We start from the raw sequence: 113,244 nt of genomic DNA on the forward strand, positions 1-113,244 counted from the left end.
AACTCAGGAGACGGCTCGGGCGGGCGGATCTGCGGGCGGTGCCCGAGACCCGGCGGGCCCTGCGTGAGCTGCTGCGGCACTGGGGCGGCCCGGGCCGCTCGGAGATAGCGGAGCTGCTCACCAGCGAGCTCGTCACCAACGCGCTCGTCCACACCGACGACGGCGCCGTCCTGACCGCCACGGTCGGACCACGCGCGCTCCGGGTGGAGGTGCGGGACTTCGTCGGCCGGCTGCCCCGGCCGCGGGCGCCCGATCCGGAGGAGAGCACCAACGGCAGGGGCCTGGTCCTCGTGCAGTCCCTCGCCGACGACTGGGGCGTGCTGCCCTGCGAGGGCGAGGCGGGCAAGTCGGTCTGGTTCGAACTGGACGCCGAGGCCGCCTGAGGCGCCGGAACCCCGGCGCTTCACCCACTGGCCGAACTGCTGCTCCAGGTCCTAGCCGAACTGCTGCTCCAGGTCCTTCAGCTTGCGCTCCAGGGAGTCCAGGCGCGGCAGGGCCTGCGTGTCGTCCTCCGCGGTGAGGTCGACGGTGACCTGGTCAGCTCCGCCCCGCACGGGCTGCAGGGAGGGACGCCGGCTTACGGGCAGTTGCTCCGGGGTGGGTATGGCAGGCTCCGCGGTGGCCCGCTCGGAGCCGCGCTCCACCTGCTGCACCTCGACCTCGACCGGCCGGCCGCCGCGGCCGGGGAAGCCCCGGTGGCCGTGGCCCCGGCTGATCGCCTTCAGCTGGGCCCGCTCGCGGCGCTCCTGCTCGCGGCGGCGCTGCTTGGCCTCCTCCTTCTGGCGCCGGTCGTCGCGCACCTCCTCGACCGCCTCGTCGAGGCTGCGCACGCCCTCCAGGAGCATCAGCGACCAGGCGCGGTACGTCTCCCGGGGCGCGCGCAGCCAGCGGACCATGCGGATCTGCGGCAGCGGACGCGGCACCAGGCCCTGTTCGCGCAGGGCGGCGCGGCGGGTCTGCTTCAGGGCGCGGTCGAACAGCACCGCCGCCGACAGGGACATGCCCGCGAAGAAGTGCGGGGCTCCCGCGTGGCCGATGCCGCGGGGCGCGTGCACCCAGTTGAACCAGGCCGCCGCGCACGCGAACGCCCACACGAGGATGCGCGAGCCGAGCGCCGCGTCACCGTGGCTGGCCTCGCGCACCGCGAGCACGGAGCAGAACATCGCCGCCCCGTCGAGGCCGAACGGGACCAGGTACTGCCAGCCGCCGCTCAGGCCGAGGTTCTGCTCACCGAAGCCGACCAGACCGTGGAAGGAGAGCGCCGCGGCGACCGCGGCGCAGCAGAAGAGCAGGACGTACGAGACGCTGCCGTAGACGGCCTCCTTGCGTCTGCGGCGCTCCTCCGCGCGCTCCCACGAGTCGTCCGCGCCCGCGTCCTTCCCCGAGGATCGCTTGCCGCGCGCGAGCACCGCCACCGCCGCCAGCATGCCCAGGAGCAGCACGGCGCCCGGAAGCAGCCAGTTCAGCGATATGTCGGTCAGTCTCATCAGGGGTCCCTCGCGTTGGGATGGGGCGTAACGCCCGCCATGGTGGCCCAAACCCGATGGCCCTCAGGGGGTTTCGGGGCAAGAGGACGCCAAGGGGGTGCGAGGGGGATGCCGGGGACGGCCTTCGGCTCGAACTACCGTGTGAGGAGTGGTGGTTGGGTTCGAATGAGGTCGCCTGTGCGGGCGGCTGCGGGGAGGCTCCCGCGGTGCCCGCTCAAACCGCCGCGGCGAGCAGCTTGCTGACGCGGTCGGTGTCGCAGGTGCGCGGGCAGGTGGCGCAGGTGTCCTCGGGGCGCAGGGTGTAGAACATGCAGCAGCTCGCCCGGTCCCGGGTGTGCAGCGGTTCGCCGTTCGGCCCCTTCAGCTCGCGGAACGCCGCGGTGCCGACGTACGGCTTGGTCGCGCCCGGCAGCAGCAGCTCCAGCTCCTCTCGGGCCCGCTCCTGGTCGCCGAGCAGATGTGCGACGTACCACAGGCTCTCGACGACCTCGTCGGTCGCCATGCCCCACAGGGCGCGTCCGCGGCGTCGCATACGCGGTCCGAAGCCCGCCAGTACCGGTTCCAGGTGCTCGGCGACGGCCGACCGCACCTCGGCGCGCAGCGCCTCCTCGTCGGCGACCACATGGGCGCCGGGCAGCTCGGCGGCGGGGTCGCCGGGCAGGCAGGCGAAGCCGGTGGGGCGCGCGGCCAGCCGGCCGAGCGGGAACCCGTCGGCGGTGCGGTTGTAGGCGACGTGAGCGGCCGGGTAGCGGGGCACCCGGCGGTGCAGGAACCACGGCACGGTGATCAGCAGACAGGCCGGCCACGCGTACCGGTGCAGTCCGAAGCTCGCCACCACGTCCGGCCGGGCCCGCTGCCCGTAGTCCCGCAGCACCTGGGCGTCGTCCCAGGCGAGGAACGCCTCCAGCCCTGCCCCGCCCGCCGCGAGCGCGTCGGCCGCGAACCAGCCGCCGCCGCCCGGCAGGTCGTCGCCCGCGCCCAGTTCGGTGACGCCCAGCCCCGGAAGGACCTCTGACAGGCGCGCGTAGGCGTCCGCGACGGCCGAGCGGGTGACAGGCATGCGGGACCACCGATCCACGTCAGGACAACGGGCTTGCTTGAGGTAAGCCTTACCTTACCCGTGATCCTCGGAATGTGAACTGTGCGGGCCGGTGCCCTTAGGGTGCTTGACGGACAAGCGACAACCCGCCGTAATGGCCCCAAGTACCGACACGTCCCGTAGGAGGACCCGTGAAGCCGAGCACGCAGGGCTCCGCCGGGGCGGGGATCGGACGTATCCGGACCGACGCATCGGTCCGGATCCCGGCCCAGCCCGGCGCCGCTCGGGACCGGGACGACCGGGACCGGGACGGCGGCGGCGCGGGGCCCGTCGGGGACGCGCGCGGCGAGCACACGCACGGCGAACCGCCCCTGCCCCGCCCGCGCCCCCTCGTGCGGCGCTCCTCCGTGCGCGGGCAGGTCCTCGACGCCCTGCGCGCCGCGCTGGCGTCCGGCGAACTGCGCCCCGGCGAGGTCTACTCCGGCCCGGCGCTCGGCGAGCGGTTCGGGGTCTCGGCCACGCCCGTGCGGGAGGCCATGCAGCAGCTGGCCCTCGAGGGCGCCGTCGAGGTCGTCCCCAACCGCGGCTTCCGCGTCGTCGAGCGAGGCGCCCGGGAACTCGCCGAGCTCGCCGAAGTGCGCGCCCTCATCGAGGTCCCGGTCATGCTGCGCCTGGCCCGTACGGTGCCCGCCGAACGGTGGGCGGAGCTGCGCCCCCTCGCCGAGGCCACCGTCCGGGCCGCGTCCGCCGGCTGCCCGGCCACCTACGCCGAGGCCGACCGCGCCTTCCACCGCGCCGTGCTCGCGCTGGCCGGCAACGACCAGCTCGTCCGGATCGCCGGCGACCTGCACCGCCGCGCCCAGTGGCCGCCGGCCGGCGCCCCCGCGGTACGGGGGCGGGCCGACCTGGTCGCCGACGCGCACGAGCACACGGCCCTGCTGGACGCGCTGATCGCCGGTGACCTGGACGTGGTGCGGACCCTGGTGGGGGAGCACTTCACCGGCGCCGGGTGAGCGGCGCCGGCGGGCGGGCAGGGACGACGGCGCGCCTTACCTGGGGTCTTGCAGAAAGCCCCGGTGTTCACGCCGGGGATGGATGCTTCTCAAGGCTGCTCTGACGTGCACCTTGGAGCGCACGTTTCTGCTGCTCGATGTACTGGCGGATGGTCGCCAACGGTGCTCCGCCGCACGATGCGGAGACGTATGAGGGCGACCACAGGTGCTCGTGCGTGATGGCACGGTGGGTCCGGCCGGTGAACTCTCCCCCAGCCTTCGGCCGGGAGGTGCCCCCAGCCGTATCCGGCGGACAGAGACGCCCTTGAGGCTGTTGACCAGCTTGGAGACGGCGACCTTGGGCGGGTAGTGCACGAGGAGGTGGACGTGATCGCGTTCGCCGTTGAACTCCTCCAGCTCCGTCGAAGTACTCGCAGACCTTGCGCCTGATCTCTTCGCAGCACCGAGTGGGCATGTGTCGCCGGAACAGCACATCACTGCCCACTTTCTGTAGTCGTTCACTCCCTGTGTGTGACCGTCGTGTCGTAGGTTCCTGCTCATGCAGCTCCGCTACAACTACCGGGCCTACCCGGACGCCACCCAGCGCCGTGCGCTGGCGAGGGCGTTCGGATGCGCGCGGGTGGTGTGGAACGACTGCCTGCGCGACCGGAAGGAAGCGCACGCGGCGGGGCTGCCGTATGTGAAGTCGGCCGAGCTGTCCCGGCTTCGCATCACCCAGGCCAAGCGCACCGAGGAGCGTGCCTGGCTCGCCGACGTGTCGGCGGTCGTCCTGCAGCAGTCCCTGCGGGACCTGGACACCGCCTACAAGAACTTCTTCGACTCGGTCAAGGGCAAGCGGCCCGGCCGGAAGGTCGGCCCTCCCCGGTACAAGTCGAAGAAGGACACCCGGCAGTCGATCCGCCTGAACGTCAACGCCTTCTCCTTGACCGGCGATGGCACGGTGTACGTGGCCAAGGTCGGCAACCTCAAAGTCACGTGGTCGCGCCGACTTCCCACAGCCCCGACCTCTCTGACCGTCACCAAGGACAGCTGTGGCCGGTACTTCGTCAGCTTCGTCGTGGACACCGAGCCGGACGTCCTCCCCGAGGTGGCAGCGGAGTCCGGGATCGACCTCGGCCTGTCCGCCTTCGCCGTCCTGTCCGACGGCACGAAGATCGACAGCTCCCGCTTCCTGCGCCGGGCCGAGAAGAAGCTCAAGCGTCTTCAGCGGGAGCTGTCCCGCAAGCAGAAGGGGTCGAAGAACCGGGCCAAGGCCCGGATCAAGGTCGCACGCCAGCACGCCAAGGTCGCCGACCGGCGTCGGGACTGGCACCACAAGGCATCCACACAGATCATCCGCGACAGCCAAGCGGTGTTCGTGGAAGACCTCGCGGTGTCCGCCCTCGGCCGCACCCGGCTCGCCAAGTCCGTGCACGACGCGGGATGGTCCGCGTTCGTCGGCATGCTGGAGTACAAGGCGGTCAAACACGGCCGTACCTTCGCCAAGGTGGACCGGGCCTTCCCGTCCTCCCAGGTCTGCTCGGCCTGCGGATTCCGGGACGGCCCCAAGCCTCTGCACGTCCGTGAGTGGACGTGCGGGGCCTGTGGCACGGTGCACGACCGCGACCACAACGCAGCCCGCAACGTCCTGGTCGAAGGACGCCGCATCGTCGCCGCCGGACGGGCGGAGACGCCAAACGCCTGTGGGCGCCGGTAAGACGGGCACCCGTGCCCGCACAGCGCGGTGAAGCAGGAAGCCCCCGGAAGGGTCGGACGACCCAGGCCGCAATCCCTGGACTCCAGGCCAGGGAGCACGTCAAGACACCTCCTGCCGCTCCGGGCGGCTCGCCGGCACCTTCTTCCCCGTGGCCCGGCCCTTGCGGCGCCCGGCACCGGACTCGGGGCCGCGACCGTGCAGCTCGATGGCCAGCGGAGAGGCGGTGAACACCGACGAGTACGTGCCGACGCCCACGCCGATCAGCAGCGCGAGGGCGAAGTCGGTGAGCGAGTCGTCGGCGAGGACGGCCAGGGACGCGAGGATGAGCACCGCGCCCATGCCCGTGTTGACCGTGCGCGGCAGCGTCTGCAGGATCGCCTGGTTGGTGAGCCGGTCGAACGGCTTCTTGCGGTCCCGTCCGACCAGCTCCCGGATGCGGTCGAAGAGGACGACGGAGTCGTTGACCGAGTAGCCGATCACGGTCAGCAGCGCGGCCAGGAACACCCCGTCGATCGGCTTGCCCAGCCAGGCGAACACGCCGACCAGGATGATCACGTCGTGGGCGAGCGCGCTGACCGCCGCGGTGCCGAACAGCCACCGGAAACGTGCGGCGAGGTACAGCAGCTGGGCGCCGAGGGCCAGACCGAGGGCGATCAGGGCGTCCCGTCGCAGCTCCGCGCCGAGACTCGGGCCGATCAGCTCGTCGCGGACCTTCTCCGTGTCGCCGCCCAGCTCGCCGACGGTCCGCGTGACGGTCGCCGCCTCGGCGTCGGTCAGCTCCTCGGTGCGCACCGTGAGGTCGCCGTCGCCGGAGGACTGGACGACGGCGCGCGGGAAGCCCGCCTCGGCGAGGGCGTCGCGGGCCCGGTCGGGGTCGACCTCGGTGGCCGTGGAGTACTCGATGAGCCGTCCGCCGGTGAACTCGATGCCGAAGTCGAGGCCCCGGGCCACGATGCCGGAGCCGGCCGCCACGAGGACGACGGCGGAGGCGGCCAGCCAGCGGCGCGGCCTGCGCATCAGGAACGGGTCGCGGCGCAGCAGGGCGTCCCGGACCGGGCCGGTGGTCGAGATGCCGGTGATGTGGGGGCGGCGGAAGACCGACGGGCGGCTCGCGGCGAACTCGGCGAGCACCCGGGTGATCACCAGGGCGCTGACCATGGAGGCGAGCACACCGATGCCCAGGGTGACGCCGAAGCCCTTGACGGGGCCGGATGCCAGGAAGAACAGCAGGGCGGCGGCGATCAGCGTGGTGATGTTGGAGTCGGCGATCGCGCTGAAGGCGCTGCGGAAACCGGCGGTCAGGGCCGAGCGCGTGCTGGGGCGGCTGCGGGCGGCCTGTTCCTCGCGGGCGCGTTCGAAGACGAGGACGTTGGCGTCCACCGCCATGCCGATGGCCAGGACGAAGCCGGCCAGGCCGGGCAGGGTCAGGGTCGCGCCGACAGCGGCCAGGGCGGCGTAGGAGATCAGGCCGTAGCAGAGCAGGGCCACGGTCGCGAGGGCGCCCATGAGCCGGTAGACGACGATGATGAAGAGCGCGGTGAGCGCGGTGCCGATGACGGCGGCCCGGGCGCCGGCCGAGATGGCCTCGTCGCCCAGGGTGGCGCCGATGGTGCGCTGCTCGATGGTCTCCACCGGTACGGGCAGGGCGCCGCCCTTGACGAGCAGGGCCAGCTCGCGGGCCTCGGCGTCGTCGAAGGACCCGGTGATCTGGGTGGAGCCGCCGGTGATGCCCGCTCCGCAGGCGACGGAGGGGTCGACCTGCGGCGAGGAGATGATCTTGTCGTCGAGCACGATGGCGACCCGGCGCTTCGGATCACCGGCCGGATGGCAGGCGGCTTCGCCGGTCACCTTGGCCCAGCGGTCGCTGCCCGCGTCCTTGAAGTCGACGGTGACGTGCCAGCCGGCTCCGCCCTGCTGGTCGAAGCGGGCGTCGGCGCCCTTGACGTCCTGGCCGGTGAGGGTCGGGGCCTGGAGACGCAGGGACTGTCCGGACTCGTCCGGCAGGACGCGCTCCCCGTCCGTCTTGTCGCCCTTGACGCCCGGTTCCTCGGCCGCGCCGAGGACCGAGTGGACGGTGAGCTGGGCGGTGCGGCCCAGCACGTCGGCGGCCTTCTCGGGGTCCTGCACGCCCGGCAGTTCGACGACGACGCGGTTCTCGCCGGAGCGGACGATGGTCGGCTCGGCGACACCGAGCGCGTCGATGCGGCCGCGCAGTACCTCCACGGTGCGGTCGGTGGCCTCCCGGTCGGCCTTGGTGGTGGCGGTGGACTTGGTCTCCAGCACGATCTGGGTGCCGCCGCGCAGGTCCAGCCCGAGACGGACCGGCATGGTCAGGGCGATGGCCACGGCCGCGGCCAGCACGGCGAGGGCGAGGAGCGCGCGGCCCCTCAGGGAGTGGGAACGGTTACGAGGACGGGGACGTGGGCGTTTCAACACGGGCCTCCGGCGGGCACGCCGCGGCAGCGGCTCAGCGCGGCCGCGACGGAAGAAGGAAGGGTGAGTGAACGGGTGTCTCAGGTGCCGGAGGAGGCCGGAGGTGCCCGCCCGCGGTCGTGGCCCGTGCGGCCGGGGGAGAGGCGCAGGGTGCCGGGCGGTGCCATGGTCCGCGTGTGCGTGGCGGGGACGGCGCCCGTGAAGTGCGTGGTGGTGGCGAGGCGGTCCGGGGGCGCCGGACGCTCACCGACGTGGTCGTGCCGGGACCTGGCCTGCGTGGCGCAGGGGGCGGCACAGACGTCGTCGGCGTGGTACCCGGTGTCCGGATGCGGGACGGTCGTCGCCGCGGGCGCCGGGAGCGGGCCGGGCAGGGCGCCGCCCGCGCCGGACGCGGGCCCCGCCGGGACCAGGGTCAGCAGGACGGCCAGCAGCGCGACGAGGGGCGCCGCGAACCGGTGACTCCAGGCGGGCGCGGACGCGGGGGCGGTGCGACCTGCGGGGCGCATGGCACCGTCCCCTTTCGACAGCGTGGTGGGCGAGGCGGGAGCCCGGGGCCCGGGCCGGGGAGTGGGCGGCCGGAGCCCCGGGCGGTCGGGGTGCGCGGGGCTCAGGGCTCGATGAGGCCGGCGCGGATGGCGTAGCGGGTCAGTTCCAGTCGGTCGCGCAGGCCGAGCTTCTGCAGCAGGTTCGCCCGGTGCCGCTGGACGGTCTTGATGCTGATGAAGAGCAGCTCGGCGATCTCCTTCGAGGAGTGGCCCTCCGCCACGAGCTTGAGGACCTCCTCCTCGCGGGGCGTGAGGATGTGGTCGGCGGACTCCTCGCCGTGCCGGACCCGGTCGAGGTAGTTGCGGATGAGGGCGGTGACCGCGCCGGGGTAGAGGAAGGGCTCGTCGCGCATCGCGGCCCGGCAGGCGGCGACCAGATCGCGGTCGGCGACGGACTTCAGGACGTATCCGCAGGCCCCCGACTTCAGCGCCTGGAACAGGTACTGCTCGTTGTCGTGCATCGTCAGCATCAGGATGCGCAGACCCGGTTTCAGCGCGGCCAGCTCGCGGGCGGCCTGGAGGCCGGTCAGCCGGGGCATCGCGATGTCCAGCACCGCGAGGTCGGCGGGGTGGGCCCGCGCCATGTCGATGGCCTCCGCGCCGTCCCCGGCCTCGGCGACCACCTCCAGATCCGGTTCCCGGTCGAGGATGAGCCGCACCCCGCGGCGTACCAGGGCGTGGTCGTCGGCGAGCAGGATGCGGATCTTCGACGGACCGGACGCGGTCCCCGGCGTCGTGGCGTGGTGGGCCGGGCCGGACGGGGACGAGTCGGGCAGGGACGGGTCGGACATGGTCAGGGCTGCTTCCTGGGGACGGGTGCGGTGAGCCGGATGCGGGTGCCGGCGCCGGGCGCCGAGGTGATGTCGAGGGTCGCCCCGATGAGCAGGGCGCGTTCGCGCATGCCGCGGATCCCGGCGCCCTCGCACGCCGCCTCGATGCCGCGGCCGTCGTCGGCGATGGTGAGCGACACCGCACCGTCGGCGCGGGCCAGGCTCACCTCCAGCCGCTCGGCGTCCGCGTGCCGGGCGGCGTTCGTCAGGCTCTCCTGGGCGACGCGGTAGAGGACCAGCTCGGTCTCGGGGTCCAGCGCGGGCAGGTCGGTGTCGAAACGGCGCACCATCCGCAGCCCGGTGTGGGTGGCGAAGTCGTTGGTGAGCGAGGACAGCGCGCTGATCAGGCCGAGGTCGTCCAGCACGCCGGGCCGCAGCCTGCGCACCAGGCGGCGGACCTCGTCCAGGCTCTCCCGGGTGATCTCCTGCGCCTGCTGCAGCTCGTGGCGCATCGGCTCGTCGGCGTCGTCCGCGGCCCGCCCGAGGACCAGCAGGATCGCGGTCATGCTCTGCCCGACCTCGTCGTGCAGTTCCTGGGCGATACGGCGCCGCTCCGCCTCCTGGGCGAGCAGGACGCGGGCGGTGCTCGTGGCGCGCTCGTGTTCCAGCCGGTCGAGCATGGCGTTGAAGGTCCGGATCAGCTCGGGCACCTCGCCGCCGCCGGACACCGGGAGCCGTTGGCCGGGGCGCAGCAGGTCGACGGTGGTCATCAGCTTCGTCAGCCGGTCCAGCGGCGCCAGGCCCCAGCGCAGCAGGGTGCCGTTGGCCACCAGCATGACGCCGAGGCCGCCGACCAGGATGACCGCCTCGGTCAGCAGGACCGGAACGGAGACGGTCACCGGAGCCCACAGCAGCAGTGCCGTGGCGAAGCCCAGCACCACCGCGTTGAGCCCGAAGATCCGCCAGAACAGGGACACCGGGGGGTACGCCTCCTTCTGCGACGTATGGGTCTGTACGCCTCTACTGTCGGTCATCGCGCACCCCGGGCAGGGAGCCGCGGCCCAGGCCTGTCGGACAGGCCCTTGATCGCGACCGAGCCGACTGCCCAGCCTGCCCGTCCCGCGGCGCCGGGTCGATGGGGGCCGACCCCCATTTCCGTCGGGCGGCATACCCATACGGCCCACCCGGGACGACGCGCAGTGGATGCCCGGCCCCCGGGCAAATGGGGCCTGCGCCCGATGGGAAAGCGTGATCGGCCCGGCCAGGGTGGAGGCACACAACACTTCGGACACTGCACGACTCCGGACACCGCACGACTTCGGACAGCGCACCACTTCGGACACTGCAGGAAGGGACCCACCGTGTCGCTCGACGCCTCCCGCATCGAACCCCGCCCCGAGCGGCTGACCGCCCACGAGGCACGCCAGCGCCTCGAACATGCGCGGGGCACCCGCATGACCCAGCTGCAGGCCCTCGACGAGAGCGCCCAGACGGAGGACGACCAGCTGGTGTCCGCGCAGAAGGCGGCCATCGAGCGGGTGCTCAAGGAGATCGACGAGGCCTTCGCGCGCGTCGACGCCGGCACCTACGGCACCTGCCAGGGCTGCAGCAAGCCCGTCCCGGGGGAGCGCCTGGAAATCCTTCCCTACACGCGGTACTGCGTCGCCTGCCAGCGCCGCGCCGCCGCCTGAGCACCGTCCAGCCCGTCTTCCTCTCCCGCCCTGCCCAAGGGGTGAAGTGGTGAACCAACAGATCATCGGTGACCGCGCGGCCACGCCCGACACGCGTCTGTCGCCCGAGGACCTCGCCGTGCTCCGGGACAGCCTCGACGAGCAGCGGCTGTTCCGCGAGGAGCAGCTGCGGCAGATCGCGACCCCGTCCCGCACCGACGAACCGAGCCGGCGGCGGTCCGCCGCGCAGACCGAGGTCCGCGTCACACTCGCGGCCTCCGCGCGGATGGTCCTCGCCGACGTCGAAGCGGCCCTCGCCCGCATGGCCGAGGGCCGCTACGGAACGTGTCATCTGTGCCGGCGCCACATCGACCGCGAGCGCCTGATGATCGTGCCGCAGGCCCGCTACTGCGCTCGCTGCCAGCAGGTGCGGGAGGCGGGACGATGACCGTGGCCCGCCGGCCCCGGACCGGCCTCGTCCGGCACCGGCCCTGGCCCCTGTGCCGGCAGTGCAGCGGCGTCGCCCTCGACATGGGCAGCGCCCGCACCCGTGCGTGGGTCGCCGGCCGGGGCATGGTCCTCGACGTTCCGACCGTGACGTTCCCCGGTGCCGGCGCGGTGTACCCCATCCAGCGGGGCTCCATCGTCGACACCCAGGGGACGGCCCGGATGCTCGACCGGCTGCTCGGCCACCGCCTGCCCCGTTTCGCCCGTCCCCTGGTCGTGGTGACCGCGCCGGTGCTGGACGGGTTCGCCTACCGGAACGAGGCCCGTACGGCCGTGGAGGTGCTGCGCCCGCGCAGTGTGCTGACCGTCCCCAGCGCGCGGGCCGTGGCGCTCGCGGCGGGCGCCGACCTGTCCCGGCCGCTGCTCGTGATCGACATCGGGGCGCATCTCACCGAGGTGGTGCTCCTGGTGGACGGCGCCGTCTTCGACGCCCGCCGCACCGCGCTGGGCACGCGGGACATCGACGACGCCACCCCGGCCACGGGGATCGGCGACGCGGTGGCCGACATGATCACCTCGATGCTGCGGCAGGACCGTACGTCCCTCACCGTCGACGCGCTGGGCAGGGGCCCGCTGCTGGCCGGCGGGGGCGCGCTGCGTCCGGAGATCACCTGCCACCTCGCCGGCAGGCTGCACGCGCCCCTGCGGGCGGTGCCGGCCCCGCACACGGCCGCCGTCCGCGGCGCCGCGAAGCTCCTGCAGGCCGCGCACACCCACCCGTCGACCGCGGGCACGGACCCACCGGAGCGGTCCTCCCGCTGACGCCGGGACCGCCCGCCCGCCCGACGGCGCCGGACTCCCCACCCCGTCCCGACGCCGCACCCGGTACGGCCCCACCGGGGCGCCCGCGCGGCGCCGTCCGCGTCACGACCGGCCGGCGCGCTCGTGTGCAGCGGGGGCTTCGGCCCGGGCCATGCGGCACCACACCGCCCGGCCCGGCACCGGGCCTCGCCCCGCCCTCGACGTACTGCCCCACCACGTCCCCCACGTATGTCCCGCCCCGTCCCTGCCCGTACGCGGCGGCGGGCACGCACTCCACTCCCGTGGGCCGGATCCTGGAAGGAGGAACACCGTGGCCGATGACGTGCCGCGAGCACAGCCACCGCCCCCCGAACCCGACCCCGACGCGGAACCCGGTCCCGGAACGGGGCACCCCCACCGCCCGTTCTGGCGTTGGCGGCGCAACCCCCTGCGGCGCCGTACCGACCGGCTGCACGCGTGGGTCGTCCTCGCCCTCCTGCTCGCCGTGCCGACGGCGGCCGTCGCGGCGATGTTCGCGGTCGGCGACGCCGCGTACCACCACTACCGGAGCACCGCCGAGCAGGAGGCCCGGACCCGGGACCACCGCCCCGCGGTCCTCGTCCACGACGCCCCGCGCCACCCGGAACCCGGCTCGGACGAGGCGAAGAAGACCCGTTACCCGGTCGAGGTCCGCTTCACCGGCCGGGACGGGGCGCCCCGGACCGGGAAGACCGACGTCGAGCCGGGGCTGCCGGCCGACAGCACCGTCCTGGTCTGGATCGACTCGGCCGGAGAGATCACCGGGCCGCCGCTGACCGCGGAGCAGATCCGCAGCCGCACGATGGGCTGGGCGGTCCTCGCCTTCCTGGGCGTCGTCCTCGCGGGCCTCGCGGCCCACGGGGTCACCGGGTTCGTGCTGCACCGGCGCAATCTCGCCCAGTGGGACGCGGCCTGGGCCAACACCGCCCCGCGCTGGAGCAGATTCCCGTGACGGCGGCCGGGCCGCGGGCCGTCACGCCGTAGCCGCGCCCGCCGCCGGCGGTGCCAGCTGCCGGGCCAGCCACGTCGGCACCCCGCCGAGCAGCCGGAACAGCCGCCGCGCCTCCTCCCGCAGCCGGGACGCCTCCGGCTCCGCCTCCGCGTCCGCGAGCGACGCCAGCGCCGGTGCCGTACCGACGAGGTATCCCAGCTCCTCGCGGATGCGCAGCGACTCGGCGAAGCCGTGCCGCGCCTCGGCCAGCTCCCCCTCCCGCAGGGCGAGCCCGGCCAGATGCCGCCAGGTGAAGGACTGGAGCAGTGGGTCGGCGTGCGCGGTCGCCCCCGCGTGGGCGCGCCGGTAGGCCGCGCGGGCGGCCTGCGGCGACCGGGCCAGGTTCTCCGCGAGCAGCCCGCGCCGGAAGTCCAGCAGCGCCCGCCCCTTGGCGCCCGGCGCGATCAGCGCCGCCGCCCGGCCCAGCGCGGCCCGCGCCTCGTCGGACCGGTCGCGCACCCCGTGCACGGTGGCGGCGTAGGCGAGCTGCCCGCGTTCACAGGCGGCGGCCCCGCGCTCGTCGTCGCTGTGGGCCAGCGCCTCGGCGGTGCGCAGCGCGTCCTCGGCGTCCGCCCAGCCCTGCTCGGTGTACAGACACCGCTCCACCAGCAGCGCGGTCCGCTGCAGGGCGGTCGCCGCGGTCACCGGCTCCAGCAGGGCCGCCGCGTCCGCCCAGCAGGCGCGCGAACGCAACCGCCATACGGCGGTCTGGAGCGGATCGTCACCCTCGGTCGTTCCCCAACCAGAACCAGCCATGGCGGAATGCGCCACGTTGCCCTCCCCTTAGCACGCCATCGAGCTCTCGAGTGGTGGGCGCATCTCAGCACGGATCCGGCGGCCCGGCCAAGAGGATGGGTGAAAAATTTCACAAAGTCGTGGGACTTCCCGGCCCCGAGGTTTGGGACCGGACCCGCGGCTCAGCTCATCCGCAGGGCCAGGAAGAAGTCGAGCTTGTCCTCAAGACGCGACAGGTCACGGCCCGTCAGCTGCTCGATCCGCCCGACGCGGTAACGCAACGTGTTGACGTGCAGGTGGAGCCGGGTCGCGCAGCGCGTCCAGGAGCCGTCGCAGTCGAGGAAGGCCTCCAGCGTCGGGATCAGCTCGGCGCGGTGGCGGCGGTCGTAGTCCCGCAGCGGGTCCAGCAGCCGGGCCGTGAAGGCGCGGCGTACGTCGTCGGGCACGAAGGGCAGGAGCAGGACGTGCGAGGCCAGTTCCTGGTGGCCGGCCGCGCAGACCCGGCCGGGGCGGGCGGCGGCCACGCGCCGTGCGTGCCGGGCCTCCTCCAGCGCGCCGCGCAGTCCCTCCGCCGAGTGCACGGCCGCGCTGACGCCGAGGGTGACCCGCCCGTCGCCGTCGAGCCCGGCCGACAGCGGCTCCCGTACGGACTCCAGCAGCGCCTCCGCGAGGATGCCGGCCTCGGAACCGTCGTGCTCGGTGGAGACCGCGGGCAGCGGTACGAGGGCGACGGCCTCGTCGCCGGTGTGCGCCACCGCGATGCGGTCGGCGTGCTCGGGGCCCGTGGCGAGCGGGTCGACGAGGATCTCCTCCAGCAGGGTCTGGGCGACCGGGCCGGTCTCCGTCCCGTCGTCCTCCCACTCGACGCGGGCGACCACGACCTGCCAGTGCGGGGCCGCGCCGAGACCCGGCAGCAGCACCGGCGCCGCGACCCGCAGCCGGGCCGCGATCTCGGCGGGCGCGGCACCCGTCTGCACCAGTTCCAGCACCTCCTGCGCGAGCCGCCGCCGCACCGTGCGCGCCGCGTCCCGGCGGTCCCGCTCGACCGCGATCAACTGCGTGACCCCGTACAGGAGGTCGAGCCGTTCCTCGGCCCAGTCCCCGGCGTCCGCCTCCACGGCCAGCAGCCAGTCGGACAGCACCGTCTCGCGCACGTCCCGGGAGGGCTGCGGCAGACGTCCCGCGCCGGCCACCGCCGGGCGGGGCCCGGAGCCGCGTACCGGGAAGAGGCTGTACGTCGTGGAGCCCAGGGGCAGCCGGTGCGGTGCGCGGCGGCCCGCGCGGGTGGCGGCGAGATGCTCCGCCGCCAGCTTGGCGCACACCTCGGCGGGCAGCGCGGGGCCCGCGGTCTTCGGGCCGGCGACCGGGCGCCCGGTCGGGGACAGCACCCAGGCCCGCAGGTCCAGGTCGGAGCCGAGCAGGTCCAGGACCACGTCGGGGCCGCCGCCCGCCGGGCCGGAGGTCATCATCCGGCGGTGCCGGTCCACCACGGCCGCGAGGTCCCCGGCCCGCTCGCCGGACACCTGCCGGACCACGTGCTCGGTGACGGTCGCGAAGGCCACCGACTCGTTCACCGCGAACAGCGGCAGCCGGTGCCGCGCACACGCCTGTATCAGGTCCTCCGGCACGCTCCCCAGCTCCGCCTCACCGGCGGCGAGGGCGGCCACCTGTGCCTGGACGAGGATCCGGACGAAAGGCTCGGAATCGGTGGCGTCCCGGCGCCAGGCCAGGCCGGTGAGCACCAGCTCGCCGCCCGAGAGATAGCGGCTGGGGTCCCGCAGGTCCGTGGTCATCACGCCCCGGACGGACCGGTCCAGCTCGTCCTCGCCGCCGAGCAGCTTGAGGCCCAGCGCGTCGGTGTCCAGCAGTGCGCGCAGCCGCATTCTCGTCGCCGCCGTTCTTTGTCTCGAAGTGTTCCAGGTCACGCGGCTGTGTCGCCCGTTTCCGGAGGAAAAGAAGGGGGTTACTGAGGACCTCCTTTCATACGAATCTACAAGATGCCTGCCCTGGCCAGCCAACTCCTTCATGGTTTCTGCGACTGACCCTGGTGGAGCAGCGGGCGGTGTACTGAGCCCAATCCACGTGAACAGCACATGAACGAGCCGGGCCCGCCGCCGACGGATTGGCTCAAACCCGCACCCCGACACCCCCGAGACGGAGAAGAGAGCCGGCCATGGACTTCCTTCGCCCCGCCAGCTGGGAGGAGGCGCTCGCCGCGAAGGCCGAGCACCCCACCGCTGTGCCGATTGCGGGTGGCACCGACGTGATGGTCGAGATCAACTTCGACCACCGCCGGCCCGACTTCCTCATGGACCTGAACCGCATCGGCGACCTCGCCGAGTGGGAGGTCGGCGAGGACTCCGTACGGCTCGGCGCCTCCGTGCCCTACACGAGGATCATGGAGAACCTGCGGACCGAGCTGCCGGGTCTCGCCCTCGCCTCCCACACGGTCGCCTCCCCGCAGATCCGTAACCGCGGCGGCGTGGGCGGGAACCTCGGCACCGCATCCCCGGCCGGCGACGCCCACCCGGCGCTGCTCGCCGCCGGCGCGGAGGTCGAGGCCGAGTCGGTGCGCGGCACCCGCCGCATCCCGATCGACGCCTTCTACACCGGCGTCAAGCGCAACGCGCTCGCGCCCGACGAGCTGATCCGCGCCGTGCACATCAAGAAGGCCGACGGCCCGCAGCAGTTCTCGAAGGTCGGCACCCGCAACGCCATGGTCATCGCCGTGTGCGCGTTCGGCCTCGCCCTGCACCCGCAGACCCGCACGGTCCGCACCGGCATCGGCTCGGCGGCGCCCACCCCCGTCCGCGCCCGGGCCGCCGAGGAGTTCCTGAACGCGGCGCTCGACGAGGGCGGCTTCTGGACCAACGGAAAGATCATCAACCCGTCGGTCGTCAAGCAGTTCGCGCAGCTGTGCTCCGCCGCCTGCAACCCGATCGACGACGTCCGGGGCACCGCGAGCTACCGCCGCCACGCGGTCGGCGTCATGGCCCGCCGGACGCTCACCTGGACCTGGGAGTCGTACCGCGGCGCCCGCCACACCACGGAGGGAGCGGCGTAATGCGCGTCAATTTCACCGTCAACGGACGTCCGCAGGAAGCCGACGACGTGTGGGAGGGCGAGTCCCTGCTGTACGTGCTGCGCGAGCGGATGGGTCTGCCCGGCTCCAAGAACGCCTGCGAGCAGGGCGAGTGCGGCTCCTGCACGGTCCGCCTGGACGGTGTCCCGGTGTGCGCCTGCCTGGTCGCGGCCGGCCAGGCGCAGGGCCGGGAGGTCGTCACGGTCGAGGGCCTGGCGGAGTTCGCCAAGGAGCGCTCCTGCGGTACGGGCGCCTGCGGCACCGACGGCACCCCGCTCGACGAGGCCCGGCGGTGGCAGGCCCGGGGCACCGACTCGCAGACCGGCGAGGGCATCGAGCTCGCCCCGATCCAGCAGGCGTTCATCGACGCCGGCGCCGTGCAGTGCGGCTTCTGCACGCCGGGTCTGCTGGTCGCCGCCGACGAGATGCTGGAGCGCAACCCGAACCCGACCGATGCGGACATCCGCGAGGCGCTGTCGGGCAACCTGTGCCGCTGCACGGGCTACGAGAAGATCATGGACGCGGTGCGCCTCGCGGCCGCCCGCCAGTCCGAGGGGGTCTGAGCATGGCTGCCAACGGCGCACCCACCAAGCTCACCCAGGGGTCCCGGACCAGGGGCGGCATCGGCGAGTCCACGCTCCGCCCGGACGGCACCCTCAAGGTCACCGGCGAGTTCGCGTACTCGTCCGACATGTGGCACGAGGACATGCTCTGGGGCCAGATCCTGCGCTCCCCGGTCGCGCACGCCGAGATCGCCTCGATCGACACGGGCGAGGCCCTCGCGACGCCGGGCGTGTACGCCGTCATGACCTATGACGACCTGCCGACCGAGGTGCGCACCTACGGCCTGGAGATCCAGGACACCCCGGTCCTCGCCCACGGCAAGGTCCGCCACCACGGCGAGCCGGTCGCGATCGTCGCCGCCGACCACCCGGAGACCGCGCGCCGCGCCGCCGCCAAGATCAAGGTGGAGTACAAGGAGCTGCCCGTCATCACCGACGAGGCCTCCGCCACCGCCCCCGACGCGATCCTCGTCCACGAGAACCGCACGGACCACCACATCGGCCACGTCCCGCACCCCAACATCGTGCACCGCCAGCCGATCGTCCGCGGCGACACCGACGAGGCCGCCGGGCGCGCGGACGTGATCGTCAAGGGCGACTACTACTTCGGCATGCAGGACCAGGCCTTCCTGGGCCCCGAGTCCGGCCTGGCGGTGCCGTCCGAGGACGGCGGCGTCGACCTGTACATCGCCACCCAGTGGCTCCACTCCGACCTGCGCCAGATCGCGCCCGTGCTCGGCCTGCCCGAGGACAAGGTGCGGATGACGCTGTCCGGCGTCGGCGGGGCGTTCGGCGGGCGCGAGGACCTGTCGATGCAGATCCACGCCTGTCTGCTGGCCCTGCGCACCGGCAAACCCGTCAAGATCGTCTACAACCGCTTCGAGTCCTTCTTCGGCCACGTCCACCGCCACCCGGCCCGGCTGCACTACGAGCACGGCGCCACCAAGGACGGCAAACTCACGCACATGAAGTGCCGGATCGTCCTGGACGGCGGCGCCTACGCCTCCGCCTCCCCGGCGGTCGTCGGCAACGCCTCCTCGCTGTCGGTCGGCCCGTACGCGGTCGACGACGTGGACATCGAGGCCATCGCCCTCTACTCCAACAACCCGCCCTGCGGCGCCATGCGCGGCTTCGGCGCGGTCCAGGCCTGCTTCGCCTACGAGGCGCAGATGGACAAGGTGGCGGCGGAACTCGGCATGGACCCGGTGGAGTTCCGCCGGATCAACGCCATGGAGCAGGGCACCCTCATGCCCACCGGCCAGCCGGTCGACTCCCCGGCGCCGGTCGCCGAACTCCTGCGCCGCGTCAAGGCGATGCCGATGCCACCGGAGCGCCAGTGGGAGTCCAGCGAGGGCGCCGACGTACGCCAGCTGCCCGGCGGCCTCTCCAACACCACGCACGGCGAGGGCGTCGTACGGGGCGTCGGCTACGCGGTCGGCATCAAGAACGTCGGCTTCTCCGAGGGCTTCGACGACTACTCCACGGCGCGCGTCCACATGGAGGTCGTCGGCGGTGAGCCGGTCGTCACCGTGCACACCGCCATGGCGGAGGTCGGCCAGGGCGGCGTCACCGTCCACGCGCAGATCGCCCGCACCGAGCTGGGCGTCGCGCAGGTGACCATCCAGCCGGCGGACACCCGGGTGGGCTCGGCCGGCTCCACCTCGGCCTCCCGGCAGACGTACGTCACCGGCGGCGCCGTGAAGCACGCCTGCGAGCTGGTCCGCGAGAAGGTCCTGGAGATCGGGCGCCGCAAGTTCGGCTCCCACCACCCGGCCTGGGCGACGGCCGAGCTGCTCCTGGAGGGCGGCAAGGTCGTCACCGACGGCGGCGAGGTCCTGACCGACCTCGTGGACGTCCTGGAGGACGAGGTGGTCGAGGTCGAGGAGGAGTGGCGGCACCGGCCGACCGAGCCCTTCGACCTGCGCACCGGCCAGGGCAACGGCCACGTCCAGTACTCCTTCGCCGCGCACCGCGCCGTCGTCGAGGTCGACACCGAGCTCGGCCTGGTCAAGGTCGTCGAACTGGCCTGCGCGCAGGACGTCGGCAAGGCGCTCAACCCGCTCTCCGTCATCGGGCAGATCCAGGGCGGCACCACCCAGGGACTGGGCATCGCCGTCATGGAGGAGATCGTCGTCGACCCGAAGACGGCGAAGGTCAGGAACCCCTCCTTCACGGACTACCTGCTCCCCACCATCCTCGACACGCCGACCATCCCGGTCGACGTGCTCGAACTCGCCGACGACCACGCGCCGTACGGGCTGCGCGGCATCGGCGAGGCCCCCACCCTGTCGTCGACACCGGCGGTCCTCGCGGCCATCCGGAACGCGACCGGGCTGGCGCTCGACCGCACGCCGGTACGACCGGAACACCTCACCGGCACGGCGTGAATGACCCTCCGGGCGGCGCACGGAACGTCACACACTCCGCGTCGCCCGGAGTACAGACCGGGTCCCGTCCGCTCGCGGGCCTCGAAGTACCACCCACATGCGTTCGTCTCGGGCCGTCCCCCGGGTCGTGCACGTCCCAAATCCCCGCAACCGCCCCAGCGGACCGCGCGGGTGCCCCTTTGAACCTTGGGAGACGGCCCCATGACCCAGCAGTCAGTGGAGCCCAAGACCACCGCCGAGGACGCGGGCGCGGGTTCCCGCGTCCCGTCCGGACGGTCTTGGCTCGACCGGTACTTTCACATATCCCACCGGGGATCCACGGTCGCGCGTGAGGTGCGCGGCGGCATCACCACCTTCATGGCGATGGCGTACATCGTCCTGCTCAACCCGATCCTGCTCGGCGGCGAGGACGTCGCGGGCAACACCCTCAGCCAGAAGGCCGTGATCACCGCGACGGCGCTCGCCGCGGCGGTCACCACGCTCCTGATGGGCTTCATCGGCAAGGTGCCGCTCGCCCTGGCGGCCGGACTCTCGGTGTCCGGGGTGCTCGCCGGTCAGGTCGTCCCCCAGATGACCTGGGGGCAGGCCATGGCCATGTGCGTGATGTACGGCGTGGTCATCATGCTGCTCGTGGTCACCGGGCTGCGCGAGATGATCATGAATGCGATCCCGCTCGCGCTCAAGCACGGCATCACCATGGGCATCGGCCTGTTCATCGCCATCATCGGCTTCGTGAAGGGCGGTTTCGTCCACGCCGGCAAGGCGACTCCGCTCCAGCTCGGTCCCGTCGGTGAACTGGCGGGCTGGCCCGTCCTGCTCTTCGCGGGCACCCTCCTCCTGATCTTCATGCTCCAGGCGCGCAACACCCCCGGCGCGATCCTGATCGGCATCGTCTCCGGCACCATCGTCGCCGCCCTGCTCAATGCCACCGGTGTCATCGACCCCAAGCAGTGGGCCAACGGCGCTCCCGAGCTGCACGGCAGCGCGGTCTCCATGCCCGACTTCTCGCTCTTCGGCGAAGTGGAGTTCAGCGGCTGGGGCGACGTGGGCGCGATGACGGTCGGCATGATCGTCTTCACGCTGGTGCTGGCCGGGTTCTTCGACGCGATGGCCACCATCATCGGCGTGGGCACCGAGGCGAAGCTCGCCGACGACAAGGGCCGGATGCCGGGCCTGTCGAAGGCGCTGTTCATCGACGGCGCCGGCGGTGCCATCGGCGGGGTGGCGGGCGGCTCCGGCCAGACCGTCTTCGTCGAGTCCGCGACCGGCGTCGGCGAGGGCGCCCGCACCGGGCTCGCCTCGGTCGTCACCGGTCTGTTCTTCGCGGCCTGCCTCTTCTTCACGCCGATCACCGCGATCGTGCCGCAGGAGGTCGCCTCCGCCGCTCTGGTCGTCATCGGCGCGATGATGATGATGAACGCCCGGCACGTGGACTGGGCCGACCGCGCCACCGCGATCCCGGTCTTCCTGACCGTCGTCCTGATGCCGTTCACGTACACCATCACCACCGGTGTCGCCGCCGGTGTCATCTCCTACGTCGCCATCAAGGTCGCCCAGGGCAAGGCTCGGGAGATCGGCGCGTTCATGTGGGGCCTGACGGTGATCTTCATCGTCTACTTCGCCCTCAACCCGATCGAGAGCTGGCTGGGCGTGCACTAGCCGCTGCCGAGGGAACCCTTTCCCTGACACCGCTTCGCAAGGAGACCGACAGATGCTGGACATCGCCGAAGAGCTGCACCGGTGGGTCGAGCAGGGACGTGACTTCGCCGTGGCCACCGTCGTGGCCGTCGGCGGCAGCGCGCCCCGCCGGCCCGGTGCCGCCCTCGCGGTGGACGCCGGGGGCACGGCGATCGGCTCGGTGTCCGGCGGCTGTGTGGAGGGGGCCGTGTACGAGCTGTGCCGGCAGGCGCTCGAGGACGGCGAAACCGTCCTGGAGCGCTTCGGCTACAGCGACGAGGACGCCTTCGCCGTGGGTCTGACCTGCGGCGGCGTCATCGACATCCTCGTCACACCGGTACGGGCGGACGACCCCGTCCGTCCGGTGATCGCCGTCGCGCTCGACGCCGCCGCGCGGGGTGGGCCGGCGGCGGTGGCGCGGATCGTGAGCGGCCCGGCGGAACTGACCGGACGCGCGCTCGTCGTCCGCCCGGACGGCTCCTCCACCGGCGGCTTCGGCGCCCACCCCGAGCTGGACCGCACGGTGGCCGCCGAGGCGGGTGCCTTCCTGGACGCCGGCCGCACCGGCACCCTCGAGATCGGAGAGCAGGGCTCGCGCTGCGGAGCACCGCTCACGGTGCTGGTGGAGTCCTCGGTCCCGCCACCCCGGATGATCGTGTTCGGCGCGATCGACTTCGCGTCGGCGCTGGTGCGCGTCGGCAAGTTCCTCGGCTACCACGTCACGGTGTGCGACGCGCGCCCCGTCTTCGCGACAAAGGCCCGCTTCCCGGAGGCGGACGAGATCGTCGTCGAGTGGCCGCACGAGTACCTGGCGCGGACCGCCGTGGACGCCCGCACGGTGCTGTGCGTCCTGACCCACGACGCCAAGTTCGACGTACCGCTCCTCGAGCTCGCCCTGCGCCTGCCGGTCGCCTACGTCGGCGCGATGGGCTCGCGCCGCACCCACCTGGACCGCAACGCACGCCTGCGCGCGGTCGGCGTGAGCGACCTGGAGCTGAGCCGCCTCAGGTCCCCCATCGGCCTGGACCTCGGCGCCCGCACACCGGAGGAGACGGCCCTGTCCATCGCCGCAGAGATCGTCGCGGCCCGCCGCGGCGGCACGGGCGCCTCCCTGACCGGCGCCCACACCCCGATCCACCACGACGGCCCGTCGTCCCCGACCGGGCGCATCGGGTCGGTGGCCTGAGCCGGGCCTGGTGGCCCGAGTCGGGCCCGATGGTCCGCATGGCTCGGTGGCTTGAGCCGGGCCCGGTGGTCCGAACCCGGCCCGGTGGTCCGAGTCGCGCCTCAGTCCTGGCCGAACCCCTTCCTGAGCAGGGACACGTCCGCGACCACCGGCCGGTGGTCGGAGGCCACGGCCTCCTCCGGGACAGCGGCGCCGCGCACCCGCACGCCCTTGCCCACCGCCACGTAGTCGATCCGCTTCACGGGTGCCGTGGCCGGGAAGGTGCCGCCGGTACCCGTTCCGGCGTCGCGCAACTCCGTCCACAGCGGTTGGAGTTCGGGTGCCGAGGGCTCGGCGTTGAAGTCGCCGAGCAGTACCTGTCGCGCCCCCGGGTGGGCCGCCCGCTCCTGGGCCATGATCCGCCGGGTGTCGGCGACCTGCGCGACCCGCACCGCCGGGTCCGCGCGGTAGTCGAGGTGGGTCACGAACACCTGCACCGGCACTCCGCGCACCTTGAGCGTCACCTCGCCGAATCCCGGCGCGGGTTGCGGCACGGGATTCTGGTCCTGCGTGGACAGGCGCGTGATCTCGTGGTTCGTCGCGGAGCGGATCGGGAAGCGGGAGAGCACCGCCACGCCGTACTCGCGCCGCGGGCTTCCCGCCTGGGCGGGGTCGAGGCTGTAGATCGGCGCGAACGACACCCGCATCCCGAGCCGCCGTGCCAACTCCTCGGCGACGTCGAGCCCCTGACTGCGGGAGCCCCAGTGCACGTCGACCTCCTGGAGGCCGATCACATCCGCGTCGAGGGCGCGCAGCGCGGCGGCCTGCCGGTCGAGGTCGAAGACGCCGTCCGATCCCGTTCCGGCGTGGATGTTGTAGGTGGCGATGCGCAGCGGGACCGGGTGTCCCTGGCCGGCGGACGCGGGCGGTGCCGCCAGGGCCAGGCTCAACACCGCACCGGCGACGGACAGTTGCATGAGGGTGCGCGCTCTGACAGACATGGCGGCACGGTACGCGGGAAACGCCGGCCGCGAGGCGTTCGACGCGAACCCGTTCGCGACACGTACGTCTTCCGCAACCGGTGGTTCAGGGACGCCGCAGGAGCCGGTTGACCGCACGGCCGAAGACGTACCGCCCCGCGCCGCCCAGGACGCCGTCGAAGAGGGACGGGAGGAGACGGACCCTCAGTTCCTCGCGCCACACGACGTGGGCGCGGCCGCCGGGGCCGGGGCGGACCTCGACCTCGGCCCAGCCCGCGACCAGCCGGCCGCGCTTCTCCAGCCGGCACCGGCCCGGGGTGCCGTCCTGCGGCGGCTGCCAGACGGTCACCTCCATCCGGTCGTCGAAGGAGAGCGGGCCGGCGCCCGTGCGGGCCACGATCACCGTGCCCCGGCGCGTGGGCCCGGGCGTGACGACGGTGACCCGGGTCAGCGGGACGGCGTCACCGTGCCGCTCCCACGCGGTGAGCCGTCGCCAGGCCTCGTCCGGGGGGAGCGGGGCGGTGCGTTCGAGCGAGAAGGTGGCCACGGAGTGATCTTAGGGACCCAACGGAGTGATCTCGGGGAACTAGCGGTAGACCTTGCCCGGCTCGGCCTTCCCGGGGGCCAGCAGCTGGGGCACCGTGACGAAGACGTAGCCCCGCGCCTTGAGCGCGTCGATGATGCCCGGCACGGCGGGCACGGTGCCGTCGTAGATGTCGTGCAGCAGGATGATGCCGTCCCGGGACGACTGGTCCAGGACGCGTTCGGTGATCAGGTCGGAGTCGTTGGTCTTGTAGTCCTTGGCGGTCACGCTCCACAGCACCTCCGCCAGCCCCAGCTCGCGGCTGATCTCGTGCACCGTGTCGTCGGTGCGCCCCTGCGGCGGGCGCATCAGGGTGGGGCGCCGGCCGGTCAGGCGCTCTATCTCCTTGTTCGGGCGCTCCAGTTCCTCACGTATCTCGTCCGGCTCGGCGTCCGTGAGGATCTTGTGCGTCCACGTGTGGCTGGCCACCTCGTGGCCCTCGTCGGCCATGCGTCTGACCAGCTCGGGATAGGTGTCGATGTGCCGTTTGCCGAGCAGGAAGAAGGTCGCCGGGACCTGCCTCTCCTTGAGTATGTCGAGCAGCCGGGCGGAGTTCTCGCTCGGTCCGGCGTCGAAGGTCAGCGCGATGCACTTGGCGCGGCGGCAGTCGACGGTGCCGAACGCGGCCGCCCGGGCCTGGGCGCCGGCCGCGCCCCGGACGGAGCTGGGCGAGGTCGTCTCGAGCTTCGTGCAGCCGCTCAGTGCCAGTGTCAGCGAGGCGGCCGCCGCAAGAATCGCGGCTCCACGCAACCTGGTCCCCGTTTTTGTCATCTTCCTGGTCAGCGAAGGCATGCGAGGACTATACATAGCGCGTATAGACGAGGTTTATAGTGCCCCCGCGGCGTCTCGGTCGAGGCTCTCTCGTATACGCGTTCGAGGTAGTGGGGGCCGCCACCGGGTTACTCAGCCGACACGCAAGTGACGGTGAGAGTGAGGAGAGACCCGTGAGCGAGAGCCTCCTGGGCGGCAGTCCCGTGAGCGGGCGCGTCTGGCGCCGGGCCCTGGTGACCGGCGGCGCCGGTTTCGTGGGATCCCACCTGTGCGGCCGGCTGCTCGACGCCGGCACCGACGTCGTCTGCCTCGACAACCTGGCCACCGGCTCCCGCGCCAACGTGGCCGAGCTCGAGCGGCACCGCGGCTTCCGGTTCGTCCGGGCCGACGCCACCGACCCGGCGGCCCTGCGCGGCCTGCCCGGCCGGTTCGACCTGGTGCTGCACTTCGCCTGCCCGGCCTCGCCCGCCGACTACCTCCGGCTGCCTCTGGAGACGCTCGACGTCGGCAGCACCGGCACCCGGAACGCCCTGGAACGGGCCCGAGCCGACGGCGCCCGCTTCCTGCTCGCCTCCACCTCCGAGGTCTACGGCGACCCGCTGGAGCACCCGCAGCGCGAGACGTACTGGGGCAACGTCAACCCGATCGGCCCGCGCAGCGTCTACGACGAGTCCAAGCGCTTCGCCGAGGCCCTGGTCACCGCCCACCGCCAGGTGCACGGCACCGACACCGCCATCGTCCGCATCTTCAACACCTACGGCCCGCGCATGCGCACCGGCGACGGCCGCGCCGTGCCCACCTTCATCGCGCAGGCGCTGGACGGCATGCCGCTCACCGTCGCCGGCGACGGCGGCCAGACGCGGTCCCTGTGCTACGTCGACGACACCGTCACCGGCGTTCTCGCCCTCGCCGCGTCCGGCGAGAGCGGCCCGATGAACATCGGCGGCTCCGACGAGATCACCATGCTGGAACTGGCCCGCCGCGTCGTGGAGCTCACTGGCTCCGGCTCCCGCATCCGCTTCGTCGACCGTCCCGTCGACGACCCCGGCCGCCGCAAACCCGACACCACCCTCGCCCGGGAACGGCTCGGCTGGCAGCCGCGGGTGGGCTGGAGCGAAGGGCTGGAGCGGACCATCGGCTGGTTCGCCCACTCCGTCGCGGCGTAAGGGGTCGCATAGTCACATAGTGTGACATGTCAACTCTTGTCCGGAAGTGAGCTGTCTCCAAGTGTTTGAGGCAGCTTCCCCGCGGCACCCGCGAGCCGAGAGAGGAGCACGCCCCATGCGCATCCTTGGTATCAACGCCCTGTTCCACGACCCGGCCGCCGCACTTGTCGTCGACGGCCGGACCGTTGCGGCAGCTGAGGAAGAACGCTTCAGCCGCCGCAAGCACGGCAAGCGCCCGGTGCCCTTCTCCGCGTGGGAGGTGCCGGAGCTGTCGGCGCGATGGTGCCTGGAGTACGCCGGGATACGACCGGGGGAACTGGACGCCGTCGCGTACTCCTTCGACCCCCGGCTCGCCCGGCCCGCCCGCGACATGGGCCTGGACGACCCCTGGGACCCCCTGCGGCTCGAGTACGCCCGCCGGGCGCCCGAGTTCCTCGCCGAGGCGCTGCCCGGACTCGACCCCGACCAGGTCGTCTTCGTCCCGCACCACGTGGCGCACGCCGCCTCCGCCGGACCGGCCTCACCTCACCCCGACAACGACGTGCTCGTCCTCGACGGACGCGGCGAGTGCGCCTCCCACCTGGCCGGCCGCTACCGCGACGGCAAGCTCGACGTCCTCGCCACGCAGGCGCTCCCGCACTCGCTCGGCCTGGTCTACGAGGAACTGACCGAGCACCTGGGCTTCCTGCGCAGCAGCGACGAGTACAAGGTGATGGCCCTCGCTTCCTACGGCACCCCCCGCCACCTCGACCGGCTGCGCGCGCACGTCCACGCCACCGGCGACGGCGGCTTCCGCGCCCACGGCGTCAACTGGGCGGCCCTCGCCCCGGCCCGCGCCAAGGGCGAGGACTGGACGCAGGACCACGCCGACCTCGCCGCGAGCACCCAGGCCGTGCTGGAGGAACTGCTCCTCGACCTCGTCCACTGGCTGCACCGCGAGGCCGGCGGAGAGGCCCTGACCATGGCGGGCGGCGTCGCGCTGAACTGCGTCGCCAACTCGAGGATCGCCGCGCGCGGCCCGTACCGGCACGTGTGGGTGCAGCCCGCCGCCGGTGACGCGGGCACGGCCCTCGGCGGCGCCCTGCACCTCGCCGCGCAGGAGGCCCCTCCCGAGCCCATGCCCGGCGCCGACCTCGGCCGCGGCTGGAGCGACGCGGAGATCCGCGCCTGGCTGGAGACGGCCGCGATCCCCTACGAGGAACCGGACGACATCGCCGAGACGGTCGCCGAGGAACTGGCCCGGGACGGCATCGTCGCCTGGTTCCAGGGCCGCAGCGAGTTCGGGCCGCGCGCCCTCGGCCACCGCTCCCTGATGGCCCACCCGGGCCGCGCGGAGAACCTGGAGCGGCTCAACCACGTCAAGGGTCGCGAGGAGTTCCGCCCCGTCGCCCCGATGGTGCTCGCCGACCGCGCCGCCGACCTCTTCACCGGGCCGGTCCCCAGCCCGTACATGCTCTTCGTGCACGACGTGGCCCCCGCCTGGCGCGACCGCATCCCGGCCGTCGTCCACGTCGACGGCACCGCCCGCATCCAGACCGTCGAGGAGCGCCGCGAGCCGCTCGTCGCGCGGATGCTGGCCGCCTTCGAACGGCGTACGGGACTGCCGGTCGTCGTCAACACCAGCCTCAACACCGCCGGCCGGCCCATGGTCGACGATCCGCGCGACGCGCTGGAGTGCTTCGGCTCGGCGCCCGTGGACCTGCTGGCCATCGGCCCCTTCGCGGTGCGCCGGGGGAGGGCGTTCGGATGAGCGGCGCCCCCGCGACCGGCGCTCCCCGGACGGGCTACGCCGTCGTCGTCCCCACGCTCGTGCGCGACACACTGGCCGACTGCCTGGCCGCGCTGGCCGCCGCGACCGGGCCCGGCCCCGACGAGATCGTCCTCGTCGACGACCGGCCCGAATCCGACGCCGACCCCGGCGCGCTGGAACATCCGCTGACCGTCCTCGGCGACCTGCGCGAGCGCACCGTGGTGCTGCGCAGCGGGGGGCGCGGACCCGCCGCCGCGCGCAACACCGGTATCCGCGCGGTCACTTCGCCGTGGACCGCCTTCCTCGACGACGACGTCCAGGTCGGCCCGCACTGGTGCGACCAGCTGCTCCAGGACCTCGCCGAGGCGGCGCCCGACACCGGCGCGGTGCAGGGCGTGATCGCCGTGCCGCTGCCCGGCGAGCGCCGCCCCACCGACTGGGAGCGCGGCACCGCGGGGCTCGCGCGGGCCCAGTGGATCACCGCCGACATGGCCTACCGCACGGATGTGCTCAAGGCGGTCCACGGCTTCGACGAACGCTTCACCCGCGCCTTCCGCGAGGACGCCGACCTCGCACTGCGCGTCCTCGACGCGGGCTGGCGCATCCGGCGGGGCCGGCGCACCACCCGCCACCCCGTACGCCCCGCCTCCCGCTGGGTGTCCCTGAAGCAGCAGCGCGGCAATGCCGACGACGCGCTGATGCGGCACCTGCACGGCCCCGACTGGTGGGCGAAGGCGGTGGCGCCCAAGGGCCGGATCCGGCGGCACGCGGTGATCACCGCCGCCGGTGCCGCGGCGCTCGCCCTCGCGGTGGCCGGACGGCCCCGGGCCGCCGCGGTCGCCGGGGCCGGCTGGGCCGCGGGCACCGCCGAGTTCGCCTGGGCGCGGATCGCGCCGGGGCCGCGGACCCGGGACGAGGTCACGACCATGCTGGTCACCAGCGCGCTCATCCCGCCCGCCGCGACCTGGCACCGGCTGAGCGGACTGTGGCGGCACCGGGGTGCCCCCGCCTGGCGGGAGGTGGCCGCATGAGTCCCGTCAAGGCCGTGCTCTTCGACCGCGACGGCACCCTCGTCCACGACGTCCCCTACAACGGCGACCCCGAGCGGGTCCGGCCGGTCGGGGGCGCCCGCGAGGCGGTGGCGCTGCTGCGCGCGCACGGCATCCGCGTCGGCGTCGTCACCAACCAGTCCGGCGTCGCCCGCGGCCTGATCACCGACGCCGAGGTGCGCCGCGTCAACCGGCGGATCGACGACCTCATCGGCCCCTTCGACGTCTGGGCGGTCTGCCCGCACGGCCCCGACGACGGCTGCCACTGCCGCAAGCCGCAGCCCGGCCTGGTGCTCTGGGCCGCCGGCCGCCTCTGCACCGCCCCCGCCGACTGCGTCGTCATCGGCGACATCGGCGCCGACACGGAGGCCGCCGAACGGGCGGGCGCCCACGGCATCCTCGTCCCCAACGCCCGTACCCGCCCGCAGGAAACGGCCACCGCGCCCCACGTCGCCCCGGACCTCCTGACCGCCGTACGCACCCTCCTCGACGACGAGCACCCCGTGGGGGCGGCGTTCCCCACCGGCACGGACACGGGCGCGCCCCCCGCGGCAGCCGCCACGAGCGAGCCGCTGTCCACCCCGAACGCGGGCGGGCCCACGCCCGGCACCGCAGGTGCCCCCGCCGCCACGACGGCGGGCACCCCCACCCCCGCGCCCGGAGATGCCTCCGCCGCGCCGGCCCCGAGTCCCCCCGGACGCGCCGCCGCGACGGGTCGGGAGCGGGCGCATCCGACCCCGCCGGACGCGCGCGACTCGGCCGCCGCCGATGGCCGGGGCCGTCCCGCTGCCGCGCCCGGAGGGGCCCCGAGTGGCCCGGGACGTGCCGCCGTCACCGGCCGGGAGCGGGCCCGTCCGACCCCGACGGAGGCGCGCGGCTTCGCCGCCGATGGTGATCAGGGTGCTCCTGACCCCGAGGCGGCCCCGGCGGGTTCCGTCGTCGGCTCTCGTGGGAGGCAGCGATGAAGGCGCTCGTCAGTCGGCTCGACAGCTTCGGCGACGTACTGCTCGCCGGGCCCGCCGTGCGGGCCGTGGCCGCGCGGGCCGATCACGTCACGCTGCTCTGCGGATCGCGCGGCGCGCCCGCCGCCCGGCTGCTGCCCGGCGTGGACGAGGTGCTGGTCTGGGACGCGCCCTGGGGCGGGTTCCGGCCGCCCGACGTCAGCCGGGCCGACATCGACGCGCTGGTGGACCGGATCGACGCCGACACCGCGCTGATCCTCACCTCCTTCCACCAGTCCCCGCTGCCCACCGCCCTGGTGCTGCGCCTCGCCGGCGTCCGGCACATCGCCGCGGACAGCGTGGACTACCCCGGCTCCCTGCTCGACCTGCGCCACCGGCGCGCCCCGCACGCCCACGAGGCCGAGGCCGCGCTCGACCTCGCCGAGGCGGCCGGGTTCCCCCGGACCGACGACGGACGGCTCCGCGTGCACCCCCCGCCCCCCACCGACGCCCTCACCGGACCCGGCCCCTACGTCGTACTCCACCCCGGCGCCAGCGTCCCCGCCCGCGCCTGGAGCCCCGAACGCAGCGCCGAGGCCGTGCGCGAACTGGCCGCCGCCGGGCACCGCGTACTGGTCACCGGCGGCCCCGACGAGCGCGACCTCACCGCGTACGTCGCAGGCCGGTACGGCACCGACCTGGGTGGCCGCACCGAGGCCCCCGAACTGTCCGGCGTCCTCGCGGGCGCCCGCGTCGTCGTCACCGGCAACACCGCGCCCGCCCACCTCGCCGCGGCCGTCGGCACCCCGATCGTGTCCCTGTTCGCCCCGGTCGTACCCGCCGAGCGCTGGCGGCCGTACGGCGTCCCCTACCTCCTGCTCGGCGACCAGGACGCGCCCTGCGCCGGCACCAGGGCCCGGGACTGCCCCGTCCCCGGCCATCCCTGCCTCAACACCGTCACCGCCACCGACGTGGCCGCCGCCGTCGAGAAGCTCATGGGGGAGACGACATGAGGATCCTCATCTGGCACGTGCACGGGTCGTGGACCACGGCCTTCGTGCAGGGACCGCACACCTGCCTCGTCCCCGTCACCCCGGACCGCGGCCCCGACGGCCTCGGCCGCGCCCGCACCTGGGACTGGCCCGACTCGGTCGTCGAAGTGCCCCCGGAGCGGCTGCGGGACGAGGACGTCGACGTCGTGATCCTCCAACGCCCGCACGAACTCGACCTGGTCGACCGGTGGCTCGGCCGCCGTCCCCCGCTGGTGTACCTGGAGCACAACGCCCCCGACGGCGACGTGCCCCACACCCGCCACCCCGCCGCCGGCATCCCCGGCGTCACCCTCGTCCACGTCACCCACTTCAACCGGCTGATGTGGGACGCCGGACCGACGCCCACGACCGTCATCGAGCACGGCATCGTCGACCCCGGCCACCGCTGGACCGGCGAGCTGGACCGGGCGGCCGTCGTCGTCAACGAGCCGATCCGGCGCGGACGTACGACCGGCACCGACCTGCTGCCGGAATTCGCCCGCGCCGCCCCGCTCGACGTGTTCGGCATGCGCACCGAGGGCCTCGCCGAGCACATCGGCGTCGACCCCGCCCGCTGCCGCACCCAGGACGTCCCCCAGAGCGCCCTGCACACCGAGCTGGCCCGCCGCCGCGTCTACGTCCACCCCGTGCGCTGGACCTCCCTGGGCCTGTCCCTGCTGGAGGCCATGCACCTCGGCATGCCCGTGGTCGCGCTCGCCACCACCGAGGTGACCGAGGCCGTGCCCCCGGGCGCCGGAGTGGTCTCCAACCGCATCGACGTACTGACCGACGCCGTACGCGACTTCCTCACCGACCCGCTGCACGCGCGGACCGTCGGCGACGGGGCCCGTGCGGCGGCCCTGACCCGTTACGGGCTGTCCCGCTTCCTGGACGACTGGGAGCGGCTGCTGAAGGAGGTGACCCGATGAGGATCGCCATGGTGTCCGAGCACGCGAGCCCCCTCGCCGCGCTCGGCGGCGTCGACGCCGGTGGACAGAACGTCTACGTGGCCCGCCTCACCGAGGAGTTGGCGGGGCGCGGCCACCACGTCACGGTCTACACCCGCCGGGACGCCCTCGACCTGCCCGACCGGGTGCCGCTGCCCGGCGGGGCGGTCGTCGAGCACGTGCCGGCCGGGCCACCCCGGCCCGTCCCCAAGGACGAACTCTTCCCGTACATGCCCGCCTTCGGCGCCCACCTGGCCCGCGCCTGGGCCCGGGAGCGGCCCGACGTCGTGCACGCCCACTTCTGGATGTCCGGGATGGCCTCGCAGATCGGCGCGGGGCCGCACGGCATCCCCCTCGTGCAGACCTTCCACGCCCTCGGCACCGTCAAGCGGCGCCACCAGGGCCTGCGGGACACCAGCCCGTACGAGCGCATCGGCATCGAACGGCAGCTCGGCCGCGCCTGCGAACGGGTCCTGGCCACCTGCACCGACGAGGTCGTCGAACTCGGCGACATGGGCGTCCCGCCCCGGCAGGTGTCCGTGGTGCCCTGCGGCGTGGACACCGAGCACTTCCACCCCGCCGCCGACACCGGCCGCACCCCCGAGCGGCACCGGCCGCACCGGCTGCTCGCGTGCGGGCGGCTCGTCCCCCGCAAGGGCTACGACCAGGCCGTCCGCGCCCTCGCCCACGTCCCCGACGCCGAACTCCTCGTCGCGGGCGGTCCGCCGGCCGGCGACCTGGACGCCGACCCCGAGGCCCGGCGCCTGACCGGGATCGCCCACCGCGTCGGCGTCGCCGACCGGGTCCGGCTGCTCGGCGCGGTCGACCCGGACGACATGCCCGCCCTGCTCCGCAGCGCCGACCTGGTGCTGTGCACGCCGGTCTACGAGCCGTTCGGCATCGTGCCCCTGGAGGCGATGGCGTGCGGTGTCCCCGTCCTCGCCACCGACGTCGGCGGTCACCGCGACTCCGTGGCCGACGGCATCACCGGCCGCCTGGTCCCCCCGCAGGACCCCGGGGCCATCGCGGACGCCGTCCGCGAACTCCTCGCCGACGAACGGCTGCGCCGCCAGTACGGCAGGAACGGCCGCGAACGCGTCCTGCGGTACTACACCTGGGCGCGCGTCGCCGACGGCGCGGAACAGGTCTACCGCCTGACCCTCGCCGACCACGAACTGGCGAAGGAGGTGGCGTGATGACCGTGCACCCGCCCGTCGTCGGGCACTGCGACGAACTCCAGGACGCGCTGCACGCCTTCCGCGCCTCCGCGCACATCACCCAGCGCTGGGGCGACCGGCTCGCGACCGTCCTGAGCGGCGGCGGCCGGCTGCTCGCCGCGGGCAACGGGGGCAGCGCCGCGCAGGCCCAGCACCTGACCGCCGAACTCGTCGGCCGCTACCGCGACGACCGGCCGCCGTTCTCCGCCATCGCCCTGCACGCCGACACGTCCTCCACGACCGCCATCGCCAACGACTACGGCGTCGACGAGGTCTTCGCCCGCCAGGTGCGCGCCCACGGCCGCGAGGGCGACATCCTGATGCTGCTGTCCACCAGCGGCGCCAGCGCCAACCTGCTCTCCGCGGCGGACGCCGCGCGGGCCGCCGGGGTACGGGTGTGGGCGCTCACCGGCTGCGCCCCCAACCCCCTCATGGCGGGCAGCGACGAGTCCCTGTGCGTGGAGGCCCCCTCGACGGCCACCGTCCAGGAGATCCACCTGGTCGCCGTGCACATGATCTGCGCGGCCTTCGACGCGGCTCTGGACCCGGGGGTACGGGGCGGAGGTGCAGGCGCGCATGGCTGACAGGACCCCCCTGGTCGTGGTCGGCGACGCCCTGCTGGACCGCGACCTCACCGGCTCCGCCGACCGGCTGGCCCCCGACGCCCCCGTGCCGGTCGTGTCGGAGTGCGCCGAGCGCGTACGCCCGGGCGGCGCCGCGCTCGCCGCGTACCTCGCCGCCCGCGACGGCCGCGAGGTCACGCTGGTCACGGGCGCGGGCGACGACCCGGCGAGCGAGGCCCTGCGCGAACTGCTCGCCCCCTGGCTGACGTTGATCCCGCTCCCGCTCACCGGAGCACTGCCCGAGAAGACCCGCGTCCTGGCGCAGGGCCGTCCCGTCGTCCGCCTCGACCGGGGCGGCGGCCGCGCCCGCGAGGCCACGGACGAGGCCCGCGACGCGCTGCGCTCCGCCCGGGCCGTCCTGGTCTCCGACTACGGCCGCGGCGCGGCGGACGCCCTGCGCGACGTGCTGGCCGCGCGCCCGCCGCTGGTCTGGGACCCGCACCCGCGCGGGGGCCCGCCGGTCCCCGGCACCCGGCTGGTGACCCCGGCCGAGAAGGAGGCGCACGGCTTCGCGCCGCGGGGCGGCCACCTCGACGCCGGTCTGCGCGCCGCCGCGCTGGACGCCGCCGCCCTCGTACGGGACTGGCGGGTGGCCGCGGTGACGGTGACGCTCGGCGCGCGCGGCGCCCTGCTGTCGTACGGCGAACACCCGCTGCTCGTGCCCGCGCCCGCCGCCCACCACGGCGACTCCTGCGGCGCGGGCGACCGGTTCGCCGCCACCGCCGCCGGGCTGCTCGCCGACGGGGCGCTGGTGGGGGAGGCCGTCGAGGGCGCGGTGGGCGCCGCGACCGCCTTCGTCGCCGCCGGGGGAGCGGGCACGCTGCCGCCGGCGGGTTCCGGCCCGGCGCCGGCGCGGGCGTCCGACACCGACGACCCCCACGCCCTCGCCGCCCGCGTCCGCGCCCAGCACGGCACGGTCGTCGCCGCGGGCGGCTGCTTCGACCTGCTGCACGCCGGCCACGTCGGCCTCCTCCAGGCCGCCCGTCGGCTCGGCGACTGCCTGGTCGTGTGCGTCAACTCCGACGCCTCCGTACGCCGCCGCAAGGGCGACGGCCGCCCCGTCAACCCCCTCGCCGACCGGGTCCGCGTCCTCGGCGCCCTCGCCTGCGTGGACGCCGTCGCGGTCTTCGACGAGGACACCCCCGAGCGCCTCCTCGGCGACCTGCGCCCGGACGTCTGGGTCAAGGGCGGCGACTACGCGGGCGCCGACCTCCCCGAGGCAGCCCTCCTCCAGGAGTGGGGCGGCCAGGCCGTCCTCCTGCCCTACCTCGACGGCCGCTCCTCCACGGCCCTGATGGCCCGCGCGGCCACGAGGGTCCGATGACCCGGCACGCACGGGCCCCGGGGCCCGTGACGGTGAGCGCCCCGTGCAGGCCGGACGGCGGCGCGGGCCATGCGGCCGCATTCGGCCCGGCGAAGGGCGCCCCGGTGCCCTCGCCGTCGGGTGGGTCGGCGCGTGGTGCGCCGGGCGCGGGTGGCGTGTTCGCGGTGGTCGGTGGTGGGGTGCACGGGGGTGTGATGCCCTCGGGAGGCGTCGGCCGGGAGGGTGGCTCCGCGCACCCCGTGTCGGCCGGGTCGGTGCGTGATGGCGTGGGCCGCGTGGTGGCGGTGGTCGGTGGTGGGGTGCGCGGTGGGACGCCGTCCGACGGCGTCGGTCGGGCGGGTGGCTCCGCGCACCCCGTGTCGGCCGGGTCGGTGCGTGATGGCGTGGGCCGCGTGGTGGCGGTGGTCGGTGGTGGGGTGCACGGTGGGACGCCGTCCGACGGCGTCGGCCGGGAGGGTGGCTCCGCGCACCCCGTGTCGGCCGGGTCGGTGCGTGATGGCGTGGGCCGCGTGGTGCCGGTGGTCGGTGGTGGGGTGCACGGTGGGACGCCGTCCGACGGCGTCGGTCGGGCGGGTGGCTCCGCGGCCCCCGGGTCGGCCGGCGGGCCCGTGACCGGGGATCCCGTGCATCCGCCGTCCCCCGGGATGGCGCATCCGCCCGACGCGCACCCGTCCGACGCGCACCCGGCGTTCGCCGCCCGCGAGCCGGGGCAGCGCCAGGGGAACGGCGGGGCGCGGCCCCGGGTGCTCGTTCTGCGGGCGCTCGGGCTCGGGGACCTGCTCGCCGGGGTGCCCGCGCTGCGCGCGCTGCGTCGTGCGTACCCCGGGCACGAGCTGGTGCTGGCCGCCCCCGCCGAGCTGGCGCCCGTCGCCGCGGCGAGCGGTGCCGTGGACCGGGTGCTGCCCGCCGCCGAGCCCGGCCGTGCCGTCCCGCGCACCCTCGACTGGACCGGGCCGCCCCCCGACGTCGCCGTCGATCTGCACGGCAACGGACCGCCCAGCCACCGCCTGCTGATGCGCCTGCGCCCGCTGAAACTGCTGGCGTTCGCGCACCCGCAGACGCCCGAGGTGGACGGCCCGCCCTGGTACGCGCAGGAGCACGAACGCGACCGCTGGTGCCGGCTGCTGCGGGCGTACGGCATCGACGCCGACCCCACCGACCTGCGGCTGCCCCACCCGCCCCAGCCCTCCCCGGCCCCCGGCGCCGTCGTACTGCACCCCGGTGCCGGCGCCCCCTCCCGCTGCTGGCCGGTGGACCGGTACGCGGCCGTCGCCGAGGCGCTGCGCGCACGGGGACGCCGGGTCGTCGTCACCGGGGGAGCGGACGAGGCGGACCTGGTGGCGCGGCTGGCCAAGCTCGCCCACCTGCCGGACACGGACGTGTTCGGCGGCGGCCTGCCCCACCACCGCCTGGCCGCCCTGGTGGCCCACGCCCGTGCCGTCGTCAGCGGCGACACCGGCATCGCCCACCTCGCCGTCGCCCACGCCACCCCCTCCGTCACCCTCTTCGGCCCGGTCCCGCCCAGCCGCTGGGGCCCGCCGGACCACCCCCGCCACCGCGCCCTGTGGCACCCGGGCCCGGACGGCGACCCGCACGGCCACGAGACGGACCCCGCGCTGCTGCGGATCACCACCGAGGACGTCCTGGAGGCACTCGCCACCCTGGACGCCCTGGACGCCCAGGAAGAGGCCCCATGAACCACGCCACGCACCTCGGCCCGGCCGGCGCCCGCGAGCGGTCCCACGCCGATCCCACGAAACCCGCCCCCGTCGGCGTCGTCATCGCCACCCGCAATCGCAGCGCGAGCCTGGCCGGGACCGTCCGGCACCTGCTCGCCCTGCCCGAGCGGCCCGAGGTCCTCGTCGTCGACAACGCCTCCACCGACGACACCCGCGCCATGCTGGCCCGCGACTTCCCGCAGGTCCGCGTCGTCTCCCTGCCGTTCAACCGCGGCGCCCTCGCCCGCACCGACGGCGTCCGCGCCCTCGACACCCCGTACGTGGCGTTCAGCGACGACGACTCCTGGTGGGCGCCCGGCGCCCTCGCCGCCGCGGCCCGGCACTTCGACGCGCACCCCCGGCTCGGCCTGCTCTCCGCCCGCACCCTCGTCGGCCCGTCCGACGCCCCGGACCCGCTCAACGACCTGCTCGCCCACTCGCCCCTCGGCCCGGCCACCGACCTCCCCGGCACCCAGGTGCTCGGCTTCCTCGGCTGCGCCGCCGTCGCCCGCCGCACCGCCTACCTCGACGTCGGCGGCTACCACCCCCTGCTCTTCTTCGGCGCCGAGGAGACCCTGCTCGCCTACGACTTCGCCGCCCGCGGCTGGGGCGTCACGCACTGCCCCGACGTGGTCGCCCACCACCACCCGGACCCCGGCCCGCGCACCGACCGCCCGGCCGTCGTGCGCCGCAACGAACTGCTCACCGCCTGGCTGCGTCGCCCCCTGCCCCACGCGCTCGCCCGCACCCGTGGCCTCGCCGCCGAGGCCCGCCACGACCCGCACGCCCGGCGCGCCCTGCGCGAGACGCTCACCCGCCTGCCCGCCGCCCTGCGCGCCCGCAGACCACTGCCCCCGCACGTGGAGCGCGCCGCCCGCCTCCTCGACGCAGTGAACGGAGCGCATGAACCGCACGGAGCGGACGGAGCGAGCCCGTGACGGACACCCGCACCACCGTCGTCGTCATCACCCACAACCGGCGCCCCGAACTCCTGCGCACCCTCGACCACCTCGCCGCCCTCCCCGAAAAGCCCCCGGTGATCGTCACCGACAACGCCTCCACCGACGGCACCGCCTCCGCCGTCGCCCGCCACCACCCCCGGGTACGGCTCCTGCGCCCCGGCCGCAACCTCGGCGCCGTGGGCCGCAACCTGGCGGTCCGTCAGGTCCGTACGCCCTACGTCGCCTTCTGCGACGACGACTCCTGGTGGGCGCCGGGCTCCCTGTCCGGGGCGGCCGACCTGCTGGACCGGCACCCTGCGGTGGGCTCGGTCACCGCCCGGATCCTCGTCGAACCGGACGGCACCGAGGACCCGATCGTCGAGGAACTGCGCGACTCGCCCGTGCCCCGCCCGGACTGGCTCCCCGGGCCGGCCCTGGGTTCCTTCCTGGCCGCCGCGACCGTACTGCGCACCGACGCCTTCCGGGCCGCCGGCGGCTTCCACCCCCGGCTGTGGCTGGGCGGGGAGGAGGAACTGCTCGCCGCCGACCTGGCGGCGGACGGCTGGTGGCTGACGTACGCCGACCACCTGACGATCCATCACCATCCCTCGGCGGTCCGGGACTCGACGCTGAGGCGGGCGCACGGCATCCGCAACACCCTGTGGTTCACCTGGCTGCGCCGCCCGGCCGGCCCCGCCCTGCGCCGCACCCTCCACCTGGCCCGCACCGTGCCCCGCGACCTCGCGTCCCTGCGGGCCTTCGCCGAGGCGACGGCCGCCCTGCCGTGGGTGCTGCGCGAACGCCGGGTGCTGCCGCCGCAGGTCGAGGCACGTCTGCGCGCACTGGAACCCGCCCAGCGCGGGTCGACGGCCCGCAGCTACACGGGCTGACCCCACCGCACACCACCGGACTGGCCGGCCCCGCGCCGAGGGGACGCGGGGCCGGCCGCAGGAAGACCCGCGGCACCGCGGCACCTGCCCTAACCGGCCGGCCGCGCCCCCTGCGCCCCCTGAGCCTCCAGCGCCGCCACGAGACCGTCCGCGGCGTCCGCGGCCGCGTCCGCCGCCCGGAAGCCGGCGCCGATCCGCGCGGCCTCGGCCCGCCCGTCGGTCAGGCACCACTGCCACCAGTGCTCCAGCAGCCCCTCCAGCCCCCCGTCCGCCGGCCGCTCGGCGGCCACCAGCGCCGGCCAGCCGCAGGCACGGGCCTGCGCCGTCACCTTCGCGCCGCCCGCGACCGGGTCCACCGCCAGCGCCGGCGTCCCGGCCCGCAGCGCCAGGACCATGCCGTGCAGCCGGTCGGTGACGACCAGGTCGAGGCGGGCCAGCACGGCCTCCAACTGGGCCGGCGTGCCGCACAGCCGCCAGTCGTGCGCGTCGAGCCGGGTCTCCAGCTCCAGCCGGGCACAGTCCTTGCCGGCCAGCCAGCGCGTCAGCTCGGCGCCGACCTCCTCGTGCCGTCGCCGGCCCCCGTACTCGTGCTGCCCGTGGGTGAGGACCACCCCGACGACCGGCCGGGCGGGCAGCGCGGGCGCGCGGGCCGCGAGGTCCACGCTCGGCCCGGCGTCGCAACCGTCCCGCGCGAGCACCCGGTGGAAGCCGGTCACGGCCGGGGAGGCGGGGTCGACGACGGACACGCCGACGGCGACCCGCACGCAGTGCGCGAACCGCCGGTGCAACTCCTCGACCTGCGGGCCGTGCGCCGGCCCGCACACGAAGACCAGCCGCGCGTACGCCGCCGGGTCCACGTCCGCGAAGTGCGTCCCGTCCGCCCGGAACCCGGGGCTCCACACGACGTCGTACGCGAGCCCGGCGCCTCGCAGTACGTCCTCCACCCGCCGCAGCGCCAGCACGTCCCCGGCGGTCGCCTCCCCGTGCAGGAAGCTGAACCAGCCGGTCACCAGGATTCTGTCTCGTCCGTGCACAGTGCCCCCGGGTGCCCAGGCGCCCGCACGGCAATCACCGCCCTCGCGGACAGCGGCTCTGGAGAGGGGGCGTTGCGGGCCGCTCGTGGAGGCTCGCAACGCCCCCCGGTCTTTCGCCTGAGGGTTGCTCAGGAGGGCAGGTAACCTGCCCGGGCGGGGCCGCGTCCGTGATCCGCAGGGGCGTGAGGGGAAGCACGGGGGCCTCGGGACAGACCCCCGTATGCCCGGGCGAGCGGCATGTGCACACGCTAGAACCGGCGGTACGGGCCACCCAATGAGGGAAGCCCCTAACGGAGTTGGGCAGGGATAACCCTCGGTACGGCAGCGGTGGACCCGGCCGTGGGCTCCCTGCGGGGCCGCCTGCGGTTCACCCGGGGCGGCGGCCCGCCGCCAGTCGGACGATGTCGACCCGGGACCGGATCCCGAGCTTGCGGTAGACGCGGGTCAGCGTCGCCTCGACGGTCTTGACGCTGACGAACAGACGCGTGGCGATCTCCCGGTTGGTGGCGCCCTCCATGACGAGCGAGGCCACCCGGCGCTCCATCGGGGCGAGGCCCACCAGGACGTCCGGCACGGCGGCCCGCGCCGGGGCCCCTCCGGCGTCCTGCGCGGCGACGGCCGCCTCCACCTGCCGCAGCCAGGGCAGCGCCCGGCAGCGCCGGAACAGCCGCGCCGCCTCGTCGTAGGACTCGGACACCGGCGCCCGCCCGGGCCGGGACGCGTGCAGGGCCGCCAGCGCGAAGGCGGCCCGTGCCTCCTCCAGACCGTAGCCGAGCCCGGCGAGCCGCTCCCGCGCCGACGTCAACCGCGTGACGGCGGCCCGGTGGTCGCCCCGCGCCGCCCGCACCAGGGCCTCGGCCCGGTCCAGCACGGCCAGCACGCTCTCGCGGCCGAGCCGCAGCGCATGGGCGCGCGTGACCTCGATGACGTCCTGCGCCTCGGCCGGCTCGCCGGTCCGCACCAGCGCCTCGGCGAGGTCGCCCTGCCACCGTCCCCGCGCCGGGTCGGTGATGCCCGCCCCGGCCTCCAGCTCCCGCACCCGGCGCAGCGTGTGCACGGCGGCCCCCGCGTCGCCCGCCACCAGGTGGGCGTGGCCGAGCGCGGCCAGGGTGCGGGAGAGGTAGACGGCGTCGCCGTCCTCCTCGGCCCGCCGCACCGCCTCCCGCGCCAGCGCCAGCGCCCGCTCCACGTCACCGCCGGCGGCTTCGGCGAGCGCGGCCTGCATCGCGCCGGCCCCCTCGCCGATGCCCGCGTCCCGGGCCAGCGTCAAGGACTCCCGGGCGAGTTCCAGGGCCCGGCCGCAGTGCCCGGAGTGCAGCTCGGTCTCGGCGAGGAAACGCAGGTAGTGGACCTCGCTCTCGGCCATGCCGCGCCGCCTGACCTCGCGCAGCAGGGCGGTGGCGGTGGTCCGCGCCTCGGCCAGCCGGTCGCTCATCACCAGCCACCGGAACCTGCTCGAACCCGCCCCGTTGTGGTGGCAGGCCACCCGCGGATCCTGCGGCTCCTGAAGCGCCCGCTGGATGGTCGCCGGGGCGTCCGGGTGCCCCATCAGCGTCTCGGCCTGCGCCTGGAACGCCAACGCGAGCAGCTCGGCGCGCCGGTCCCCGGCCCGTGCCGCCAGCCGCGCCGCGTGCGCGGCCTCCTGACGGCCCTGCGCGAAATCGCCCTGGACCACCAGGGAACGCCAGGCCAGCTGGTAGTGGACCAGCGTGAGCAGCCGGGGGTCGTCGCCCGCGTCGGCCAGGGCCTGGGGGAACACGGCGTCGACGTCGCCGATGGCCTGCCCGGCCGCCTCGATCACCACCATCCAGGCCCGCACCCGCTCACCGGGCGCGCCAGCCCGCGTCAGCACCTCGCGGGCGATGTCCCGGGCGAGGTCCGCCTCGCCGGCGGTGATCGCGTCCTCGGCGGCCTGGAGCCGGCGCTCGTCCGGCCCCGGGTCGCTGTCCGCCGGGGTGTGCCGGGCCGCGAGCAGGCCCAGCGAGGCGGCCACCGACGGCGCCCCGCGGTCCCGGGCCAGCGCGGCCGCCTCCGCCAGCCGGGCCGCCACCTGCGGGTCGGTGCCGGTGGTGGCGAGGGCCAGGTGCCGGGCCCGCTCGATCGGATCGGACGCCGCCGTGGACAGCGCGGCGTGCGCGGCCCGCCGCTCCGGCGCCGGCGCCTCGGCGTACAGCGCGGCCGAGATCAGCGGATGCGCGAACCGTACGGCCGGGTCCTCCGGGTCGGTCGCCAGCAGCCCCAGCTCGGCCGCCTGGGCGGTCTCGGCCTCGGCGTTCTCCCGGCCGGCCGCGTGCAGCAGGGCCGGCGTGGGACGGGCGCCCGCGCTGGCCACCAGGAGCGTGCGGCGCGCCTCGCCCGACAGCATCTCCAGGCGGGAGAGGACCAGGGCCCGCAGCGAGGTCGGCACCGGCAGCGGCTCGCCCGGCCTGGGCGGGGTGGGGCTCTCGGCCAGCGCCCGGCCCAGCTCCAGGGCGAACAGGGGGTTGCCGGCGCTGGTGCGGTGGATGTCGCGGACGGTGGAGCGGGGCAGGCCCGCGTAGCCGCGTTCGAAGAGCAGCGTCGAGACCTGGGCGCGGGTGAGCGGGCCGAGCCGGACCGCGCGGGTGTCGGGCGGGGACGCGCGCAGATGACGGTCGTACTCCGCGCCCTCCGTGTCCGGTCCCTCGGTCCGTACCGCGCACAGCAGCCGCACCGGGGTCTCGCCCAGGCGGCGGGCGGCGAAGCCGAGGAGCTCGGCGCTGGCCGGATCGAGCCACTGGAGGTCGTCGGCGACGACCAGAACCGGCCCGGCGACGGCGAGCGCGCGCAGCGCGGACAGCACGGCCAGGCGCAGCACCAGCCCGTCCCGCTGGAGCGTGGACTCGCCGCGGCCCGTGAGCGCCGACTCCAGCGCGGTGCGCTGCGCGGCGGGCAGCGCGTCCGACACCTCGTCCAGGGCCGGCCCCAGCAGGTCGGCGAGGGCGAGGAAGGGGAGATGCGATTCGGACTCGGTGGCCGAGCAGCGCAACACCGTGTGCACCGGGCCGGCATATTCCGCGGCCAGGGCGCGCAGCACCGTCGACTTTCCAATTCCCGCGGGCCCGTGCAGCAGCACACTGCCGCCCCGGGCGAGCTGGTCACGCGCCGCGCCGAACGAGTCCTCCCGCCCGATGACCAGGTCGGAGCGGCACCCGGCAGACCCCGCGAAGTCCCGTGGCACGGTGACCGCTCCCCTCCGTATGTCGCGTCCGGGCCAATATTAGGCAACCGCCCATTGCATTCCGGAAGGGAGACGAGGCGGGCGACGAGGTGAGGGAAACAACAAGGCGGCGAGAACAGCCGGTGAGACCGAAGACAACAAAGGGCACCGGAACTCCGCCCCCCGTGCGGCAGCGCTACGGCAGCCGCCCCGCCCGCCGCGCGGCGACCACGGCCTCCGTGCGGGTCCGCGCCCCGAGCTTGCGCATGGCCGACCGCAGATACCCCTTGACCGTCTCCGGCCCCACCCCGAGCCGCTCGGCCGCCGCCGCGTTCGTCGCCCCCGCGGCCACACAGGCCAGCACGTCCACCTCGCGCGGCGCCAGCCGCACCCCCTGGTCGGGTCCGCCGCCCGCCGCCAGCAGCCCGCACGCGCGCAGCAGTTCGTCCCGCAGCGCCGGGTCCGTGATCCGGGGCGCCAGCGCCCGCAGCGCCGCGTGCGCCTCCCGTACCTGCTCCCACGACGCGCCGTCCGCCGGGTCACGGGCGGGATCCGGCCGCGCCGCCGCCAGCAGCCCGCCCGCCTCGTCCCGCAGCACCAGCGCCTGTTCCACGTCCCGCGCCGCCTCCACCGCCGCGCTCAGCGTGCGGTCGCCCAGCGGCTGCGCCGTGCGCAGGGCGCCGTACAGCACGCCGCGCACCCGGCGCCGTACGACCACCGGCACCGCCACCACGGAGCGCAGGCCCTCGGCGGCGACGGGGAGGTCGTACTCGTGGCTGATCTGCCGGGAGACCGAGTAGTCCGTGACGGCGCACGGCCGGGTGAGCGCCACCGCCTTGCCGCCCAGGCCGTTGCCCGAGGTCACCGCGAGGGCGCGGAGCGCGGTCGTGGCGGTGCCGCTGAGCTCGCTGATGCGCACCCGTTGCCGGCCGGACTCCACCAGACCGCCGAAGGCGACCGGCAGCCCGGTCGTGCGCCGCAGCCGCATCAGCGCGCTGCGGATCTCCACCACGTCGGCCGCGTCCGTCGCCACCCGTTCGCCCTCTCCCTCGCGCCTGTCCCCCCGTTCGGGGGTAGTGAGACGTGCATCACGGACTACACGATGGCAGAGCCGCCCGGCAAGGTCCGGCACGAAGGAGGACAGATGACGACGACGGCCACGGAGCTGTTCCGCAGCGCACGGGACTTCCTGCTGGAACACCGCGACGACTACACCGCCGCCCACGGAGGCTTCACCTGGCCCCGCCCCGACCACTTCAACTGGGCGCTGGACTGGTTCGACGTCATCGCCGAGGGCAACGAGCGCCCCGCCCTGCACATCGTCGAGGAGGACGGCACGGAGGTCCGCGTCTCCTTCGCCGAGATGTCCGCCCGCTCCGGCCGCGTCGCGAACCGGCTGCGCGCGTGGGGCGTCGGCGCCGGGGACCGCATCCTCGTCATGCTCGGCAACCAGGCCGAACTGTGGGAGACGGCGCTCGCGGCGATGAAGCTGCGCGCCGTCGTCATCCCGGCCACCCCGCTGCTCGGCCCCGCCGACCTCCGCGACCGCGTCGACCGCGGCCGGGTCGCGCACGTGATCGTGCGCACCGAGGACACCGGCAAGTTCGCCGACGTGCCCGGCGACTACACCCGTGTCGCGGTCGGCGGCACGACGCCGGCCGGCTGGCGGCCGTACGCGGACGTGTACACGGCCTCCGACGACTTCACCCCGGACGGCCCCACCGCCGCCGCCGACCCGCTGATGCTCTACTTCACCTCGGGCACCACGGCCCGTCCCAAGCTGGTCGAGCACACCCACGTCTCGTACCCCGTCGGCCACCTGGCGACCATGTACTGGATCGGCCTGAAGCCCGGCGACGTCCACCTGAACATCTCCTCGCCCGGCTGGGCCAAGCACGCCTGGTCGAACCTGTTCGCGCCGTGGAACGCCGAGGCGACCGTCTTCCTGTACAACTACACGCGGTTCGACGCGCCCCGGCTGATGGCCGAGATGGACCGGGCCGGCGTGACCACCTTCTGCGCCCCGCCGACGGTGTGGCGGATGCTCATCCAGGCCGACCTGACCCGGCTCGCCACCCCGCCCCGCGAGGTCGTCGCCGCCGGTGAGCCGCTCAACCCCGAGGTGATCGAACAGGTCCGCCGGTCGTGGGGCGTGACCATCCGGGACGGCTTCGGGCAGACCGAGACCGCCGTCCAGGTCTCCAACAGCCCCGGCCAGCTCCTCAAGACCGGCTCCATGGGCCGCCCCAGCCCCGGCTACCGCGTCGAACTCCTGGACCCGGTCACCGGCGCCCCCGGCGCCGTCGAGGGCGAGATCGCCCTCGACCTGTCCGACCGTCCCGTCGGCCTGATGACCGGCTACCACGGCGACCCCGACCGCACGGCGGAGGCGATGGCCGACGGCTACTACCGCACCGGCGACATCGGCGCGCGCGACGAGGACGGGTACCTGACCTACGTGGGCCGGGCCGACGACGTCTTCAAGGCCAGCGACTACAAGATCAGCCCCTTCGAGCTGGAGAGCGCGCTGCTGGAGCACGAGGCGGTCGCCGAGGCCGCCGTCGTACCGGCCCCCGACGAGCTGCGCCTCGCCGTACCGAAGGCGTACATCGTGCTGGCGGCGGGCTGGGAGCCGGGCCCGGACACCGCGAAGGTGCTCTTCGAGCACTCCCGCGAGGCCCTCGCCCCCTACAAGCGCGTCCGCCGCCTGGAGTTCGGCGATCTCCCCAAGACCGTCTCCGGCAAGATCCGCCGCATCGAGCTCCGCGAGGCCACGGCGGCCGGTTCCGCGCACGAGTACCGCGAGGAGGACTTCCGGTGACCGCACTCTCCTACGCCCACGGCACCAGTGAGACCCCCCTCCTCGGCGACACCATCGGCGCCAACCTCGACCGAGCGATCACCGCCCACCCGGGCCGCGAGGCCCTGGTCGACGTCCCGTCCGGACGGCGCTGGACGTACGCCGAGTTCGGCGCGGACGTCGACGAGGTGGCGCGCGGCCTGCTCGCGAAGGGCGTCACCAGGGGCGACCGGGTCGGCATCTGGGCGGTCAACTGCCCCGAGTGGGTCCTCGTCCAGTACGCCACCGCCCGCATCGGCGCCGTCATGGTGAACGTCAACCCGGCCTACCGGGCCCACGAGCTGGAGTACGTCCTCAAGCAGTCCGGCATCACCGTGCTGATCGCCTCCCTCGCCCACAAGAGCAGCGACTACCGGGCGATCGTGGACCGGGTCCGCGGCCGCTGCCCCGCACTGCGCGAGACCGTCTACATCGGCGACCCGTCCTGGGACGCGCTGACGGCGGGCGCGGCGTCGGTGCCGCAGGAGCGGGTCGAGCTCATCGCCGCCGAGCTGAGCTGCGACGACCCGGTCAACATCCAGTACACCTCCGGCACGACCGGCTTCCCCAAGGGCGCCACCCTCTCCCACCACAACATCCTCAACAACGGCTACTGGGTGGGCCGTACGGTCGGCTACACGGAGCTGGACCGGGTGTGTCTGCCGGTGCCCTTCTACCACTGCTTCGGCATGGTCATGGGCAACCTGGGCGCCACCTCCCACGCCGCCTGCATCGTCATCCCCGCCCCCTCCTTCGACCCGAAGGCCACGCTGGAGGCGGTGCAGCGGGAGCGGTGCACGTCCCTCTACGGCGTCCCGACCATGTTTATCGCGGAGCTGAACGACCCCGACTTCGCGTCCTACGACCTCACCTCCCTGCGCACCGGCATCATGGCGGGCTCGCCCTGCCCGGTGGAGGTGATGAAACGGGTGGTCGCCGAGATGCACATGGAGCAGGTCTCCATCTGCTACGGCATGACCGAGACCTCCCCGGTCTCCCTGCAGACCCGCATGGACGACGACCTCGAACACCGCACCGGCACCGTCGGCCGCGTCCTGCCCCACATCGAGGTCAAGGTCGTCGACCCGGTCACCGGCGTGACCGTGCCCCGCGGCGACGCCGGCGAACTGCGCACCCGCGGCTACAGCGTGATGCTCGGCTACTGGGAGGAGCCCGAGAAGACCGCCGAGGCGATCGACGAGGGCCGCTGGATGCACACCGGGGACCTCGCGGTGATGCGCGAGGACGGCTACGTGGAGATCGTCGGCCGCATCAAGGACATGATCATCCGGGGCGGCGAGAACATCTACCCGCGCGAGGTCGAGGAGTTCCTCTACGCCCACCCGAAGATCGCGGACGTCCAGGTCGTCGGCGTACCGCACGAGCGCTACGGGGAGGAGGTCCTCGCCTGCGTCGTCCCGCGCGACGCGGCCGACCCGCTCACCCTGGAGGAGCTGCGGGCGTACTGCGACGGGCAGTTGGCCCACTACAAGGTGCCCAGCCGCCTCCAGCTCCTGGACTCCTTCCCGATGACCGTCTCGGGGAAGGTGCGCAAGGTGGAGCTGCGGGAGCGGTACGGCGCGTAGACCGTACGGAGCGACCACTCACCCGGCCGTGGCGTCCAGCGCCACGGCCGGCGCGTTCTCCGGGCGCGCCACGCCCGTGCGGTCGAGGACGAAGAGCGGAACGCCCAGCAGGTCGGCGCGGGCGCGGGCGTCCTCGGCGTACCCGGCGAGGGAGAAGTAGACGCAGCTCGCGGACTCCGCCATGGCCGTCAGCCACAGGCACTCCACGTCCCGCACCGAGGCCGGGGCCACCGTCGGATCCACCTGGACCACGATGCCCGGTGCGGCCAGTCCGATGCCGGAGAGGGGCCGCTGGTCGGCGCGGCGGACGTCCCGGTGGCCCAGTCCGCGCAGATACAGGACGGCCGCGGTGACCGCGTCGCGGGCCGTGCGGATCGGGACGGCCCGGTGGGCGGGCACCCGGGAGCCGGGGGTGCGGCCGGTGCGGCCCGTCGCCGCGTGGTCCACCGGCACGCACAGCACCGTCCCGCACGGACAGCCCAGCTCCGGCCGCGGCCACCGGCCCTCCGTCCCGCAGGCCCCGCAGCGCACGCCGATCCACTCCTCGTCCCAGGCCCGGTGGGTGACCGCGGACGCGGCCCGGCGCGGATCGAGCGCCGGGGCGACGGGCGCCCCGCACGCGCAGGGATACGACGGTGCCGTGTAGCGGTGCCGGCGCCCGCAGGCGGTGCAGCACACCGAGATGGTCTCGGACATGGCCCCATCGTCCTCTCTTGACGGCCCTCGGCCGCCCACTTACATTACTTCCAGATCGTAGAAATCAAATTTCGCTATACGGAAGTTGCTACGGAAGAGCTCACCGCGGGGCGCGACGGGCGTGCGAATCCGACAGCCGGAGCAGGAGTACTCGATGGCTCGTATGACCGCTGCCCGAGCGGCAGTTGAGATCCTCAAGCGCGAGGGCGTCACCGACGCGTTCGGTGTGCCGGGCGCGGCGATCAACCCCTTCTACGCGGCGCTCAAGGCCTCCGGCGGCGTCAACCACACCCTCGCCCGCCATGTCGAGGGCGCCTCGCACATGGCCGAGGGCTACACCCGGACCCACCCCGGCAACATCGGCGTCTGCATCGGCACCTCCGGTCCGGCCGGCACCGACATGATCACCGGTCTGTACTCGGCGATCGGCGACTCGATCCCGATCCTGTGCATCACCGGCCAGGCGCCGACCGCGGTGATCCACAAGGAGGACTTCCAGGCCGTCGACATCGCCTCGATCGCCAAGCCGGTCACCAAGATGGCCGTCACCGTCCTGGAGGCCGCGCAGGTCCCCGGCGTCTTCCAGCAGGCGTTCCACCTGATGCGCTCCGGCCGCCCCGGCCCGGTCCTGATCGACCTGCCGATCGACGTCCAGATGACGGAGATCGAGTTCGACCCCGAGACCTACGAGCCGCTCCCGGTCTACAAGCCGGCCGCGACCCGCGCCCAGATCGAGAAGGCGATCGGCATGCTGGGCGCCGCCGAGCGCCCGCTGATCGTGGCCGGCGGCGGTGTCATCAACGCCGACGCCGCCGATCTGCTGGTGGAGTTCGCCGAGCTGACCGGCACCCCGGTCGTGCCGACCCTGATGGGCTGGGGCCTGCTGCCCGACGACCACGAGCTGAACGCCGGCATGGTCGGCCTGCAGACCTCGCACCGCTACGGCAACGCGACCTTCCTGGAGTCGGACTTCGTCCTCGGCATCGGCAACCGCTGGGCCAACCGCCACACCGGCAAGCTGGACGTCTACACCGCCGGGCGGAAGTTCGTCCACGTCGACGTCGAGCCGACCCAGATCGGCAAGATCTTCGCCCCGGACTACGGCATCGCCTCCGACGCGAAGGCCGCGCTGGAGCTGTTCGTCGAGGTCGCCAAGGAGCTGAAGGCGGCCGGCAAGCTGCCCGACCGCTCCGCGTGGGCCGCCTCCGCCCAGGAGCGCAAGGCCACCCTCCAGCGCCGTACGCACTTCGACGACATCCCGATCAAGCCGCAGCGCGTCTACGAGGAGATGAACAAGGCCTTCGGCCCGGAGACCCGGTACGTCTCCACCATCGGCCTCTCGCAGATCGCCGGCGCCCAGATGCTGCACGTCTACCGCCCGCGGCACTGGATCAACTGCGGCCAGGCCGGCCCGCTCGGCTGGACCGTCCCGGCCGCGCTCGGCGTCGCCAAGGCCGACCCCGAGGCCCAGGTCGTGGCGCTCTCCGGCGACTACGACTTCCAGTTCATGATCGAGGAACTGGCCGTCGGCGCGCAGCACAAGATCCCCTACGTCCACGTCCTGGTCAACAACTCCTACCTGGGCCTGATCCGTCAGGCGCAGCGCGGGTTCGACATGGACTTCCAGGTCAAGCTGGAGTTCGAGAACATCAACTCGCCCGAGCTGGGCGTCTACGGCGTCGACCACGTCAAGGTCGCCGAGGGCCTGGGCTGCAAGGCGATCCGGGTGACCGACCCGAACGAGCTGGGCGCGGCCCTGGAGCAGGCCAAGAAGCTCGCCGCCGAGCACCAGGTGCCGGTCGTCGTCGAGGCGATCCTGGAGCGCGTCACCAACATCTCCATGTCGGGCACCAACGACATCAGCAACGTCGTGGAGTTCGAGGAGCTGGCGACCGAGCCCGGGCACGCCCCGACGGCCGTCAGGACGCTGAAGGCCTGATCCGTACAGCACGTAACGAGGGCGGTCCGTCACCGACGGGCCGCCCTCGCGCATGCCCGGGGTCGCTCAGTCCCCGCCGCCCCCGCCGCAGCTGCCCGCGTGGTCCCCGTGGCCCGGGCCCCAGTCGCCCGTGACCGAGTCCTCGTACTCGTCGCGCCACCTCAGGAACCTGCCCCGGCCCAGGGAGAAGCGCCCTCCATCGGCCGGGGCGGCCGGGTTCATCAGCCCGGCGCGCAGGGCGAAGCGCGGCAGGAGCAGGCGCAGGGCGGCATCGCCGTGCAGGGCGACCGCGAGCAGCGTGTCGTCGTCCGACAGCCCGTGCCTGACCGCCGGCAGCGGGTGCCGCGCCCGCCAGAACTCCACCTGCCGGCGGGCGCCGCGGGTCGGCCCCAGACGGGGATAGCGCAGCAACCCCTCCTCCGCGAGCGGGATGCGCGTCAGGGCCACCGCCAGGCGCACGTCGGGGTGCCGGACCAGCTCCCGGGCGGTGAGCGGCACGCGCAGAGAGTCCAGCACCGTCCCCGCGAACGGACCCAGCTCCTCCGGCTCCGGCCCCGTCGCGCACAGCGTCCTGCGCGGGCCGGTCTCGACGGCGCCCTTCAGGTGCAGGGCGACCACCGCCACCGTGACCGCGCCCGGCGGCCCGCCGCCCAGCAGCGCGACCTCGTGCGGCTCCCATCCGATCTCCGTGGCACCGTCCATCGCCTCACCCCCCGTGTGTCAGGGGATGTGCCCGCCGACGGGGGTGCCTACGCCCGCGTCAGCCCTCGTGGTGCTCGTGCAGTCCCGGCCACTCGTCCGGGCCGCCGCCCTGCCACTCGACCAGCTCGCTCTCCTCGACGTCGGTCACGTACAGGTCGGCCAGTCGCAGCATCTCGGCGACGTCGTCGACGTGCGAGGCGACGCCCAGTGTCTCGTCGCCGGAGGTGACCCGGCGGGAACCGTCGAGGGCCGGGGCGTGGACCACGATGTGCGGGTGCTCCGGTGGGGGTGTGGTGGGAGGTGCCATGACTTCAGGCTGCTGCGGCGGCCGGGAATCCGCACCCCGGGACGCCGAAGAACGCCGGGAAGCGGAAACGCCGAGAAGCGGGGGGGGGGGGGGCGGGGGCCCCCCCCGCCGGGCCCGCCGGGGGGGGGGGGGGGCGGGGGGGGGGGGCGCGGGGGGGGGGGGGGGGCGGGCCGGGCCCCCCCCCCCCCCCCCCCCCCCCCCCCCCCCCCCCCCCCCCCCCCCCCCCCCGCCGCCGCGCCCCCCCCCCCCCCCCCCCCCCCCGCTTCTCAGCCGGTGAAGGTTCTTCACATGGTGACCGTCCGGCGGCGCGAGGCTGGGCGCGACAGGTCGTTCGCGCCGCCGGACGGAGTCTTCGGGCCTCTTCGGTGCAGAGGCGGGTGTGGCTGGGACCGCGGCGGTGCGACGGGACCGGACGCTGCTCCCCTCAGGTCGTAGGAGCAGCTCCGGGCCTTTCACCACCGCACTGGCTCGCAGGCCGCCGCGGTCCTCGCCCTGCCCGCGCCGACACCGGGCGGCCACCCCTCATCCGGGCCGCTCCGGTGCCTTCGCAGGCCGCGCACACGGTTCCGGCCTCCCCGCCGGGTGCCGTGCGCGAGCTGGTGGATCAGTCCTCGCGCAGGGCGCGGACCGCCTCCTCCACGCGCTTGCCGTACTCCGGGTCGGCGGCGTGGAAGTGCGCGAGGTTCCGCTCGACCACGTCGTTGCGGGAGACCTGGGACAGACCGCCGGCGATGTTCGCCACCAGACGCTGCTTCTCGTCCTCGGACATCAGGCGGTACAGCTCACCGGCCTGGAAGAAGGGGTCGTCCTTGGTGTGCTGCGGCGCCTCGTGGGTGCCGGTGTGGCCGGAGACCTCGAGCGGGGCGGCCAGCGGGCGGCCGGTCTCGACCGGGCCCTCGTAGGAGTTCGGCTCGTAGTTCTTGGCGCCGCGGCCCTGCGCGTTGGCGGCCATGAAGCCGTCGCGGCCGTAGTTGTTCGCGCCGCCGGGCACCGCCTTCGGGGCGTTCACCGCGAGCTGGGTGTGGTTGACGCCCAGGCGGTAGCGGTGCGCGTCCGCGTAGGCGAACAGGCGGCCCTGGAGCATCTTGTCGGGGGAGGGGCCGATGCCCGGAACGAAGTTGTTCGGGGAGAACGCGGCCTGCTCGACCTCGGCGAAGACGTTGTCCGGGTTGCGGTCCAGCACCAGCCGGCCCACCCGCTTGAGCGGGTAGTCGCCGTGCGGCCACACCTTGGTCACGTCGAACGGGTTGAAGCGGTAGTTCGCCGCCTCGGCCACCGGCATCAGCTGCACGTGCAGCGTCCAGGACGGGTACACGCCCCGCTCGATCGCCTGCACCAGGTCCGTCTGGTGCGAGGTCGGGTCCTCGCCCGCCAGCTTCGCGGCCTCGTCGGCGGTCAGGCAGCGGATGCCCTGGTCCGTCTTGAAGTGGTACTTGACGAAGTACGACTCGCCCTTGGCGTTCGTCCACTGGTAGGTGTGCGAGCCGAAGCCGTCCATGTGGCGGTACGACGCCGGGATGCCGCGGTCGCCCATCAGCCAGGTCACCTGGTGCGTGGCCTCGGGGGAGTGCGACCAGAAGTCCCAGACGTTGTCCGGCTCCTGGCGGCCCGAGAACGGGTCGCGCTTCTGCGAGTGGATGAAGTCGGGGAACTTGATCGGGTCCTTGATGAAGAACACCGGGGTGTTGTTGCCGACGAGGTCGTAGTTGCCCTCTTCGGTGTAGAACTTCAGCGCGAAGCCGCGCGGGTCGCGGACCGCGTCCGCGCCGCCCAGCGAGTCGGCCACGGTGGAGAAGCGCAGGAAGACCTCGGTGCGCTTGCCGACGGTGCTCAGGAAGTCGGCGTGCGTGTAGTCGGTGACGTCGTCGGTCACCTCGAAGTGGCCGTAGGCGCCGGAGCCGCGGGCGTGCACCACGCGCTCCGGGATGCGCTCGCGGTTGAAGCGGGCGAGCTTCTCCAGGAGGTGCTGGTCCTGAATGAGGAGGGGGCCGCCGATGCCGGCGGAGGCGGAGTTCTGGTTGTCGGCGACCGGGGCGCCGGACTCTGTCGTGAGCACGCGCTGCGACATCGGGGACCTTCCGTGCGAGGGGTCAGCGGAAACCTGTTTCCGCTTCGTGGAGCCTAAGTTCGGGTATCGGACACGTCAACAGTTTGTTGAAGTGGGTTCCGGGCGGCGCCGCCGCTCGGGCGCGACAGGACAGGTGTCAGCGGCGGCGCCGCCCGGAGGTCTCATGAGGTGCCCGCGGTCAGAGCTGGGCGCCGGACAGGCGCTCCACGGCCCGCAGCAGGGCCGAGTGGTCCAGGCCGCCGTCGCCCTGGGCGCGCAGGGACGCGACCAGCTGGGCGACCACGGCGCCGACCGGCAGCGCGGCACCCACGTTGCGGGCGGCGTCGGTGACGATGCCCATGTCCTTGTGGTGCAGGTCGATGCGGAAGCCCGGCTTGAAGTCGCGGGCCAGGAAGTTGTCCTTCTTCCGCGTCAGCACGGTCGAGCCGGCCAGGCCGCCGTTGAGGACGTCGAGGGCGGCCTTCAGGTCCACGCCCGACTTCTCCAGGAAGACCACGGCCTCGGCGCACGCCTGGATGTTCACGGCGACGATCAGCTGGTTGGCGGCCTTCACGGTCTGGCCCGAGCCGTGCGGACCGCACAGCACGATGGTCTTGCCGAGCGCCTCCAGGAGCGGCTTGGCCTCGTCGAAGTCGGCCTGCTCACCGCCGACCATGATGGACAGCACGGCCTCGATGGCGCCGGCCTCGCCGCCGGAGACCGGGGCGTCCAGGACGCGGATGCCCTTGTCCTTGGCGGCCTTCGCGAGATCGATCGAGGTCTGCGGGGTGATCGAGGACATGTCGACCAGCAGCGCGCCGGACTTCGCGTTCTCCAGGATGCCGTCGGGGCCGTAGGCGATGGCCTCGACCTGGGGCGACGCGGGCACCATGGTGACGATGACGTCGGCGTCGCGCACGGCCTCGGCGATCGAGCCGGCCACGGTGCCGCCGGCGGCGGACAGCCGGTCCAGCTTCTCCTGCTCCAGGGTGAAGCCGGTGACCTGGTAACCCGCCTTGATCAGGTTCTCGGACATGGGGGAGCCCATGATGCCGAGACCGATCCAGGCGACCTTGGGGAGCGTGCTCATGATGGGTACCTCTCTGAAAATCTGCGAAAAGTTCCGGCGGTGTGGCGCTCAGCGGGCCGCGCGGGCCTCGGCCGGCAGCCAGTCGAAGGCCTCCGCGCTGGGACGGTCGCCCGGCTTGTACTCCAGGCCGACCCAGCCCTCGTAACCGGCCTTCTTCAGCTGGTCGAGCAGCTCCTCCAGCGGGAGGGAGCCCGTGCCGGGGGCGCCGCGGCCCGGGTTGTCGGCGATCTGCACGTGGCCGGTCTTCGCGGCGTACTGCTCGATGACCTGCGGCAGGTCCTCGCCGTTCATGGACAGGTGGTAGAGGTCCATCAGGAACTTGGCGTTGCCCAGTCCGGTGGCCTCGTTGACCTTGTCGACGACGCCGACGGCGGCCGGCGCCGACACCAGCGGGTACAGCGGCGACTCGGGCTTGTTGAGCGCCTCGACCAGCAGGATCGCGCCGATCCGGTCGGCCGCGCGGGCGGCGAGGACCAGGTTCTCCAGCGCGAGCCGGTCCTGCTCGGCCGGGTCCGCGCCCTCGACGCGGTTGCCGTACAGGGCGTTGAGGGCCGTGCAGCCCAGCGACTTGGCGAAGTCGGCGGCCACGTCGATGTTGGCGCGGAAGCGGTCCGACTCCTCACCGGGGATCGACAGGGCGCCGCGGTCGGGGCCCGGCAGCTGTCCGGCGTAGAAGTTCAGCCCGGTGAGCTGGACGCCCGCGTCCTCGATCGCCTTCTTCAGGGCGTCGAGCTCGGACTGCTCGGGGGTGGGCGAGTCGATCCAGGGCCACCACAGCTCGACCGCGGTGAAGCCGGCCGCGGCCGCGGCCGCGGGACGCTCCAGGAGCGGGAGTTCCGTGAAGAGGATCGACAGGTTGACGTTGAAGCGCTGGTCTGCGAATCCCATGGGGTGCCGCGCTCCCTTCCGTTTCGATCGTGTTCCGCATTACGGAAGTTCGTTTCTGCGTAATGGAAGATTGCCGGTGGAGCGTCGCCCTTGTCAAGAGGGGTCGGCGGAATCGTCACCGCGCGTTAGGTTGACCGGGTGCGATTGAGAGTGGAGTTCACGACCGAGCCCTTCGACCTGGACGAGGCGCCCGCGCACGCGGTGGTCGCCCGTGAGGTCGTCGAGGCCGCGGAGCTGGACGCGGTCGACGTCGGCCCGTTCGGCAACACCGCCGAGGGCGGCGCCGACGCGGTGCTCACCGCCGTCGACGCCCTGCTGCGCCGGTCCCTCGAGGCGGGGGCCACCCGGATCTCGCTCCAGGTCAATGTGGTCGAGGCGGGCGAGCGGTGACCGGGCCGGGGGAGGAGCCCTTCATCGCGGCAGTGAAGCCCCTGATCGACGCCATCGGCGGCGAGATGGTGCCGCCGGACGAGGCGGACCAGGACGACGTGGTGCTCTCCTGGGAGGGCGTCGACGTGGTCGCCGTACGCCTGCCGCAGCTCGCCGACTCCCTGGACCACATCCTCGCCGCGCTGGAGCGCCGGCAGGGCAGGCCGCTCGCCGAATTGGACCGCAGGGCCAAGCAGGAGGTGGTGCGGATGCTGGAGGCGCGCGGCGCCTTCTCCGTGCGCCACGGGGTGGAGACCGTCGCGGGCGCCCTGGGCGTCAGCCGCTTCACCGTCTACAACTACCTGAACCGCGAGAAAGGTGCCTGACCCGCCAAGGGACTCCTGACCAGGCACAACTCTCTGAACAGCAAGCCGCCGTCCGGTGACCGGACGGCGGCTTTCGTTACCCCGAATTTTCAACAAAGTGTTGACGGCTTGTTTCCGAGGGCGTTAGCTATCGGCACGCCCGTTCAGCACAAGGCCACGGAGGCTCCCGTGACGTCCCTTTCCGCGTCGGGCCTGGCCCGATTCAACGCTCTCGAGGAGTCCGCGGCGCTCGCCGAACTCCACGAGGCGTGTGCCTCCACGGCGTGGGCCCGGCACCTGCTCGCAGCCCGCCCCTTCACCACCGTCGAGGACCTGTACACCGCCAGCGACGCCGCCATGGCCGAGCTGACGGCGGACGACCTCGCCGAGGCGATGGCCGGGCACCCGCCGATCGGCCGCCCCAAGCCGGGCGACCCGACCTCCTCCCGGGAGCAGGCCGGAATGGCCGGCGCCTCGGAGGAACTCAAGGCGGAGATGCTCGAACTCAACCTGGCCTACCAGGACAAGTTCGGCCACGTCTTCCTCATCTGCGCCACCGGCCGGACCGGCGAGCAGATGCGGGACGCGGTCAAGGAGCGGATCGGCAACTCGCCCGAGCAGGAGCGCGAGATCGTCCGCACCGAACTGGGGAAGATCAACCGCATCCGCCTGACCCGACTCGTCGAACAGGACGCCTGACCATGAGCACCAGCACCACCGCCTCCGTGTCCACGCACATCCTGGACACCAGCGTCGGCCGCCCCGCCGAGGGCGTCGCCGTCCAGCTCGCCGCCCGCGCCGGCGGCGACGCGGACTGGCAGGCACTCGGCGGCTCCGCGACCGACGCCGACGGCCGGTGCAAGGACCTCCCGGCCCTGCCGGAGGGCACCACACACGTACGGCTCGACTTCGACACCGAGACGTACTTCGCCAAGAAACAAGCCGCGGCCCAGCAGGACGCCCCCGCGCTCCGGGACAGCGAGAACGGCCGGCCCGTGTTCTTCCCCGAGGTCACCATCACCTTCGCGGTGGTGCCCGGTGAGCACTACCACGTTCCGCTGCTGCTCAACCCGTTCGGCTACTCCGTTTACCGAGGGAGCTGACCGACACATGACCCGTTTCGTCCTGGGACAGAACCAGTACGGCAAGGCAGAGAACCGCGTCGTCAAGATCACGCGTGACGGCGACACGCACCACATCAAGGACCTGAACGTCTCCGTCGCCCTCTCCGGCGACATGGAGGAGGTCCACCGCAGCGGGTCCAACGCCAACGTCCTGCCGACCGACACCACCAAGAACACGGTGTTCGCCTTCGCCAAGGAGCACGGGATCGAGAGCGCCGAGGACCTCGGCGTCAAGCTCGCCCGCCACTTCGTCGACAACAACGAGCCGATCCACCGGGCCCGCATCCGCATCGAGGAGTACGGCTGGGAGCGGATCGAGACCTCCAAGGGCGGCGCCCGCTTCGTCGGCTCCGAGGAGATCGCCCACTCCTTCGTCCGCAAGGGCCAGGAGACCCGCGTCGCGCAGATCACCTACGACGGCCACGGCATCCAGGTGCTCTCCGGATTCAAGGACCTCACCGTCCTGAACTCGACCAACTCCGAGTTCTTCGGCTACCTGAAGGACAAGTACACCACCCTCAAGGAGGACTACGACCGCATCCTCGCCACCACCGTCTCCACCTGGTGGCGGCACAACTGGGACGGCATCGACTCGCACGCCCCCGACTGGGACCGCTCCTACAACGGGGTGCGCAAGCACGCGCTCCAGGCGTTCGCCGAGACCTACTCGTACTCGCTCCAGCAGACCCTCTTCGAGATGGGTGTGCGGGTGCTGAACTCCCGCGACGAGGTCGACGAGATCCGCTTCTCGATGCCCAACAAGCACCACTTCCGCTCGGACCTGTCGCCCTTCGGGATCGACAACGAGGCCAAGGACGGCGCCGTCTACTACGCCGCCGACCGCCCGTACGGCCTGATCGAGGCCACCATCCTGCGCGACGGCGCCGAGCAACTGATCCCGGTCGACATGACCAACCTCTGACGCGGGACGCGCGCCACCGGCCCGGCCACCGGGGCCGGTGGCGCGCCACACCGGAGGGAACACCATGGCACAGCCTGCAACGGAGCCGGCGAAAGGCTCAAGTTCCACCCCGTCACCGGAGCACATCGAGGACGCCGTCACGTCCGTGCACCCGGTCGACGAGAAGCTCCACCCCTCGCGGCTCGTCCCCGCCGCACTCCAGCACATCGCCGCCATGTACGCAGGCGTTGTCACTCCTCCGCTCATCATCGGACAGGCCGTCGGCCTCGACATCGAGGGCCGTACCCGGCTGATCGCGGCGAGCCTGCTCATCGCGGGTATCGCCACCCTGATCCAGACCCTCGGCGTGAAGGGCTTCGTCGGCAACCGCCTGCCGTTCGTCAACGCCGCCTCCTCGGCCGGCATCGCGCCCATCCTCGCCATCGCCGAGACCAACAGCGAGGGAAGCCAACTCCCCGCCATCTACGGCGCGGTGATGGTCGCCGGTGTCTTCTGCCTCGCCGTCGGCCCCTTCTTCGGCCGACTGCTCCGCTTCTTCCCGCCCCTGGTCACCGGCGTGGTCATCACCCTCATCGGCGTCACGCTGATGCCGGTCCCGGTCGGCTGGGCGCAGGGCGGCGACGAGACGGCGGTCGACTTCGGCTCGATGAGCAACCTCGCGCTCGCCGCCTTCACCCTCGCCGTCATCCTCGTGATGCAGCGCTTCGGCAAGGGCTTCCTCAAGCAGGTCGCCCTGCTCTTCGGCCTGCTCATCGGCACCCTGGCCGCCATCCCCTTCGGCATGGCCGACTTCAGCGGCATCCAGTCCGCCCCGGTCGCCGCGCTGCCCACGCCGTTCGCCTTCGGCGCCCCCGAGTTCCAGCCCGCCGCCATCCTGTCGCTGTGCATCGTGATGCTGGTGCTGATGACGGAGTCGAGCGCCGGCATGCTCGCCCTCGGCGAGATCTGCGACCGCCGCGCCGACTCCAAGGTCATCACCCGCGGCCTGCGCACCGACGGCCTCGCCACTCTGGTCGGCCCCGTCTTCGGCGGCTTCCCCACCTCCGCCTTCGCCCAGAACGTCGGCGTCGTCTCCCTCACCCGGGTACGCAGCCGCTACGTCGTCGCCGTCGCCGGCGCCACCCTGCTGGTCCTCGGCGCCTTCCCGGTCCTCGGCGCGGTCGTCTCCCTGGTTCCGATGCCGGTCCTCGGCGGCGCGGGCATCGTCCTGTTCGGCTCGATCGCCGTCAGCGGCATCCGTACGCTGTCCGAGGCCGGCCTCGACGACAGCTCCAACATCATCCTGGTCGCCGTGGCGCTCGGCGCGGGCATCATCCCGCTGGCCGCCCCGACCTTCTACGCCGAGTTCCCGGCCTGGGCGCAGACGGTGCTCGGCTCCGGCATCAGCGCCGGCGCGCTCGTCGCGGTCACGCTCAACCTGTTCTTCCACCATCTCGGCACCCGCAGCCGCCCCGCGGCCGCGGCACTCAAATCCTCCTAGGGTCCTGCCGTGCCCTCCCCGTGGGTACTCACTCCCCGCCCATGGGCCGCACTGAATGACAAGGAAGCAGCATGGCAGCAGCAACGGCAGCCGAGCGCGTGGTGATCGAGAACGGTGCGATCGCCACGGTGGACGCCGGCGACACCGAGTACGCCTCCGGGCACCTCGTCCTCGCCGGCAACCGCATCGAGTCCGTCGGCGCGGGGCAGGCGCCGCAGGGCCTTGAGAACGTCGTACGCCGGATCGACGCGACCGGCCACCTGGTCACCCCCGGCCTGGTCAACACCCACCACCACTTCTACCAGTGGATCACCCGGGGCCTGGCCACCGACCACAACCTGTTCAACTGGCTGGTCGCGCTGTACCCGACCTGGGCCCGCATCGACGAGCCGATGGCCTACGCGGCCGCCCAGGGCTCCCTCGCGATGATGGCCCGCGGCGGCGTCACGACCGCCATGGACCACCACTACGTCTTCCCGCAGGGCTCCGGCGACCTCTCCGGCGCGATCATCCGCGCCGCCCGCGAGATGGGCGTCCGCTTCACCCTCGCCCGCGGCTCCATGGACCGCGGCGAGTCGGACGGCGGCCTGCCGCCGGACTTCGCCGTGGAGAGCCTCGACGGCGCGCTCGCCGCCACCGAGGCCACCGTCAGGGAACACCACGACGCCTCCTTCGACGCGATGACCCAGGTCGCCGTCGCCCCCTGCTCCCCCTTCTCCGTCTCCACGGAGCTGATGCGCCAGGGCGCCGAACTGGCCCGCCGGCTCGGCGTACGGCTGCACACCCACGGCTCGGAGACCGTGGAGGAGGAGAAGTTCTGCCACGAGCTGTTCGGCATGGGACCGACGGACTACTTCGAGTCCACCGGCTGGCTCGGCGAGGACGTGTGGATGGCGCACTGCGTCCACATGAACGACGCCGACATCGCCGCCTTCGCCCGCACGAAGACCGGCGTCGCCCACTGCCCGTCCTCCAACGCCCGCCTCGCCGCCGGCATCGCCCGCGTCCCCGACATGCTCGCCGCCGGCGTCCCGGTCGGCCTCGGCGTCGACGGCACCGCCTCCAACGAGTCCGGCGAACTCCACACCGAACTGCGCAACGCCCTCCTCATCAACCGCCTCGGCGCCCACCGCGAGGCCGCGCTGAACGCCCGCAAGGCGCTGCGCCTCGGCACCCACGGCGGGGCCCAGGTGCTGGGCCGGGCCGCCGAGACCGGCTCCCTGGAGGCGGGCAAGCTGGCCGACCTGGTGCTGTGGCGGATGGACACCCTCGCCCACTCCTCGATCGCCGACCCGGTGACCGCCCTGGTCTTCGGCGCCGCCGCCCCGGTCACGGCCTCGTTCGTGAACGGCCGCCAGATCGTCGAGAACGGCAGGCTGCTCACCGTCGACGAGGACGCCGTCGCCCGCTCCACGCGCGACGAGGCGCGGCGGCTGGCCCGCATCGCCGCGCAGGGCTGACGGACGGACAACTGAACACCATTTGATCTCCGGCCGGGAGGGACGGCTCCCGGCCGGTAACCGTGGACCCGAGCGGGGTCCACGGCGGCCGTCTCCGGGGCGTGCGCCCATGCGCACGCCCCCGGAGCGGTCACCGTTTCCCAAGACGGTCCGTCACGGTCCCGCACGACCACTTGCACCACCTCCCTGACAGATGCGTCCCACTCGACGCGTAAACGACCGGAGGAACGCCGCCGTGGCCGACCACCCTGTTGACGAAAAACTCCCGCCACTCAAGATGGCGACGACCGGCCTGCAGCACGTGGCCGCGATGTACGCCGGAGTAGTCGCCCCGCCCCTGATCGTCGGCGCGGCCATCGGCCTCTCCGCGACCGAACTCACCTTCCTCACCGGCGCCTGCCTGTTCACCGCGGGCCTCGCCACCTTCCTGCAGACCCTCGGCATCTGGAAGATCGGAGCTCGCCTCCCCTTCGTCAACGGCGTCACCTTCGCCGGAGTCGCCCCCATGACCGCGGTCGTCGCCGCCACCGACGACAAGTCCGACGCGCTGCCGATCATCTTCGGCGCGGTCATCGTCGCCGGCCTCCTCGGCTTCATCGCGGCACCCTTCTTCAGCAAGGCGATCCGCTTCTTCCCGCCGGTCGTGACCGGCACGGTCATCACACTGATCGGCATCTCGCTCCTGCCCGTCGCCTTCGGCTGGGCACAGGGCTCCAGCCCCACGGCCGACGACTTCGGGTCGGGGACCAACCTGGGCCTGGCGGCGATCACCCTCGTCATCGTCCTGCTGCTGCGCCGCTTCACCCGCGGCTTCGTGAAGCAGATCGCCGTGCTGCTCGGCCTGGTCGCGGGCACGATCATCGCGATCCCGTTCGGCGTCACGGACTTCGGACCGGTCGCGGACGCGGACATCGTCGGCTTCCCGACGCCGTTCCACTTCGGCGCCCCGCAGTTCCAGGTCGCCGCGATCCTCTCCATGTGTGTGGTGATGGTGGTCTCGATGACCGAGTCCACCGCCGACATGCTCGCCCTCGGCGAGATCGTGGACCGCAAGGCCGACGAGAAGACCATCGCGGCCGGCCTGCGCGCCGACACCCTCGGCTCGGCGATCAGCCCGGTCTTCAACGGCTTCATGTGCAGCGCCTTCGCACAGAACATCGGCCTGGTCGCGATGACCAAGATCCGCAGCCGCTACGTCGTCGCCGCGGGCGGTGGCTTCCTGGTGCTGATGGGCCTGTGTCCCATGGCAGCCTCGCTCATCGCCGTCGTACCGCGCCCCGTGCTCGGCGGCGCCGGGGTGGTCCTGTTCGGCTCGGTCGCGGCCAGCGGCATCCAGACCCTGGTGCGGGCCTCCCTGGACAAGGACAACAACGTCCTGATCGTGGCCGTCTCCCTGGCCGTCGGCCTGATCCCGATCGCGGCGCCGGAGTTCTATCACGCGTTCCCGGAGAACGCGAAGATCATCCTCGACTCGGGCATCTCGACGGGCTGTGTGGCCGCCGTCCTGCTCAACCTGGTGTTCAACCACATCGGCGGCCGTGACCGCGACGCGGAGGAAGTGACCCACCCGATGGAGGCGGGGGAGGAGATCACCGAGGCGTCCCGGGCCACGGCCGCGCCGTGACCCCACCACCGCGCGAACCCCGGGCATTACGAGGGCCGGCGCCTCCACCGAGGCGCCGGCCCTCGTCGTCGTGCGAGCGGGGATGCCGCTACAGCCCGAACAACCCCGGTTCGGCCGCCAGTTCCTTGAACCGCTGCCGCGGGTCGGCGACCAGCTTGCGGGCGGTCAGGTCCATGAGCCCGCCGAGGCCCTCGACCTCGGCCGCGACCGTGCCGTCCGCCTTGCGGATGACCTGCCGGATCCGGAAGGTCTTGCCCTCGCTCCACTCGAACGCACAGCTCACCGTGACCTCGTCACCGGCGAGCAGCTCGCGCCGGTAGCGGACGGTCGTCTCCAGGGCCACGGGCCCCACCCCGCGGGCGACCAGATCGGTCTGCCGGATCCCGGCCGCCTGGAGCAGCGACCAGCGGGCGTGCTCGGCGTAGTTCAGATACACGGCCTGGTTGAGATGGCCCTGCGTATCGGTCTCGTACCCGCGCACCGTCACGGGCACGGAAAACGGCTCGCTCACCGCTGCTGCCTCTCCTCGTGGACGTACTGACCGACCGATCCTGACACGAGGGCCCGTCACACCTTCCGCGGGGAGGCCAGCAGATAACGCACCCGCGTCCGCGGCTCGGTGTGCTCGCCGACCTGCCAGCCGGCGCCTTCCAACGTCGCCGCACAGCCCCGCAGCGCGGTGCCGTCCGGCTCGTACACGGCGACGGCCTCCGGCTGTGGCGTCGCCCGCACCCGGTACCCGTCATCGCCGTCGGGACCGGCCGGACGGTGCCCGGCCGCCTCCAGGGCGAGCGCGGCGGCCCGCACGAGATGCGTCCGCTCCCAGGCGCAGGGCAGGTCCGTCGCCCCATCGGGCCGGGTCATGCGACGCAGCTCCAGCAACCCCTGCCAGGCGCCGCGCACCTCCCGCAGCCGCGCGGCGCCGTCACCGCCGGCCGACGCCTCCTCCCCGCCCACCCGCGCGGCGAACACACCCCCGGCGCCGGGCCGACCGGGCTCCTCGGAACGCGGGGTCTCCGCTTCCTCTTCCTCGGGCGCCTCCCGTATCCGATGCCCGGCCGGAGTCAGGAAGTGGTCGTGCGGCGGCCGCGGATGCCGAAAGGCGAGCCCCCGCTTCACCAGCGCCGCGAGCTGGGCCTCCGTGCCCTTGAGGCGCCCGGTCACGGGATCGGCGGCGTCGATGACCCGCCGCTGCGCGGCGGTCGGCGACAGTGCCACGGCGTCCTCCTCCCCTCACCGTTCACGTCTTCGAAGACTACGATGGCGGTCTGACATTCCAGGCGGCGATCACCGGCCGCGCATGCTCGGTGCCCAGCCGGCACAGCGTCCCCGTGCCCAGCTGGAACAGCGCCCCGTGCGACGGCGGAAGCCCCAGATGCCGCGCGGTCAGCACCCGCAGGAAGTGCCCGTGGGCGACCAGCACCACACACCCCTCGGTGTTGGCGAACGCGGCCTCCACCCGCGCCAGCACCCGGTCGGCCCGCTCCCCGACCTGCTCCGGCGTCTCCCCGGGGTGCTCCGGCGGCCCGGGCACCACCCCGTCCGTGAACAGGAACCAGTCCGGCCGGGACCGATGGATCTCGACCGTCGTGATCCCCTCGTACCCTCCGTAGTCCCACTCGTGCAGGTCCGGCTCGACCCGCACCCCTTGCAGCCCGATCAGCTCGGCCGTCTCCCGGGCCCGCTGGAACGGGCTGACGAACGCGGCCCCGATCCGATGCGACCGGATCAACGGCACCAGACTCCGCGCCTGCTCCCGCCCGTGCTCGGTCAACGGCACATCGGTCAGCCCGGTGTGCCGCCCGGACCGCGACCACTCGGTCTCCCCATGCCGAACCAGAAAAAGATCACCCATGCCGCCCAGGCTACGACCGGAGTCCCGAGTCACCCCGGAACGCCGACTGCTCGATGGAGGAAGTCGGCGACGGTTTCGGCGTCCCCGACCCACTCCGTCAGACTCCCGCGAGCCCCCGAAGCTCGCGCATCGCCGGGTTTCGGGACAGTGCCGGATGGTGAAGTTCGAGGTACTCCACACCGTCGGTGATGAATGACCGGACTCCGGACATGTATTCGTCAAACGAGCAGCTGGGATGCGGCGTCGGAACCGTGCGCGTAGATGTGAACTGCACCTGATCGCCTGCCAGTTCCAGTCGGATGACGTAGGTGTTCTCTGTGAAATCGATCTCCGCCACCCCGGCGGACTCCAGGCTTTCCAGCGAGTACCCCAGAGTGAACATGATGTCGATCAATGGGGGTCGATCAGCCGAAAGGAACGCGTGACCGTCCACGATGAAGTCGACCGGGTACTCGAAGAATCCATAGCGCAAATCCGTTGCGCCGAGAGCGGCCAGGTCGACTCGACCGGCCTGCCAGGCCTGCTCGTAGCCAGCTCCGATGTCCCTGCGACTGTCAGGCGTGAACTTGATCTGCAAGGATTTTTTCCGTCTTCTCTGGCGAGGTCCGTGGCTGCCGGGGCTGGTCGCAGAGGCGCTCATCCGCTTCGAGTCCGCCCCCGGCTCAGGCGGTGATGTGGGCGACTGAGAGGAACAGGAACCCTGGCCGATGCAGAGCCGGGCGCCATGCGCTTCCGCCTTTACCACCTGCCCGCCCGCCTCGCCCGGCGCCGGTGGTTCCAGTGTCCGGGCCCGTGGAGCCCGGCGCCGCCGCAGCGACACCTGACGCCCCACTCGGCATCACCGCTGACGCATCGCAACGAGCACGACCTCGAAAGCGTTTCGGATCAATATGCGCACACTGACCCTCCGTGGCCAGTCCCGGAGCTGGACACGGAGCGAAGGCAGGTCATGCGTCAGTGGACGGCGGCGTACGAGACGAAGGACGTCCACTGCTGCGGCCCGAAGGTGAGCTGGGCCCCCTGCACATCCTTTGAGTCCCGTACGTGAACAGTGACGGGGGCGAAGGCGATCTCGACGCACTCCGGGCCGTCGTTCGTGCTGTAGCTGCTCTTGAACCACATCAGCTCGGAGCCGTTCCCCGCTGGAGGGTTGGTCATCATGTCTCTCCCAGCACTTTCTCGATGAAGGCCATGGACTCACTGGGCGTGAGGGCCTGGGCACGGATGATTCCATAGCGGATCTCAAGGACCTGGACCTCCTTGGGATTGGAGATCAGGCGGCTGGTGAGCTGGACCTCGTTGTGCCCCACCGTGTCGCCCGCCTTGAGCTTCAGCAGCTGGAGCGACCCCGCGAGACCGGCGTGGTCCTCGCGGTTCGTCGGCATCACCTGGATCTCTACGTTCCGCAGTTGGCCGACCTCCAACAGACGTTCGAGCTGCTTCCGCATCACCATTCTGCCCTGGAGCGGGCGGCGCAGCGTCACCTCTTCCTGGACAAAGCTGAAGATCGGAGCCGGCTGCTGGTCGAAGATTTCCTGACGGGCCATCCGTGCTGCGACGAGGCGTTCCAGCTCCTCCTCGGAGAAGAGCGGGCGGCGCATGCCGTACAGCGCCCGTGCGTACTCCGGTGTCTGAAGCAGGCCGTGGACGACTGTGTTCGCGTAGGCACACAGCTCGATGGCCTCCGCCTCCAACTTGGCCAGGTCCCGCACCTTCTTCGGGTACCGGGCCTCCTCCACGTCCTTGCGCAACCCGGCGATCACCCCGCTCGCCTCGAGAGCCTGGTCCGCCGCCTCAAGGAACTGCGGCTTCGGCGCCCGCCGCCCCCGCTCCGCCGAGGACACCTGTTCCTCGCTGTAACCGATCGCCGTGCCCAACTCGGCCTGCGTCAGGCCGGCTCGCTCCCGGCACATCTTGATGACCTTGCCGACCGTCCGTAGTACGGCGGCCGACTCGTCGTCCACGTCCTGCTGCCCCGTCACCCTCACGCCCGACACCTCCACGCGTCGCCCGGACCCAACTCCCCACCGGCGCAGGACGTCACCCGCCACACCAGGACAGACCCGGACGGCGACCGTACAGTGACTCTGCGTACTCCCGGTGATGCTGGCCAGCGTAGAGTCGAGTGACCACGCTGAGTGACATGAACGTCGAGATTGACCATCGCATCGCCCCACCGGGTGCCGACCGCCAGTTCGTCATCCGTCTGTCCGCCACCCGCAGGGGCGCCCGCCTGGCCCGGCACCTGGCGGCCCAGCAGTTGGACGCATAGGGCTGGCCCAACGACTCGGAGGCGAACCGAACAGTCGCGCTGGTGGTGGCCGAACTCGCTGCGAACGCGGTGGTGCACGGGCGAGTGCGGGGGCGTGACTTTCGGCTTCGGCTCACCCTGTATTCACGGGGAACTGCCGCGCTCCGCATCGAGCTCACCGACCCGCGTCCGGACCGTCGCCCGCCGGTGCCCGGGGCCGTCGAACTCCCCGCCTTCGATGCGGAGTCCGGGCGGGGGCTTCTCCTCGTCGAGGCCCTGGCCACCCACTGGGGAACGACGTACGGCGACCCGTACACCAAGACGGTGTGGTGCGAGGTCGCCCTCGCCGAGGTGGCGGTTACTGGCGGTACCCGCTGAGGAACCGTCCGATGCGGCCGATCGCCGCCTCCAGGTCCTCCGCGTGGGGGAGGGTGAGGATGCGGAAGTGGTCGGGGGTCGGCCAGTTGAAGCCGGTGCCCTGGACGACCTGGATCTTCTCCCGCAGGAGCAGGTCCAGGACGAACTTCTCGTCGTCGTGGATCTTGTGGACGGACGGATCGATGCGCGGGAACGCGTACAGCGCGCCCTTCGGCTTCACGCAGGAGACACCGGGGATCTCGTTCAGCTTCTCCCAGGCGACGTTGCGCTGTTCGTGGAGCCGGCCGCCGGGAGCGGTCAGCTCGCGGATGGACTGGCGGCCGCCGAGCGCGGCCTGGATGGCGTACTGGGCGGGCGCGTTGGCGCACAGGCGCATGGAGGCCAGCATGGTCAGGCCCTCCAGGTAGTCCTTCGCGTGCTGCTTCGGGCCCGTGACCACCAGCCAGCCGGAGCGGAAGCCCGCCACCCGGTACGTCTTGGACAGGCCGCAGAAGGTGAGGACCACCAGGTCGGGGGCGAGGGCGGCGGCCGAGTGGTGGACGGCGTCGTCGTACAGGATCTGGTCGTAGATCTCGTCGGCGAAGACCATCAGGCCGTGGCGGCGGGCGAGGTCGAGGACGCCCTCGACGATCTCCTTGGGGTAGACGGCGCCGGTGGGGTTGTTGGGGTTGATGATGACGACCGCCTTGGTGCGGTCGGTGATCTTCGACTCCATGTCGGCCAGGTCGGGGTACCAGTCTGCCTGCTCGTCGCAGAGGTAGTGCACCGCCTTGCCGCCGGCGAGGGTGGTCACCGCCGTCCAGAGGGGGAAGTCGGGGGCGGGGATCAGGACTTCGTCGCCGTCCTCCAGCAGGGCCTGTACGGCCATGGAGATCAGTTCGGAGACGCCGTTGCCGAGGAAGACGTCGTCCACGTCGACCTCCAGACCGAGGGTCTGGTAGCGCTGGGCGACGGCACGGCGGGCGGAGAGGATGCCGCGGGAGTCGGTGTAGCCGTGCGCCTGCGGCAGCATGCGGATCATGTCCTGGAGGATCTCCTCCGGCGCCTCGAAGCCGAACACGGCCGGGTTGCCGGTGTTGAGGCGGAGCACGCTGTGGCCCGCCTCCTCCAGCGCGTTGGCGTGCTCGATCACCGGGCCGCGGATCTCGTAGCAGACCTCGCTGAGCTTGTTCGACTGCCGGAACTCCATGAGCAGCTTCCCCTCCGGTATCTGGTGTTGCTTGGTTTTACCAAGTAGGAGCTTGGAAAGTCCAACAACTTGTCTACACTGCGTCGCATGTCACCTCGTCCTCGCCGAAGCTACGACCAGTACTGTTCCGTCGCCCGCGCGCTCGACGCCGTCGGCGACCGCTGGACCCTGCTGATCGTCCGCGAGCTCCTCGCCGGTCCGCGGCGCTACACCGACCTGCACGCCGATCTGCCGGGCGTCAGTACGGACGTACTCGCCTCGCGGCTGAAGGACATGGAGCGGGAGGGGCTGGCCACCCGGCGCCGGCTGCCCCCGCCGGGGGCGGCGTACGTCTACGAACTCACCCCGCGCGGACGTGAGTTGCTGCCCGTCCTGGAGGCGCTCGGGGCGTGGGGCGCCGGTGAGCTGGGGGAGCGGCGGCCCACGGACGCGGTGCGGGCCCACTGGTTCGCGCTGCCCCTGCTGCGGGCCCTGCGGGCGGCGGGAGTGGGGGAGGGGGTGGTCGAAGTCCGTCTGGAGGAGGGCGACTTCCATCTGTACGCCGGTGCGGAGGGCGAAGGTCCCGTGTACGGGGACGGGCCCGCCCCCGGAGAGCCCGACGCCCGGCTGGTGCTGGACGCCGGGACGTGCGCCGCCCTCAGCCGCGGGGAACTGGACCTGCGCGACGCGGTGCGGGACGGGCGCGTCGAGGTGACCGGCGACGGGGCGGCGGCCAAGGTGCTCAGGGGTTGAACGTCAGGAGGCCCGCCGGGGCGGGCCTCCTGACGGGGACTCACGCGCCCGGCGGTACCCGCGACGGGCGTCCGGAGCCGCGCGTCAGCGCGTACCCGCCGATGCCCGCCAGCGCGGCCAGCACCGCGCCGATCCCGGTCCACACCCACCGGTCCGACCACCAGCCCGACGACCAGCCGTCCTCGGGCTCGATCGCGGACAGCACGGCGCCGCGCTCCGAGTCCTCGTCCTCGCCGGACTTCGCCGCTATGCCCGGCACCAGCGGCTCGGACAGTGAACCGTCCACCGCGGCGGCTCCGCCGATGTCCTTGGAGTCGACCCGGATCTCGGTGCCGACCGGGACGCCGAGGTCGGACGTCGGGAGGTTCACCGCCGTCAGCCGGACGTAGTACGTGCCCGGCAGCGGGTCGTTGGCCCACGGCTCGGACCAGGCGCGGACCGTGCGCAGCACGCAGGCCAGCTCCACGGAGGGCGTGCCCTCGGCCGCGGTGCGGGTCTGGGCGCCCCACTGGCAGGCCTGGCGGCGGCGCAGACCGTCGTACACGTCGATCCGCCAGGTCTCGGCGGCGTGCGTCTCGGGCAGCTTCACCGTGGCCTTGACGGTGGGGCGCTGTCCGGCGTCCGCCGGGAACGACCAGTACAGGTAGTCGCCCGCGGAGCCGTTCGCCGTGGCCTGCTGGCCCTGCTCGATCTCCGTCGCCGTACGGAAGGACGTGCCCGCCGTGGTCGGCGCACCGCCGTCACCGCCGTCCTCCGACGCGCTCGCGGAGGGCGAGGAGTCGGCCACCGCGGGCGCCGCGGCGAGGCCGAGCAGCAGCAGTGAGGTGCTCAACGCTCGGGTGATACGGGTGATGCGCATCAGTTGGTCCTCCAGACAGCGAACCGCCAGCGCGACAGCCAGCCCCACAGCAGACCGGCGAGGAACCCGACGAGCACGAGTACGCCGAGCAGCCACCAGCCGCGTCCGAGGCCGAAGGCGGCCACGTCGTCGGCGTCGCTCGGGCCGTCCACGACGTCGACCGTCAGCTCCAGCGGCAGACCGGGGGTCGTCTTCACCCCGGAGGCCACGGAGAAGGAGTTGGTGACCTGGAGGCACACGGCCTCCGCGGCCGGCTTGTCGGCGTCCGCGTCGTCGAGCTCCGGCTTCGGGTGGCGCAGGCCCGTCGAGATCACGTCCGTACGGCCGTTGTCCGCCGCCTCACCGCGTACGATCTCCCGACCGTGCACCGTGACCGCCCGCAGCAGCACCCCGTAGGACGGGTTCACGGCGCGGTCGGCGGACACGCTCACCGAGGCGCGCAGCTCCTGGCCGGGCAGTACGTCCACCCGGTACCAGCGCTGCTGCCCGAACTCCTCGCGGTCGGTGTACAGCCCCGACTTCAGCGTCGGCGCCTTCGCGCAGGTGTCCGCGCCCTCGGTGGCGACCGGTGTCACCACCGGGTCGGCCGCCCGGTCCACCAACTGGTTGACCTTGTCGGTGAGTTCCTCGGTGTGCTCGACGGAGGTGTACGTCCCGCCGGTCGCCTCGGCGATGCAGCTGAGCTGCTGCCGCATCTTGGCGTTGGGGACCAGGCCCAGCGTGTCGATGGTCAGCCCGATGCCCTTGGCGGCGATCTCGCGGGCCACCTCGCACGGGTCGAGCGGGGCGCAGGTGTCCTCGCCGTCGCTGATCAGCACGATCCGCTTGGAGCCGTTCCCTCCGTCGAGGTCGTCGGCCGCCTTGAGCAGCGCGGGGCCGATCGGCGTCCAGCCGGTGGGTGAGAGGGTCGCCACCGCCGTCTTGGCCTCGGTGCGGTCCAGCGGGCCGACGGGGTAGAGCTGCGCGGTGTCCTTGCAGCCCGTCTTGCGGTCGTCGCCCGGGTAGTTGGCGCCCAGGGTCCGGATGCCGAGCTGCACCTCCTCCGGTGTCGCGTCGAGCACCTCGTTGAACGCCTGCTTCGCCGCGGCCATCCGCGTACCGCCGTCGATGTCCCGGGTGCGCATCGAACCGCTGACGTCGAGCACGAGGTCGACCTTCGGTGCGTCCTGACCCGTGGGTTCACCGGCGGCCGCTCCGGCCGGGAAGGCGATCCCGGCCGCCAGCGCGGCGAGCAGGGCACAGGCACCCGCCGCCAGCCGTGTTCTTGTGATCATCGGCGGATCTTATTGATCAAGGGTGTCCGGCTCCAAAACGGCAGGTGGTGCTCGCCGGGCCCGTGACCGACGCACCGTCAGCCGTGCCGCCTCACCCTCGTGGATGCCGGTCGACGATCCCCTCGACGATCCGCATCACTCGGTCCCCGGCCCGGTCGATGCTCCCGTTCTGCGTGCTGACCTGTGCGCCTTCGAGCGCGAAGGTGATTTCGGCCGCGGCCTGCTCGGGGTCGGACAGTCCGGCCTCGGTGCACATGCCGACCAGCCGGCGGGTCTGCCGCGCCTTGTGCTCCTCGATCACCTGCCGCGCGGGATGGGAGCGGTCGGGCAGTTCGGCGAGGGAGTTGATGAACGGGCAGCCCCGGTGGGAGAGCGTCGGCAACCCCTCGGCGATGAAGCGGGCCACACCCAGGATCTGCTCCCTGGGCCGGCCGGGGTGCTCGGCCTCGACCCGGTCGAAGGCCGCCTGGTAGTCGGCGGCGACGATGCGCAGCCACTCCGCGACCAGGGCGTCCTTGGTCTCGAAGTGCCGGTAGATCGCCATCTTGGTGGTCTCGGCCTTCTCGGCGATCGCCTGGACGCCCACCCGCCGGATCCCCTCGCTCTGGAAGAGCTCTTCCGCCGCGTCGAGGATGCGCTCACGGGGCGGCAGTTTCGCCACCCTGCTCGGCCTGCCGGCGGTCGATGTCATGCCTGCTCCGTGAGGTTGGGTCGGATGAGTGGGGTCGAGCGGGTGGGTCGGACGGGTGTTCTCGCCCCTGCTACGGTACCAATCCGTCCCGTGCGATACCGATCGGTATCGTCCGGCACTCATCGGTATCGTTCTTCCCTGGGAGTGGCAGATGAGAGTGACCGAGTACGTGACCTTCGACGCGGTCGGGCTCGCGGAGCTGGTGGCCAAGGGCGAGGTGGCCCCCGCCGAACTGGAAGCGGCCGCGCGCGAGGCCGCCGACGCGGTCAATCCGCGGATCAACGCCGTCGTGGAGACGTGGCCGGCCGACGACGAGCCCACCCCCGGCAGCACGCCACTGGCCGGAGTCCCGTTCCTGATCAAGGACATCGGCGTCACCATGGCCGGGAGGCGGTCGGAGCTGGGCAGCCGGCTCGCGGCCGGCAACGTCGCCGGCGCCGACTCCGCCCTGATGGCGCGCTTCCGACGGGCCGGCCTCGTGACGTTCGGGCGCACCGCCACACCGGAGCTGGCCTACAGCATCACGACGGAACCCGTGCTGTACGGCCCGACCCGCAACCCGTGGGACCCGGAGCGGAGCGCGGGCGGATCCAGCGGGGGTGCGGGCGCGGCCGTCGCCGCGGGGGTGGTCCCGATCGCCCATGCCACCGACGCGGCCGGCTCGCTGCGCATACCCGCCGCCTGCAACGGCCTCTTCGGCATGAAGCCCACCCGTGGCCGGGTCTCCATGGGACCCGACGTCGACGAGACCTTCAGCGGCCTGGCCGTGCACGGCAGCGTCAGCCGCACCGTACGCGACAGCGCGGCACTGCTCGACCGGATGCGCGGCCCGGAACCGGGCGACCCCTACTTCGCCCAGCAGCCGTCCCGGCCCTACGCGCAGGAGGTCACCCGCCACCCGGGCCCGCTGCGGATCGGTGTCCTCGGCCAGGGCTGGGGCGGACGCCGTACCAGCGCACCGGTGGCCGACGCCCTTGCTCGTACCGTGCGCCTGCTCGAATCCCTCGGCCACCGGGTGACGGAGGCCGAGGTCGAGCTGGGCGCCGACTGGGAGGAGTTCGTGCTGGCCAACGCCCGGCTGTCGACGGCGAACCTCACGGCCTCGGTCGACGAGCTGGCCGCCGCCTTCGACCGGCCCGTCGACGCCACGACCCTCGAGCCGGCGACCCTCGCCGGCTACCACTACGGACAGCGGGTCAGCGGCGCCCAGTTCGTCTCCGCGCTCGGGATCCGGAACCGGGTCGCCCGGAGCCTGGCACGGTACTTCGACACCCACGACATCCTGCTCACCCCGACCCTGCCGGAGCTGCCCATGCCCTTGGGCGCGTATGCCGAGGGCGCCGAGGCGCTGGACGGCCTCGGCTGGATCGACCGCCTCAACGACCGTTCGCCGTTCACCATGGCGTTCAACGTGGCGGGTACGCCCGCCATGTCCGTGCCCGTGACGGCCGACGCCGGGACGGGGCTCCCGATCGGTATGCAGTTCGCCGCCGGTTACGGGCTCGAAGGCCGCCTCTTCCGCCTCGCCGGACAACTCGAACAGGCAAGCCCGTGGTCGGGCCGGACCCCCACGGTGTGGGCGGGGAACCCTACGCGCGCCTGAGACAGCCCTCTCAGCCCTGTCCGCCCTGTCAGCCCTGTCCGTCCGACGCAGGCCGCCCGGCCGTCAGGGGACTCGGCAGCTCGGTCCAGATGTCCCCCGTACGGTCGGGCGTCAGCCGCATCACCGTCAACGCCTTCACCGGCAGCGACGCCCCGCACAGCGCTCGCAGGTCCCCGGTGCGCGGCAGCTCCCGTACGGCCCCCTCCAGCGCCGCGCCCAGCGCCGGACCCGAGCCCGCGACCGATGCCAGCGCGCCCCCCACCAACGACCCGAACAGCTTGCGGCGCAGTGTCGTCGCGTCGTCCGTGAGCATGCGGGCGGGCAGCCCGGGGGCCGGGAGGCCGTGGTGGGCGAGGCGGGCCGGGGAGATTCGGATGTCGGCCAGGTCGCGGTAGACCAGGCGCAGCGGATCGCCCGTCGGGGACAGAGCGACGAGGAGGTTCTGTCCGTGTGCCTCCAGCGCTACGCCCAGCTCCAGCGCGCGCAGTCCGACGGTCAGCGCGAGGCGGGCGAAGGCGGCCAGCCATGCCGGGGAGCGGGGCAGGTCGGTGGTCGCCAGCGCGGCGACCGGCACGACCCGCTCGCCGGGGGCCGCGTACACCTGCGGCGACTCGCGCAGTACGGCGGCCAGGTCGGGGGAGTGGGCGGTGGCCGCGCCCAGCGTGCGGGTCACGTGGAGCAGGCCGTCCATGCGCGCCGCCAGCGCCTCCCCGAAGGACGACAGGGTGGCCGACGCGGCGATCGAGGCGACCGAGATGTCCCGCACCGAGGACGTCAGCCGGGTGCTCAGCGCCGTCTTGACGTGCGGCCCGCCGGGCACGGCGAGCGTCCGCAGGGACATCAGCGGATGCGCGGCGAGCTGCTCGTCGCACGGCCGCTTGAGCACGTGAGCCGCCTGCCACGGATGGACCGGGAGCAGCAGCGACGCCCCGTCCCGCAGGTCCCGCGGCCACACCCCGCTCACCAGGCACTCGACCGCCGGCACCGGCACGAGGCCCAGTCCCACCACCGGGGCGTGCTCGGGTCCGTACGCGAGCTGTTCCGCCACCGAGAAGCCCGGCCGGGAGCGGCAGTTGGGATGGAACGGGTGCCCGTCGACCACCCGCCGCTCCCAGGCCCAGTCGCTGTCCGGCCACTCGTCCGGGTGATGTTCAGCTCCCGCTCTCGACAGCGCCAATGACGCCACACTGTGCCCGAGTTCGGCGGCGAACCCCGCCGAGTGCGGTACGGCGAGGTCCGTCACCAGCCGCGCCGGATCGTCGTACGGCACCTCGTCGAGCCGTACGACGCGGACGTAGGCGTCCGTGCGGTAGGGGTCGGCGGCCGGGCCGGCCAGTTGGCGCCCGTCCCCGAGGCGCAGGACGAGTCCGTCCCGGGCGGTCTCCCGGCCCGCGATCCATGGCAGCGGTTCATGGGCGAACGCACGCCACAGCCGGGACAGCACGGCCGCGCGGGCGCCGGGCAGCTCGGCCCCGTACCGGGGGACGAGCCGGGGCCGGACCGCGGCCAGTTCCTCGGCGACCTCTGCCTCGGCGGTGTCAGGACGGTGCACGTGCGGGCTCCTCGGGTACGGGGGTACGGCCCTGCTGGGGGACGACGGCCGGCATGACGACCGACATACTGATCGTCTCCACCCTTTGACAGACCGTAGGGAACGAGTGGAACGCGTGGATGTCCTGCCCCCGCCCACCGGCGCCGACGCCGCCTCTTCGGACGAAGTCGCCCGGCGCGCCGACGCCCACGCGGCCGTGCCGCTGCTGAACTGCCTGCTGCGGGAGGTCGCCGAACCCCTTCCCGCCACGGCCACCGCCACCGCCCCCGGCGATCGGCCGGTGTACCGGCTGCCCGGTGGCCGGCTGCTGCGGGTGCGCGCGGGCCGGCGGCCCGCCCAACCGGAGGTGCGCGCGGCGGACGGCGGCGGCTGGCACCGCGTCGGCCACACCGAACTGGTCAAACTGGTCGCCGAGGAACTGCGCCGGCACACCGGCCTGCCCAACCACGAGCTGCCTACCGAGATGGCCGACAGCCGGGACGTGGTGGCCGCGCTGCTGACGGCACGCGCGCGTGCCACCCCGCCCGACGACCCGTACCTGCGCTCGGAGCAGTCCCTCCTCACCGGCCACACCCACCACCCGGCCCCCAAGGCGCGCGGCGGCGGCCCGCACGCCGGCTGGCTGCCGTACGCGCCCGAGGCGCACGCCCGGTTCCCGCTGACGCTGCTCGCCGTGCGGGCGGACACGGTCGTCGAGGAGGGCGACACCGCCGCCCTGGACGCCCTGGGGGAGGCCCCGTCCGGCTACCGGCTGCTGCCGGCCCATCCCTGGCAGCTGGAGCTGACGGCGACCACCCTCGCCCCCGCCTTCGCCGACGGCCGGCTGGTCCGGCTGGGCCGGACGGCGTTCCCCGTCTGGCCGACGGCCGCCATCCGCACGGTGTACGCACCGGAACCCGACCTGTTCCTGAAGTTCAGCCTCGACGTGCGCATCACCAACGACATCCGCCGCCTGTGGCGCCACGACCTGCTGAAACTGCGCCGCACCGACACCGCGGTCACGGAGGCCTTCGCCGCGATCGGCCCCCCGGCGGTGTGGCTGGGCGACCGCGGCCACCGCACCGCCGACTTCGCCTTCGAGGAACTCGCCGTCGTCGTCCGCGACGGACTGCGCACCCACGTCGTGCCCGGCGCGACCCCGCTGCTCGCCGCCGCCCTGGTGGAGGGTTACCCGGGCAGCCCGCTCCAGGACACGCGGGACCCGGCCGCCTGGTGGGAGGCGTACCTCGCCGTCGTGATCCCGCCCGTCCTGACCGCCTTCGCCGACGACGGCGTCGTCCTCGAGGCGCACCTGCAGAACACCCTGGTCGCCGTGGACGCCGGCGGCACCCCGGTGCAGGCCCTGTTCCGGGACGCGGAGGGCGTCAAGCTGCTGCCGGACACCTCCCGGGCGGCGGGCTGGGAGCGGCTCGTGTACTGCCTGGTCGTCAACCACCTGCTGGAGATCGCCGGGGCCCTCACCGAGCACCACCCCGGATTCGACCCCTGGCCCGCCGCCCGCCACGCGCTGGCCCGCCACGACCTGCCCGAGGTCCCCGCCCTGCTCGCCGCCCCCGCCCTCCCCGCCAAGACGAACCTCCTGCTGCGCTGGACCGGCGCGGACGGCGCCGCCGCCCGCTACCGTCCGCTGCCCAACCCGCTGCTCGGACCGTGAGGGCCGGCGACCGAGTGCTCGCGTTCCCTGCGCGCTCCGCTGGTGTGGGCGAAGCGGCCCGGGGTGTTATTGAATGAGGTGTGCGGTCAGGAATCTCGGGCCCCCGTCGCACGGGTCCGAGTACGGCCCCGGCGCGGTGCCGGGGTCGGCGAGCGAGCTGAGGCAGCCGCATGGACTCGACCCCCTCCCCTTCGTCCTCGGCGCCGTTCGACCTGGTCAGCCGCGCCCTGGGGAAGTACATCCCGCGCGGCGGAGCGGAGGCCGCGACAGCCGGCCGTCAGGAGCAGATCCTCGGTGCGGTCAACCTGGACCGGGATCTGAGGATCACCCGCTGCAATCTGGACGCCCCCGTCTTCGCGGGGCTGGACGCCGTGACGGGGAGCCCCTTCGTCGACCTTCTGCCACCCGGGGACGTACCGACGGTCACCCGGCGGTTGCGGCAGGTCCTCGAGACCGGTGAGGCGCATGTCGCCCGGGTCCAGCGCCTGCGGCGCAGCGACGGGTCGGAGCTGGTGGTCTCGCTCAGCATCCTGGCCGCCGCGGCTCCCCAGGAGGGCCTGACCGTCTCCGTGATCGCCATGGCCAGGAGGCTGCACCTGTACGCCGCCGAGACCGCGATCGGCACCTCGCTGGACATCGGCGAGACCGCGCAGTCCCTGGCGCAGTCCCTGCTGGCCTGGGGGGACGTGGCCGCCGTCGACCTCGACTACGCCGTGTGGACGGGTGAGGGCATCACCGAGCACGGGCAGGGGCGCATCCGGCTGCGGCGGGCGGCCCTGGTGCCGGACCGGGCCTGGCCCGAGGGCTATGTGACTCCGGGCGACGATCTTCCCCGCGACGCGAGCCGCCTGCTGGCGCGGGCCATACGGCGGGACGACGCCCCGCAGGCCATCGTCATACCCGACCGGGAGGCGATCGAACGGGTACTCGACAGTCCGCGGCTGGTACGCGCCCTGGTGCCCGGTGACCGGTCGGTGTGCGTGGTGTGCGTACCGCTGGTCCTGGAGGGCACGCCGCCCGTCGTCCTGGGAGTGGCGGAGGTCTGGCGGCGGGCGGACCGTCCTCCTTTCGACGACGGCGAGCTGCTCGACCTCCAGGAGCTGGTGGCCCGGACCTCCCACCACGTCGACCTGGCCCGTCGCCACCAGCGCGAGCACACGCAGGTACTGGCGTTGCAGCGCCGGCTGCTGCCCCGGGCCGGCGGTGACACCGTCGAGACCGCCAGCGTCTACCAGCCCGCCACCCCCGACAGCGCGGGCGTCGGCGGTGACTGGGTGAACAGCTTCCCGCTGCCGGACGGCCGTACCGCGCTGATGGTCGGGGACGTCGTCGGGCACGGCCTGGGAGCGGCGGCGACCATGGGCCAGCTGAGCATGGAGGCCCGCGCGCTGCTGTCCGCGGGGCTGGCACCCGACGAGGTGCTGGAACACCTGGACGAGACCGTGTCGCTGCTGGACGACGCGGACTCCGGACTGGCCGCCGGCTACAGCGCCCTCGGGTCCACCTGCTGCATCGTCGTCTACGACCCGGTCAGCCACCAGGTGGCGCTGGCCAGCGCCGGCCACCTCCCCCCGGTCCTGGTACGCCCGGACGGGCGCACCGAACTGCTCGCGGTCCCTCCCCATCCGGGGCTGGGCGCCGAGTTCGCGCTGCGGGAGCCCTTCCACGTGCACACCTTCGCCGCGCCCCCGGGCTCCCTGCTCGCCCTCTACACCGACGGCCTGGTGGAGGATCCCGCCGTGCTGATCGACGAGGGCATCGGCAGGCTGGCGGACGTGGTGTCCACGGTGCACCCCTGGGACGCCCTGGAGCAGGCCGCACGGCACGTGGTCGCCGAGCTGGCTCCGGTGCGCCGGCGCGACGACGTGACCCTGCTGCTCGCGCGCATGATCGGTTACCGCAAGGGAGACACCGCGACCTGGCGACTGCCCGCCCGCGACGACGCCGCCGCCCGGGCCCGCACGCTGGTCTCCGCGCTGCTGGCGCGGTGGCGCACCAGGGACGACACCCGGGACAGCGTGGTGCTGCTGGTCAGCGAGCTGGTCACCAACGCGGTCCGCTTCGCGGCCGGGCCCATCACGGTACGGCTGATCAGGGTCGGTCACGGCCTGCTGTGCGAGGTGGGCGACACCGGCAACGGCCGGCCGCGGCTGGGCCGCACCGGACTCCTCGACGACGCCGGTCGCGGCCTGCACGTCGTGCACGGACTCACCAGCCGGTGGGGGGTGCGGTGGACGGACACCGGCAAGGTGGTCTGGGCGGAAGTCGCGCGGTAGGCACGACCCCAACGGCACCTCCTAGAGCCACTCTCCGTCCAGAGCGGTCGCCGTCAGGCCCGGAGCCGCCGCGTACAGCACGGCACGATTCCCCGGCGCCTGCCCGGCGTCGTGCGCCCGGCGCATGATGTCGAACACGGCGGCGCCGCCGCGGTTGCCGCCGGTGTAGCTGTCCCGGCTGTGGTCCAGCAGCCCCGCGGGCCATCCGGCGGGCATCGTCTGCTCCATGTACTCCAGCACCCGGGTCCCGCCGGGGTGCGCGAGCAGGACGTCGGGGTGCCAGGAGTCCGGGTCGTCCTGGTAACGGTCGCGCAGCCACTCCCACATCGCGGTGACCGTCTGCTGCACGGCGCGCGGTCCGCGCCGGTCCATCACGAAGTGGGTGCCGTCCGCCCGTGTCTCCAGGCGGTGCAGGTCCTGGGTGCCCGGCAGGGTGTGGTGCCAGGCGGCGTCCAGCCGCAGTACCGACCCGGGCCTCTGACGGCCCGTGACCACAGCGGCGACCGCGGTGTCCGCGAACAGCAACCGGACGATCAGGGACTCCAGCGTGTCGTCCGCGGGCTGGTAGGTCGTACTCAGCGCTTCGGAGATGACGACCAGGACCACCCGGTCGGGGTCCGCCGCCACGAGATCCGCCGCCAGCGCCAGGGAGCGGGTCCCGGCTATGCAGGCCCACTGGGTGGCCGGCAGCAGCATCACGTCGTCGCGGAGCGGAAGCCTGTTGGCCAGGGAGACGTCCAGACCCGGCAGCGCCGGGGTGGTGGAGTTGCTGGTGATCAGGCAGTCGACGTCCGCCGCGTCCAGTCCGGCGATCTGCAGGGCCCCGCGGGCCGCCCGCTCCCCGTACGCCTGCACGGCCGCCCAGGCAGGCGCGGTGCGCTCCTGGATGGTCTGCGGTGTGGGTATCGCCTCCAGGGCGGCGAGCACCCGGTCCACGTCAGGGTCGGTGAACCCGTCGCGGGCCAGCGCCTCTCGGGCCGGTCCGCGGCCGGCGGGCGGCAGGCCGCTCCCGTTGCCCGGGGCGACGGCGGTCTCCAGCGGCAGCATCCACCCGCGGGTCTCGATGCCGGTACTGGCCGCGATGCCGTCGATCCGCGGCGCCCACGCCGCGTGCGGGTGCCGGTCGCGTACTTCGGCCACGATCCGGCTGGTCTCCACGGCGTGCTCGCCGTGTATGACGGCGGGAGGGCACAGGTAAGCGGCCACGGTTCGCACCTTTCTCCGGTGAACAAGGAGGTGCCGGTGCGCGCGACTTCGGGCGCACCGGCAGCCGCGTCGAGCTTGTACGCCAAAGGGACATTTGCGCTGTGACCCACACAACTTGGGCGGGAATTCGGGTTCGTGACACGGCGCACACTGCTGGAGCGGCAGCTTCCGGTGTGATCCGCCGACCTCTCCCTGACGTGCCGTCAATCGGCAGCTTGGCGACTTAGTGTAGGGAAATGACTACCAAGGGTGAGTCCGAGCGAGGGTCGAGCGGCTCCGTCTTCACCGTGATCGTGGCCGCCGCGGCCAACTTCGGCGTCGCCCTGGCCAAGGCCGTCGCGGGCGTCATCAGCGGTTCCAGCGCGATGCTGTCCGAGGCCGCACACTCGGTCGCCGACACCTTCACCGAGCTCCTCCTGCTGATCGCCCTCAAGCGCAGCAAGAAGCCGGCGGACGGCGAACACCCTCTCGGACACGGTCCCGAGCGCTACATCTGGGCGCTCCTCGCTTCCGTCGCCACCTTCGTCGGTGGTGGTGTGTTCGCCGTCTACGACGGCATTCATGCTCTGACGCACAGCGAGAAACCCGGCGACCCGCTGATCTCCTACCTCGTGCTCGCGGTCGCTTTCCTGCTGGAGGCCTTCTCCCTGCGCACCGGAGTCAAGCAGGCCACCGGAAGAGCCAGACACTTCCGCGTCCCCGTGCTCCGCTATCTGCGGCGCACGCCGGACACAGCCGTCAAGGCGGTCGTCATGGAGGACACGGCCGCCCTCGTCGGCCTGGTGCTGGCCGCGCTCGGACTCCTGGGCGGCCAGCTGACCGGATCCCATGTGTGGGACGGAATCGCCTCCATCCTCATCGGCCTGCTGCTCGTCCTTGTCGCGTGGGTCCTGGGCCGGTCCAACACCGAACTCCTCATCGGCCGGGCCCTGCCCGCACCCGTACGGGACGCCGTGTCCCGGGAGCTGAGGGCCGTCCAGTACATCGAGGACGTCCTGGAGTTGACGACGATCGTGCAGGGACCGGCCGAGATCCTCATCGCCGCCAAGATCGACTTCCGCGACATCGCGACGTCGGACCAGATCGAGGCAGCCTGCGAAGAGGCCGAATCCCGCCTGCGGACCCTGATCCCGGCGGTCAAACGCGTCTACCTCGACCCGACCCCGCCCCGGAGCGCCGACTGACGACCAAGGCTCAGCCGTGGTCGGTGCCCACCCAGCTGGACTGTCACGCCCGGTTACGATTCTCAGAATGCTGACCGAAGTCACTGCGACCCGCTACATCGAGCCCCTGCGGTCCGGCGGCTCCGTGCCCGCCGTCGTCGAGGCCGACGACCTCGGCACCTACGTCCTCAAGTTCACCGGCTCCGCGCAGGGCCGCAAGGCACTGGTGGCCGAGGTGATCGTGGGGGAGCTGGCCCGGGAGCTGGGGCTGCGGGTGCCGAATTTGGTCCTCGCCCACTTCGACCCGGCGATCGCCGTCGACGAGCCGCACCAGGAGGTGCGGGGCCTGCTGGACGCCAGCGCCGGCCTCAACCTCGGCATGGACTACCTCTCGGGCGGCGCCGACTTCACGCCCGAGGTCGCCGAGGTGTTCCCGGTGGACGCGCGGGAGGCCGGCCGCGTCGTCTGGCTGGACGCGCTCACCGTGAACGTCGACCGGACCGTGCACAGCTCCAACCTCATGGTCTGGCCCACCCTCGGCACCGTCCCCCCGCGCCTGTGGCTCATCGACCACGGCGCGGCCCTCGTCTTCCACCACCGCTGGGGCGCCTCACCGCCCGAGAAGGCGTACGACTTCCGCCACCACGCCCTCGGCCACTACGCCCCCGACCTTCCGGCCGCCGACGCCGAACTGGCGCCGAAGGTGACGCGGGAGCTGCTGCGGGAGGTGGTGGACCGGGTGCCGGAGGCCTGGCTGACCTGCGAGGCCGATTTCGGCACGCCGGACGAGGTGCGCGCCGCCTACGTGGACTACCTGCACGCGCGCGTGCGGGCCTCGCGCCAGTGGCTGCCCGCCGACTTCCCGACCCGCGAGGAAATCGCCGCCGAGAACGCCGCCCGGGCGGCGCGCACGCAGCGCGGCCGGCCCGACTGGCTCAAACGCGTCCCCGACCTGCACGGCAAGCCGCCCGCCGAGCAGGACTGGTCCGTGCACCTGGGCTGACACACGTCCGCGCCCCCGGTGCCGTGCGGTACCGGGGGCGCGGCGGGGCGTGCGGCGTCAGCCCTTGAGCTGCTCGTACGCCGGCAGGGTCAGGAAGTCGGCGTAGTCCTCGTCGAGGGAGACCGTCAGCAGCAGGTCGTGGGCCTGCTGCCAGTTGCCGGCCGCGAAGGCCTCGTCGCCGATCTCGGCGCGGAGGTTGGCCAGCTCCTCGGCGGCGACCTTGCGGGCCAGCTCCGCGGTGACCTGCTCGCCGTTGTCGAGGACGACCTCCGCGTTGATCCACTGCCAGATCTGCGAACGGGAGATCTCGGCGGTGGCCGCGTCCTCCATCAGGTTGAAGATGGCGACGGCGCCGAGGCCGCGCAGCCAGGCCTCGATGTAGCGGATGCCGACCTGGACGGCGTTGACCAGACCCGCGTACGTCGGCTTGGCGTCCAGGGAGTCGATGGCGATCAGGTCGGCCGCCTTGACGTCGACGTCCTCGCGCAGGCGGTCCTTCTGGTTCGGCTTGTCGCCGAGGACCTTGTCGAAGGACTCCATGGCGATCGGGACCAGGTCGGGGTGGGCGACCCAGGAGCCGTCGAAGCCGTCGCCGGCCTCGCGGTCCTTGTCGGCGCGGACCTTCTCGAAGGCGACCTTGTTGACCTCGGCGTCCCGGCGGGACGGGATGAACGCCGCCATGCCGCCGATCGCGTGCGCACCGCGCTTGTGGCAGGTGCGGACGAGGAGTTCGGTGTACGCCCGCATGAACGGGGCCGTCATCGTCACCGCGTTGCGGTCCGGGAGGACGAACTTCTCGCCGCCGTCACGGAAGTTCTTGACGATGGAGAAGAGGTAGTCCCAGCGGCCGGCGTTCAGGCCGGAGGCGTGGTCGCGCAGTTCGTAGAGGATCTCCTCCATCTCGTACGCGGCCGTGATCGTCTCGATCAGGACGGTGGCGCGGACGGTGCCCTGCGGGATGCCGACGTAGTCCTGCGCGAAGACGAAGATCTCGTTCCAGAGGCGGGCCTCCAGGTGGGACTCGGTCTTCGGCAGGTAGAAGTACGGGCCCTTGCCGAGGTCCAGCAGACGCTGGGCGTTGTGGAAGAAGTACAGGCCGAAGTCGACCAGGGCGCCGGGGACCGGGCGGCCGTCGACCTGGAGGTGGCGCTCGTCGAGGTGCCAGCCGCGCGGGCGCATGACGACCGTCGCCAGTTCCTCGTTCGGGCGCAGGGCGTAGGACTTGCCGGTGCGCTCGTCCGTGAAGTCGATGGTGCGGGTGTAGGCCGAGGTCAGGTTGAGCTGGCCGAGGACGACGTTCTCCCAGGTCGGGGCGGAGGCGTCCTCGAAGTCCGCGAGCCAGACCTTCGCGCCCGAGTTGAGGGCGTTGATGGTCATCTTGCGGTCGGTGGGGCCGGTGATCTCGACCCGGCGGTCCTGCAGTGCGGCGGGGGCCGGGGCCACCTTCCAGGAGTCGTCCGCGCGGATCGCGGCGGTCTCCGGGAGGAAGTCGAGCGTGGAGGTGCGGGCGATCTCGGCGCGGCGTTCCGCTCGGCGGGCGAGGAGCTCGTCACGCCGGGGCGTGAACCGCCGGTGCAGCTCGGCCACGAAGGCGAGCGCCGCATCGGTGAGGACCTCCTCCTGCCGGGGCAGGGGCTCGGCGTCGACGATGGCCAGCGTGGACGGCGCTGGTGCGGACATGAGCTGTCACTTCCTTCAGCGGTGGCACCGGGTGCCAACGGGCACGTATAGGGCATAGCGCACTCGCTGTGCGGTCGAGTGCTTCTGGTCAGTGGATAGTAGTTTCCTCATCGTGGAACTTCAATGGTTTGTTGATGTCGAGATTCTCTGAGTCGAGGGACAGTGGCGCCCAGTGCCACACTCCTCACTCAAGGTGGCGCAGGTCGGCCTCGGTGTCGATGTCGTAGGCCCGTCCCACGTCCCCGCATTCGACGAGCGTGATCTCCGCCTCGTGTTCCCTCAGATAGGCGCGTGCCCCCCGGTCCCCGGTGGCAGTCGCCGAAACCCCCGCCCAGTGCGCTGCGCCGAGCAGGACGGGGTGCCCGCGCACGCCCGCGTACGCCGCCGACACGAGCGACGTCTCGTCCCGGTAGCCGGCGCGCACCCGCGCCATCGCCTCCGCGCCGATGCCGGGCTGGTCAACCAGCGAGACCAACGCCGCCTTGGCCCCGGTCGTGGCCAGTGAGGCGAGCCCGGCGCGCAGGGACGAGCCCATGCCCTGTTCCCACCCGGGGTTGTCGACGACGACGCAGCCGTCCAGCGCCGCCCGCGCCCGTACGTCCTCGGCCCGCGCCCCCAGGACGACGTGCACGCGGGCGCACCCGGCCGCACGCAACACGGCGATCGCGTGTTCGACGAGGAGGTGTCCGCGGTGTTCGAGCAGGGCCTTGGGCCGTCCGCCGAGCCTCCGCCCGCCTCCGGCGGCGAGCAGCAGCCCCGCCACCTGGTCTTCGGTGTCCGTCATGCGTCCTGCATACCGGACCGTCGGCCGAACGCTCCGGCGTGCGCGGGGTTTCGGAGGGCTGAATTTCTCTCCGCCCAGTGGCGCGCCCGGCACCGGGTGGCGTTTACTGGCCCGCGTCCCGGCGCCCGACCAGTGCCACGGGGCGCGCGGCATGTTCACAAGGCAGGGGCGCACAACGGAGTGCGAGGGGGAGGGCTGTGTTGCGGAGCTTGGGGCAGAGGCACGTGACCGTCGGCGACGAGGACGTGAGGGTGGCGGCACTGCGGACCGCGGTGTCCCGGTTGCGCCGCCAACTCGCCCTGCTGCCTGCCGACTTCCCGGACCGGGCGATAGCCGAGGACGAGCTGGCCGACCTGGCCGCGATGACCGCGCACGGGGTACCCGAGGCGCCCCGCCTGCATCGCTCGCTGTTGCTGATCGTCGGCGCGATCGGCTCCGTCAGCGCCCTGTCGAAAGGGCTGATGGAGGTCCGTCACGCCGTGGAGCTCTTCGGCGACCCCCCGCGCCGCTGAGCCCACTCGCGCGGGCGGGGATCACTGCGCGGCATGATCCGCCGGACGGGCCCTAGGCGGGCGCGTTGCCGTTCGAGGTGAGCAGGGCCTCCGACAGCTCCGCCGCCACCTGCTGGAGCAGCGGCACCATCCGGTCGGTGGCCGCCTCCGTGACCCGGCCTGCCGGGCCGGAGATGGAGATGGCCGCCGCGGTGGGGGAGTTCGGCACGGAAACGGCCAGGCAGCGGACGCCGATCTCCTGCTCGTTGTCGTCGATCGCGTAGCCCTGGCGCCGCACGTCCTCCAGTGCCGCGATGAAGCCGTCCGGTGTGGTGATCGTCTTGTCGGTCGCGGCCGGCATGCCGGTGCGGCCCAGCAGGGCCCGCACCTCGTCCGCCGGGAAGTCCGCGAGCAGCGCCTTGCCGACGCCGGTGGAGTGCGGCAGGACGCGCCGGCCGACCTCGGTGAACATGCGCATCGAGTGCTTGGACGGCACCTGGGCGACGTACACGATCTCGTCGCCGTCGAGCAGCGCCATGTTCGCCGTCTCGCCGGTCTCCTCGACCAGGCGGGCCAGGTGCGGGCGGGCCCAGGTGCCGAGCAGCCGGGAGGCGGACTCGCCGAGCCGGATCAGGCGCGGGCCCAGCGCGTACCGCCGGTTGGGCTGCTGGCGTACGTAACCGCAGGCCACGAGCGTGCGCATCAGGCGGTGGATGGTCGGCAGCGGCAGGCCGCTGCTGGCGGAGAGCTCGCTCAGGCCGACCTCGCCGCCCGCGTCCGCCATCCGTTCGAGCAGGTCGAAGGCGCGCTCCAGGGACTGGACGCCGCCTGTGGCGGACCTGGCGGAGTCGGTGGTGCTGGCGCTGGACGTCGGCACGGCACGTTCCTTTCGGGGCTGGCGGGAGGAAAGAAGCGTACCCGGCGGCCGGTTGACTACCGGCTTGTACGTAGCTACGTTCTGCTTGCTGGAATTCTAATTCCGCTTTGTGGAAACGTCCAGGGCGGGGTCGATGGGCATGCCCACCCAAAGGGTGCCTCTTGACGCCACGGAACCGGGAATGAAGACTCCTTCAACAGAACGTTGAAGTCGGAGGAGAGATGAGGGGTTCGGGTGTCCGAAGCTGAACTGGTGCTGCGCTCGACGCGCGTCGTCACCCCCGAGGGGATACGCGCCGCGTCGATCGCGGTGACCGGGGAGAAGATCACGGCGGTCCTGCCGTACGACGCCCCCGTCCCGGAAGGCGCCCGGCTGGAGGACGTCGGCGACCACGTCGTGCTGCCCGGCCTCGTCGACACCCACGTGCACGTGAACGACCCTGGGCGCACCGAGTGGGAGGGCTTCTGGACCGCCACCCGCGCCGCGGCGGCCGGCGGCATCACCACCCTCGTCGACATGCCGCTGAACTCCATCCCGCCGACCACCACGGTCGACAACCTCCGCACCAAGCGCGAGGTCGCCGCGGACAAGGCCCACATCGACGTCGGCTTCTGGGGCGGCGCACTGCCGGACAACGTCAAGGACCTGCGCCCGCTGCACGAGGCCGGGGTCTTCGGCTTCAAGGCGTTCCTGTCCCCGTCGGGCGTGGACGAGTTCCCGCACCTCGACCAGGAGCAGCTCGCCCGGTCCCTCGCGGAGATCGCCGCCTTCGACGGCCTGCTGATCGTGCACGCCGAGGACCCGCACCACCTGGCCTCGGCCCCGCAGCAGGGCGGCCCGAAGTACTCCCACTTCCTCGCCAGCCGCCCGCGCGACGCCGAGGACACCGCGATCGCGACCCTCATCGCGCAGGCGAAGCGGCTCAACGCGCGCGTGCACGTCCTCCACCTCTCCTCCAGCGACGCCCTGCCGCTGATCGCCGAGGCCCGCGCCGACGGCGTACGGATCACCGTGGAGACCTGCCCCCACTACCTCACCCTCACCGCCGAGGAAGTGCCGGACGGCGCCAGCGAGTTCAAGTGCTGCCCGCCCATCCGCGAGGCCGCCAACCAGGACCTGCTGTGGCAGGCGCTCGTCGACGGCACCATCGACTGCGTGGTCACCGACCACTCGCCGTCCACCGTCGACCTCAAGACCGACGACTTCGCCACCGCCTGGGGCGGCATCGCCGGCCTCCAGCTCAGCCTGCCGGCGATGTGGACCAAGGCCCGCGAGCGGGGCCTCGGCCTGGAGGACGTCGTGCGCTGGATGTCCACGCACACCGCCCGCCAGGTGGGACTCGACGGACGCAAGGGCGCCATCGCGGCCGGCCACGACGCCGACTTCGCCGTCCTCGCCCCCGACGAGACCTTCACCGTCGACCCGGCCGCCCTCCAGCACCGCAACCGCGTCACCGCGTACGCGGGCAAGACCCTGTACGGCGTCGTGAAGTCCACCTGGCTGCGCGGACAGCGCATCGTGGCGGACGGCGCGTTCACCGATCCGAAGGGACAGCTCCTCACCCGGACCCCCTGATCCATGTCCGGACCTGCCCCAACACTCACTCGAACGACCCCGAAAGGAACACCTGATCACCGTGACGGCCCAGCAGAACCCCTCGTTGGCCAGCTTCACCGGCGATGCGAACCCCTACGGAGGCGGTGACCCGTACGCGGACTACCGCGCCACCGACCTCCCCTTCACCCAGTACGCCAACCTCGCCGACCGGCGACTCGGCGCCGGTGTCGTCGCCGCCAACGACGAGTTCTTCGCCCAGCGCGAGAACCTGCTGGTGCCCGAGCCCGCCGAGTTCGACCCCGAGCACTTCGGGCACAAGGGCAAGGTCATGGACGGCTGGGAGACCCGCCGGCGCCGCGGCGCGTCGGCCGAGCACCCCTGGCCCACCGAGGACGACCACGACTGGGCGCTGATCCGCCTCGGCGCCCCCGGCGTGATCCGCGGCATCGTCGTCGACACCGCCCACTTCCGCGGCAACTACCCGCAGGCGGTCTCCGTGGAGGGCGCCTCGGTCGAGGGCTCCCCGTCGCCCGAGGAACTCCTCGCCGACGACGTGAAGTGGACGACCCTCGTCCCGCGCACCGCGGTCGGCGGCCACGCCGCCAACGGCTTCGCCGTCTCGGCCGAGCAGCGCTTCACCCACCTGCGCCTCAAGCAGCACCCCGACGGCGGCATCGCCCGCCTGCGCGTCCACGGCGAGGTCGTGCCCGACCCGGCGTGGCTCGCCGCCCTCGGCACCTTCGACGTGGTCGCCCTGGAGAACGGCGGCCAGGTCGAGGACGCCTCCAACCTCTTCTACTCGCCGGCCACCAACACCATCCAGCCGGGCCGCTCCCGCAAGATGGACGACGGCTGGGAGACCCGCCGCCGCCGCGACCAGGGCAACGACTGGATCAGCTACCGCCTGGTGGACCGCGTCCAGATCCGCGCGATCGAGATCGACACGGCCTACCTGAAGGGCAACTCGGCCGGCTGGGCCTCGGTGTCCGTCAAGGACGGCGAGGACGGCGAGTGGCGCGAGGTGCTCCCGCGCACCCGGATGCAGCCCGACACCAACCACCGCTTCGTCCTGCCCGACGCGGCCGTCGGCACCCACGCGCGCGTGGACATCTTCCCCGACGGCGGCATCTCCCGCCTGCGCCTGTTCGGCTCCCTGACGGAGGACGGCGCGACCCACCTGGCCGCCCGCCACCAGGAACTGGGCGGCTGACCCGCCGCTCGTGAACCCGCGGGGCGCACCGGCCGGACAGCACCGGTGCGCCCCGCGCGCATGCATGCGTACCGCCTGTACCGGCGAGCGTGTCGCCTACGCCGCGTGGCCGCCGTCCACCGCGAACTCCGCGCCGGTGACGTACGAGGCGCTCGCCAGGTACGCCACCGTGGACGCCACCTCGTCCGCCGTGCCGAAGCGGCCCAGCGCGGTCATGGCCGCCTGCCCGTCCGCGTAGGGACCGTCCGCCGGGTTCATGGCGGTGTCGATCGGCCCGGGGTGGACGATGTTCGCCGTGATCCCGCGCGGGCCCAGCTCCCTGGCCAGCGCCTTGGTCAGCCCGATCAGCGCCGACTTGCTCATCGCGTACAGCGTGCCGCCGGGGCCGGGCACGCGCTGGGTCATACAGGTCCCGACGGTGATGATCCGGCCGCCCTCCGTCATGCGGGCCGCGGCTGCCTGCGAGGCCAGGAAGACGCCCCGGACGTTCACGGCCAGCAGCCGGTCCACGTCGGCGAGCGACAGGCTCTCCAGCGGGCCGAGCAGACCGAGGCCCACGTTGTTGACCAGCACGTCGGGGCCGCCGCCGAGCGCCTGCGCCGCACGGTCCACCGCCCCCGCCGCCTCCTCGGCGTCGGCGGAGTCCGCCCGCAGGGCCACCGCCCGGCGTCCCAGGGCCTCGACGGCCCGTACGACGTCCGCGGCCGCGTCCTTGCCGTTCACGTAGGTCAGTGCCACGTCCGCGCCCTCCCGCGCCAGCCGCAGTGCGGTCGCCGCACCGATGCCCCGGCTGCCGCCGGTCACGAGGGCCGTGCGGCCGGTCAGCGGCGTGGAGGAGCGTGCGAGTGAGTTCGGGTTCGTGTCGGTGTGCGTGCTCTCGTTCGTGTTCATGCATCCATCTCAGCGGGGCGGACCGGCGCACGCTGGCGGCGAACGGACGTCGACCTGACCGATGAGTCGCCGAAGGATCCGCACGACGAAAGGCAGGCATCCGTCATGGGCAAGCTCGTGCTCGCCGCCATGGTCACCCTCGACGGGGTCCACCAGGCCCCCGGCGGGCCGCAGGAGGACACCCGCGACGGCTTCGGCCAGGGCGGCTGGACCGTCCCGTACGTGGACGAGGACTTCGGCCGGTTCGTCGACGACCTCTTCGACCGGGCCGGCGCGTTCCTCCTTGGCCGCCGCACCTACGCGATCTTCGCCTCCTACTGGCCGAGGATCACCGACCCCGCCAACCTCATCGCGTCCCGGCTGAACGCTCTGCCGAAGTACGTCGCCTCCACCACCCTCACCGACCCCGGCTGGGCGGGCACGACCGTGCTCGACGGCGACCTCGCCACGGAGGTCACCGCGCTGAAGGAGCGCACCGACGGGGAGGTCCAGGTACACGGCAGCGGAGCCCTCGCGAGGACCCTGCTGGCGCTCGGCCTCGTCGACACCGTCCACCTGTCGACCTTCCCCGTGGTGCTCGGCGCCGGGCACCGCCTCTTCGCGGAGGGTGCCCTGCCGGCCGCCTTCCGGCACTCCGGCGGGCGCGTCACGGCCGCGGGCGTCTCCATCCAGTCGTACGACCTGGCCGGGCGCCCCGAGTACGGCTCGTTCGAGCTGCCGGAGAACGCCTGACCAGGTGAACTCGCCGAAAACACATGGGACGTCCGGGGAAACTCCACGTTCTTGTCATTGACATGCCACTGTCTACGCGCGTCATCATGAGGTCATGCGATTCCCCCCACGCGTCCCCACCCGCGCCGCCCGGTTCGGCGCGGCAGCCGCAGTCCTGTCCGCCCTCCTCATGGGCGGCACCGTCTCCGCGACCACCGCGGGCGCCGCCACCGCCGCGGTCGGCGACATCTGCTACAGCGACCTGCCCTCGCAGGCGCACGACACCCTCGACCTGATCGAGCAGGGCGGCCCCTACCCCTTCGAGCAGGACGGGACCGTCTTCCAGAACCGGGAGGGCATCCTGCCCAGCCAGTCCTCCGGGTACTACCACGAGTACACGGTGATCACGCCGGGCTCCGACACGCGCGGCGCCCGCCGCATCGTCACCGGTGAGGACCACCAGGAGGACTACTACACGGCCGACCACTACGCGTCGTTCGACCTCGTCGATCACGGCTGCTGAGGGCGGCCGAACGCCGGTCCGAACGCCGGTCCGAAGGGGCCTCGGCTCACCCGGACCTCCGGCTGTCGGCGGCGGCGAACAGCGCGCCGCCGAGAGCCAGCAGCGCGACACTGGCGTACACCTCGTAACCGTCGAGGAAACCGATCCGCTGCACCAGGCCCCAGTTCCAGTCGGTGAACTCGTGCACCAGGCCCGCCACCCCCTGGATCACGGCGATCAGCCCCAGGAACTCCAGCAATTCCTTCATGCCCCGACCCTCGCCCCGCGGTCCCCCCACACACATCGGCCGCGGGGCGAGTCCTGCCCGACGGAAGGCGCCGTCGCACGCGCCGCGGCGCGCCGAAAGTCGCCGGTTCCGCGACTTTGGTCGGTGATCCCGTTCTCCGGGCCGTGCCGGACAGCATCGCTGCGTAGATTTGTCGACTGTGAACAGTGACAAGCAGGCCACGGCACCCCCGGCGTTCGCCAAGCGGCGCTGGGTGCTGCCGGCGGCGCTGGTCGAGGACCTGTACCCGGAGTCGCGGGGGCCCGGCGGGCGGACCCGGCGCACCGCGCGCGACTGGATCGTCGACTTCGCCTGCTTCCTGCTGGCGGTCACCGTCGGACTGCTGGTGACCGACGTGCTGGAGGACGAACCGAACCTCTCAGCCGCCATGGCCGTGGCCGACCAGGTGATCGGCGCCCTGTCCTGCGCCGCCGTCTGGCTCCGGCGCCGGTGGCCGGTCGGGCTGGCCGTGGCGATGGTTCCCGTCTCGCTGGTCTCGGCCACCGCGGGCGGCGCCGTCCTGGTCTCCGTGTTCACGCTCGCCGTGCACCGGCCGTTCCGGTACGTGGCCTGGATCGGCGGCGCGGGTCTCGCCGTGACGCCCCTGTTCTACTGGATGCGCCCGGAGCCGGGCCTGCCCTATCTCGCGTCGCTCTTCATCAGCGTGCTGCTCGGGGTGACGGTCATCGGCTGGGGGTCGCTCGTCCGCGCCAAGCGCCGGCTCCTGCTCAGCCTGCGCGACCGCGCCCGGCACGCCGAGGCGGAGGCACGGCTGCGGGCCGAGCAGGCGCAACGCCTGGCCCGGGAGGCCATCGCCCGGGAGATGCACGACGTCCTCGCACACCGGCTGACGCTGCTCAGCGTGCACGCGGGCGCCCTCGAGTTCCGCCCCGACGCGTCCCGGACGGAGGTGGCGCGGGCGGCCGGTGTCATCCGCGAGAGCGCGCACGAGGCCCTCCAGGACCTACGGGAGATCATCGGCGTCCTGCGGGCGGGGGAGTCCGACGACGCGGGGCGCCCCCAGCCGACGCTCGCGGCCCTCGACGCGCTGGTCGCCGAGTCCCGCGAGGCCGGCATGAAGGTCGCCCTCGCCGGCCGCGTCACCGACCCCGCCGCCGTGCCCGCCTCCGTGGGCCGCACCGCCTACCGCATCGCCCAGGAGGCGCTGACCAACGCGCGCAAGCACGCCCCCGGCACCGAGGTCACCGTCTCCCTCCAAGGAGCGCCCGGGGACGGTCTCGCCCTCTCGGTGCGCAACGCCCCGCCGGAGGGAGAGGTGCCCCACGTGCCCGGATCCGGGCAGGGCTTGATCGGGCTCACCGAGCGCGCCATGCTCGCGGGCGGCACCCTGGACCACGGTCCGACCTCCGAGGGCGGCTTCGAGGTCCGGGCGCGACTGCCGTGGGGATGAGCCGGGCGTCCGGGACCGGGCGTCACAGACCGGACGTCCGAGACCGGGCGTCCGTCGCGTCGGGGCCGAACTCGGCCTCCGGGAAGCGTGATTACGTAAGGTCATGACTGCGATCAGACTGCTCCTCGTCGATGACGACCCGCTGGTACGGGCGGGGCTGTCCTTCATGCTGGGCGGCGCCGACGACGTCGAGATCGTCGGGGAGGCCGCCGACGGCGACGCGGTCGAGGCACTCGTCGACCGCACCCGCCCGGACGTCGTCCTGATGGACATCCGGATGCCGGTGGTGGACGGGCTGACCGCCACCGAGCGGCTGCGGGGCCGCGCGGACGCCCCGCAGGTCGTCGTGCTCACCACCTTCCACGCCGACGAGCAGGTGCTGCGGGCCCTGCGCGCCGGCGCCGCCGGGTTCGTCCTCAAGGACACCCCGCCCGCCGAGATCCTCGACGCGGTGCGCAGGGTCGCCGCCGGCGATCCCGTACTGTCGCCCGCCGTGACCCGGCGGCTGATGGAGCACGCCGCCGGCACCGCCGCCGACACCAGACGCACGCGCGCGCGTGCCCGCGTGGCCTCGCTCAACGACCGTGAGCGCGAGGTCGCCGTCGCGGTCGGCCGGGGCATGGCCAACGCCGCCATCGCGTCGGAACTCTTCATGAGCGTGGCCACGGTCAAGACCCACGTCTCCCGCATCCTGGCCAAGCTCGAGCTCAACAACCGGGTGCAGGTGGCGCTGTTGGTGTACGACGCGGGGCTGCTGGACGACGAGGGGGAGGACAGGGCCTAGGTCCTGCCGTCACCCCGCCATGGACGCCGCCGCGCCCGGGATCTCCGCCAGCCGTACGGATCTGCGCTCGCGCCGGGAGATCTCGCAGGCCTCGGCGACCCGCAGGGCCTGCAGCGCCTCGCGCCCGTCGCACGGGTTGGCCCGCTCGCCGCGCACCACCTCGACGAACGCGGCCAGCTCCGCCGCGTAGGCGGGGCCGAAGCGCTCCACGAACCCCGTCCACGGCCGGTCCGCGGCCGGCGGTCCGGTCGGCTCGGTCGAGGCGATCGGCGTGCGGTCGTCCAGGCCGACGACGATCTGGTCCAGCTCCCCGGCCAGCTCCATGCGCACGTCGTACCCCGCGCCGTTCAGCCGCGTCGCGGTGACCGTGGCGAGCGTGCCGTCGTCCAGCGTGAGGAGCGCCGCGCCCGTGTCCACGTCGTCCGCCGCCCGGAACATCGGCGGCCCGGCGTCGGACCCGGCGGCGTACACGTCGGTGATCTCCCGCCCGGTCACCCAGCGCAGGACGTCGAAGTCGTGGATCAGGGTGTCCCGGTAGAGCCCGCCGGACTGCGGCAGATACGCGGCCGGCGGTGGCGCCTGGTCGCTCGTCACCGCCCGGACGGTGTGCAGCCGGCCGAGCCGCCCGGACCGTACCGCCTCCCGGGCGCCCGTGTAGCCCGCGTCGAAGCGCCGCTGGAAGCCCATCTGCAGAATCGTGCCGGCGGCCTCCACCTCGGCGATCGCCTGCAAGGTGCCGCCCAGGTCCAGCGCGATGGGCTTCTCGCAGAACACCGGCAGCCCCGAGCGCGCCGCCCGGCCGATCAGTTCGGCGTGGGCCGGCGTCGCGGTGGTGATCACCACGGCGTCCACGCCCCACCGGAAGATCTCGTCCACTCCCGGGGCCGCCGTCTCGCCCAGCCGGTGCGCCAGCTCCTGGGCCCGCGCGAGATCGGCGTCCGTGAGGATCAGCGATCCGACGTCGCGATGGCGGCTGAGCGTGTTCGCGTGGACGGTGCCGATACGGCCCGTACCGATGACCCCGATGCGCATGGAATCAAAGTGGGCTCACAGCCCGCGCGCTGTCAATGCGTATGTCCGGACAACCGAACTACACGACTTCCCGTCAACAGCGCACGGAGCTACGCTCGCCCCGTGCCGAAACCAGAAGTGGACCCGACCGTGGCGCTGGAGCTCAGCGTGGATCGCAGCAGCCCCGTGCCGCTGTACTTCCAGCTGGCCCAGCAGCTGGAGGCCGCGATCGAGCACGGCGCGCTGACCCCGGGCAGTCTGCTGGGCAACGAGATCGAGCTCGCCGCGCGGCTCGGTCTGTCCCGGCCCACCGTCCGCCAGGCCATCCAGTCGCTCGTCGACAAGGGCCTGCTCGTGCGCCGCCGCGGCGTCGGCACCCAGGTCGTGCACAGCAAGGTCAAACGTCCGCTCGAGCTCAGCAGTCTCTACGACGACCTGGAGGCGGCGGGCCAGCGCCCGGCCACGAAGGTCCTGGTCAACACCGTCGTGCCCGCGACCGCCGAGGTCGCCGCCGCGCTCGGCGTGGCCGAGGAGAGCGATGTGCACCGGGTGGAACGGCTGCGGCTGACTCACGGGGAGCCGATGGCGTACCTGTGCAACTACCTGCCGCCCGGTCTCGTCGACCTGGACACCGGACAGCTGGAGGCCACGGGCCTGTACCGGCTGATGCGCGCCGCCGGGATCACCCTGCACAGCGCCCGCCAGTCCATCGGCGCCCGCGCCGCCACCGCCGACGAGGCCGAGCGGCTCGGAGAGGACGAGGGCGCCCCGCTGCTCACCATGCAGCGCACCACGTTCGACGACACGGGGCGCGCGGTCGAGTTCGGCACGCACACGTACCGGCCGTCCCGCTACTCCTTCGAGTTCCAGCTGCTCGTACGGTCCTGATCCGGGCCGTGGTGGCGCCGTGCCGTTCGCCGTGCGAGGTGGTCCTCATGTCCGGACAATGTGACCGGTGCCCGCTCCCCGGCGCCGGGTGATCGATTGCCATGTCGGACAATGGGGCGTTTGGGGTTTCGAGAACCCGGCCGGGTTCCCGCGGAACCCCGGCACGCACAGCACGGCACAGCAAGAAGGGCACGGCCTCGTGGCACGGTTTCGGACCTGGGTAGGCATCGCGCTGGCGGGGGCACTGTCGCTGTCCCTGGCCGGCTGCAGCAGCACCGGCGGCAAGCGCGCCGAGGACGCCCGCAAGGCCGCGGCGGCCCAGGGGAAGGCGGCGGTGAACACACCCCGCTGGACCTTCGCGATGATCACCCACTCGGGCGACGGCGACACCTTCTGGGACATCGTCCAGAGCGGCGCCGAGCAGGCCGCCGTCAAGGACAACATCAACTTCCTGTACTCCCACGACGACGAGGCGCAGCAGCAGGCGCAGCTCGTGGACGCGGCCGTCGACAAGAAGGTCGACGGGATCATCGTCACCCTCGCCAAGCCCGACGCCATGAAGTCCGCCCTGGACCGGGCCCGGAAGGCCGGCATCCCGGTGGTCACCGTGAACTCCGGCTCGCAGGAGTCCAAGGAGTTCGGCGCGCTCACCCACATCGGTCAGGACGAGACGATCGCCGGTGAGGCCGTCGGCGAGGAGCTGAACGCCCGGGGCCGGGGGCAGGCGCTCTGCGTGCTGCACGAGCAGGGCAACGTCGGTCACGAGCAGCGCTGCGACGGCGTGGAGAAGACCTTCGACGGCAAGGTCGAGCGGCTCTACGTCAACGGCACCAGCATGCCGGACGTGCAGTCCGCCCTCGAGGCGAAGCTCCAGACGGACAAGGCCGTCGACGCCGTCGTCACCCTGGGCGCCCCCTACGCCGACACCGCGGTGAAGGCCAAGCAGGGCGCGGGCAGCAAGGCCGAGATCGACACCTTCGACCTCAACGCCAAGGTGGCCGCCGGGCTGCAGGACGGCACCCTCGGCTTCGCCGTCGACCAGCAGCCCTACCTCCAGGGCTACGAGGCGGTCGACCTGCTGTGGCTGTACAAGTACAACGCCGACGTCCTCGGTGGCGGCCGGCCGGTGCTCACCGGGCCGCAGATCATCACCAAGGACGACGCCGCCGAGCTGGCCGACTACACCGAGCGAGGCACCCGATGAGCGCGACCACGGACGCGGCAACCGTTGACGACAGGGCTGACGAAAGGATTCTGCAGACCTCTGTGCTGCGGAAGCTGCTGGGCCGTCCCGAGCTGGGCTCCGTCGTCGGCGCGATCGCCGTCTTCGTCTTCTTCGCGCTCTTCGCCGACAGCTTCCTGCGCGCCTCCAGCCTCAGCACGGTGCTCTACGCCGCCTCCACGATCGGCATCATGGCCGTGCCCGTGGCGCTGCTGATGATCGGCGGCGAGTTCGACCTGTCCGCGGGCGTCATGGTCACCTCGTCGGCGCTCGTGTCGTCGATGTTCAGCTACCAGATGACCGCCAACGTCTGGGTCGGCGTCGGCGTCTCCCTGCTGGTCACCCTGGCGATCGGCGCCTTCAACGGCTTCATGCTCACCCGCACCAAGCTGCCCAGCTTCATCATCACGCTGGGCACCTTCCTGATGCTGACCGGCCTGAACCTGGGCTTCACCAAGCTGATCGACGGCACCGTCTCCACCAAGACGATCGCCGACATGGAGGGCTTCACCTCCGCCCGCGAGGTCTTCGCCTCCACGATCACCATCGGCGGCGTCGGCTTCAAGGTCACCATCCTGTGGTGGCTCGCCCTGGTCGCCGTAGCCAGCTGGATCCTGCTGCGCACCCGTGCCGGCAACTGGATCTTCGCGGTCGGCGGCAACAAGGACGCCGCCCGCGCGGTGGGCGTCCCGGTCACCAGGACCAGGATCGGCCTCTACATGGGCGTCGCCTTCGGCGCCTGGATCGCCGGCCAGCACCTGCTCTTCTCCTACGACGTCGTCCAGTCCGGCGAGGGCGTCGGCAACGAGCTGATCTACATCATCGCGGCCGTCATCGGCGGCTGCCTGATCACCGGTGGGTACGGCAGCGCCGTCGGCTCGGCGGTCGGCGCGTTCATCTTCGGCATGACCAGCAAGGGCATCGTCTTCGCCGAGTGGAACCCCGACTGGTTCAAGTTCTTCCTCGGAGCGATGCTGCTCCTCGCGACCCTGCTCAACGCCTGGGTCCGCAAGCGCGCGGAGGCCGCGAAATGACGCAGACCGCAGCACGTACGGCGCTCGTCGAGCTGTCCGACGTCAGCAAGAACTACGGCAACGTGCGCGCCCTCGAAGGCGTGTCGCTGGAGGTCCACGCCGGTGAGATCACCTGCGTGCTCGGCGACAACGGCGCGGGCAAGTCGACCCTCATCAAGATCATCGCCGGCCTGCACCAGCACGACGGCGGCACGCTGAGCCTCGACGGCGAGGAGACCCGCCTCTCCTCCCCGCGCGAGGCCCTGGACCGCGGCATCGCCACCGTCTACCAGGACCTGGCCGTCGTCCCGCTCATGCCGGTCTGGCGGAACTTCTTCCTCGGCTCCGAGCCCCGCAAGGGCGTCGCCCCCTTCAAGCGCATGGACGTCGACCACATGCGCCGCACCACCCGCGCCGAACTCCTGCGCATGGGCATCGACCTGCGCGACGTCGACCAGCCCATCGGCACCCTCTCCGGCGGCGAACGCCAGTGCGTGGCGATCGCCCGCGCGGTGCACTTCGGCGCGAAGGTGCTCGTGCTGGACGAGCCGACGGCGGCCCTGGGCGTGAAGCAGTCCGGCGTGGTCCTGAAGTATGTGGCGGCGGCACGGGACCAGGGCCTGGGTGTTGTCTTGATCACCCACAACCCGCACCACGCGTACCTGGTGGGCGACAGGTTCGTGCTCCTCAAGCGCGGCACGATGGTGGGCAATCACGAGCGGGAGGACATCACGCTGGACGAGCTGACGCGGCAGATGGCAGGCGGAAACGAGCTGGACGATCTACGCCATGAACTGGAACGCCGCTAGGGGCGCGGGGCTGTGCCAATTTGCGGCTCCGCCGCGTGGGCGCGACCAGCCACGACGCACCGGAACCCGGCAACGAACCGTTCCACCTGCACCCTGTCCATTCGGCACCCAGCATGAGCGTGCGGCACAATCGCACCCGATGAGCACCTACCGCGACTTCACCGCCCCCATCGGCTCCCGCCGCGCCCCGGTCCTGCGCACCGTGGGCACGCGGGAACGCCGCTCGCACCTGACGGCACCCCGCGTGCCGACGGTCGGCATCGACATCGGCGGTACGAAAGTCATGGCGGGCGTCGTCGACGCCGACGGCAACATCCTGGAGAAGCTCCGCACGGAGACCCCCGACAAGTCCAAGAGCCCCAAGGTCGTCGAGGACACCATCGTCGAACTGGTCCTGGACCTCTCCGACCGGCACGACGTGCACGCCGTCGGCATCGGCGCGGCCGGCTGGGTCGACGCCGACCGCAACCGCGTGCTGTTCGCCCCCCACCTGTCCTGGCGCAACGAACCGCTGCGCGACCGCATCGCCGGCCGCCTCGCGGTCCCCGTCCTGGTGGACAACGACGCCAACACGGCGGCCTGGGCCGAGTGGCGTTTCGGCGCCGGCCGCGGCGAGGACCACCTCGTCATGATCACGCTGGGCACCGGCATCGGCGGCGCGATTTTGGAGGACGGCCAGGTCAAGCGGGGCAAGTACGGCGTCGCCGGCGAGTTCGGCCACATGCAGGTCGTGCCCGGCGGCCACCGCTGCCCGTGCGGCAACCGCGGCTGCTGGGAGCAGTACAGCTCCGGCAACGCCCTGGTCAGGGAGGCCCGCGAGCTGGCGGCCGCCGACTCGCCGGTGGCGTACGGGATCATCGAGCACGTCAAGGGCAGCATCGGCGACATCACCGGCCCGATGATCACCGAGCTGGCCCGTGACGGCGACGCCATGTGCGTCGAGCTGCTCCAGGACATCGGCCAGTGGCTCGGCGTCGGCATCGCCAACCTCGCCGCGGCCCTCGACCCGTCCTGCTTCGTGATCGGCGGCGGGGTCAGCGCCGCCGACGACCTGCTGATCGGCCCGGCGCGCGACGCCTTCAAGCGCCAGCTCACCGGCCGCGGCTACCGCCCCGAGGCCCGCATCGTCCGCGCCCAGCTCGGTCCCGAGGCCGGCATGGTGGGCGCCGCCGACCTGGCCCGGCTGGTCGCCCGCCGGTTCCGCCGCGCCAAGCGGCGCCGGGTGGAGCGGTACGAGCGCTACGAGCGGTACGCCGAGGCCCGCCGCACCTCCCGGGAGTCGCTGTGACCGATCCGCTGCCGCACCAGGCGGGCACCCCTGAGTCGGGCACCCCTCAGGCAGGCGCTCCTCAGGAGCCCGGGCCTCCGGTCGAGGACCGCCGGCACATGATCCGGCGCCGGACGCTCACCCTGCTCACCATCGTGCTGCTCATCGGCATCCCGGCCGGCTACCTCGTGATCTCCGCCAACCAGAGCCGCGACAGCGGCAGGGAGAAGGAGGCGAAGTACGCGGCGACCGGCATGACCGAGGGCTGGCCGTCGAAACTGCAGCGCCGCATCTACGAGGTGCCCGTCCCGATACCGTCCGAAGAGGTCGCGTACTACGAGACGAACAACTGGAAGACCAGTCGCCTCTACGTCCAGTTCGAGACCACCAACGCCGGTCTGGACGCCTTCCTGGCGGGGCTGGGCGTCGACCGGGACGCACTGCAGCAGGAGAAGATCGCCATCAGCGACCGCGCCCAGCAGGTCACCGGCTGGGAGTTCGGCGGGTCCGGTTCCTGGTGGGGCCTGGTCAACGAGCAGCGCAACCCGGCGCCCACCCAGGACGTCGTCGTGAACATGGAGAACCCGGACTACCCGATGGTGTACGTCGTCTCGCGCACCGTTCCCTGACCTGCTCCGGTGGTCCTCCGGGGCCGATTGTCAGACCCCGCCCGTAGAGTCGAAGACATCTGATCCGGCACACGGGCGGGAGGTGACAGGACGTATGAGCGACATGGCTGTGGTGGGCACGAGGGCCACCGGACGAGCGGGGGAGCCCGACGCTGCGGGAGAAGCGGCGGGGCCGTCGGAGGGTGTGGTTCCGTCCGTTCCCCTCCGGCTCGCCGCCGTCTTCCTGCCCGCACCGCTCCCGCGCGACGGGCGGATCGCCTTCTGGGACCCCGACGACGGCTCCGCCGCCGCGCCGTCCGCCGAGCGCGGCGACCGGCACGGGGAACCCACACAGCTCACCGTCGTACGGCCGCACGGCGCCGGCGTCCGGCGCAGGACGACGCCCGCGCTGTCCCTCCCGCTCGCCCAGGCGCTGCCCCTGCTGGTGAGCGCCCGGCACGACCCGGTTGCCCACCCGGCCACCGCCTGCTGGGGCGCCGCCGCCCTGCACGCCCTGCGGCTCACCGCGCGCGGCCGACTGCTGCCCGGGCTGACGGCGACCGGGCACGACGCCTGGCGGGCCGGCCCCCTGGACCCCGACGACATCGCGCATCTGCGCGCGGTGGCCGCCGCCCTGCCCCCGGAGGGCCACGCGGTCCCGCTGGACGGCCCCGGCCCGATCCGGCTGCCGGAGCCGGAAGCACTGGTCCGCGCCTTCCTGGACGCGGTCGCCGACACCCTGCCCCGTACCCCGGCCGCACCCCACGCCTCGGGCCGTCCCTTCGCCGCCCGCACGGCCCAGCGCCTGCCCGACGCCCACGACTGGGCCGCGGAGGTCGCCGCCGGCATGGACGCGGGCGTACGGATCTCGCTCCGCCTGGACCTGTCGGCGTACGACCTCTTCGACGGGGAGGGCGACGGAGAGGGCCTCGGCGGCGCGCGCCGCGCGGGGGCGGCGGTCGTCCAGGTGCACAGCCTCGCCGACCCCACCCTCGTCGCCGACGCGGCGGACCTGTGGTCGGGCGCGGCCGACGCGGCGTTCGGCCCCCGCGCGCGCGTGGACGCCGCCCTCGCCGTGCGGCGCGCGGCGCGGGTCTGGCCCCCGCTCGACCGGCTCACCGAGCAGGACGTGCCCGACGTCCTCGGCCTCTCCGAGGAGGAGGTCACCGACCTGCTGGGAGTGGCGGCCGGCCGGCTCGCCGCCGCCGGAGTCGCCGTCCACTGGCCCCGGGACCTCGCCCAGGACCTCACCGCGACCGCGGTGGTCCGGCCCGCGCCCGGCTCGGCGACGGACGGCACCGGTTTCTTCGAGAGCGAGGACCTTCTCCAGTTCCGCTGGCAGCTGGCGATCGGCGGCGACCCGCTCACCGAGGCCGAGATGGACACCCTCGCCGAGGCCCACCGTCCGGTCGTCCGGCTGCGCGACCGCTGGGTGCTGGTCGACCCCGCGCTGGTCCGCCGCGCCCGCAAGCGCGACCTGGGCCTGCTCGACCCGGTCGACGCCCTCTCCGTCGCCCTCACCGGCAGCGCGGAGGCCGACGGCGAGACGGTCGACGTGGTGCCGGTCGGCGCGCTGGCCGCCCTGCGCGACCGGCTCACGGCCGGGGTACGCCCCGCCGAGGCGCCGCCCGGCCTGCACGCCACGCTCCGCGACTACCAGCTGCGCGGCCTGGCCTGGCTCGACCTCATGACCTCCCTCGGCCTCGGCGGCTGCCTCGCCGACGACATGGGCCTCGGCAAGACGGTCACCGTCATCGCCCTGCACCTCAAGCGCGCCCGCACCGAGCCGACCCTGGTGGTCTGCCCGGCCTCACTGCTGGGCAACTGGCAGCGGGAGATCACCCGCTTCGCGCCCGGCGTCCCCGTCCGCCGCTTCCACGGCGCCGACCGCACCCTGGACGACCTCACCGGCGGCTTCGTCCTCACCACGTACGGCACGATGCGGTCCGCCGCGGCGACGCTGGCCGAGCAGCACTGGGGCATGGTCGTCGCGGACGAGGCGCAGCACGTCAAGAATCCGTACTCGGCGACGGCGAAGGCCCTGCGCACCATCCCGTCCCCCGCGCGCGTCGCCCTGACCGGCACACCGGTGGAGAACAACCTCTCCGAGCTGTGGGCCCTGCTCGACTGGACCACCCCCGGGCTCCTCGGCCCCCTCAAGTCCTTCCGCGCCCGGCACGCGCGCGCGGTGGAGAACGGCGAGGACGAGCAGGCGGTGGAGCGCCTCGCCCGGCTGATCCGGCCCTTCCTGCTGCGCCGCAGGAAGTCCGACCCGGGCATCGTCCCCGAGCTGCCGCCGAAGACCGAGACGGATCACCCCGTCCCGCTCACCCGCGAACAGGCCGCGCTGTACGAGGCGGTCGTGCGCGAGTCGATGTTCGCCATCGAGGCGGCCGAGGGCATGGGCCGCCGGGGCCTCGTGCTCAAGCTCCTGACCTCACTGAAGCAGATCTGCGACCACCCCGCGCTGTTCCTGAAGGAGGAGCGCCCGCCGGGCGGAGCCGACCGGCTGACCGCCCGCTCCGGCAAACTCGCCCTGCTGGACGAGCTGTTGGACACGGTGCTCGCGGAGGACGGTTCGGCGCTCGTCTTCACGCAGTACGTCGGCATGGCCCGCCTCATCACCTCCCACCTGACCGCCCGGGCGGTCCCCGTCGACCTCCTGCACGGCGGTACGCCGGTGCCGGAGCGCGAGCGCATGGTGGACCGCTTCCAGAGCGGGGAGACCCCCGTCCTCGTCCTGTCCCTGAAGGCCGCCGGCACCGGCCTGAACCTCACGCGCGCCGGCCACGTCGTGCACTTCGACCGCTGGTGGAACCCGGCCGTCGAGGAACAGGCCACCGACCGCGCCTACCGCATCGGCCAGACCCAGCCGGTCCAGGTCCACCGCCTCGTCACCGAGGGCACGGTGGAGGACCGTATCGCCGAGATGCTCCAGTCCAAACGGGCCCTGGCCGACGCGGTCCTCGGCTCCGGCGAGGCGGCCCTCACCGAGCTGACCGTGCGTGAACTGTCCGACCTGGTGTCCCTGCGGAGGCCGTCATGACCCCCCGGCCCGCCGACGAGGCACGCCGCGCCCTGCGCGAGGCACGCGAGCGCGGGGAGGAGGCGCCGGGCGACTCCACCGCCGACGCCACGGAGCGTCAGCCGGCGCCGGAGCAAGGGCAGGACCATGCCGACCGGGACCGGGACCGCAAGCGCGGAGAGAACCCCGGGACACGCCCCGGGGACATCGCCCGCGCGGCGCTGCGCAGCGCACGGGTCGCACGGCTCGCCCGGCACGAGGGGGCGGACGACGGCGCCAGGGCAGAACGGGGCGCGACGGCGGACGGCGGCCCGCAGGCCACGCCCGGCACCCCCGCGGAGGAAGGGGATCGGCCCGCAGAGGTGACCCGGCCGGCTGAGCCGATGGTTTCCGAGGCAGCGACCGCTTTGCCTCCGACGGACCGCTCCGACGACGCGGCGGGCCCCGTCGGTGACCCGTCGACCCCTCCGGACGAGGAGACCGCCCCTGCTCCAGTGACTCCTCCCGGCGGTGCGACCCCCGCGGCTCGCCCCGGCTCAGGGACCGAGGGCGAGGGGCGACCGGCGGATGTGGCGCGTGAGGCGTTGCGGGCGGCGCGCCGACAGGCTCGGGCGGACACCGCCACCAAGGGTGCGGCGAGCACACGGCGGCTGTCCGGCCCGGCCCGTCGCCTGCACGGCACCGGCGGTTCGCGCACCGCCGACGCCCGCGCCCGTGCCGTGCGGGAGTTCATCGCGGACGCGTTCCGGCTGCCCCCGGAGGCCGAGGCGGACCCGGCCGGTGAGCCCCCGACCTCGGCCGGTGAGCCGCCGACCTCGGGAGGGCCTGCGGGGTCCTCGGGCGAGTTTGCCGGGGCCTTCGGAAGGCCTGCCGGGTCGTCTGGCGACCTTGCAGGGGTGTCTGGGAGACCCGCCGAGTCGTCCGGCGAGTCCGTCGGGACCCCCGGCGAGTCCGTCGGGACGCCCCGTGAGTCCGTCGGGACTCCCGGCGAGTCCGTCGGGACGCCCCGTGAGTCCGTCGGGACGCCCCGTGAGTCCGTCGGGACTCCCGGCGAGTCCGTCGGGACGCCCCGTGAGTCCGTCGGGACTCCCGGCGAGTCCGTCGGGACCTCCCGTGAGTCCGTCGGGACCTCCCGTGAGTCCGTCGGGACCCCCCGTGAGTCCGCCGGGGCCTCTGGTGAGCCCGCTCGGACCTCCCTCGAGTCCGCCGGTGGGCCTTCCGTAGGGAACCCGGTGATGGCTTCGCGCGCGGAGCCGGACGCGTCGCGCGGCCCGAACCCCACCCCCGTATCTGCTCCCACGTCCTCCCACGTCGCGATGCCGGCCCCGTACCGCGACCTGGCCGATTCCGTTGCCGATCCCGACCCCGACCCCGACCCCGATCCCGATCGCGATCGCGATGCCGATGCCGATCGCGGCGAGCCGTGGCTCCGGCCCGCGTCGTCGCACGGCTCCGGCTCCCCGTCGCCCCGTCGCCAGGCGGTTCCGCCTCCGGAGCGTGGCCGCCCCGCGGCGCACGGCCGGTCGCTCCCGCCCTCGCCGCCCGGGACCCCCCGCGCCCCCCGCTCCATGGCCGCCCCGGGCCGTGACGGCGAGCTGCGTCGTACCTTCCCCGCGCTCCCGCCCCGGGCGGCGGCGGACGAGGGCTTCGCCGGGACGTGGTGGGGCAACGCGTGGGTGACCGCGTTGGAGGAGGGCGCCCTGGACGCCGCGCGGCTGGCGCGGGGGCGCGGGTATGCCGAGCGGGGACACGTCGATGCCATCACCGTGACGCCCGGCCTGGTCCTCGCCTATGTGCAGGGCAGCCGGCCCCGGCCGTACCGCGTGCAGGTGCGGCTGCGCACCCTGGGCGACGACGACTGGCAGCGGTTCCTGGACGCGGCCGTCGAGCGGCCCGGGCACATCGCCGCGCTGCTCGACAAGGAGCTGCCCCACTCCCTGGCCGACTGCGGCGTCCCCCTGCTTCCCGGCCCCGGCGACCTCGCCCCGCAGTGCAGTTGCCCCGACTCCGGACACCCCTGCAAGCATGCCGCCGCCCTCTGCTACCAGACGGCACGTCTGCTCGACGCCGACCCCTTCGTCCTGCTCCTGCTGCGCGGCCGGGGCGAACGCGAGCTGCTCGACGCCCTGTCCCGGCTGAACGCGGCCCGTGCCGCCCGCGCCGCCCAGGACCGCGGACCGGCCCCGCTGCCCGGCGTCCGGGCCGCCGAGGCACTGGCCGCGCGCATCCGGCCGCCCCTCCCGGCCCCGCTGCCCGCGCCGCCGCATCCCGAACAGCCCCCGGCCTGTCCGGCGGCCCCGGGCGGCCCCGACCCCTTCGCCCTGGACCAGCTGGCCACCGACGCCGCCGCCCGCGCCCACACGCTGCTCACCACGGGCCGCGACCCGGTCGGTGGGCTGTCGCTGTGGCAGGACGCCGTCCGCCTCGCCGCGGCCCGACCGGGCTCCGGACTCACCGCCGGCACCCGCGCGCTCTACGCGGCCCTCGCCTCGGCCGCCGGTCGAGGGACCGCGGAGCTGGCGCGCGCCGTGGCCGCCTGGCGGCAGGGCGGCCCGGACGGCCTCGACGTCCTGGAGGAGCCCTGGGACCCGCCGGCCGGTCGTTTCGACCGCGCCCGCCCCCTGCTGCTCGCCGCCGACCTCCCCGCCTTCCGCCCTTGGCGCAACCGCCTCACCCATCCCCGGGGCCACGTCCAGCTCAGACTCGGCCGGACGGGTCTCTGGTACGCCTACGAGTCGGAGCCCGGCCGCGACGACTGGTGGCCGCGTGGCACCCCCGACCTCGACCCCGTCGGCGCCCTGACGGGCCTGGGCGTAGCGGGCGACCTCTGACCGTCCCGACCCGCCCCGACCACCGTCCCGACCCGCCCGACCACCGTCCCGACCGGTGCGTCGAGGCCTTCGGTGGGTACCCGTCCCCCGGACCCAGAAAGGCCTCCCGGCCTCAGGGAGATGAGTACTCATGGTCTCGCACACCGTCTCGCAGACCGCGAAGGTCCCCTCGGGAGGGGTGAGGCTGGACGGCGACCTGACGCTTCCCGCCGGGGCGCGAGGGGTGGTCCTGTTCGCGCACGGCAGCGGCAGCTCACGATTCAGCCCCCGCAACCGTGCCGTCGCCGCCGGACTGCACCGGGCCGGGTTCGGCACGCTGCTGCTGGACCTGCTGACCGAGGACGAGGAGCGCGAGGACATCGACACCGGCCGGCACCGTTTCGACATCGCCCTGCTGGCCCGCCGCTTGTCGGACGCCGTCGACTGGCTGGAGCGCCGCCCGGACACCACGGATCTGCCCGTGGGCCTGTTCGGGGCGAGCACGGGGGCGGGAGCCGCGCTGGCGGCGGCGGCCGGGCGGCCGAAACGGGTGTCCGCGGTGGTGTCGCGGGGAGGCCGCCCGGACCTGGCCGGCGACGCACTGCCCCAGGTCACCGCCCCGGTTCTGCTCATCGTGGGCGGCAGCGACACGACCGTACTGGAGCTCAACCGGGAGGCTGCCGAAGAGCTGTCGGCACCCCACCGCCTCCACGTCGTGCCGGGCGCCACGCACCTCTTCCCGGAACCCGGCGCCCTCGAGCAGGTCACCGAGGCCGCCGCCGACTGGTTCCGCGACCACATGGGCGGCGGCTGAAGCCGCGCGCGGCCGGCGGCCCGCCGCGGTTTCACCGGCGTGCGGCAGGAAACCCCGAACAGTGGCGCCGGTGCGCACCCCTTTCGCCCCGCATGAGACATGAGAAAGGCGGTCACCAGGCCATGCGATTCCCCAACCGCAAGGAAGCCGGCCAGGAACTCGCCCTCCGCCTCATGGAATGGGCCGCGGACGGCGACCTCCCCGACCCCGTCGTCCTCGCCCTGCCCCGAGGCGGTGTCCCCGTGGCCGTCCAGATCGCCCGGGCCCTGAGCGCGCCGCTGGACGTGCTGGTCGTACGCAAGATCGGTCTGCCCGGCCGACCGGAGGCGGGCATCGGCGCGATCGTCGGCGACGACCCGCCGCTCTTCGACACGCGGGCCCTGGAGATGCTCGGTCTGAGCGAGGACCGCCTCGTCCCGGACGTGGAACGCGAGCGCGCCGAACTGCACCGCCGCAACCTGCTGTACCGGGGCGACCGCCCCGCGCCCGACATCAAGGACCGGACCGTGATCGTCGTCGACGACGGCCTGGCCACCGGCGCCACCGCCCGCGCCGCCCTGCGGTACCTGCGCCGCCTGGGCCCCGCCCGCCTGATCCTCGCCGTCCCCGTCGGCGCGCCGGAATCCTGCGCCGAGATGCGCTCGGAAGCCGACGACGTCGTCTGCCTGTACCAGCCGCCGGACTTCCAGGCGGTCGGCCTCTGGTACGAGGACTTCGATCAGGTGAGCGACGAAGAGGTGATCGGGACACTCCGCGAGCACTGAACCCAAGAGAACCCACCGGTGTCCGATTCTCGCCAGTGCGCCGTAAATGCCTGGACCGAGAACGTCCCCTGACGGGACACTTCCGACCTCCGAAACTCCGGGAGTGTGATGGGGACAACAGACACACGAGCGCCGACGCCGGGCAGGAGCGCGGTCGTTCTGGCGCTGCGCCACTACGGCCGGGAACTGCTGCGCCTACGACTACTGGCCCTGCCCGCGCTGCTGCTGCCGGCCGTGGGCAACATCGGCATCCGGTACGTCGCCCCGCTGCTGATCGCCAAACTGGCGGGACAGGCCGCCGGCGACGGCGGGCTCACCCTCACCTCGGCGCTGCCGTACGTGGTGGGCTTCGGGGTGACGCTGCTGCTCGCCGAGGCCGTGTGGCGGGTCGGGCAGCACTGCCTGAACCGCGTGGACGCCCTCGGCATGGAGCACCTGTACGTGAGCGGCATGGACGAACTCCTCGCCAAGGACGCGGCGTTCTTCCACGACAACTTCGCCGGCTCCCTGACCAAACGGGTGCTGAGCTTCGGCAAGCGCTTCGAGGACTTCGTCGACACGGTGACGTACCGGATCGTGGGCAGCCTCGTCCCCCTGGTGTTCGGTGCCGTGGTGCTGTGGAGCTACGAACCGATGCTGGTCGCCGGCCTCCTTCTGATGATCGCGCTGACGGTGGTGGCCGCGACCCCACTGATCCGTCGGCGGCAGCGGCTCGTCAACGACCGTGAGGCGGCGATCGCCCGGGTCTCCGGCCACGTCGCCGACAGCCTGATGAACATGGAGACCATCCGGGCGTTCGCGGCCGAGCGGCGCGAGGCCGACGAACACCGCAGCCGCGTCGCGGACTCCCGGCGCCTGACGCTGCGGTCGTGGGACTACGGCAATCTGCGCGTCGACACCCTGATCGCCCCCATGTCCGTGCTGACCAACGTGCTGGGTCTGCTCGTCGCCATCGCCTTCGGTGGCCCCGGTCAGGGAGTGGAGGAGGTCGTCGTCGCCTTCACCTACTACTCCAACGCGACCCAGATCATGTTCGAGTTCAACCAGATCTACCGGCGGCTGGAAAGCTCGATGACCGAAGCCGCGCAGTTCACGGAGCTGCTGCTGGACCCGCCCACCGTGCTCGACCCGACGGAGCCCGAACCGCTCGCACCGAAGGACACCGGCATCCGCTTCGCGGCGGTGACCTTCGCCCACTCGGGTGCGAAGCCGATCTTCGAGGGACTCGACCTGGACGTGCCGGCGGGCGCACGGATCGGTCTGGTCGGCAGGTCCGGCGGCGGCAAGACCACCCTCACCCGGCTTCTGCTGCGGATGTCGGACATCGACGAGGGACGCATCCTGATCGGTGGTCAGGACATCAGTCGGCTGCGCCAGACCGACCTGCGCTCACTGATCGCCTACGTCCCGCAGGAACCCGCCATGTTCCACCGCAGCCTGCGGGACAACATCGCCTTCGCGCGCCCCGGCGCCACCGACGACGAGATCCACGCGGCGGCCGCGGCCGCGCACGTCACGGAGTTCGCGGACCATCTTCCCGACGGATTCGCCACCTTGGTGGGGGAGCGGGGAGTCAAACTCTCCGGCGGCCAGCGCCAGCGCGTCGCCCTCGCCCGGGCCATCCTGCGCGACGCCCCGATCCTGCTGCTCGACGAGGCGACCAGCGCCCTGGACTCGGAGAGCGAGCTCCTCGTCCAGGACGCCCTGTGGCGGCTGATGGAGGGACGTACGGCCCTCGTGGTCGCCCACCGCCTGAGCACCGTCGCCGGCATGGACCGTCTCGTCGTCCTCGACCGCGGAAGCGTCGTCGAGCAGGGCACCCACGAGGAACTGCTCGTGGCGAACGGTGCCTACGCCAAGCTGTGGCAGCACCAGTCGGGCGGCTTCCTCGGCGAGAGCGCCGAGTCGGCCCTCGAAAGCCCGGTCCACGTGACCGAGTCGGTTTCCGGACACCCTTGACCACAGGGCGGCGTGACGTCCGTGCCAAGTCCTGGCGGACGCCTCGACCTCTGTTTGATCTCTGGGGAGTACGAGACCGTCACGACGATGCGAGAGGTATCTCTTGAGCAGGCTAATGGACGTGTTCGACGCGTTGGTTTCTCCGAGTTACCGCACTTTCGGGCTGGTTGACACGACCGTCGACATCCATGGACTGGACGCGGACTCCACGAAGTGGTTGCTCTCCGCTCCCGGCCTCGTGTACATGCAGGTACCGGCCCAGGTGATTCGGGCCACCGTGCGGCTGGAGAGCTGGTCCACCCGCCCTCCGGAAGAGGATGCCCCGTGGTTCGGACGGGAAGAGGTGCAGGTGCGACTCCCCGGCGGCGACCTGGCCGTCCATACCCTCGACGGGGGTCGGCAAGAGGTCCCGCTGATCCTGCCGTCGCCCGGGGTGTACAGGATGCGGTGGCAGTGGATGTTCAACAGCGAAAGCGGCCCCTTCGTCTCACCGCTTTCGTGGCGCACTCTGGAGGTTCCTCCGCTGAGGGAGAAGAGGCTGAACGGCACGGATCAGTACTGTCTCGTGCAGATCTGGCGCACCTTGGCCGAGTGAAGAGGCGAACCGGTCGCCGCACCCAGCCGTTCTTCAGCGGCCGTCGCACGGGTCGGCACCCGCAGGCATCGGCCGGGTGTCGGCCGCCAGGCAGGAGGAGTACACCCGTGGTGGCGTGGGCTGCGGCTCCGGTTCCGGCGCGGTACCCACGGCGATGATCGCCGCCGCACCTATGCAGGCCAGCGCTGCCAGCGAGGCGAGCGCCGTGCGGCGGCTCACCGGTCGTCCCCGAAGTGGTCGCGGATCTCGTCGCTGCAGTCGTCCGAGCCGGCCTTGCGTCGGGAGAAGGTCAGCACTCCGTCGTCCTTGCCGTCCTGCTTGGCCTCGGCCAGCTGCGTCTCGATGTCCGCGATGTACTCGGCGCACTCCTCGCTGACGGGTTTCTCGGGTTGCGGGCCCTGTGGTGAGGAAGCGTTCAGTGCGACGGTGGCGGCGATGCCGGTCGCGCACAGCACCGCCCACGCGACCACCCACGTGCGGCGGCTCATCCGTATCGGCTCGGGCATCCAGGCATCCTACGAGCGGCGCAGCGGGCCGTGTCCGGTGGTGGAGTGCAGGTGGTGCAGGAGTGATGCGGCGCCTCGGACGGCGAGGGCGAGAGAGGTCAGCGTCGGGTTGCAGGCGGTGGCGGTCGGGATGACGTTGTTGCCCGCGACCCACAGGCCCCGGGTGTGCCAGACGCGGCTGTGGCTGTCGCAGACGCTGGTGCCGTCGTCGGCGGGCCCCATGCGCGTGGTGCCCTGGTAGTGCAGCGAGCTGCCCGCGGGCAGGAGGACGGGGGAGTCGTCCAGGGGGATCCCCACGGCGGTGCCCGCTTCGGTGACGGCCTTCTTCGCTTCTTCGATCGTGGTGAGGTCGCGTTCGGTGTAGCGGTAGTGGATGCGCAGGGCGGGCAGGCCGTACGCATCGGTCGTGGTGTCGTCGAACTCGACGCGGTCCTCGGCGGTGATGTCCTTGGCGCAGAACCAGCCCAGTCCGACGACCGTGCCGGGCTCGACGGTCGTGTCGTCGGCGAGCGGGACCGGTGACGCGTCGAGCTGCATCACCTGGCCGTGGAAGGGGTGCGCATCGGTGTACGGGACCCAACTGACGCCGCTCTGGGGGACGATGGCGCCGTCCTCGTCGCGGGCGCGGTCCGTGACGGCGCGGTGGGTGGTGACGACGTCGTCGGGCAGGCGGGCGGCGTGGACGATCTGCGGCTGGTCGTTGAGGTAGCGGCCCAGCGCGGGCGGGCGGATGCCGGAGGCGTGCAGGAGTTGCGGGGTGCGCAGGGCGTCCGCGGCCACGACGACCGCCCGTGCGGAGACCGTCCGCTCCTCGCCGTCGGCCAGGTTCCGTACGGTCACTCCGGTCGCGGTGCCGGCGTCCAGGACGACGCGCAGGCACAGGCAGCGGTCGGCGATCTCCACCCGCGGGTCGCGTGCCGCCGGGCCGAGGACGACGTCCGTACCGCTCCAGGTGTGGGCGCCGTCGGGGCGCCTGGTGACGGCCAGGGGCATCGGGGCCACCCGGCGGTGGTCCGGCCGGCCGGGGTCGAAGAGGGCGGAGAGGCGGGCGCGTACCTCGTCCGCGAAGGGGGCGTGGTCGAAGGCGTGGGTGTCGACGCGCAGGAGCTGTTCGGCCCGGGCGAGGTGGGCGTCCATCTCGGTGTCGGGGATGAAGCCGATGCGTTCGCCGTCGCCGGGGCGGGGGCAGGCGCCGGTCCAATGGGCGCCCATGCCGCCGACGTTGGTGGAGAGGGCGGCCGCGGGGAGGTCGGGGGCGCCGAGCAGGCGGGTGCCGGGTCGACCGGCCGGGCCGGGACCTTCGGAGGCGTGCTGGGCCAGCGCGCGTTCACCCGGGTCGGGGATGTTCTTCACGTGCGCGCCCGGCACGTCCGTCAGCCGCGGACCGGCGTCGAGCAGCAGGATGCGGGCGGTGGGGTGGTGGTCGTACACCTCGCGTACGTAGGTGCTGCCGGCGGGGCCGCTGCCGACGACGACGAGGTCGTAGGAGGATGCCGAGGGGAGGGACATGGAGGGCTCCGGGTGAGGGTCAGGCCATGACGAGGGGGCGCAGGGTGTGGTGGGCGATGGTCAGGCCCTGGCGGACCTTGTCCGGGGTGCCGCCCCACAGTGGGTCCTCGTGCTCGACGGAGAGGGTGCCGGTGAAGCCCGCCTCGTAGAGGCGGTCGACCACGCGGGCCCAGTCGACCTGGCCGCGGCCCGGGACGCGGTAGCGCCACCAGCCGGTGGCCCAGGGGTCGCCGTTCTTGGCGGTGGTGCCGAAGAAGCCGTACCGGTTGCGGGCGACGGGGTCGAGCTCGATGTCCTTGGCCTGGGCGTGGACGATGCGGTCGGCGTACGGCGTGATGGTGGCCAGGGGGTCGATGCCCAGCCACATCAGGTGGGAGGGGTCCCAGTTGAGGTACAGGCCGAGGGAGAACATCCACTCCCACAGCTCGGGGGAGTAGGCGATGTTGCCGGGATGCCCGTCGGGGTGCCAGCCCTCCATCACGCAGTTCTCGATGATCAGCTTCACGCCGCGTTCGCCCGCGTGGTCGACGAGTTCGGGCAGGACGCGTTCGGCCTCCCGCTGGTTCTCGGGCACGCTGCGGGCCGGGTCGCGGCCGATGAAGGTGCCGACGTACGGCACGCCGAGGGCCTGGGCCGCGTCGACGGCGTGCTTGAGGTGGGTGCGGATCTCCTCGCGGCGGACGGGGTCGGGATGGAGGTTGTTCTCGTAGTACGCCAGGGCCGAGATCTCCAGGCCGGTTTCCTCCGTCAGCCGCTGTACGCGCTCGCGTTCGGCCGCGTCGAAGCGGGCGACGTCGATGTGCGCCGCCTCGAAGTCGCGTCCGCCGGTGCCGGGCCAGACGGCGACCTCCAGGCAGTCGTATCCGGCTCGCGCGGCCCAGCCGGCGACCTCCTCGAGCGGCCAGGTGGGCAGGCAGGCGGTGAGCATGCCGAGTTTCATGCGGGGACCTCCGTCCATGTGGCGTCGTCGGCGGCCGAGTCGAGCACGGCCTGGGTCAGGCGGGCGGCGCGCAGCCCGGCGTCGAAGGTGGGCAGGCCGTCGACGCTCTCGCCCCGTACGGCGGCGTAGGTGTCGGCGACGAAGTCGGTGAAGCACGCGCGGTAGCCCTGCGGATGGCCGGGCGGGAGCGCGTCCGGGCGTCCCCCGTCGCGTGCGGGGTCGCGGGTCAGCACGCGGTCGGCGTCCCGGCCGCCGATCCAGAGGCGTTCGGGGTTCTCCTGGTCGAAGACGTAACTGGCGTCCGGGCCGTCGAAGGAGAACCACAGCCGGTTCCTGCGTCCGGCGCTGGCCTGGCTGACGACCAGGGAGCCGAGCGCTCCGGTGTCGGTGCGGAAGGAGATCACTCCGCCGTCCTCGGTGGCGACGGCCCGGCCCGCGCGGACGGGGTGGGCGCGACCGAGCGTGGCCTGCACGGCGGTGATGCGCTGCCCGGTGACGAACTCCATCAGGTCG

102 protein-coding genes and 3 pseudogenes (2 of these 105 running past the window's edge) are annotated in these 113,244 nt (G+C 73.1%); 61 read left to right on the forward strand and 44 right to left on the reverse strand.

Going from position 1 to position 113,244, the window contains the following annotated elements:
• A protein-coding gene (locus ACIGO6_RS11780) for an ATP-binding protein (protein ID WP_399874594.1) crosses the window boundary here: on the forward strand, positions 1-383 show its 3' portion. 22 nt of this gene lie to the left of the window's left edge; 383 of the gene's 405 nt are visible here — the last part of the coding sequence; its start codon lies off the left edge, out of view; its stop codon occupies positions 381-383.
• Between the two features lie 51 nt (positions 384-434).
• On the opposite strand, the gene ACIGO6_RS11785 is transcribed toward ACIGO6_RS11780, so the two are convergent.
• The gene (locus ACIGO6_RS11785) at positions 435-1,487 is read right to left on the reverse strand and encodes a DUF2637 domain-containing protein (RefSeq protein ID WP_399874596.1); all 1,053 of its coding nucleotides are present in this window, start codon (positions 1,485-1,487) and stop codon (positions 435-437) included.
• A gap of 214 nt (positions 1,488-1,701) precedes the next feature.
• Positions 1,702-2,547: a (2Fe-2S)-binding protein gene (locus ACIGO6_RS11790; RefSeq protein ID WP_399874598.1), complete on the reverse strand. Its 846-nt coding sequence runs from the start codon at positions 2,545-2,547 to the stop codon at positions 1,702-1,704.
• Between the two features lie 170 nt (positions 2,548-2,717).
• On the opposite strand from ACIGO6_RS11790, the gene ACIGO6_RS11795 reads away from it, so the two are divergent.
• Entirely contained in the window at positions 2,718-3,539 is an 822-nt protein-coding gene (locus tag ACIGO6_RS11795) for a GntR family transcriptional regulator (RefSeq protein WP_399874600.1), read from the forward strand.
• A gap of 67 nt (positions 3,540-3,606) precedes the next feature.
• Here the strand turns inward: ACIGO6_RS11795 and tnpA are convergent.
• Positions 3,607-3,938 (reverse strand): annotated as a pseudogene (tnpA, locus tag ACIGO6_RS11800) (IS200/IS605 family transposase); the annotation flags it as partial.
• A gap of 139 nt (positions 3,939-4,077) precedes the next feature.
• Between tnpA and ACIGO6_RS11805 the strand changes: the two are divergent.
• Positions 4,078-5,235, forward strand: a complete 1,158-nt coding sequence (locus ACIGO6_RS11805) for an RNA-guided endonuclease InsQ/TnpB family protein (RefSeq protein WP_399874601.1) — start codon at positions 4,078-4,080, stop codon at positions 5,233-5,235.
• 99 nt (positions 5,236-5,334) lie between these two features.
• On the opposite strand, the gene secD is transcribed toward ACIGO6_RS11805, so the two are convergent.
• The 4 genes from secD to ACIGO6_RS11825 form a co-directional block, all read right to left on the reverse strand.
• Positions 5,335-7,563, reverse strand: coding sequence for a protein translocase subunit SecD (gene secD, locus ACIGO6_RS11810; protein WP_399874899.1), 2,229 nt, complete (start codon positions 7,561-7,563; stop codon positions 5,335-5,337).
• Between the two features lie 185 nt (positions 7,564-7,748).
• Positions 7,749-8,174 carry a hypothetical protein gene (locus tag ACIGO6_RS11815; RefSeq protein WP_399874603.1) on the reverse strand — a complete coding sequence of 142 codons (426 nt, stop codon included), beginning with the start codon at positions 8,172-8,174 and terminating at the stop codon, positions 7,749-7,751.
• A 101-nt stretch (positions 8,175-8,275) separates the two neighbouring features.
• Entirely contained in the window at positions 8,276-9,004 is a 729-nt protein-coding gene (locus tag ACIGO6_RS11820; RefSeq protein ID WP_399874605.1) for a response regulator, read from the reverse strand.
• A 2-nt stretch (positions 9,005-9,006) separates the two neighbouring features.
• The gene (locus ACIGO6_RS11825; protein ID WP_399874901.1) at positions 9,007-9,960 is read right to left on the reverse strand and encodes a HAMP domain-containing sensor histidine kinase; all 954 of its coding nucleotides are present in this window, start codon (positions 9,958-9,960) and stop codon (positions 9,007-9,009) included.
• A 384-nt stretch (positions 9,961-10,344) separates the two neighbouring features.
• On the opposite strand from ACIGO6_RS11825, the gene ACIGO6_RS11830 reads away from it, so the two are divergent.
• The 4 genes from ACIGO6_RS11830 (at position 10,345) to ACIGO6_RS11845 (ending at position 12,892) form a co-directional block, all read left to right on the forward strand.
• On the forward strand, positions 10,345-10,674 hold the full coding sequence (locus ACIGO6_RS11830; protein ID WP_399874607.1) for a TraR/DksA family transcriptional regulator: 330 nt from the start codon (positions 10,345-10,347) through the stop codon (positions 10,672-10,674).
• A 46-nt stretch (positions 10,675-10,720) separates the two neighbouring features.
• Positions 10,721-11,101, forward strand: a complete 381-nt coding sequence (locus tag ACIGO6_RS11835; RefSeq protein WP_399874608.1) for a TraR/DksA family transcriptional regulator — start codon at positions 10,721-10,723, stop codon at positions 11,099-11,101.
• Positions 11,098-11,922: a rod shape-determining protein gene (locus tag ACIGO6_RS11840; protein ID WP_399874609.1), complete on the forward strand. Its 825-nt coding sequence runs from the start codon at positions 11,098-11,100 to the stop codon at positions 11,920-11,922. The genes ACIGO6_RS11835 and ACIGO6_RS11840 overlap by 4 nt, the downstream gene beginning before the upstream one ends.
• A gap of 310 nt (positions 11,923-12,232) precedes the next feature.
• Positions 12,233-12,892 (forward strand): hypothetical protein, encoded by a 660-nt coding sequence (locus ACIGO6_RS11845; protein ID WP_399874611.1) that lies wholly within the window; start codon positions 12,233-12,235, stop codon positions 12,890-12,892.
• A 21-nt stretch (positions 12,893-12,913) separates the two neighbouring features.
• On the opposite strand, the gene ACIGO6_RS11850 is transcribed toward ACIGO6_RS11845, so the two are convergent.
• Together ACIGO6_RS11850 and ACIGO6_RS11855 are read right to left on the reverse strand one after the other, a co-directional pair.
• Complete coding sequence (locus tag ACIGO6_RS11850; protein WP_399874612.1) at positions 12,914-13,702, reverse strand: hypothetical protein; 789 nt, start codon at positions 13,700-13,702, stop codon at positions 12,914-12,916.
• 146 nt (positions 13,703-13,848) lie between these two features.
• Positions 13,849-15,549 carry a PucR family transcriptional regulator gene (locus tag ACIGO6_RS11855; protein ID WP_399874614.1) on the reverse strand — a complete coding sequence of 567 codons (1,701 nt, stop codon included), beginning with the start codon at positions 15,547-15,549 and terminating at the stop codon, positions 13,849-13,851.
• Between the two features lie 290 nt (positions 15,550-15,839).
• Here ACIGO6_RS11855 and ACIGO6_RS11860 point away from each other — a divergent pair, with 290 nt between their 5' ends.
• From ACIGO6_RS11860 to ACIGO6_RS11880, 5 genes are all read left to right on the forward strand, one after another.
• Entirely contained in the window at positions 15,840-16,730 is an 891-nt protein-coding gene (locus ACIGO6_RS11860) for an FAD binding domain-containing protein (RefSeq protein WP_399874615.1), read from the forward strand.
• Positions 16,730-17,311, forward strand: a complete 582-nt coding sequence (locus ACIGO6_RS11865; protein WP_399874617.1) for a (2Fe-2S)-binding protein — start codon at positions 16,730-16,732, stop codon at positions 17,309-17,311. Before ACIGO6_RS11860 ends, ACIGO6_RS11865 begins: the two co-directional genes overlap by 1 nt.
• A 2-nt stretch (positions 17,312-17,313) precedes the next feature.
• A complete protein-coding gene (locus ACIGO6_RS11870; protein ID WP_399874619.1) occupies positions 17,314-19,698 on the forward strand; it encodes a xanthine dehydrogenase family protein molybdopterin-binding subunit in 2,385 nt (794 codons plus the stop codon).
• 201 nt (positions 19,699-19,899) lie between these two features.
• Positions 19,900-21,357 carry an NCS2 family permease gene (locus ACIGO6_RS11875; RefSeq protein WP_399874620.1) on the forward strand — a complete coding sequence of 486 codons (1,458 nt, stop codon included), beginning with the start codon at positions 19,900-19,902 and terminating at the stop codon, positions 21,355-21,357.
• 52 nt (positions 21,358-21,409) lie between these two features.
• Positions 21,410-22,561, forward strand: coding sequence for an XdhC family protein (locus ACIGO6_RS11880; protein WP_399874622.1), 1,152 nt, complete (start codon positions 21,410-21,412; stop codon positions 22,559-22,561).
• A 101-nt stretch (positions 22,562-22,662) separates the two neighbouring features.
• Here the strand turns inward: ACIGO6_RS11880 and ACIGO6_RS11885 are convergent, their stop codons facing one another.
• The 3 genes from ACIGO6_RS11885 to ACIGO6_RS11895 all read right to left on the reverse strand — a co-directional run bounded on the left by ACIGO6_RS11885 (position 22,663) and on the right by ACIGO6_RS11895 (position 24,895).
• Positions 22,663-23,541 carry an endonuclease/exonuclease/phosphatase family protein gene (locus ACIGO6_RS11885; RefSeq protein WP_399874624.1) on the reverse strand — a complete coding sequence of 293 codons (879 nt, stop codon included), beginning with the start codon at positions 23,539-23,541 and terminating at the stop codon, positions 22,663-22,665.
• Between the two features lie 85 nt (positions 23,542-23,626).
• Positions 23,627-24,067 (reverse strand): SRPBCC family protein, encoded by a 441-nt coding sequence (locus ACIGO6_RS11890; RefSeq protein ID WP_399874626.1) that lies wholly within the window; start codon positions 24,065-24,067, stop codon positions 23,627-23,629.
• 39 nt (positions 24,068-24,106) lie between these two features.
• A complete protein-coding gene (locus tag ACIGO6_RS11895) occupies positions 24,107-24,895 on the reverse strand; it encodes a polysaccharide deacetylase family protein (RefSeq protein WP_399874627.1) in 789 nt (262 codons plus the stop codon).
• Between the two features lie 152 nt (positions 24,896-25,047).
• Here ACIGO6_RS11895 and ACIGO6_RS11900 point away from each other — a divergent pair, with 152 nt between their 5' ends.
• From ACIGO6_RS11900 to ACIGO6_RS11955, 12 genes and pseudogenes are all read left to right on the forward strand, one after another.
• A complete protein-coding gene (locus ACIGO6_RS11900) occupies positions 25,048-26,040 on the forward strand; it encodes a UDP-glucuronic acid decarboxylase family protein (protein ID WP_399874628.1) in 993 nt (330 codons plus the stop codon).
• 115 nt (positions 26,041-26,155) lie between these two features.
• The gene (locus ACIGO6_RS11905; protein WP_399874629.1) at positions 26,156-27,790 is read left to right on the forward strand and encodes a carbamoyltransferase; all 1,635 of its coding nucleotides are present in this window, start codon (positions 26,156-26,158) and stop codon (positions 27,788-27,790) included.
• Complete coding sequence (locus ACIGO6_RS11910) at positions 27,787-28,821, forward strand: glycosyltransferase (protein ID WP_399874631.1); 1,035 nt, start codon at positions 27,787-27,789, stop codon at positions 28,819-28,821. The genes ACIGO6_RS11905 and ACIGO6_RS11910 overlap by 4 nt, the downstream gene beginning before the upstream one ends.
• Positions 28,818-29,366: pseudogene (locus ACIGO6_RS11915) on the forward strand (D-glycero-alpha-D-manno-heptose-1,7-bisphosphate 7-phosphatase); the annotation flags it as partial. The gene ACIGO6_RS11910 and the pseudogene ACIGO6_RS11915, both read left to right, overlap by 4 nt.
• Before the next feature lie 434 nt (positions 29,367-29,800).
• Positions 29,801-30,793, forward strand: a complete 993-nt coding sequence (locus tag ACIGO6_RS11920) for a glycosyltransferase family 9 protein (RefSeq protein WP_399874633.1) — start codon at positions 29,801-29,803, stop codon at positions 30,791-30,793.
• Positions 30,790-31,740 carry a glycosyltransferase gene (locus ACIGO6_RS11925; RefSeq protein WP_399874635.1) on the forward strand — a complete coding sequence of 317 codons (951 nt, stop codon included), beginning with the start codon at positions 30,790-30,792 and terminating at the stop codon, positions 31,738-31,740. Before ACIGO6_RS11920 ends, ACIGO6_RS11925 begins: the two co-directional genes overlap by 4 nt.
• Entirely contained in the window at positions 31,737-32,954 is a 1,218-nt protein-coding gene (locus ACIGO6_RS11930; protein ID WP_399874636.1) for a glycosyltransferase family 4 protein, read from the forward strand. Before ACIGO6_RS11925 ends, ACIGO6_RS11930 begins: the two co-directional genes overlap by 4 nt.
• Positions 32,954-33,559 carry an SIS domain-containing protein gene (locus ACIGO6_RS11935; protein WP_399874638.1) on the forward strand — a complete coding sequence of 202 codons (606 nt, stop codon included), beginning with the start codon at positions 32,954-32,956 and terminating at the stop codon, positions 33,557-33,559. The genes ACIGO6_RS11930 and ACIGO6_RS11935 overlap by 1 nt, the downstream gene beginning before the upstream one ends.
• Positions 33,552-34,922 (forward strand): D-glycero-beta-D-manno-heptose 1-phosphate adenylyltransferase, encoded by a 1,371-nt coding sequence (rfaE2, locus tag ACIGO6_RS11940; RefSeq protein ID WP_399874639.1) that lies wholly within the window; start codon positions 33,552-33,554, stop codon positions 34,920-34,922. The genes ACIGO6_RS11935 and rfaE2 overlap by 8 nt, the downstream gene beginning before the upstream one ends.
• A 644-nt stretch (positions 34,923-35,566) precedes the next feature.
• On the forward strand, positions 35,567-36,619 hold the full coding sequence (locus ACIGO6_RS11945; RefSeq protein ID WP_399874641.1) for a glycosyltransferase family 9 protein: 1,053 nt from the start codon (positions 35,567-35,569) through the stop codon (positions 36,617-36,619).
• Complete coding sequence (locus ACIGO6_RS11950) at positions 36,616-37,578, forward strand: glycosyltransferase family 2 protein (RefSeq protein ID WP_399874643.1); 963 nt, start codon at positions 36,616-36,618, stop codon at positions 37,576-37,578. Before ACIGO6_RS11945 ends, ACIGO6_RS11950 begins: the two co-directional genes overlap by 4 nt.
• Complete coding sequence (locus ACIGO6_RS11955) at positions 37,575-38,471, forward strand: glycosyltransferase family 2 protein (protein ID WP_399874645.1); 897 nt, start codon at positions 37,575-37,577, stop codon at positions 38,469-38,471. The genes ACIGO6_RS11950 and ACIGO6_RS11955 overlap by 4 nt, the downstream gene beginning before the upstream one ends.
• An 89-nt stretch (positions 38,472-38,560) precedes the next feature.
• Here ACIGO6_RS11955 and ACIGO6_RS11960 read toward each other — a convergent pair whose 3' ends face one another.
• The 3 genes from ACIGO6_RS11960 to ACIGO6_RS11970 form a co-directional block, all read right to left on the reverse strand.
• Positions 38,561-39,481 (reverse strand): polysaccharide pyruvyl transferase family protein, encoded by a 921-nt coding sequence (locus ACIGO6_RS11960; protein ID WP_399874647.1) that lies wholly within the window; start codon positions 39,479-39,481, stop codon positions 38,561-38,563.
• 391 nt (positions 39,482-39,872) lie between these two features.
• A complete protein-coding gene (locus ACIGO6_RS11965) occupies positions 39,873-42,704 on the reverse strand; it encodes an AAA family ATPase (RefSeq protein WP_399874649.1) in 2,832 nt (943 codons plus the stop codon).
• A gap of 175 nt (positions 42,705-42,879) precedes the next feature.
• On the reverse strand, positions 42,880-43,716 hold the full coding sequence (locus ACIGO6_RS11970) for a response regulator transcription factor (protein ID WP_399874650.1): 837 nt from the start codon (positions 43,714-43,716) through the stop codon (positions 42,880-42,882).
• 111 nt (positions 43,717-43,827) lie between these two features.
• Between ACIGO6_RS11970 and ACIGO6_RS11975 the strand changes: the two genes are divergently transcribed.
• Both ACIGO6_RS11975 and ACIGO6_RS11980 read left to right on the forward strand, forming a co-directional pair.
• Entirely contained in the window at positions 43,828-45,504 is a 1,677-nt protein-coding gene (locus ACIGO6_RS11975; protein WP_399874652.1) for an AMP-binding protein, read from the forward strand.
• Positions 45,501-47,108, forward strand: coding sequence for an AMP-binding protein (locus ACIGO6_RS11980; RefSeq protein ID WP_399874654.1), 1,608 nt, complete (start codon positions 45,501-45,503; stop codon positions 47,106-47,108). Before ACIGO6_RS11975 ends, ACIGO6_RS11980 begins: the two co-directional genes overlap by 4 nt.
• Positions 47,109-47,126: 18 nt before the next feature.
• Here ACIGO6_RS11980 and ACIGO6_RS11985 read toward each other — a convergent pair whose 3' ends face one another.
• Entirely contained in the window at positions 47,127-47,804 is a 678-nt protein-coding gene (locus ACIGO6_RS11985) for a hypothetical protein (protein ID WP_399874656.1), read from the reverse strand.
• A 154-nt stretch (positions 47,805-47,958) separates the two neighbouring features.
• Between ACIGO6_RS11985 and gcl the strand changes: the two genes are divergently transcribed.
• On the forward strand, positions 47,959-49,743 hold the full coding sequence (gcl, locus tag ACIGO6_RS11990) for a glyoxylate carboligase (RefSeq protein ID WP_399874657.1): 1,785 nt from the start codon (positions 47,959-47,961) through the stop codon (positions 49,741-49,743).
• Positions 49,744-49,809: 66 nt separating this feature from the next.
• Here gcl and ACIGO6_RS11995 read toward each other — a convergent pair whose 3' ends face one another.
• The 5 genes from ACIGO6_RS11995 to ACIGO6_RS12015 all read right to left on the reverse strand — a co-directional run bounded on the left by ACIGO6_RS11995 (position 49,810) and on the right by ACIGO6_RS12015 (position 54,777).
• A complete protein-coding gene (locus ACIGO6_RS11995; protein ID WP_399874659.1) occupies positions 49,810-50,445 on the reverse strand; it encodes a TIGR04222 domain-containing membrane protein in 636 nt (211 codons plus the stop codon).
• Positions 50,446-50,503: 58 nt separating this feature from the next.
• Complete coding sequence (locus ACIGO6_RS12000) at positions 50,504-50,752, reverse strand: hypothetical protein (protein ID WP_399874660.1); 249 nt, start codon at positions 50,750-50,752, stop codon at positions 50,504-50,506.
• 604 nt (positions 50,753-51,356) lie between these two features.
• Complete coding sequence (locus ACIGO6_RS12005; protein ID WP_399874662.1) at positions 51,357-52,820, reverse strand: catalase; 1,464 nt, start codon at positions 52,818-52,820, stop codon at positions 51,357-51,359.
• 178 nt (positions 52,821-52,998) lie between these two features.
• The gene (locus ACIGO6_RS12010) at positions 52,999-53,889 is read right to left on the reverse strand and encodes a 2-hydroxy-3-oxopropionate reductase (RefSeq protein WP_399874664.1); all 891 of its coding nucleotides are present in this window, start codon (positions 53,887-53,889) and stop codon (positions 52,999-53,001) included.
• A gap of 48 nt (positions 53,890-53,937) precedes the next feature.
• Complete coding sequence (locus tag ACIGO6_RS12015) at positions 53,938-54,777, reverse strand: TIM barrel protein (protein WP_399874665.1); 840 nt, start codon at positions 54,775-54,777, stop codon at positions 53,938-53,940.
• A 138-nt stretch (positions 54,778-54,915) separates the two neighbouring features.
• Between ACIGO6_RS12015 and ACIGO6_RS12020 the strand changes: the two genes are divergently transcribed.
• The 8 genes from ACIGO6_RS12020 (at position 54,916) to ACIGO6_RS12055 (ending at position 62,121) form a co-directional block, all read left to right on the forward strand.
• Positions 54,916-55,167, forward strand: coding sequence for a hypothetical protein (locus tag ACIGO6_RS12020; RefSeq protein ID WP_399874666.1), 252 nt, complete (start codon positions 54,916-54,918; stop codon positions 55,165-55,167).
• Positions 55,164-55,532 (forward strand): helix-turn-helix domain-containing protein, encoded by a 369-nt coding sequence (locus ACIGO6_RS12025; RefSeq protein WP_399874667.1) that lies wholly within the window; start codon positions 55,164-55,166, stop codon positions 55,530-55,532. The genes ACIGO6_RS12020 and ACIGO6_RS12025 overlap by 4 nt, the downstream gene beginning before the upstream one ends.
• Before the next feature lie 168 nt (positions 55,533-55,700).
• On the forward strand, positions 55,701-56,210 hold the full coding sequence (gene uraD, locus ACIGO6_RS12030) for a 2-oxo-4-hydroxy-4-carboxy-5-ureidoimidazoline decarboxylase (RefSeq protein WP_399874668.1): 510 nt from the start codon (positions 55,701-55,703) through the stop codon (positions 56,208-56,210).
• Positions 56,211-56,212: 2 nt separating this feature from the next.
• Positions 56,213-56,614 (forward strand): hydroxyisourate hydrolase, encoded by a 402-nt coding sequence (gene uraH / locus ACIGO6_RS12035; protein WP_031021333.1) that lies wholly within the window; start codon positions 56,213-56,215, stop codon positions 56,612-56,614.
• Positions 56,615-56,621: 7 nt separating this feature from the next.
• Positions 56,622-57,557, forward strand: coding sequence for a factor-independent urate hydroxylase (gene pucL / locus ACIGO6_RS12040; RefSeq protein ID WP_399874669.1), 936 nt, complete (start codon positions 56,622-56,624; stop codon positions 57,555-57,557).
• A 64-nt stretch (positions 57,558-57,621) separates the two neighbouring features.
• Positions 57,622-59,037, forward strand: coding sequence for a nucleobase:cation symporter-2 family protein (locus ACIGO6_RS12045; protein ID WP_399874671.1), 1,416 nt, complete (start codon positions 57,622-57,624; stop codon positions 59,035-59,037).
• A gap of 71 nt (positions 59,038-59,108) precedes the next feature.
• Entirely contained in the window at positions 59,109-60,497 is a 1,389-nt protein-coding gene (locus ACIGO6_RS12050) for an 8-oxoguanine deaminase (protein WP_399874673.1), read from the forward strand.
• 235 nt (positions 60,498-60,732) lie between these two features.
• Positions 60,733-62,121, forward strand: coding sequence for a nucleobase:cation symporter-2 family protein (locus ACIGO6_RS12055; RefSeq protein ID WP_399874675.1), 1,389 nt, complete (start codon positions 60,733-60,735; stop codon positions 62,119-62,121).
• Between the two features lie 88 nt (positions 62,122-62,209).
• On the opposite strand, the gene ACIGO6_RS12060 is transcribed toward ACIGO6_RS12055, so the two are convergent.
• The 6 genes from ACIGO6_RS12060 to ACIGO6_RS12085 form a co-directional block, all read right to left on the reverse strand.
• On the reverse strand, positions 62,210-62,632 hold the full coding sequence (locus ACIGO6_RS12060) for an acyl-CoA thioesterase (RefSeq protein WP_399874677.1): 423 nt from the start codon (positions 62,630-62,632) through the stop codon (positions 62,210-62,212).
• A 56-nt stretch (positions 62,633-62,688) separates the two neighbouring features.
• Positions 62,689-63,339, reverse strand: a complete 651-nt coding sequence (locus tag ACIGO6_RS12065; RefSeq protein ID WP_399874679.1) for a hypothetical protein — start codon at positions 63,337-63,339, stop codon at positions 62,689-62,691.
• A 37-nt stretch (positions 63,340-63,376) separates the two neighbouring features.
• Entirely contained in the window at positions 63,377-63,976 is a 600-nt protein-coding gene (locus ACIGO6_RS12070) for a histidine phosphatase family protein (protein ID WP_399874680.1), read from the reverse strand.
• Positions 63,977-64,073: 97 nt separating this feature from the next.
• The gene (locus tag ACIGO6_RS12075) at positions 64,074-64,553 is read right to left on the reverse strand and encodes a hypothetical protein (protein ID WP_399874682.1); all 480 of its coding nucleotides are present in this window, start codon (positions 64,551-64,553) and stop codon (positions 64,074-64,076) included.
• A 377-nt stretch (positions 64,554-64,930) separates the two neighbouring features.
• On the reverse strand, positions 64,931-65,137 hold the full coding sequence (locus ACIGO6_RS12080; RefSeq protein ID WP_399874684.1) for a DUF397 domain-containing protein: 207 nt from the start codon (positions 65,135-65,137) through the stop codon (positions 64,931-64,933).
• The gene (locus ACIGO6_RS12085; RefSeq protein ID WP_399874685.1) at positions 65,134-65,964 is read right to left on the reverse strand and encodes a helix-turn-helix transcriptional regulator; all 831 of its coding nucleotides are present in this window, start codon (positions 65,962-65,964) and stop codon (positions 65,134-65,136) included. Before ACIGO6_RS12085 ends, ACIGO6_RS12080 begins: the two co-directional genes overlap by 4 nt.
• 155 nt (positions 65,965-66,119) lie before the next feature.
• On the opposite strand from ACIGO6_RS12085, the pseudogene ACIGO6_RS12090 reads away from it, so the two are divergent.
• Positions 66,120-66,605 (forward strand): annotated as a pseudogene (locus ACIGO6_RS12090) (ATP-binding protein).
• Here ACIGO6_RS12090 and ACIGO6_RS12095 read toward each other — a convergent pair.
• Entirely contained in the window at positions 66,586-67,794 is a 1,209-nt protein-coding gene (locus ACIGO6_RS12095; RefSeq protein WP_399874687.1) for a pyridoxal phosphate-dependent aminotransferase, read from the reverse strand. The pseudogene ACIGO6_RS12090 and the gene ACIGO6_RS12095 overlap by 20 nt on opposite strands.
• An 87-nt stretch (positions 67,795-67,881) precedes the next feature.
• Here ACIGO6_RS12095 and ACIGO6_RS12100 point away from each other — a divergent pair, with 87 nt between their 5' ends.
• Positions 67,882-68,526: a winged helix-turn-helix transcriptional regulator gene (locus ACIGO6_RS12100; protein WP_399874689.1), complete on the forward strand. Its 645-nt coding sequence runs from the start codon at positions 67,882-67,884 to the stop codon at positions 68,524-68,526.
• Positions 68,527-68,566: 40 nt separating this feature from the next.
• Here ACIGO6_RS12100 and ACIGO6_RS12105 read toward each other — a convergent pair whose 3' ends face one another.
• The 3 genes from ACIGO6_RS12105 to ACIGO6_RS12115 form a co-directional block, all read right to left on the reverse strand.
• Positions 68,567-69,385, reverse strand: a complete 819-nt coding sequence (locus ACIGO6_RS12105) for a hypothetical protein (protein ID WP_399874691.1) — start codon at positions 69,383-69,385, stop codon at positions 68,567-68,569.
• Entirely contained in the window at positions 69,385-70,659 is a 1,275-nt protein-coding gene (locus ACIGO6_RS12110) for a vWA domain-containing protein (protein ID WP_399874693.1), read from the reverse strand. Before ACIGO6_RS12110 ends, ACIGO6_RS12105 begins: the two co-directional genes overlap by 1 nt.
• A 91-nt stretch (positions 70,660-70,750) precedes the next feature.
• Positions 70,751-71,350, reverse strand: coding sequence for a TetR/AcrR family transcriptional regulator (locus ACIGO6_RS12115; RefSeq protein ID WP_399874695.1), 600 nt, complete (start codon positions 71,348-71,350; stop codon positions 70,751-70,753).
• A gap of 151 nt (positions 71,351-71,501) precedes the next feature.
• Here ACIGO6_RS12115 and ACIGO6_RS12120 point away from each other — a divergent pair, with 151 nt between their 5' ends.
• Positions 71,502-72,953: an amidase gene (locus ACIGO6_RS12120; RefSeq protein WP_399874697.1), complete on the forward strand. Its 1,452-nt coding sequence runs from the start codon at positions 71,502-71,504 to the stop codon at positions 72,951-72,953.
• A 28-nt stretch (positions 72,954-72,981) separates the two neighbouring features.
• Here ACIGO6_RS12120 and ACIGO6_RS12125 read toward each other — a convergent pair whose 3' ends face one another.
• A complete protein-coding gene (locus tag ACIGO6_RS12125; RefSeq protein ID WP_399874699.1) occupies positions 72,982-74,505 on the reverse strand; it encodes an IucA/IucC family protein in 1,524 nt (507 codons plus the stop codon).
• Positions 74,506-74,611: 106 nt separating this feature from the next.
• Here ACIGO6_RS12125 and ACIGO6_RS12130 point away from each other — a divergent pair, with 106 nt between their 5' ends.
• The gene (locus ACIGO6_RS12130; protein WP_399874701.1) at positions 74,612-76,159 is read left to right on the forward strand and encodes an IucA/IucC family protein; all 1,548 of its coding nucleotides are present in this window, start codon (positions 74,612-74,614) and stop codon (positions 76,157-76,159) included.
• Between the two features lie 170 nt (positions 76,160-76,329).
• The gene (locus tag ACIGO6_RS12135) at positions 76,330-78,435 is read left to right on the forward strand and encodes a SpoIIE family protein phosphatase (RefSeq protein ID WP_399874703.1); all 2,106 of its coding nucleotides are present in this window, start codon (positions 76,330-76,332) and stop codon (positions 78,433-78,435) included.
• A 21-nt stretch (positions 78,436-78,456) separates the two neighbouring features.
• Here the strand turns inward: ACIGO6_RS12135 and ACIGO6_RS12140 are convergent, their stop codons facing one another.
• A complete protein-coding gene (locus tag ACIGO6_RS12140; protein ID WP_399874705.1) occupies positions 78,457-79,641 on the reverse strand; it encodes a type III polyketide synthase in 1,185 nt (394 codons plus the stop codon).
• Between the two features lie 236 nt (positions 79,642-79,877).
• On the opposite strand from ACIGO6_RS12140, the gene ACIGO6_RS12145 reads away from it, so the two are divergent.
• A complete protein-coding gene (locus ACIGO6_RS12145) occupies positions 79,878-80,825 on the forward strand; it encodes a cation diffusion facilitator family transporter (RefSeq protein WP_399874706.1) in 948 nt (315 codons plus the stop codon).
• 67 nt (positions 80,826-80,892) lie between these two features.
• Positions 80,893-81,807 (forward strand): HipA family kinase, encoded by a 915-nt coding sequence (locus ACIGO6_RS12150; RefSeq protein WP_399874708.1) that lies wholly within the window; start codon positions 80,893-80,895, stop codon positions 81,805-81,807.
• A 57-nt stretch (positions 81,808-81,864) separates the two neighbouring features.
• Here the strand turns inward: ACIGO6_RS12150 and aceB are convergent, their stop codons facing one another.
• Together aceB and ACIGO6_RS12160 are read right to left on the reverse strand one after the other, a co-directional pair.
• On the reverse strand, positions 81,865-83,487 hold the full coding sequence (gene aceB, locus ACIGO6_RS12155) for a malate synthase A (RefSeq protein WP_399874710.1): 1,623 nt from the start codon (positions 83,485-83,487) through the stop codon (positions 81,865-81,867).
• Positions 83,488-83,671: 184 nt separating this feature from the next.
• Entirely contained in the window at positions 83,672-84,271 is a 600-nt protein-coding gene (locus ACIGO6_RS12160; protein WP_399874712.1) for an NTP transferase domain-containing protein, read from the reverse strand.
• A gap of 197 nt (positions 84,272-84,468) precedes the next feature.
• Here ACIGO6_RS12160 and ACIGO6_RS12165 point away from each other — a divergent pair, with 197 nt between their 5' ends.
• Entirely contained in the window at positions 84,469-84,783 is a 315-nt protein-coding gene (locus tag ACIGO6_RS12165; RefSeq protein ID WP_399874714.1) for a DUF5955 family protein, read from the forward strand.
• A gap of 52 nt (positions 84,784-84,835) precedes the next feature.
• On the opposite strand, the gene allR is transcribed toward ACIGO6_RS12165, so the two are convergent.
• Complete coding sequence (gene allR / locus ACIGO6_RS12170; RefSeq protein ID WP_399874716.1) at positions 84,836-85,639, reverse strand: allantoin degradation transcriptional regulator AllR; 804 nt, start codon at positions 85,637-85,639, stop codon at positions 84,836-84,838.
• 234 nt (positions 85,640-85,873) lie between these two features.
• Here allR and allB point away from each other — a divergent pair, with 234 nt between their 5' ends.
• Together allB and alc are read left to right on the forward strand one after the other, a co-directional pair.
• Positions 85,874-87,214, forward strand: coding sequence for an allantoinase AllB (gene allB, locus ACIGO6_RS12175; protein ID WP_399874718.1), 1,341 nt, complete (start codon positions 85,874-85,876; stop codon positions 87,212-87,214).
• Positions 87,215-87,275: 61 nt separating this feature from the next.
• The gene (gene alc, locus ACIGO6_RS12180; protein WP_399874720.1) at positions 87,276-88,406 is read left to right on the forward strand and encodes an allantoicase; all 1,131 of its coding nucleotides are present in this window, start codon (positions 87,276-87,278) and stop codon (positions 88,404-88,406) included.
• Between the two features lie 96 nt (positions 88,407-88,502).
• On the opposite strand, the gene ACIGO6_RS12185 is transcribed toward alc, so the two are convergent.
• The gene (locus ACIGO6_RS12185) at positions 88,503-89,297 is read right to left on the reverse strand and encodes an SDR family NAD(P)-dependent oxidoreductase (protein ID WP_399874722.1); all 795 of its coding nucleotides are present in this window, start codon (positions 89,295-89,297) and stop codon (positions 88,503-88,505) included.
• Between the two features lie 105 nt (positions 89,298-89,402).
• On the opposite strand from ACIGO6_RS12185, the gene ACIGO6_RS12190 reads away from it, so the two are divergent.
• Together ACIGO6_RS12190 and ACIGO6_RS12195 are read left to right on the forward strand one after the other, a co-directional pair.
• Entirely contained in the window at positions 89,403-90,029 is a 627-nt protein-coding gene (locus ACIGO6_RS12190) for a dihydrofolate reductase family protein (RefSeq protein ID WP_399874724.1), read from the forward strand.
• Between the two features lie 94 nt (positions 90,030-90,123).
• Positions 90,124-90,531, forward strand: a complete 408-nt coding sequence (locus tag ACIGO6_RS12195; protein WP_399874725.1) for a ribonuclease domain-containing protein — start codon at positions 90,124-90,126, stop codon at positions 90,529-90,531.
• Positions 90,532-90,577: 46 nt separating this feature from the next.
• Here ACIGO6_RS12195 and ACIGO6_RS12200 read toward each other — a convergent pair whose 3' ends face one another.
• Positions 90,578-90,778, reverse strand: a complete 201-nt coding sequence (locus ACIGO6_RS12200; RefSeq protein ID WP_399874727.1) for a hypothetical protein — start codon at positions 90,776-90,778, stop codon at positions 90,578-90,580.
• 178 nt (positions 90,779-90,956) lie between these two features.
• Here ACIGO6_RS12200 and ACIGO6_RS12205 point away from each other — a divergent pair, with 178 nt between their 5' ends.
• Together ACIGO6_RS12205 and ACIGO6_RS12210 are read left to right on the forward strand one after the other, a co-directional pair.
• A complete protein-coding gene (locus tag ACIGO6_RS12205) occupies positions 90,957-92,207 on the forward strand; it encodes a histidine kinase (RefSeq protein ID WP_399874728.1) in 1,251 nt (416 codons plus the stop codon).
• A 103-nt stretch (positions 92,208-92,310) separates the two neighbouring features.
• Positions 92,311-92,991, forward strand: a complete 681-nt coding sequence (locus ACIGO6_RS12210; RefSeq protein ID WP_399874730.1) for a response regulator — start codon at positions 92,311-92,313, stop codon at positions 92,989-92,991.
• A 9-nt stretch (positions 92,992-93,000) separates the two neighbouring features.
• Here the strand turns inward: ACIGO6_RS12210 and ACIGO6_RS12215 are convergent, their stop codons facing one another.
• A complete protein-coding gene (locus ACIGO6_RS12215) occupies positions 93,001-94,023 on the reverse strand; it encodes a Gfo/Idh/MocA family oxidoreductase (RefSeq protein ID WP_399874732.1) in 1,023 nt (340 codons plus the stop codon).
• 129 nt (positions 94,024-94,152) lie between these two features.
• Here ACIGO6_RS12215 and ACIGO6_RS12220 point away from each other — a divergent pair, with 129 nt between their 5' ends.
• The 12 genes from ACIGO6_RS12220 (at position 94,153) to ACIGO6_RS12275 (ending at position 109,776) form a co-directional block, all read left to right on the forward strand.
• Complete coding sequence (locus tag ACIGO6_RS12220; RefSeq protein WP_399874903.1) at positions 94,153-94,890, forward strand: myo-inositol degradation transcriptional regulator; 738 nt, start codon at positions 94,153-94,155, stop codon at positions 94,888-94,890.
• A 199-nt stretch (positions 94,891-95,089) separates the two neighbouring features.
• Positions 95,090-96,094 carry a sugar ABC transporter substrate-binding protein gene (locus ACIGO6_RS12225; RefSeq protein WP_399874733.1) on the forward strand — a complete coding sequence of 335 codons (1,005 nt, stop codon included), beginning with the start codon at positions 95,090-95,092 and terminating at the stop codon, positions 96,092-96,094.
• Positions 96,091-97,146, forward strand: coding sequence for an ABC transporter permease (locus tag ACIGO6_RS12230; protein ID WP_399874735.1), 1,056 nt, complete (start codon positions 96,091-96,093; stop codon positions 97,144-97,146). The genes ACIGO6_RS12225 and ACIGO6_RS12230 overlap by 4 nt, the downstream gene beginning before the upstream one ends.
• Positions 97,143-97,934: an ATP-binding cassette domain-containing protein gene (locus ACIGO6_RS12235; RefSeq protein ID WP_399874737.1), complete on the forward strand. Its 792-nt coding sequence runs from the start codon at positions 97,143-97,145 to the stop codon at positions 97,932-97,934. Before ACIGO6_RS12230 ends, ACIGO6_RS12235 begins: the two co-directional genes overlap by 4 nt.
• A gap of 139 nt (positions 97,935-98,073) precedes the next feature.
• Complete coding sequence (locus ACIGO6_RS12240; RefSeq protein WP_100044432.1) at positions 98,074-99,222, forward strand: ROK family glucokinase; 1,149 nt, start codon at positions 98,074-98,076, stop codon at positions 99,220-99,222.
• Positions 99,219-99,830 (forward strand): sugar kinase, encoded by a 612-nt coding sequence (locus ACIGO6_RS12245; RefSeq protein ID WP_399874738.1) that lies wholly within the window; start codon positions 99,219-99,221, stop codon positions 99,828-99,830. The genes ACIGO6_RS12240 and ACIGO6_RS12245 overlap by 4 nt, the downstream gene beginning before the upstream one ends.
• A 94-nt stretch (positions 99,831-99,924) precedes the next feature.
• Positions 99,925-102,855: a DEAD/DEAH box helicase gene (locus ACIGO6_RS12250; protein WP_399874740.1), complete on the forward strand. Its 2,931-nt coding sequence runs from the start codon at positions 99,925-99,927 to the stop codon at positions 102,853-102,855.
• Between the two features lie 362 nt (positions 102,856-103,217).
• Positions 103,218-105,665 carry an SWIM zinc finger family protein gene (locus ACIGO6_RS12255; protein ID WP_399874904.1) on the forward strand — a complete coding sequence of 816 codons (2,448 nt, stop codon included), beginning with the start codon at positions 103,218-103,220 and terminating at the stop codon, positions 105,663-105,665.
• Between the two features lie 130 nt (positions 105,666-105,795).
• Complete coding sequence (locus ACIGO6_RS12260; protein ID WP_399874741.1) at positions 105,796-106,458, forward strand: dienelactone hydrolase family protein; 663 nt, start codon at positions 105,796-105,798, stop codon at positions 106,456-106,458.
• Between the two features lie 122 nt (positions 106,459-106,580).
• A complete protein-coding gene (locus ACIGO6_RS12265; protein ID WP_399874743.1) occupies positions 106,581-107,222 on the forward strand; it encodes a phosphoribosyltransferase in 642 nt (213 codons plus the stop codon).
• Between the two features lie 108 nt (positions 107,223-107,330).
• Positions 107,331-109,181 (forward strand): ABC transporter ATP-binding protein, encoded by a 1,851-nt coding sequence (locus ACIGO6_RS12270; protein WP_399874745.1) that lies wholly within the window; start codon positions 107,331-107,333, stop codon positions 109,179-109,181.
• A gap of 115 nt (positions 109,182-109,296) precedes the next feature.
• Positions 109,297-109,776 (forward strand): hypothetical protein, encoded by a 480-nt coding sequence (locus ACIGO6_RS12275; protein ID WP_399874747.1) that lies wholly within the window; start codon positions 109,297-109,299, stop codon positions 109,774-109,776.
• 33 nt (positions 109,777-109,809) lie between these two features.
• Here the strand turns inward: ACIGO6_RS12275 and ACIGO6_RS12280 are convergent, their stop codons facing one another.
• The 5 genes in view from ACIGO6_RS12280 to ACIGO6_RS12300 are tightly spaced (at most 19 nt apart) and all read right to left on the reverse strand, a layout consistent with a single transcriptional unit that may run on beyond the window.
• Positions 109,810-109,995: a hypothetical protein gene (locus ACIGO6_RS12280; protein ID WP_399874749.1), complete on the reverse strand. Its 186-nt coding sequence runs from the start codon at positions 109,993-109,995 to the stop codon at positions 109,810-109,812.
• The gene (locus tag ACIGO6_RS12285; protein ID WP_399874751.1) at positions 109,992-110,282 is read right to left on the reverse strand and encodes a hypothetical protein; all 291 of its coding nucleotides are present in this window, start codon (positions 110,280-110,282) and stop codon (positions 109,992-109,994) included. Before ACIGO6_RS12285 ends, ACIGO6_RS12280 begins: the two co-directional genes overlap by 4 nt.
• 9 nt (positions 110,283-110,291) lie before the next feature.
• Positions 110,292-111,791, reverse strand: a complete 1,500-nt coding sequence (locus tag ACIGO6_RS12290; protein WP_399874753.1) for a GMC oxidoreductase — start codon at positions 111,789-111,791, stop codon at positions 110,292-110,294.
• Positions 111,792-111,810: 19 nt separating this feature from the next.
• Positions 111,811-112,731: a sugar phosphate isomerase/epimerase family protein gene (locus ACIGO6_RS12295; RefSeq protein ID WP_399874755.1), complete on the reverse strand. Its 921-nt coding sequence runs from the start codon at positions 112,729-112,731 to the stop codon at positions 111,811-111,813.
• Positions 112,728-113,244: the 3' end of a Gfo/Idh/MocA family protein gene (locus ACIGO6_RS12300; RefSeq protein ID WP_399874756.1), read on the reverse strand. 551 nt of this gene lie beyond the right edge of the window; the window shows 517 of its 1,068 coding nt (coding positions 552-1,068); the start codon falls outside the window, past its right edge — the gene reads right to left on this strand; it ends in the stop codon at positions 112,728-112,730. The genes ACIGO6_RS12295 and ACIGO6_RS12300 overlap by 4 nt, the downstream gene beginning before the upstream one ends.

It is taken from the genome of Streptomyces sp. NPDC053750, assembly GCF_044544295.1.
Classification (GTDB): Bacteria; Actinomycetota; Actinomycetes; order Streptomycetales; family Streptomycetaceae; genus Streptomyces.

What these genes read in the sequence shown, in the direction of transcription:
- ACIGO6_RS11785 (WP_399874596.1), bottom strand. Translation starts at nt 1,487, where the DNA reads ATGAGACTGACCGACATATCGCTGAACTGGCTGCTTCCGGGCGCCGTG.
- ACIGO6_RS11790 (WP_399874598.1), bottom strand. Translation starts at nt 2,547, where the DNA reads ATGCCTGTCACCCGCTCGGCCGTCGCGGACGCCTACGCGCGCCTGTCA.
- ACIGO6_RS11805 (WP_399874601.1), top strand. Translation starts at nt 4,078, where the DNA reads ATGCAGCTCCGCTACAACTACCGGGCCTACCCGGACGCCACCCAGCGC.
- secD (WP_399874899.1), bottom strand. Translation starts at nt 7,563, where the DNA reads ATGCCGGTCCGTCTCGGGCTGGACCTGCGCGGCGGCACCCAGATCGTG.
- ACIGO6_RS11815 (WP_399874603.1), bottom strand. Translation starts at nt 8,174, where the DNA reads ATGCGCCCCGCAGGTCGCACCGCCCCCGCGTCCGCGCCCGCCTGGAGT.
- ACIGO6_RS11820 (WP_399874605.1), bottom strand. Translation starts at nt 9,004, where the DNA reads ATGTCCGACCCGTCCCTGCCCGACTCGTCCCCGTCCGGCCCGGCCCAC.
- ACIGO6_RS11840 (WP_399874609.1), top strand. Translation starts at nt 11,098, where the DNA reads ATGACCGTGGCCCGCCGGCCCCGGACCGGCCTCGTCCGGCACCGGCCC.
- ACIGO6_RS11855 (WP_399874614.1), bottom strand. Translation starts at nt 15,549, where the DNA reads ATGCGGCTGCGCGCACTGCTGGACACCGACGCGCTGGGCCTCAAGCTG.
- ACIGO6_RS11860 (WP_399874615.1), top strand. Translation starts at nt 15,840, where the DNA reads ATGGACTTCCTTCGCCCCGCCAGCTGGGAGGAGGCGCTCGCCGCGAAG.
- ACIGO6_RS11865 (WP_399874617.1), top strand. Translation starts at nt 16,730, where the DNA reads ATGCGCGTCAATTTCACCGTCAACGGACGTCCGCAGGAAGCCGACGAC.
- ACIGO6_RS11870 (WP_399874619.1), top strand. Translation starts at nt 17,314, where the DNA reads ATGGCTGCCAACGGCGCACCCACCAAGCTCACCCAGGGGTCCCGGACC.
- ACIGO6_RS11875 (WP_399874620.1), top strand. Translation starts at nt 19,900, where the DNA reads ATGACCCAGCAGTCAGTGGAGCCCAAGACCACCGCCGAGGACGCGGGC.
- ACIGO6_RS11880 (WP_399874622.1), top strand. Translation starts at nt 21,410, where the DNA reads ATGCTGGACATCGCCGAAGAGCTGCACCGGTGGGTCGAGCAGGGACGT.
- ACIGO6_RS11885 (WP_399874624.1), bottom strand. Translation starts at nt 23,541, where the DNA reads ATGTCTGTCAGAGCGCGCACCCTCATGCAACTGTCCGTCGCCGGTGCG.
- ACIGO6_RS11895 (WP_399874627.1), bottom strand. Translation starts at nt 24,895, where the DNA reads ATGCCTTCGCTGACCAGGAAGATGACAAAAACGGGGACCAGGTTGCGT.
- ACIGO6_RS11905 (WP_399874629.1), top strand. Translation starts at nt 26,156, where the DNA reads ATGCGCATCCTTGGTATCAACGCCCTGTTCCACGACCCGGCCGCCGCA.
- ACIGO6_RS11910 (WP_399874631.1), top strand. Translation starts at nt 27,787, where the DNA reads ATGAGCGGCGCCCCCGCGACCGGCGCTCCCCGGACGGGCTACGCCGTC.
- ACIGO6_RS11920 (WP_399874633.1), top strand. Translation starts at nt 29,801, where the DNA reads ATGAAGGCGCTCGTCAGTCGGCTCGACAGCTTCGGCGACGTACTGCTC.
- ACIGO6_RS11925 (WP_399874635.1), top strand. Translation starts at nt 30,790, where the DNA reads ATGAGGATCCTCATCTGGCACGTGCACGGGTCGTGGACCACGGCCTTC.
- ACIGO6_RS11930 (WP_399874636.1), top strand. Translation starts at nt 31,737, where the DNA reads ATGAGGATCGCCATGGTGTCCGAGCACGCGAGCCCCCTCGCCGCGCTC.
- ACIGO6_RS11935 (WP_399874638.1), top strand. Translation starts at nt 32,954, where the DNA reads ATGACCGTGCACCCGCCCGTCGTCGGGCACTGCGACGAACTCCAGGAC.
- rfaE2 (WP_399874639.1), top strand. Translation starts at nt 33,552, where the DNA reads ATGGCTGACAGGACCCCCCTGGTCGTGGTCGGCGACGCCCTGCTGGAC.
- ACIGO6_RS11945 (WP_399874641.1), top strand. Translation starts at nt 35,567, where the DNA reads ATGGCGCATCCGCCCGACGCGCACCCGTCCGACGCGCACCCGGCGTTC.
- ACIGO6_RS11950 (WP_399874643.1), top strand. Translation starts at nt 36,616, where the DNA reads ATGAACCACGCCACGCACCTCGGCCCGGCCGGCGCCCGCGAGCGGTCC.
- ACIGO6_RS11975 (WP_399874652.1), top strand. Translation starts at nt 43,828, where the DNA reads ATGACGACGACGGCCACGGAGCTGTTCCGCAGCGCACGGGACTTCCTG.
- ACIGO6_RS11985 (WP_399874656.1), bottom strand. Translation starts at nt 47,804, where the DNA reads ATGTCCGAGACCATCTCGGTGTGCTGCACCGCCTGCGGGCGCCGGCAC.
- gcl (WP_399874657.1), top strand. Translation starts at nt 47,959, where the DNA reads ATGGCTCGTATGACCGCTGCCCGAGCGGCAGTTGAGATCCTCAAGCGC.
- ACIGO6_RS11995 (WP_399874659.1), bottom strand. Translation starts at nt 50,445, where the DNA reads ATGGACGGTGCCACGGAGATCGGATGGGAGCCGCACGAGGTCGCGCTG.
- ACIGO6_RS12000 (WP_399874660.1), bottom strand. Translation starts at nt 50,752, where the DNA reads ATGGCACCTCCCACCACACCCCCACCGGAGCACCCGCACATCGTGGTC.
- ACIGO6_RS12005 (WP_399874662.1), bottom strand. Translation starts at nt 52,820, where the DNA reads ATGTCGCAGCGCGTGCTCACGACAGAGTCCGGCGCCCCGGTCGCCGAC.
- ACIGO6_RS12010 (WP_399874664.1), bottom strand. Translation starts at nt 53,889, where the DNA reads ATGAGCACGCTCCCCAAGGTCGCCTGGATCGGTCTCGGCATCATGGGC.
- ACIGO6_RS12015 (WP_399874665.1), bottom strand. Translation starts at nt 54,777, where the DNA reads ATGGGATTCGCAGACCAGCGCTTCAACGTCAACCTGTCGATCCTCTTC.
- uraH (WP_031021333.1), top strand. Translation starts at nt 56,213, where the DNA reads ATGAGCACCAGCACCACCGCCTCCGTGTCCACGCACATCCTGGACACC.
- pucL (WP_399874669.1), top strand. Translation starts at nt 56,622, where the DNA reads ATGACCCGTTTCGTCCTGGGACAGAACCAGTACGGCAAGGCAGAGAAC.
- ACIGO6_RS12045 (WP_399874671.1), top strand. Translation starts at nt 57,622, where the DNA reads ATGGCACAGCCTGCAACGGAGCCGGCGAAAGGCTCAAGTTCCACCCCG.
- ACIGO6_RS12050 (WP_399874673.1), top strand. Translation starts at nt 59,109, where the DNA reads ATGGCAGCAGCAACGGCAGCCGAGCGCGTGGTGATCGAGAACGGTGCG.
- ACIGO6_RS12070 (WP_399874680.1), bottom strand. Translation starts at nt 63,976, where the DNA reads ATGGGTGATCTTTTTCTGGTTCGGCATGGGGAGACCGAGTGGTCGCGG.
- ACIGO6_RS12080 (WP_399874684.1), bottom strand. Translation starts at nt 65,137, where the DNA reads ATGATGACCAACCCTCCAGCGGGGAACGGCTCCGAGCTGATGTGGTTC.
- ACIGO6_RS12095 (WP_399874687.1), bottom strand. Translation starts at nt 67,794, where the DNA reads ATGGAGTTCCGGCAGTCGAACAAGCTCAGCGAGGTCTGCTACGAGATC.
- ACIGO6_RS12100 (WP_399874689.1), top strand. Translation starts at nt 67,882, where the DNA reads ATGTCACCTCGTCCTCGCCGAAGCTACGACCAGTACTGTTCCGTCGCC.
- ACIGO6_RS12105 (WP_399874691.1), bottom strand. Translation starts at nt 69,385, where the DNA reads ATGCGCATCACCCGTATCACCCGAGCGTTGAGCACCTCACTGCTGCTG.
- ACIGO6_RS12110 (WP_399874693.1), bottom strand. Translation starts at nt 70,659, where the DNA reads ATGATCACAAGAACACGGCTGGCGGCGGGTGCCTGTGCCCTGCTCGCC.
- ACIGO6_RS12115 (WP_399874695.1), bottom strand. Translation starts at nt 71,350, where the DNA reads ATGACATCGACCGCCGGCAGGCCGAGCAGGGTGGCGAAACTGCCGCCC.
- ACIGO6_RS12120 (WP_399874697.1), top strand. Translation starts at nt 71,502, where the DNA reads ATGAGAGTGACCGAGTACGTGACCTTCGACGCGGTCGGGCTCGCGGAG.
- ACIGO6_RS12135 (WP_399874703.1), top strand. Translation starts at nt 76,330, where the DNA reads ATGGACTCGACCCCCTCCCCTTCGTCCTCGGCGCCGTTCGACCTGGTC.
- ACIGO6_RS12145 (WP_399874706.1), top strand. Translation starts at nt 79,878, where the DNA reads ATGACTACCAAGGGTGAGTCCGAGCGAGGGTCGAGCGGCTCCGTCTTC.
- ACIGO6_RS12150 (WP_399874708.1), top strand. Translation starts at nt 80,893, where the DNA reads ATGCTGACCGAAGTCACTGCGACCCGCTACATCGAGCCCCTGCGGTCC.
- aceB (WP_399874710.1), bottom strand. Translation starts at nt 83,487, where the DNA reads ATGTCCGCACCAGCGCCGTCCACGCTGGCCATCGTCGACGCCGAGCCC.
- ACIGO6_RS12160 (WP_399874712.1), bottom strand. Translation starts at nt 84,271, where the DNA reads ATGACGGACACCGAAGACCAGGTGGCGGGGCTGCTGCTCGCCGCCGGA.
- ACIGO6_RS12185 (WP_399874722.1), bottom strand. Translation starts at nt 89,297, where the DNA reads ATGAACACGAACGAGAGCACGCACACCGACACGAACCCGAACTCACTC.
- ACIGO6_RS12190 (WP_399874724.1), top strand. Translation starts at nt 89,403, where the DNA reads ATGGGCAAGCTCGTGCTCGCCGCCATGGTCACCCTCGACGGGGTCCAC.
- ACIGO6_RS12195 (WP_399874725.1), top strand. Translation starts at nt 90,124, where the DNA reads ATGCGATTCCCCCCACGCGTCCCCACCCGCGCCGCCCGGTTCGGCGCG.
- ACIGO6_RS12200 (WP_399874727.1), bottom strand. Translation starts at nt 90,778, where the DNA reads ATGAAGGAATTGCTGGAGTTCCTGGGGCTGATCGCCGTGATCCAGGGG.
- ACIGO6_RS12210 (WP_399874730.1), top strand. Translation starts at nt 92,311, where the DNA reads ATGACTGCGATCAGACTGCTCCTCGTCGATGACGACCCGCTGGTACGG.
- ACIGO6_RS12215 (WP_399874732.1), bottom strand. Translation starts at nt 94,023, where the DNA reads ATGCGCATCGGGGTCATCGGTACGGGCCGTATCGGCACCGTCCACGCG.
- ACIGO6_RS12230 (WP_399874735.1), top strand. Translation starts at nt 96,091, where the DNA reads ATGAGCGCGACCACGGACGCGGCAACCGTTGACGACAGGGCTGACGAA.
- ACIGO6_RS12235 (WP_399874737.1), top strand. Translation starts at nt 97,143, where the DNA reads ATGACGCAGACCGCAGCACGTACGGCGCTCGTCGAGCTGTCCGACGTC.
- ACIGO6_RS12240 (WP_100044432.1), top strand. Translation starts at nt 98,074, where the DNA reads ATGAGCACCTACCGCGACTTCACCGCCCCCATCGGCTCCCGCCGCGCC.
- ACIGO6_RS12250 (WP_399874740.1), top strand. Translation starts at nt 99,925, where the DNA reads ATGAGCGACATGGCTGTGGTGGGCACGAGGGCCACCGGACGAGCGGGG.
- ACIGO6_RS12255 (WP_399874904.1), top strand. Translation starts at nt 103,218, where the DNA reads ATGGTTTCCGAGGCAGCGACCGCTTTGCCTCCGACGGACCGCTCCGAC.
- ACIGO6_RS12260 (WP_399874741.1), top strand. Translation starts at nt 105,796, where the DNA reads ATGGTCTCGCACACCGTCTCGCAGACCGCGAAGGTCCCCTCGGGAGGG.
- ACIGO6_RS12265 (WP_399874743.1), top strand. Translation starts at nt 106,581, where the DNA reads ATGCGATTCCCCAACCGCAAGGAAGCCGGCCAGGAACTCGCCCTCCGC.
- ACIGO6_RS12270 (WP_399874745.1), top strand. Translation starts at nt 107,331, where the DNA reads ATGGGGACAACAGACACACGAGCGCCGACGCCGGGCAGGAGCGCGGTC.
- ACIGO6_RS12275 (WP_399874747.1), top strand. Translation starts at nt 109,297, where the DNA reads ATGGACGTGTTCGACGCGTTGGTTTCTCCGAGTTACCGCACTTTCGGG.
- ACIGO6_RS12285 (WP_399874751.1), bottom strand. Translation starts at nt 110,282, where the DNA reads ATGCCCGAGCCGATACGGATGAGCCGCCGCACGTGGGTGGTCGCGTGG.
- ACIGO6_RS12290 (WP_399874753.1), bottom strand. Translation starts at nt 111,791, where the DNA reads ATGTCCCTCCCCTCGGCATCCTCCTACGACCTCGTCGTCGTCGGCAGC.
- ACIGO6_RS12295 (WP_399874755.1), bottom strand. Translation starts at nt 112,731, where the DNA reads ATGAAACTCGGCATGCTCACCGCCTGCCTGCCCACCTGGCCGCTCGAG.